Source organism: Chryseobacterium sp., from assembly GCF_019236175.1.
Taxonomy (GTDB): domain Bacteria; phylum Bacteroidota; class Bacteroidia; order Flavobacteriales; family Weeksellaceae; genus Chryseobacterium.
In genome coordinates this window covers 1-115,343 of sequence record NZ_JAFAJM010000015.1, presented here as the reverse complement: position 1 = coordinate 115,343, position 115,343 = coordinate 1, and the positions used below count along the sequence as shown (strand labels likewise).

The 115,343-nt window shown below is 37.4% G+C and carries 103 protein-coding genes and 2 riboswitches (1 of these 105 running past the window's edge); of the genes, 70 read left to right on the top strand and 33 right to left on the bottom strand.

Annotated features, from left to right (window positions below; all coding sequences use genetic code 11):
• From JO178_RS13570 to JO178_RS13560, 3 genes are all read left to right on the top strand, one after another.
• Positions 1-1,683: the 3' portion of a hypothetical protein gene (locus tag JO178_RS13570; protein ID WP_291936721.1), read on the top strand. 126 nt of this gene lie to the left of the window's left edge; the window shows 1,683 of its 1,809 coding nt (coding positions 127-1,809); its start codon lies beyond the left edge, outside the window; the stop codon is at positions 1,681-1,683.
• 604 nt (positions 1,684-2,287) lie between these two features.
• A complete protein-coding gene (panB, locus tag JO178_RS13565; protein ID WP_291936718.1) occupies positions 2,288-2,998 on the top strand; it encodes a 3-methyl-2-oxobutanoate hydroxymethyltransferase in 711 nt (236 codons plus the stop codon).
• The gene (locus JO178_RS13560) at positions 2,985-3,686 is read left to right on the top strand and encodes a cyclase family protein (protein ID WP_291936716.1); all 702 of its coding nucleotides are present in this window, start codon (positions 2,985-2,987) and stop codon (positions 3,684-3,686) included. The genes panB and JO178_RS13560 overlap by 14 nt, the downstream gene beginning before the upstream one ends.
• Before the next feature lie 76 nt (positions 3,687-3,762).
• Here JO178_RS13560 and JO178_RS13555 read toward each other — a convergent pair whose 3' ends face one another.
• The 8 genes from JO178_RS13555 to JO178_RS13520 all read right to left on the bottom strand — a co-directional run bounded on the left by JO178_RS13555 (position 3,763) and on the right by JO178_RS13520 (position 16,113).
• The gene (locus JO178_RS13555; RefSeq protein ID WP_291936713.1) at positions 3,763-5,973 is read right to left on the bottom strand and encodes a T9SS type A sorting domain-containing protein; all 2,211 of its coding nucleotides are present in this window, start codon (positions 5,971-5,973) and stop codon (positions 3,763-3,765) included.
• Between the two features lie 25 nt (positions 5,974-5,998).
• Positions 5,999-7,186 (bottom strand): glycerophosphodiester phosphodiesterase family protein, encoded by a 1,188-nt coding sequence (locus JO178_RS13550; protein WP_291936710.1) that lies wholly within the window; start codon positions 7,184-7,186, stop codon positions 5,999-6,001.
• A 312-nt stretch (positions 7,187-7,498) separates the two neighbouring features.
• Positions 7,499-8,395 carry a glycerophosphodiester phosphodiesterase family protein gene (locus tag JO178_RS13545; RefSeq protein ID WP_291936707.1) on the bottom strand — a complete coding sequence of 299 codons (897 nt, stop codon included), beginning with the start codon at positions 8,393-8,395 and terminating at the stop codon, positions 7,499-7,501.
• A gap of 17 nt (positions 8,396-8,412) precedes the next feature.
• Positions 8,413-9,813 (bottom strand): RagB/SusD family nutrient uptake outer membrane protein, encoded by a 1,401-nt coding sequence (locus tag JO178_RS13540; RefSeq protein ID WP_291936704.1) that lies wholly within the window; start codon positions 9,811-9,813, stop codon positions 8,413-8,415.
• A 27-nt stretch (positions 9,814-9,840) separates the two neighbouring features.
• The gene (locus tag JO178_RS13535; RefSeq protein ID WP_291936700.1) at positions 9,841-13,050 is read right to left on the bottom strand and encodes a SusC/RagA family TonB-linked outer membrane protein; all 3,210 of its coding nucleotides are present in this window, start codon (positions 13,048-13,050) and stop codon (positions 9,841-9,843) included.
• Positions 13,051-13,134: 84 nt separating this feature from the next.
• Complete coding sequence (locus JO178_RS13530) at positions 13,135-13,959, bottom strand: FecR family protein (protein WP_291936697.1); 825 nt, start codon at positions 13,957-13,959, stop codon at positions 13,135-13,137.
• Between the two features lie 108 nt (positions 13,960-14,067).
• On the bottom strand, positions 14,068-14,541 hold the full coding sequence (locus JO178_RS13525; RefSeq protein ID WP_291936694.1) for a sigma-70 family RNA polymerase sigma factor: 474 nt from the start codon (positions 14,539-14,541) through the stop codon (positions 14,068-14,070).
• 336 nt (positions 14,542-14,877) lie between these two features.
• Positions 14,878-16,113 carry a YdcF family protein gene (locus JO178_RS13520; RefSeq protein WP_291936691.1) on the bottom strand — a complete coding sequence of 412 codons (1,236 nt, stop codon included), beginning with the start codon at positions 16,111-16,113 and terminating at the stop codon, positions 14,878-14,880.
• A 435-nt stretch (positions 16,114-16,548) separates the two neighbouring features.
• Between JO178_RS13520 and JO178_RS13515 the strand changes: the two genes are divergently transcribed.
• Positions 16,549-17,496, top strand: a complete 948-nt coding sequence (locus JO178_RS13515; protein ID WP_291936689.1) for an aldo/keto reductase — start codon at positions 16,549-16,551, stop codon at positions 17,494-17,496.
• A gap of 104 nt (positions 17,497-17,600) precedes the next feature.
• Here JO178_RS13515 and JO178_RS13510 read toward each other — a convergent pair whose 3' ends face one another.
• From JO178_RS13510 to JO178_RS13490, 5 genes are all read right to left on the bottom strand, one after another.
• Positions 17,601-17,813: a hypothetical protein gene (locus JO178_RS13510; protein WP_291936686.1), complete on the bottom strand. Its 213-nt coding sequence runs from the start codon at positions 17,811-17,813 to the stop codon at positions 17,601-17,603.
• A 609-nt stretch (positions 17,814-18,422) separates the two neighbouring features.
• Positions 18,423-19,319, bottom strand: coding sequence for an alpha/beta hydrolase (locus tag JO178_RS13505; RefSeq protein ID WP_291936683.1), 897 nt, complete (start codon positions 19,317-19,319; stop codon positions 18,423-18,425).
• Positions 19,320-19,658: 339 nt separating this feature from the next.
• Positions 19,659-21,506 carry a chloride channel protein gene (locus tag JO178_RS13500; RefSeq protein ID WP_291936680.1) on the bottom strand — a complete coding sequence of 616 codons (1,848 nt, stop codon included), beginning with the start codon at positions 21,504-21,506 and terminating at the stop codon, positions 19,659-19,661.
• A 227-nt stretch (positions 21,507-21,733) separates the two neighbouring features.
• Positions 21,734-22,729: an SDR family oxidoreductase gene (locus JO178_RS13495; protein WP_291936676.1), complete on the bottom strand. Its 996-nt coding sequence runs from the start codon at positions 22,727-22,729 to the stop codon at positions 21,734-21,736.
• Between the two features lie 45 nt (positions 22,730-22,774).
• On the bottom strand, positions 22,775-24,043 hold the full coding sequence (locus JO178_RS13490) for an NAD(P)/FAD-dependent oxidoreductase (RefSeq protein WP_291936673.1): 1,269 nt from the start codon (positions 24,041-24,043) through the stop codon (positions 22,775-22,777).
• Between the two features lie 245 nt (positions 24,044-24,288).
• On the opposite strand from JO178_RS13490, the gene JO178_RS13485 reads away from it, so the two are divergent.
• The 5 genes from JO178_RS13485 to JO178_RS13465 all read left to right on the top strand — a co-directional run bounded on the left by JO178_RS13485 (position 24,289) and on the right by JO178_RS13465 (position 30,830).
• Positions 24,289-24,963: a response regulator transcription factor gene (locus JO178_RS13485; protein ID WP_291936670.1), complete on the top strand. Its 675-nt coding sequence runs from the start codon at positions 24,289-24,291 to the stop codon at positions 24,961-24,963.
• Between the two features lie 95 nt (positions 24,964-25,058).
• Positions 25,059-26,354 (top strand): HAMP domain-containing sensor histidine kinase, encoded by a 1,296-nt coding sequence (locus JO178_RS13480; RefSeq protein WP_291936668.1) that lies wholly within the window; start codon positions 25,059-25,061, stop codon positions 26,352-26,354.
• Between the two features lie 92 nt (positions 26,355-26,446).
• On the top strand, positions 26,447-27,481 hold the full coding sequence (locus JO178_RS13475; protein WP_291936666.1) for a sulfite exporter TauE/SafE family protein: 1,035 nt from the start codon (positions 26,447-26,449) through the stop codon (positions 27,479-27,481).
• A 107-nt stretch (positions 27,482-27,588) separates the two neighbouring features.
• On the top strand, positions 27,589-30,006 hold the full coding sequence (locus JO178_RS13470; protein ID WP_291936665.1) for a TonB-dependent receptor: 2,418 nt from the start codon (positions 27,589-27,591) through the stop codon (positions 30,004-30,006).
• A 20-nt stretch (positions 30,007-30,026) separates the two neighbouring features.
• On the top strand, positions 30,027-30,830 hold the full coding sequence (locus tag JO178_RS13465; protein WP_291936662.1) for a phosphatase PAP2 family protein: 804 nt from the start codon (positions 30,027-30,029) through the stop codon (positions 30,828-30,830).
• Positions 30,831-30,892: 62 nt separating this feature from the next.
• On the opposite strand, the gene JO178_RS13460 is transcribed toward JO178_RS13465, so the two are convergent.
• The 3 genes from JO178_RS13460 to JO178_RS13450 all read right to left on the bottom strand — a co-directional run bounded on the left by JO178_RS13460 (position 30,893) and on the right by JO178_RS13450 (position 34,547).
• On the bottom strand, positions 30,893-31,816 hold the full coding sequence (locus JO178_RS13460) for an alpha/beta hydrolase (RefSeq protein WP_365866692.1): 924 nt from the start codon (positions 31,814-31,816) through the stop codon (positions 30,893-30,895).
• Between the two features lie 241 nt (positions 31,817-32,057).
• Complete coding sequence (locus tag JO178_RS13455) at positions 32,058-32,861, bottom strand: SDR family oxidoreductase (protein ID WP_291936659.1); 804 nt, start codon at positions 32,859-32,861, stop codon at positions 32,058-32,060.
• Positions 32,862-32,885: 24 nt separating this feature from the next.
• Positions 32,886-34,547, bottom strand: a complete 1,662-nt coding sequence (locus JO178_RS13450) for an FAD-binding dehydrogenase (protein WP_291936657.1) — start codon at positions 34,545-34,547, stop codon at positions 32,886-32,888.
• A gap of 93 nt (positions 34,548-34,640) precedes the next feature.
• Here JO178_RS13450 and JO178_RS13445 point away from each other — a divergent pair, with 93 nt between their 5' ends.
• From JO178_RS13445 to JO178_RS13435, 3 genes are all read left to right on the top strand, one after another.
• The gene (locus JO178_RS13445) at positions 34,641-34,973 is read left to right on the top strand and encodes a hypothetical protein (protein WP_291936654.1); all 333 of its coding nucleotides are present in this window, start codon (positions 34,641-34,643) and stop codon (positions 34,971-34,973) included.
• Between the two features lie 73 nt (positions 34,974-35,046).
• Positions 35,047-35,475 (top strand): rhodanese-like domain-containing protein, encoded by a 429-nt coding sequence (locus JO178_RS13440; protein WP_291936651.1) that lies wholly within the window; start codon positions 35,047-35,049, stop codon positions 35,473-35,475.
• A 1-nt stretch (position 35,476) separates the two neighbouring features.
• The gene (locus JO178_RS13435; RefSeq protein WP_291936649.1) at positions 35,477-35,974 is read left to right on the top strand and encodes a TlpA disulfide reductase family protein; all 498 of its coding nucleotides are present in this window, start codon (positions 35,477-35,479) and stop codon (positions 35,972-35,974) included.
• A 148-nt stretch (positions 35,975-36,122) separates the two neighbouring features.
• On the opposite strand, the gene JO178_RS13430 is transcribed toward JO178_RS13435, so the two are convergent.
• Positions 36,123-36,728, bottom strand: coding sequence for a DNA-3-methyladenine glycosylase (locus JO178_RS13430; RefSeq protein ID WP_291936647.1), 606 nt, complete (start codon positions 36,726-36,728; stop codon positions 36,123-36,125).
• A gap of 37 nt (positions 36,729-36,765) precedes the next feature.
• Positions 36,766-38,160, bottom strand: coding sequence for an aminopeptidase P family protein (locus JO178_RS13425; protein WP_291936644.1), 1,395 nt, complete (start codon positions 38,158-38,160; stop codon positions 36,766-36,768).
• A gap of 187 nt (positions 38,161-38,347) precedes the next feature.
• On the opposite strand from JO178_RS13425, the gene JO178_RS13420 reads away from it, so the two are divergent.
• The 18 genes from JO178_RS13420 to JO178_RS13335 all read left to right on the top strand — a co-directional run bounded on the left by JO178_RS13420 (position 38,348) and on the right by JO178_RS13335 (position 61,441).
• Positions 38,348-39,232, top strand: coding sequence for an AraC family transcriptional regulator (locus JO178_RS13420; RefSeq protein WP_291936641.1), 885 nt, complete (start codon positions 38,348-38,350; stop codon positions 39,230-39,232).
• Positions 39,233-39,320: 88 nt separating this feature from the next.
• Entirely contained in the window at positions 39,321-40,226 is a 906-nt protein-coding gene (locus JO178_RS13415; protein ID WP_291936638.1) for a dihydrodipicolinate synthase family protein, read from the top strand.
• A gap of 15 nt (positions 40,227-40,241) precedes the next feature.
• Positions 40,242-41,726, top strand: coding sequence for an aldehyde dehydrogenase (NADP(+)) (locus JO178_RS13410; RefSeq protein WP_291936635.1), 1,485 nt, complete (start codon positions 40,242-40,244; stop codon positions 41,724-41,726).
• Positions 41,723-42,721: a 4-hydroxyproline epimerase gene (locus JO178_RS13405; protein ID WP_291936634.1), complete on the top strand. Its 999-nt coding sequence runs from the start codon at positions 41,723-41,725 to the stop codon at positions 42,719-42,721. The genes JO178_RS13410 and JO178_RS13405 overlap by 4 nt, the downstream gene beginning before the upstream one ends.
• A gap of 14 nt (positions 42,722-42,735) precedes the next feature.
• Positions 42,736-44,001: an FAD-dependent oxidoreductase gene (locus JO178_RS13400; RefSeq protein ID WP_291936632.1), complete on the top strand. Its 1,266-nt coding sequence runs from the start codon at positions 42,736-42,738 to the stop codon at positions 43,999-44,001.
• Positions 44,002-44,214: 213 nt separating this feature from the next.
• Positions 44,215-46,371: a M43 family zinc metalloprotease gene (locus JO178_RS13395; protein WP_291936630.1), complete on the top strand. Its 2,157-nt coding sequence runs from the start codon at positions 44,215-44,217 to the stop codon at positions 46,369-46,371.
• A gap of 303 nt (positions 46,372-46,674) precedes the next feature.
• Positions 46,675-47,169, top strand: coding sequence for a GNAT family N-acetyltransferase (locus JO178_RS13390; RefSeq protein ID WP_291936629.1), 495 nt, complete (start codon positions 46,675-46,677; stop codon positions 47,167-47,169).
• 150 nt (positions 47,170-47,319) lie between these two features.
• On the top strand, positions 47,320-47,736 hold the full coding sequence (locus JO178_RS13385) for an Rrf2 family transcriptional regulator (protein ID WP_066695441.1): 417 nt from the start codon (positions 47,320-47,322) through the stop codon (positions 47,734-47,736).
• An 80-nt stretch (positions 47,737-47,816) separates the two neighbouring features.
• Positions 47,817-48,530, top strand: a complete 714-nt coding sequence (locus JO178_RS13380) for a phosphoadenylyl-sulfate reductase (protein ID WP_291937190.1) — start codon at positions 47,817-47,819, stop codon at positions 48,528-48,530.
• A 13-nt stretch (positions 48,531-48,543) separates the two neighbouring features.
• Positions 48,544-49,452, top strand: a complete 909-nt coding sequence (gene cysD / locus JO178_RS13375) for a sulfate adenylyltransferase subunit CysD (protein ID WP_291936625.1) — start codon at positions 48,544-48,546, stop codon at positions 49,450-49,452.
• A gap of 56 nt (positions 49,453-49,508) precedes the next feature.
• A complete protein-coding gene (locus tag JO178_RS13370) occupies positions 49,509-50,747 on the top strand; it encodes a GTP-binding protein (RefSeq protein ID WP_291936624.1) in 1,239 nt (412 codons plus the stop codon).
• Between the two features lie 5 nt (positions 50,748-50,752).
• The gene (epsC, locus tag JO178_RS13365; RefSeq protein ID WP_291936622.1) at positions 50,753-51,583 is read left to right on the top strand and encodes a serine O-acetyltransferase EpsC; all 831 of its coding nucleotides are present in this window, start codon (positions 50,753-50,755) and stop codon (positions 51,581-51,583) included.
• 27 nt (positions 51,584-51,610) lie between these two features.
• Positions 51,611-52,522: a cysteine synthase A gene (gene cysK, locus JO178_RS13360; protein ID WP_291936620.1), complete on the top strand. Its 912-nt coding sequence runs from the start codon at positions 51,611-51,613 to the stop codon at positions 52,520-52,522.
• A gap of 23 nt (positions 52,523-52,545) precedes the next feature.
• Positions 52,546-53,391 carry a uroporphyrinogen-III C-methyltransferase gene (cobA, locus tag JO178_RS13355; RefSeq protein WP_291936618.1) on the top strand — a complete coding sequence of 282 codons (846 nt, stop codon included), beginning with the start codon at positions 52,546-52,548 and terminating at the stop codon, positions 53,389-53,391.
• Positions 53,381-55,093 (top strand): flavodoxin domain-containing protein, encoded by a 1,713-nt coding sequence (locus JO178_RS13350; RefSeq protein WP_291936615.1) that lies wholly within the window; start codon positions 53,381-53,383, stop codon positions 55,091-55,093. Before cobA ends, JO178_RS13350 begins: the two co-directional genes overlap by 11 nt.
• Positions 55,094-55,138: 45 nt before the next feature.
• Positions 55,139-56,812, top strand: coding sequence for an NADPH-dependent assimilatory sulfite reductase hemoprotein subunit (locus JO178_RS13345; protein WP_291936612.1), 1,674 nt, complete (start codon positions 55,139-55,141; stop codon positions 56,810-56,812).
• 227 nt (positions 56,813-57,039) lie between these two features.
• Positions 57,040-59,916, top strand: coding sequence for a TonB-dependent receptor (locus tag JO178_RS13340; RefSeq protein ID WP_291936608.1), 2,877 nt, complete (start codon positions 57,040-57,042; stop codon positions 59,914-59,916).
• Positions 59,917-59,920: 4 nt separating this feature from the next.
• Entirely contained in the window at positions 59,921-61,441 is a 1,521-nt protein-coding gene (locus JO178_RS13335; protein ID WP_291936606.1) for a TSUP family transporter, read from the top strand.
• Between the two features lie 121 nt (positions 61,442-61,562).
• On the opposite strand, the gene JO178_RS13330 is transcribed toward JO178_RS13335, so the two are convergent.
• Both JO178_RS13330 and JO178_RS13325 read right to left on the bottom strand, forming a co-directional pair.
• On the bottom strand, positions 61,563-62,048 hold the full coding sequence (locus tag JO178_RS13330; protein WP_291936603.1) for a DoxX family protein: 486 nt from the start codon (positions 62,046-62,048) through the stop codon (positions 61,563-61,565).
• Positions 62,049-62,160: 112 nt separating this feature from the next.
• Positions 62,161-62,541, bottom strand: a complete 381-nt coding sequence (locus JO178_RS13325; protein ID WP_291936600.1) for a hypothetical protein — start codon at positions 62,539-62,541, stop codon at positions 62,161-62,163.
• A 157-nt stretch (positions 62,542-62,698) separates the two neighbouring features.
• Here JO178_RS13325 and JO178_RS13320 point away from each other — a divergent pair, with 157 nt between their 5' ends.
• Positions 62,699-63,163: an NUDIX domain-containing protein gene (locus JO178_RS13320; RefSeq protein WP_291936597.1), complete on the top strand. Its 465-nt coding sequence runs from the start codon at positions 62,699-62,701 to the stop codon at positions 63,161-63,163.
• Between the two features lie 130 nt (positions 63,164-63,293).
• Positions 63,294-63,521 (top strand): hypothetical protein, encoded by a 228-nt coding sequence (locus JO178_RS13315; RefSeq protein ID WP_291936594.1) that lies wholly within the window; start codon positions 63,294-63,296, stop codon positions 63,519-63,521.
• Between the two features lie 121 nt (positions 63,522-63,642).
• Here JO178_RS13315 and JO178_RS13310 read toward each other — a convergent pair whose 3' ends face one another.
• Complete coding sequence (locus JO178_RS13310; RefSeq protein ID WP_291936591.1) at positions 63,643-64,140, bottom strand: hypothetical protein; 498 nt, start codon at positions 64,138-64,140, stop codon at positions 63,643-63,645.
• A gap of 160 nt (positions 64,141-64,300) precedes the next feature.
• Here JO178_RS13310 and JO178_RS13305 point away from each other — a divergent pair, with 160 nt between their 5' ends.
• From JO178_RS13305 to JO178_RS13265, 9 genes are all read left to right on the top strand, one after another.
• On the top strand, positions 64,301-64,804 hold the full coding sequence (locus JO178_RS13305) for a GNAT family N-acetyltransferase (RefSeq protein ID WP_291936588.1): 504 nt from the start codon (positions 64,301-64,303) through the stop codon (positions 64,802-64,804).
• 154 nt (positions 64,805-64,958) lie between these two features.
• Positions 64,959-65,573: a TetR/AcrR family transcriptional regulator gene (locus JO178_RS13300; protein WP_291936586.1), complete on the top strand. Its 615-nt coding sequence runs from the start codon at positions 64,959-64,961 to the stop codon at positions 65,571-65,573.
• An 85-nt stretch (positions 65,574-65,658) separates the two neighbouring features.
• Positions 65,659-66,948 (top strand): TolC family protein, encoded by a 1,290-nt coding sequence (locus JO178_RS13295; RefSeq protein WP_291936582.1) that lies wholly within the window; start codon positions 65,659-65,661, stop codon positions 66,946-66,948.
• A gap of 6 nt (positions 66,949-66,954) precedes the next feature.
• The gene (locus JO178_RS13290; RefSeq protein WP_291936579.1) at positions 66,955-67,884 is read left to right on the top strand and encodes an HlyD family efflux transporter periplasmic adaptor subunit; all 930 of its coding nucleotides are present in this window, start codon (positions 66,955-66,957) and stop codon (positions 67,882-67,884) included.
• Positions 67,885-67,938: 54 nt separating this feature from the next.
• The gene (locus JO178_RS13285) at positions 67,939-68,874 is read left to right on the top strand and encodes an ABC transporter ATP-binding protein (protein WP_291936576.1); all 936 of its coding nucleotides are present in this window, start codon (positions 67,939-67,941) and stop codon (positions 68,872-68,874) included.
• On the top strand, positions 68,864-69,607 hold the full coding sequence (locus tag JO178_RS13280; protein WP_291936572.1) for an ABC transporter ATP-binding protein: 744 nt from the start codon (positions 68,864-68,866) through the stop codon (positions 69,605-69,607). The genes JO178_RS13285 and JO178_RS13280 overlap by 11 nt, the downstream gene beginning before the upstream one ends.
• Positions 69,608-69,635: 28 nt before the next feature.
• Entirely contained in the window at positions 69,636-70,742 is a 1,107-nt protein-coding gene (locus tag JO178_RS13275) for an ABC transporter permease (RefSeq protein WP_291936569.1), read from the top strand.
• Positions 70,739-71,863 (top strand): ABC transporter permease, encoded by a 1,125-nt coding sequence (locus JO178_RS13270; RefSeq protein ID WP_291936566.1) that lies wholly within the window; start codon positions 70,739-70,741, stop codon positions 71,861-71,863. The genes JO178_RS13275 and JO178_RS13270 overlap by 4 nt, the downstream gene beginning before the upstream one ends.
• Positions 71,864-71,942: 79 nt before the next feature.
• Positions 71,943-72,428 carry a hypothetical protein gene (locus JO178_RS13265; RefSeq protein WP_291936562.1) on the top strand — a complete coding sequence of 162 codons (486 nt, stop codon included), beginning with the start codon at positions 71,943-71,945 and terminating at the stop codon, positions 72,426-72,428.
• Positions 72,429-72,490: 62 nt separating this feature from the next.
• Here the strand turns inward: JO178_RS13265 and JO178_RS13260 are convergent, their stop codons facing one another.
• A complete protein-coding gene (locus tag JO178_RS13260; protein ID WP_291936559.1) occupies positions 72,491-72,742 on the bottom strand; it encodes a transporter suffix domain-containing protein in 252 nt (83 codons plus the stop codon).
• A gap of 458 nt (positions 72,743-73,200) precedes the next feature.
• Positions 73,201-73,394: riboswitch (cobalamin riboswitch) on the top strand.
• A gap of 221 nt (positions 73,395-73,615) precedes the next feature.
• On the opposite strand from JO178_RS13260, the gene JO178_RS13255 reads away from it, so the two are divergent.
• From JO178_RS13255 to JO178_RS13210, 10 genes are all read left to right on the top strand, one after another.
• Positions 73,616-73,777, top strand: coding sequence for a hypothetical protein (locus tag JO178_RS13255; RefSeq protein ID WP_291936555.1), 162 nt, complete (start codon positions 73,616-73,618; stop codon positions 73,775-73,777).
• Positions 73,778-73,838: 61 nt separating this feature from the next.
• Positions 73,839-74,747 carry a methylisocitrate lyase gene (prpB, locus tag JO178_RS13250; protein ID WP_291936552.1) on the top strand — a complete coding sequence of 303 codons (909 nt, stop codon included), beginning with the start codon at positions 73,839-73,841 and terminating at the stop codon, positions 74,745-74,747.
• Positions 74,734-75,885 carry a 2-methylcitrate synthase gene (gene prpC / locus JO178_RS13245; protein ID WP_291936549.1) on the top strand — a complete coding sequence of 384 codons (1,152 nt, stop codon included), beginning with the start codon at positions 74,734-74,736 and terminating at the stop codon, positions 75,883-75,885. The genes prpB and prpC overlap by 14 nt, the downstream gene beginning before the upstream one ends.
• A 45-nt stretch (positions 75,886-75,930) precedes the next feature.
• Entirely contained in the window at positions 75,931-77,382 is a 1,452-nt protein-coding gene (locus tag JO178_RS13240; RefSeq protein WP_291936547.1) for a bifunctional 2-methylcitrate dehydratase/aconitate hydratase, read from the top strand.
• A 71-nt stretch (positions 77,383-77,453) separates the two neighbouring features.
• On the top strand, positions 77,454-78,950 hold the full coding sequence (locus tag JO178_RS13235; protein WP_291936544.1) for a CoA-acylating methylmalonate-semialdehyde dehydrogenase: 1,497 nt from the start codon (positions 77,454-77,456) through the stop codon (positions 78,948-78,950).
• A 79-nt stretch (positions 78,951-79,029) separates the two neighbouring features.
• A complete protein-coding gene (locus tag JO178_RS13230) occupies positions 79,030-80,190 on the top strand; it encodes an acyl-CoA dehydrogenase family protein (protein WP_291936541.1) in 1,161 nt (386 codons plus the stop codon).
• Positions 80,191-80,263: 73 nt separating this feature from the next.
• Complete coding sequence (locus JO178_RS13225) at positions 80,264-81,349, top strand: enoyl-CoA hydratase/isomerase family protein (protein WP_291936538.1); 1,086 nt, start codon at positions 80,264-80,266, stop codon at positions 81,347-81,349.
• Between the two features lie 38 nt (positions 81,350-81,387).
• Positions 81,388-82,284, top strand: a complete 897-nt coding sequence (gene mmsB / locus JO178_RS13220) for a 3-hydroxyisobutyrate dehydrogenase (RefSeq protein ID WP_291936535.1) — start codon at positions 81,388-81,390, stop codon at positions 82,282-82,284.
• Between the two features lie 44 nt (positions 82,285-82,328).
• Positions 82,329-83,111 carry an enoyl-CoA hydratase-related protein gene (locus tag JO178_RS13215; RefSeq protein ID WP_291936532.1) on the top strand — a complete coding sequence of 261 codons (783 nt, stop codon included), beginning with the start codon at positions 82,329-82,331 and terminating at the stop codon, positions 83,109-83,111.
• A gap of 51 nt (positions 83,112-83,162) precedes the next feature.
• Positions 83,163-83,819: an epoxyqueuosine reductase QueH gene (locus tag JO178_RS13210; RefSeq protein ID WP_365866766.1), complete on the top strand. Its 657-nt coding sequence runs from the start codon at positions 83,163-83,165 to the stop codon at positions 83,817-83,819.
• A 96-nt stretch (positions 83,820-83,915) separates the two neighbouring features.
• Here JO178_RS13210 and JO178_RS13205 read toward each other — a convergent pair whose 3' ends face one another.
• On the bottom strand, positions 83,916-84,377 hold the full coding sequence (locus JO178_RS13205) for an Lrp/AsnC family transcriptional regulator (protein ID WP_291936526.1): 462 nt from the start codon (positions 84,375-84,377) through the stop codon (positions 83,916-83,918).
• A gap of 201 nt (positions 84,378-84,578) precedes the next feature.
• A riboswitch (cobalamin riboswitch) is annotated at positions 84,579-84,764 on the top strand.
• 177 nt (positions 84,765-84,941) lie between these two features.
• Here JO178_RS13205 and metE point away from each other — a divergent pair.
• A complete protein-coding gene (gene metE, locus JO178_RS13200; protein WP_291936523.1) occupies positions 84,942-87,242 on the top strand; it encodes a 5-methyltetrahydropteroyltriglutamate--homocysteine S-methyltransferase in 2,301 nt (766 codons plus the stop codon).
• 74 nt (positions 87,243-87,316) lie between these two features.
• Here metE and JO178_RS13195 read toward each other — a convergent pair whose 3' ends face one another.
• On the bottom strand, positions 87,317-87,706 hold the full coding sequence (locus JO178_RS13195) for a transcriptional repressor (protein ID WP_291936520.1): 390 nt from the start codon (positions 87,704-87,706) through the stop codon (positions 87,317-87,319).
• A gap of 86 nt (positions 87,707-87,792) precedes the next feature.
• On the opposite strand from JO178_RS13195, the gene JO178_RS13190 reads away from it, so the two are divergent.
• From JO178_RS13190 to JO178_RS13180, 3 genes are all read left to right on the top strand, one after another.
• A complete protein-coding gene (locus tag JO178_RS13190; protein WP_291936517.1) occupies positions 87,793-88,131 on the top strand; it encodes a MerC domain-containing protein in 339 nt (112 codons plus the stop codon).
• A 3-nt stretch (positions 88,132-88,134) separates the two neighbouring features.
• Positions 88,135-89,334 (top strand): GTP-binding protein, encoded by a 1,200-nt coding sequence (locus JO178_RS13185; RefSeq protein WP_291936514.1) that lies wholly within the window; start codon positions 88,135-88,137, stop codon positions 89,332-89,334.
• Between the two features lie 82 nt (positions 89,335-89,416).
• On the top strand, positions 89,417-90,811 hold the full coding sequence (locus JO178_RS13180) for an alkaline phosphatase (RefSeq protein ID WP_291936511.1): 1,395 nt from the start codon (positions 89,417-89,419) through the stop codon (positions 90,809-90,811).
• A 178-nt stretch (positions 90,812-90,989) separates the two neighbouring features.
• Here the strand turns inward: JO178_RS13180 and JO178_RS13175 are convergent, their stop codons facing one another.
• Positions 90,990-91,796 (bottom strand): anti-sigma factor, encoded by an 807-nt coding sequence (locus JO178_RS13175; protein WP_291936508.1) that lies wholly within the window; start codon positions 91,794-91,796, stop codon positions 90,990-90,992.
• Between the two features lies 1 nt (position 91,797).
• Positions 91,798-92,367 (bottom strand): sigma-70 family RNA polymerase sigma factor, encoded by a 570-nt coding sequence (locus JO178_RS13170; protein WP_291936506.1) that lies wholly within the window; start codon positions 92,365-92,367, stop codon positions 91,798-91,800.
• An 87-nt stretch (positions 92,368-92,454) separates the two neighbouring features.
• Here JO178_RS13170 and msrB point away from each other — a divergent pair, with 87 nt between their 5' ends.
• The 5 genes from msrB (at position 92,455) to xth (ending at position 96,310) form a co-directional block, all read left to right on the top strand.
• Positions 92,455-92,976, top strand: a complete 522-nt coding sequence (gene msrB / locus JO178_RS13165; RefSeq protein WP_291936504.1) for a peptide-methionine (R)-S-oxide reductase MsrB — start codon at positions 92,455-92,457, stop codon at positions 92,974-92,976.
• Positions 92,977-93,092: 116 nt separating this feature from the next.
• Positions 93,093-93,662 carry a fasciclin domain-containing protein gene (locus JO178_RS13160; RefSeq protein WP_291936501.1) on the top strand — a complete coding sequence of 190 codons (570 nt, stop codon included), beginning with the start codon at positions 93,093-93,095 and terminating at the stop codon, positions 93,660-93,662.
• An 83-nt stretch (positions 93,663-93,745) separates the two neighbouring features.
• Positions 93,746-94,459, top strand: coding sequence for a ferritin-like domain-containing protein (locus JO178_RS13155; RefSeq protein ID WP_291936498.1), 714 nt, complete (start codon positions 93,746-93,748; stop codon positions 94,457-94,459).
• A gap of 24 nt (positions 94,460-94,483) precedes the next feature.
• The gene (locus JO178_RS13150) at positions 94,484-95,299 is read left to right on the top strand and encodes a ferritin-like domain-containing protein (protein ID WP_291936495.1); all 816 of its coding nucleotides are present in this window, start codon (positions 94,484-94,486) and stop codon (positions 95,297-95,299) included.
• A 234-nt stretch (positions 95,300-95,533) separates the two neighbouring features.
• Positions 95,534-96,310, top strand: a complete 777-nt coding sequence (gene xth, locus JO178_RS13145; protein WP_291936491.1) for an exodeoxyribonuclease III — start codon at positions 95,534-95,536, stop codon at positions 96,308-96,310.
• A gap of 82 nt (positions 96,311-96,392) precedes the next feature.
• Here the strand turns inward: xth and JO178_RS13140 are convergent, their stop codons facing one another.
• Entirely contained in the window at positions 96,393-97,175 is a 783-nt protein-coding gene (locus JO178_RS13140; RefSeq protein WP_291936487.1) for a LexA family transcriptional regulator, read from the bottom strand.
• A gap of 426 nt (positions 97,176-97,601) precedes the next feature.
• On the opposite strand from JO178_RS13140, the gene JO178_RS13135 reads away from it, so the two are divergent.
• Both JO178_RS13135 and JO178_RS13130 read left to right on the top strand, forming a co-directional pair.
• Positions 97,602-97,886: a hypothetical protein gene (locus JO178_RS13135; protein ID WP_291936483.1), complete on the top strand. Its 285-nt coding sequence runs from the start codon at positions 97,602-97,604 to the stop codon at positions 97,884-97,886.
• 169 nt (positions 97,887-98,055) lie between these two features.
• Entirely contained in the window at positions 98,056-100,434 is a 2,379-nt protein-coding gene (locus JO178_RS13130) for a TonB-dependent receptor (RefSeq protein ID WP_291936481.1), read from the top strand.
• 57 nt (positions 100,435-100,491) lie between these two features.
• Here the strand turns inward: JO178_RS13130 and JO178_RS13125 are convergent, their stop codons facing one another.
• A complete protein-coding gene (locus JO178_RS13125) occupies positions 100,492-101,097 on the bottom strand; it encodes an alpha-ketoglutarate-dependent dioxygenase AlkB (RefSeq protein WP_291936478.1) in 606 nt (201 codons plus the stop codon).
• A gap of 260 nt (positions 101,098-101,357) precedes the next feature.
• Between JO178_RS13125 and dapB the strand changes: the two genes are divergently transcribed.
• From dapB to JO178_RS13110, 3 genes are all read left to right on the top strand, one after another.
• A complete protein-coding gene (gene dapB, locus JO178_RS13120) occupies positions 101,358-102,158 on the top strand; it encodes a 4-hydroxy-tetrahydrodipicolinate reductase (RefSeq protein ID WP_291936476.1) in 801 nt (266 codons plus the stop codon).
• A gap of 190 nt (positions 102,159-102,348) precedes the next feature.
• Entirely contained in the window at positions 102,349-103,863 is a 1,515-nt protein-coding gene (locus tag JO178_RS13115; protein WP_291936473.1) for a hypothetical protein, read from the top strand.
• 532 nt (positions 103,864-104,395) lie between these two features.
• Positions 104,396-105,892 (top strand): BspA family leucine-rich repeat surface protein, encoded by a 1,497-nt coding sequence (locus JO178_RS13110; protein ID WP_291936470.1) that lies wholly within the window; start codon positions 104,396-104,398, stop codon positions 105,890-105,892.
• A 120-nt stretch (positions 105,893-106,012) separates the two neighbouring features.
• Here JO178_RS13110 and JO178_RS13105 read toward each other — a convergent pair whose 3' ends face one another.
• Positions 106,013-107,347, bottom strand: coding sequence for an alpha/beta fold hydrolase (locus JO178_RS13105; protein WP_291936468.1), 1,335 nt, complete (start codon positions 107,345-107,347; stop codon positions 106,013-106,015).
• A gap of 58 nt (positions 107,348-107,405) precedes the next feature.
• On the opposite strand from JO178_RS13105, the gene JO178_RS13100 reads away from it, so the two are divergent.
• Positions 107,406-108,083, top strand: a complete 678-nt coding sequence (locus JO178_RS13100) for a winged helix-turn-helix domain-containing protein (RefSeq protein ID WP_291936465.1) — start codon at positions 107,406-107,408, stop codon at positions 108,081-108,083.
• Positions 108,084-108,253: 170 nt separating this feature from the next.
• Here JO178_RS13100 and JO178_RS13095 read toward each other — a convergent pair whose 3' ends face one another.
• Both JO178_RS13095 and JO178_RS13090 read right to left on the bottom strand, forming a co-directional pair.
• Entirely contained in the window at positions 108,254-108,847 is a 594-nt protein-coding gene (locus JO178_RS13095) for a hypothetical protein (protein WP_291936463.1), read from the bottom strand.
• 22 nt (positions 108,848-108,869) lie between these two features.
• Positions 108,870-109,424, bottom strand: a complete 555-nt coding sequence (locus tag JO178_RS13090) for an SMI1/KNR4 family protein (RefSeq protein WP_291936460.1) — start codon at positions 109,422-109,424, stop codon at positions 108,870-108,872.
• Between the two features lie 99 nt (positions 109,425-109,523).
• Here JO178_RS13090 and JO178_RS13085 point away from each other — a divergent pair, with 99 nt between their 5' ends.
• Together JO178_RS13085 and JO178_RS13080 are read left to right on the top strand one after the other, a co-directional pair.
• A complete protein-coding gene (locus tag JO178_RS13085) occupies positions 109,524-109,919 on the top strand; it encodes a VOC family protein (protein ID WP_291936458.1) in 396 nt (131 codons plus the stop codon).
• Between the two features lie 198 nt (positions 109,920-110,117).
• Positions 110,118-110,993, top strand: coding sequence for a DMT family transporter (locus JO178_RS13080; RefSeq protein WP_291936454.1), 876 nt, complete (start codon positions 110,118-110,120; stop codon positions 110,991-110,993).
• Positions 110,994-111,083: 90 nt separating this feature from the next.
• Here the strand turns inward: JO178_RS13080 and JO178_RS13075 are convergent, their stop codons facing one another.
• Entirely contained in the window at positions 111,084-111,740 is a 657-nt protein-coding gene (locus tag JO178_RS13075; protein WP_291936452.1) for a YdcF family protein, read from the bottom strand.
• A gap of 279 nt (positions 111,741-112,019) precedes the next feature.
• On the opposite strand from JO178_RS13075, the gene JO178_RS13070 reads away from it, so the two are divergent.
• Together JO178_RS13070 and JO178_RS13065 are read left to right on the top strand one after the other, a co-directional pair.
• Positions 112,020-112,832: a helix-turn-helix transcriptional regulator gene (locus tag JO178_RS13070; protein ID WP_291936449.1), complete on the top strand. Its 813-nt coding sequence runs from the start codon at positions 112,020-112,022 to the stop codon at positions 112,830-112,832.
• A 65-nt stretch (positions 112,833-112,897) separates the two neighbouring features.
• On the top strand, positions 112,898-113,371 hold the full coding sequence (locus tag JO178_RS13065; protein ID WP_291936446.1) for a DUF6265 family protein: 474 nt from the start codon (positions 112,898-112,900) through the stop codon (positions 113,369-113,371).
• An 87-nt stretch (positions 113,372-113,458) separates the two neighbouring features.
• Here the strand turns inward: JO178_RS13065 and JO178_RS13060 are convergent, their stop codons facing one another.
• A complete protein-coding gene (locus tag JO178_RS13060; protein WP_291936443.1) occupies positions 113,459-114,082 on the bottom strand; it encodes a hypothetical protein in 624 nt (207 codons plus the stop codon).
• Positions 114,083-115,343 lie beyond the last annotated feature (1,261 nt).

Genomic DNA, 115,343 nt, shown 5'->3' with positions numbered 1-115,343 from the left:
CTGGAAAAAATGAAAAACTTTTATAACAAAAAGTTTAACCTCGATTATTTAGGAATCTCATCAAAAACAGAAGATTACAGAGCGAAAAGGATTACAGCCTATCTGGACATGGTAGATGATATCGTGAATGAAAAGTTTGAGTCTTTCAAACAGGAAATCAGTAAAAATACAGAGGCTTTAAAAGACTTTATGATGATGTTGCCCAATACATCAGACCTGAAAGAAAGTCTTCAGCATTTTATGGGTCAAAAGGATAATTGGGGGATAAATATCAGAAACTTCCTTGAGTCTAATTTAAGACCGGGGAGCATTGATGTCAATATCATGACAAAAGTTGATAAAGACAACTATAAAAAAGATGAACAGCTTCCTGTGATGTACAATGATGCCCATGCTTCACTGAGAGGCTTCGCCAATAGTAAGTTGTCTTCATCCATGGTTCTTTCTGCAGGATTAAATCCGCGTCTGTACAGTTATATTGAAGAATTTGATGACTTTTTTCCGGATCAGAATGGTCTCCTTAAAAAGAAAATCATTCTTAAAGTAAGTGATTTCCGTTCTGCAATGATTCAGGGAAACTTCCTGGCAAAAAAAGGATTGTGGGTCTCAGAATATAGGATAGAATCGGGGTTGAACTGCGGAGGACATGCATTCGCTACAGAAGGCTTACTCCTTGGCCCTATTATGGAAGAGTTTAAACAGAAAAAAAATGAGCTGATCCGGTCTGCCCATTCATTGATGATCTCTGCTTTAGAGCAAAAAGGGAAGAATCTTGTTTCTCAGCCTTTAGAGATGAAAATTACCGTTCAGGGCGGGGTGGGTACCTCTGAAGAGCATGAGTTCCTTCTTAGCAATTATGAAGTGGATAGTGTAGGATGGGGTTCGCCTTTTTTACTGGTTCCTGAAGCGACTTCCGTAGATACAGAAACCAGAAATTTACTTTTACATTCCGGAGAGCAGGATTTTTATCTGAGTAATCTTTCACCACTGGGAGTTCCTTTTAATACGGTAAAAGGCACCTCTAATGAGGTACTGAAACAACAGAAGGAATCCCTTGGAAAATTTGGAAGCTCATGTCCGAAAAAATTACTGGCATTGAGCAAAGAGTTCTCTCCTAAAGGAACCTGTACCGCTTCTAAAAAATACCAGGATATTAAACTGAAAGAGCTTTACTCTATGGAGGAAACATTTTCTCAAGAAGAGTTTACTCAAAGAAAAACTGAAATTACCGATAAAGCCTGTCTGTGCGTTGGTCTTGTGAATGCAGCTTATATAGAACAGAATATAGAAATAAAAGGAGAAAAGCAGGGAGTTGTCATCTGTCCGGGACCTAATATTGCTTTTTTTGACAAAGAATCCTCTCTTTCCGAAATGGTAAGACATATCTACGGAAGCAATAATATCCTTTCCGAAAACAACCGCCCTCATATGTTTATTAATGAGCTGAAAATGTATGTGGATTATTTGAAAAAAGAAATATCAGATACCTCTGCCCGGATTACTCATTCCCAAACTAAAAAATGGAATACCTTCAAAAAGAATCTGTTTGACGGTATTGAATATTATCATCATCTCTTCAGAAATTCTTCCTATTTTAAAAATGAAGGAGAAACTATTCATTTACAATTAGAAGAATATAAGTTGGATCTTACCGCTATTGAGATTCCTCAGATTGAAAAGTAGCGTGGTTGTTACCCAAAATAAAGCTCTCCCGGATGGAGAGCTTTTGTTATAAATGTTCTGAATAAATGTTCTTTTACCTATTAAAAACAGGTAAAAAGCCATTAATATTTTTTAAGTAGTTTTTAATAATAATTTAATCTTTGGTATAGTAGATTATTGCTAATTTGGTTTTCAAAGTGCTGTTAAGCAATTAAAACCACAAATGATTCAAACACAAAATAATAAAACTATATTGAAGTTACCTTCAAACGTGAACTCCTATGGTAGCATACCATCAGTAGGACAAAATACGTACCGTCATGATACCTATCGATTAAATGATCTGTTGATAGTAAGGTTGTACTCTAAAAAATCATATTAAAAACATTCCAGCGATAAGTTTTATTCAAAATTTATGTAAATCTGCAATGCAGACAAAACAGAAGGCAACATCGAATGGAAAGCTATTATTCCGATCAATGTAAACACATATATTATGAAACAAAAATTAACCGTTTTAGATTTTAAAAAACTAAAAAAAGAAGGGCGAAAATTTACTTTTGTAACTGCTTATGATTATACAATGGCTTCTATTGTCAACGATAGCAATACATAAATCATCTTAGTGGGTGATTCCCTGGGCATGACTATGCTGGGCTATAATGGCACTACCCGTGTTACAATGGATGAGATGATTCATCATATAAAACCGGTCGTTAAAGGAGCTCCTCATACTTTTATAGTAGGAGATATGCCTTTCGGTTCTTACAATGCGAGCATAGAGCAAGCAGTGATGAATGCTTCACGGATGATGAAAGAAGGTGAGTGCGATAGTATTAAATTAGAAGGAGGGGTCGAAATTATTTCTCAGGTAGAAGCCATTATCAGAGGTGGGATTCCTGTTATGGGACATATTGGCTTGACCCCTCAAACAGTAAGCCAATTTGGTGGATTTAAGGTTCAGGGTGGAACGCCCGAAAGTGCAAAGAAAATAATTGATGATGCCATTGCTTTGGAAAAAGCAGGTGTTTTTTCGATTGTGGTAGAATGTGTACCCAAAGGCGTAGGAAAAGCAATTACAGAAGCTGTCAAGATTCCGGTTCTAGGCATTGGCGCAGGACCCTATGTAGACTGCCAGGTAATGGTGTTTCAAGATATGATGGGTATGTATAACGGATTTAAGCCTAAATTTGTAAAACAATATGCTCAGATTCGCCAGGAAATGATACAAGGGCTTAATCAGTTTCATACAGAAACTATTTCTGGTGAATTTCCTTCAGAAGAATACTGTTTTAATAAAGAAGTTACATTAAATGGAATATATGGAAAAGAATAAAAATACACGTTATGTAGAAACAGGATATCCAATCTATGAAGGCATGCCTGTATATCCGGGGCTTCCTAAAGTTAAAGTGGAGCTCCGAGAAAGTTTAGACAAAGGAGATGATTGGAACGGCTCTGTGCTCTCGATGTATTTACATGCCGGAACCCATGTGGATGCCCCCAGACATCACATCAGTAATGCACTGGGAATTGATCAGGTTCCTATTGAAAATTTCTTTTATCAACATCCCTTACTCATTGATATTCCGGAACCAGGAAAGGACTATCTGATCACAATAGATGATATAAAAAGATATCATGATTTAAATAAATATGATATTTTAATATTCAACACCCAATCCTATAAAAAGAGGAATAAAGATTTTATGAGCTATGCTAACGGATTTCCAACAGTTTCCCCTGAAACGGCAGAATATATCCGGGAACATCTCCCGAATATTAAAGCGGTTGCCATAGATACATTGAGCATTGAAAATATAGCACTGGGAAAAGACAATGGATTTCGTACCCATAAAGCTTTTCTTGATCCTGAAAGGGTAAACGGTACAATATTGATCTATGAAGATGTAAATATAGCACCTATTGTGGGCAAAAAATTAGTAAGTGCCTGCTGTACGCCGCTCAGAATTGTTGGCGGGGATGCAAGTAACTGTAATTTAGTGTTTGAAATTCAGGATTAAATAAAATATAGCTAAATAAGAAAAATAAAGCTCTCCTTCCGGAGAGCTTTTGTTTAAAAACAGGCAATAATTCTGCTTAGTGTACAATAATTTTTTTAGTTATTATTTTTTGTCCTTCAGCTTCAAGAGTACACAAATATACCCCTGCAGCCCAGCCGGAGGTATATAAAGACTCTTTGTAAGTTCCCTGACTCTGGTTTCCTTCTTTTATCGTTTTTACCAATGCTCCTGTGGCACTTGTAATATACAGTTTTACAGCGCCTGATTGAGATAAGGTATATTCTACGGTTGCAACATCTTTGACAGGATTAGGATATACATTTAAGCTTTGCACAGGTTTTTCAACAGGAACAGATGCTCTGGCTGATGAACCATTAGAATTGCCATTATGAACCTGACCATCATATACTACATTGACAGACCATAGATATTTATCAGGATATTCAGTGAAATCTTCCGCTACTTCATTGAGGACATAATTATTATATCCTGGAGATAATATAGTAGCAACGTAGTGAGAGTTAGAAGCGACACGTTTTTTATTATTTAATCTAATCATATATAAAGGTTTTCCATTAGGATCATCCTTTACATAGATTAACTGAAACAGAACTTTAATATCATCTCTAGTCTTAGCTGGATTATCAAGTACAATCCTCGTGTTGTCGGAACTAGAAGGTTGTAATTCACCTGATTTTGGCATATTAAAAAATCTATAATTTTCATCCCCATAAGTATAATCATAATCATGAAAACTAAATCGATTACCAACTTTCTCCAGAGAAAAAGTTTCAGCTTTAGATGAATCTAAATAAAGAAAATATTGAGTATAGAAAGATCTGTCTAAAGACATACTTTGTTTTGTAGCATAATTAATAAACTGAACACCTTGTTCACTTACTTGAGAAAACCTTTCTCTAACAGAAGTTTTAAATGAACCCTGAACAGACCAGTTATCATCTGTTTGATTTTTATTTTGTACATATAAATAATTGCCATCCATTCCTAATTCATATCCCTCTGACTTATATTCGTCTATTAAGAAATTAAATGTATGCTCTTTGTAATCAATTAAATTTTGAGGATTTCCTATAATATGATTAGGTGTAAAATCTCTCCTCAAAGCATCTTGACCTGTATCTTGATAAAAATAATTTCCGGAACTAAACGGGATACTCTTCCACCGGGCAATCGGAAGATATGATTTGGCATTAGTAAACCAGATCTGACGTTTATTGTCCATAGGTGTTGACATATACCATCTTGCAGTACCATATATGGCTTCCTGGGAATTATTAAGCCCAGATGTTACTATATATCCGTCTTCATAATTTTCTTTTTTAGGAGTAATAGGCTGATCTTTGTAATTTCTCAAAATATAAGATCTGGAAGCATAAAGTGGGGATTGGAGTAAAAAATGGTTATCAGCTAATTTCGGATTAAGCATTTCTTTATAAACCATAATATCATCCACCGCATTAATAATAGGACCTCGCTGGCTATTAACAGTCCCAAAAACAATTTGATGTTTATCTGAAAGGATATCTGATAATCCGAACCAAAAATAATTGGCATATAAACGGCCTCCTGGCCGACTGAAATAAAAACGGGTAGCATATTGGTCTGAACTTAACATAAAATAAATATAGCCACTTGATATAGATACATCATCATCAGGAAATATTTCTTTATTTGTATTATCACTATGATAACTTATCTTATACCGTGTCTGTCCCTGAACTATCATTTTTTTTGCTATTGGGGAATATTTCAAAATCTGGAAATATCCATCTTTTATTTTGAGTTGAATATCTTCTTTATTTTTATTGGAAAGATTAGTAAAACTTAAAATCTGGCAATCTTTTCCATTTTCAGGAATTTTAACCCAAGCTGAAATAGAAAATCCTTTATTATTATTTACTATATCCTTAATGACAGTATTTGGGATGATTAAATTTTGATAGCTTTGAAAAGATAATGCCTGAGACGGGTTGCCAAACCTGTCTGTTATTCCTGTATTAGCACTTCCTTCCAATTTGTAGGACGCAATGGAATGTTTAAAATCATTTTGCCATGAATGCTCAGTTAAGTTAAGATCATACAGATTAGCAACCTGAGTATTTACCTTATATGTTCCGGTAGCAGTATTATCAAATACTTCCTGGGCAGAAAGTTTTTGTATGAATACCATCATGATACAGATCAACACATAACCTGCACAGTCACTTATAGATTTCTTCCTATTCAAAAGAATTCTTTTATTAAAATGAGTATTAATAAGTTTCATAAATTAATTCTTAATGTTTTGGTATTTATTGAATGACTCTGTTTGGAAAATAGTCTAAAAATGTAGTCACTTCATCGGTAATAATATATCCGTCCACTCCCGTATTTTGATTTCCTGAAGGGGCAAGAATAAAATCAAAATCTCCCCTTCGTTCTTCCTGAGGTTTATCTGAAAAACGATTTGTACCAGCATTCACATTTCCAATATAATGCCCTTTATAATGTGCCGGCTGTGAAGAAAAAGTACTAAGTCTTTTACCACCACTTTTTATCGCTTTTGCTACCTTAAAAATATCTGGATCATCCTTAGGTGTTTTAAAGACTATTTCGTATATACCTCCAATTCCTTTATACAAAGGATGATCTTTTCTCCACTTCTCCCAATCGTTATAAAGAGTCATAGGTGAAGTTTCATCATGTTTAGGAATACTTCTTACATCAACAATCGGAGCAAAAATTAATTCCTGTTTTTGTTCTTCCGACAATTGATATTGAGTGATAAAACGTTCAAACTGAACAGGAGTTTTAATTCCTTTAAACATTACAAATGAAAAAGCATCCTTATCTTTTACTACTTTCATTGCTTTTCCAAAAGTAGCATCATCGGTAATATCGAGTTGTAATATCACATCTTTTCCTTTTGTGATCTCTATTACATCCTTCAAAAGTGGAATCCTTTCATTGGTATAGGTATTTTCATCATTTTTTAACCTCAGGTCTTTCAATTCATTCCATGAATATACTTCTTCAGCGGTTCCAAAATTATCTCCTGCCTGTCCCTTTCCTCGGGGTGTTGTTTGGGTGCCGTACCTATTGGGATGAGTATCCAAAAAGTTAGTGGTACGCTGGAGATAACTATCATGCATCAAATAAACTTTTCCGTCACTACTTGTTTTCAGGTCAATCTCTATCATATCCACATCTTTGACCTCAATTGCCCTTTTAATAGCAGCCATAGAATTTTCCGGGAACCCACTGGTCCATGCAGCTCTATGAAGGGCAAGAAACCTATAGTCCGGGTTTTTATGGGCATCCAGAAGAGTTTCTCTCAGCCTTGCTAGACGAGGTCTTGTAATTCCACGTTTTTCACGGGTGTACGGGCTTGTGGTATAGTTATCCTGCTGTGCCATAATATTGTGTTCAACGGCTATACAGAAGGTCAAAACTAATACTCCTTTTAAAAATCTTTCTTTAAAAAATGTTTGTAAATCCATAGTATTTTATAATTTATGGTGAGTTTAAAGTGATTATACAGGATCTGAATCTATAAAGAATCATTTTCTGCCATTTAAAGGCTCTTTTAAAGACTAGTTTTGATAATGAATTCTTATGAAGATTTCTTTATTTTTTATGAATTAAAGGTAGTATTTATCACCTGAAAAAGAGTTAATTAAAGTAAACATATACATTAAATTAAATTAATATATCACTGATTATCAGTTAGTTAAAATAAAAAAGTTATCTGTTTTAAAAATAAAACGGATAACTTTTAACCCTTTAAAAAGATCTTTAAAACAGATGCTTTCTTACCGCATCAAAAAGTAAAGATTTTTCTTTTTTAAAAATTCAATCAGTTCTTTAGGCCTGTCGGTTTGTATCATATTGACCTGATGATCAGGATACCAGTGGTACATGTCAGGATCTTCAAGGGCAAGATCATCATAATGGCCTGCACTGAGGTCCGGCCACAGTGAATTGACCCAGATCCGGATTCCTTTTTCACGCAGTTTTCTGAAATCAATCAGATGGCTTTCATCAGAGCCCAGTGTCAGCTCAAATCCGTAGACTTTATAATTCTTTAAGTAGTCGTCAATTTTTTTCCAGCCTTCATTATGGTTTAAGCGGATTATAGGCATATAATGAATTTCATTTTTGATTTTTCCGTATTTTTTGTTAAATTCATCATAAGTAGCTGGTCCTTTAAAAAGGATCTGGTCCAGAAGATTTCTTTTTTTCAGGATAGGGTAGACTTCATTGAAATAATCGAAAGCTTTATCGAGATTGATGAAGATTTTTCCCTGTGTAATATCCAGTATTTCTTCCAGCGTAGGAATTTTCATCTGAGTAGAAACACCTAATCCATCCCTGAGTCTGAATTTTTTTAATTCCTCCAGACTATAGTCGGAAGGCTTTCCCTTTCCGGTTGTCGTACGGTCAATCGTCTGATCATGCATTAGAACCAACACACTATCTTTAGTCATGGCCAGATCTATTTCTACCATGTTTACTCCCTGCTCAATAGCTTTTTTCATTGCCGCTACTGAGTTTTCGGGAGCTTCCCGCCATCCGCCTCGATGGGCAATCACCATGATTTTGTCATCTGGAAATTTATTTAGGGAGATCTGGGAATATACTGTAGTGTAAGCACCTAATAATAGTATATAGAAAAAGAGACGGTTGGTATTTAATATTATTTTTTTCATGATAATGATATAAGAATTTAATATCCCGGATTTTGTTGAATCGCCGGGTCTGTATTGATTTGATTCTGAGGAACAGGCATCACCAGATTGTAGGGATTAATGAATGCTTTTCCATATCCCAGGGTATTTTGAAAATGAGCAGTCATGACCTGAATAGCCTTTCCGGTTCTCACCAGATCAAACCAGCGATGACCTTCACCTATAAGCTCTTTTCGTCTTTCCATGGCAATTTCATCCAACAGCTGTGTCTGGTCGGAAATACTGACAGAAGGAAGCCCCGCTCTGTTTTTAACTTTATTGAGATATACATTTCCGTTGACCGGATCATTCGCCTTTGCATAGCATTCTGCCATGAGAAGGTATACATCCGCCAAACGAAGAACGACTATATTACTTCCGCCGTCTGCAGGAGAAGTGAGAGACGCTTTTAATTTATTGGAATATGGAACGGAGTTCTTCGTTAAGCCAATATAAGCCTCCTGTCTTTTATCACCTGCTGTAAAAAGATTATAAATTTCTTTGGTAGGCAGATTATGGCCTTTTGCACCGGCAGAAAACCCTGAAGGGCTGAACATCTGATAAGCCTGGCTTCCTTCGGAATTTCCGTTTAAACCCGAAGCAAACTGCACATCAAAAATTATTTCTGCATTGTTTTTATTGGCTATGTCAAATATCTTATTAACATCCGGTAACAAACTGTATCCCAAACTTTCTACCTGCTTCAGATAAGGTAACGCCTCATTGTACTTATTTCTGGTCATCAGTACTTTTCCGAGTATTCCCAAAGCCGCTCCTTTAGTGACCCGCCCTGGTTGGGCTGCAATTTCCGGAAGCAGGGCAATAGCTCCTTTAAGCTCTGATTCTATAAAATCATATACCGTTTCTGAGGACGTTCTTCCCTGTCCGAAATAATCGTTGACATTCACACTTTCTTGGGTTACCAAAGGAATATCACCGAAAATCCGGACCATATTAAAATACATCAGTGCTCTTAGAAACTTCACTTCACCGGTACGGATATCCTTCTTTGACTGGCTCATCGCGATATCTCCAATTCTGTTTAAGACAATATTTGCCTGCTGAATGCCAATATAATTTTCTTTCCAGGTACTTGCCAGTAAGGAGTTATTAGGCTGAATGGTAAAAAAGTCAAATTCTCCGTAAGTAAAGCTATCATTGGCAGGAACTTCATCATAGGTATTGTCCGAAGGAAGTTCACCAATCACAGGCATGGCAAGCTGGTACTGCCCGACATATTGCAGGGATCCATATACGGCATTCACTCCCTGTTCCAGCTGTGCCTCATTTTTATAAAAATTATTTGTTTGTTTGGTACTTTCCGGAGTTGCATTTAACAGGTCTGATGAACATGACTGCCATAAGAATAGAGAAAGAAGGGGAATATATAATTTTTTCATTTTTTAAATATTTAGATTAGGTTCAGCTTAAAACTTCACATTCATTCCGAAAGAATACACTCTTGCCACCGGATAATAGCCGTTGTCATACCCCTGGGTCAGAATACTTTCCGAATTAGCATCGAGATTCTGTCCTCGGTAAGAAGTAATAGTCAACAGGTTATTTCCTATGAAATAGAGCTGAAGAGACCTCACTTTCAAGGCTGAAACCAGGCTTTGGGGAAGATTATACGCCAGCCTTACAGATCTTAACCTTACATAATCTCCGTTTTTGAAGAAAATATCTGAAGTTCTCGCTTCTTTTCTGTTATTGGAAAAATTCATATTGGGCATGGCATAGGTGCCATTGGGGTTGGTCACAGGATTATACCTGTTATCAAAGTAATACTGATTAGGCACTCCAAAACCTTCTCCGGATTCTGTAATGCTGACCTGATCTCCGTTGTAAATCTTTTTACCCAGTTCACTGTATAAAGTAAAGCTGAGATCAAAATTTTTATACCGGAATGCATTGGTAAATCCCATTATGTATTTGGGGATTCCTGAACCGAAGCTTTTCTTATCATCGGCATCAATTTTCCCATCTCCGTTAAGATCTTCCATCATATAATCACCGATTTGCGTGCCTGTAATATGAGGGGAGTTATCAATCTGTGCCTGGGTTTTATAGACACCCAGAATATGATAGCCGTACATTTCTGCAATAGAACCTCCAACTTTTGTTACGGCAAAATTATTGTCTCCGGTTACAATCTGTGATTGCCCGTCACCCAACGCCAATACTTTATTTTTATTGGTAGAGAAACTGAAACTGCTTGAATAGTCAAAATCATCACCTATATGAAGCGGTTTTAATGAAAGCTGAATTTCCAGCCCGCTGTTTCTGATTTTACCAATATTCTGAAGCAGTGTAGAATAGCCGGACTGTTGGGGAACAGGAACATCCAGCAGCAAACCATTTCTGTTAAGAATATAATAATCCGCAGATATATTCAGATATTTATTAAACAAGCCGAGATCTAATCCAAAATTTACTGATTCTGACTTTTCCCAGGAAAGATAAAGACTTGACGGTGTTGCAGATCTGTAGCCGGGAACCAGTGTACCTCCGAAAACATAATTCTCCTTATCCATCAGGGATAATGAACCAAAATTCGGAATCTGGTTATTTCCGTTCGTACCCAGACTGAATCTTAGTTTCAAAGGATCTATCCATTTGTTTTCAGGAAAAAACTTTTCTCTACTGAGTGTCCACCCCAATGATAAAGCATAAAAATTCCCCCATTTGGAATTGAAACTAAATCTTGAGGAACCATCTCTTCTGTAAGAGGCCATCAGACTGTATTTACTGTTATAGGTATAGTTGAATCTTGTGAAATATGATATCAGGCTCCAGGAATATTGACTGACATCTACTTTCAGGGAATTTCCCCCTGAGATATTTTCTAAACTGTCATCAGGAAAACCCGTCGCTTTAGTATCTGTTTTGTTTTGATTTTCATTCTGATAAGATTGTCCCAATATAAAATTAAAAGTGTGGTTCCCAATCTTTTTATCATAAGTCAGTAAGTTCTCTATCAGATAATTTTTGGTTATATACTCCGTTCTGCTGGCTATGGTAACATCTGGTGCTGCAGTACGATAACTCCCTACCGTGGATGGATCAAAAAAATTATATTCATAGTTGGTATAATCTCCACCTGCTGAAAGCTTATATCTGAAGTTTTTCAAAAAAGTCCATTCTCCGAAAATATTCCCGAAAGTTTTAAATAAAGTATACCTTCTTTTGGTCATTTCAGCAATAGCAACCGGATTTTCTACCAGAGCACCGTCTGTAGGACCGTTTGCTTTTATTTGCTGGGAAATAATCAAATTACCGTTCGCATCTCGGGGAGCGAAAAAAGGATACATCGTGGTAGCCATCTGAAGAAGATTGTAGGTTCTTCCGCCGTCTACCATATCAAAAAGGCTTCCTTTTGAAAAAGAAGGAGTCATGGACACTCCAAATTTCAATTGGTCTGTAATATTGGTGGCAAGGTTGATATTTCCTGAATATTTTTCATAGTCGGTTCCAATTAAAATCCCTTTTTGATTCAGATAACTTCCTGTGAATGAGTATTTTGTTTTATCGCTTCCTCCCAGGATATTCAATGCTGTATTGCTTATAGGAGCAGGTTTTAATACAGTAGAGTACCAGTCGTTATCTGTTAAACCAAGCTGTCGGTTCAGATAAGGAGTTAAATAATCGGGAATGAGCTCTCTCAGGGTAGCTCCTTTGGAAATCCTTGTGGGTGTATTGTCGGAAGTACTTCTGTTGGTCCCTTTTGAAAGATAATTATTATCTCTGGATTCTTTCATAAAAGTAGCCATATCATAAGCATTAACAAATTTTTCATTGTCGCTTCTCGTCTGAATCCCGTAATAAGCATCTAAAATGACCTCCAGTTTTCCTTTTTTTCCTTCTTTAGTCTGAATCAGAATAACACCATTGGCTCCTCTGGAACCATAAATAGCTGTGGAAGCTGCATCTTTAAGAATATCTATCGTTGCAATTGAGTTAGGATCTATTGAGTTTAAATTAGTTCCTTCTGTTAAAGGAAACCCGTCAACGACAATCAGAGGGTTGGCTCCCGCTGTCAAAGTCCCGATTCCGCGAATACGGATATTCGGAGAAGCCCCCGGAGCCGCATTGGTGGAAGTGGCCTGAATTCCGGTCGCTTTTCCTGCAATCATTTCGCCAAAATTACTTGAAGCCATACTTTTCAGGTCTTTTTCTCCAAGAGAGGCAATGGCACCGGAAACATCTTTTTTATTTTGTTTTCCATATCCTACCAATACCACTTCATCAATCTTTTTTTCTTTATCAGCAATGGTATCTTTTTTAGCTGTATTATCTGTTTTACTATTATTTTTGTCAGATTTTTTAGAAGTTCTTCGTACAGAAACTGTATTATTCTGAATGGTAAATTCAACCGGATAATTTTTCCGGAGATAATCCAGAGCCTTTTGTAATGACGTGTAATCGATATCCTTATCATCTACCAAAATATCTTCAAGATCTGATACGGAATAAAAGAATTGTGTTTTTGTTGTTTTGCTTAGCTTTTCCAATACCTTCGTCACAGGTGGAGCGACTTCATAAGCCCTATGCACAGAAAAGCATATTTCTGAGGCATATAATGGCAGAGAAATAGATAAACTCCCGAGCATAGCAATACTGATTGCTGTTTTTTTCATAAATTCGCAATATTAATTTTTAAACTTTCTATAGGTTTTTAAGTTGATTAAATCTGCATCGATAACCCCCATTATCGATGCTCTTTATTTTAATATTATTTCTTCTGTTTCATTATTTTTTTCAATTTTTAGATTAAACGGATAACTGATAATAGATAAAATATCATTAAGGTTCCCTGTAAATGAACCGCTTACAATTCTTTCTTTATACCGGTCAGGATAAGAGATTCTGACATGATAAGTCTCTTCAAGTTTCTGAACTGCCTCAGCATATTTTGAGCGGGTAAAAGTAAAACTCATCTGTTTTTCACGGTTGTAATAATGATAATCGGAATGACCTTTGCCGCTCATCCAGATTTCTTTCGGCAAGAGATAAGTAACTTTCCCTGAATGTTCTATTTTCACTTTTCCTTCAAACAATTCCACTTTTTTTTCTTCAGATCTCTGATCTAAGAAAAACCGGGTTCCTAAAACCTGTACATGAAAATCTCCGGCATTAATTCTGAATGGTTTTGTTTTATCCTTAGTGATAGAAAAGCTGGCCTGTCCTGTAAAAATGATGTTCCGGTCCTTCTCTCCAAAGTTCCTGCTTACAACCAGTCTGCTGTAAGGTAATAAGCCAATCTTACTTCCATCCGATAACTGAATATTTTTGGAAGATTCAAAACTTTCATAAACATAGTTTTGCTTTTCTGTATTGGAAGAATGCTGATAACCGTTATAAATCATTAGAAAAATAAAAAAGGGGACAATAAGTGCTGCTGCCCAGTACCATTTCCGGGAGCTTTTCCTCCTTCTTATTTTTTGATGGATACCTTCCCAGATTTTCCGGTCTGTCGTAGTATCCATCCTGTTCTGATCTTCAGAAACTGCTTTCCAGGTTTTTTCAAATTCTTTTTCTAAGCTCATACAAAAACGTTATTCAAACCATTGATAGTAAATACGCAGAAAAGGAAAATCGTTCACCCCAAAAACCAAGAGTTAACGATTTATTCATATTGAATGATAAAGGAAAAATTAATGCAGATTACGCCGCAAAAAAGCAAGAACTTTGTTTATTTGTTTACTGACCGCTGTTTTCGACAGATTATTTTCTTTGGCTAACTGAGAATAGCTTATGTTTTCAATTTTGTGCTGAATAAATAATTTTCTGGTTTTCTGTGGGAGATTTTCCAAGAGAGTTTCAACTTTAACCATGTTTTCTTCGTGGCTGTTTTCATCAGAAATATCTTCATTTGCAATATTGATTTCATGCTCGGAAAAGGAAAAAAGCAACTTGTTTTTACGATAAAAACTGGAAATTTCCTGTTTACAAGTCTTGAAAATAATAGCTTCGGGAGGAACCTTAACCGTTTTATCCATATGCTTCCAGACATGCATAAAAATATCCTGGACAATATCTTCTGTATCCTCTTCTTTTTGAATATATTTCTTAACAAAGAAGTAAACTTTATGCTTATATTCAGAATATATTTTCTCAAACGGATCCATCAATTACCAGTACAATTATAAGTCTATAAAACTATTTAAAAAGATTTTCAGGGAGTTTAAATGTATGTTAATTTTGAGGGAAAATGAGAAATATAGAGCACATATTTTACAAATGAGAAAAATATACTATCCCCTGTTTTAAACACAAGAAAATATTAATTTTATCTATTCGTGAAACGAAAACACTAATATAGCCGACAAAAATAAGATGATCCAGTAATTGAGATGAATTATAAAGGAATAGAAAATACCTGCTTTTTTATCATATGATTTTCCTGTATAAAAATGATTTTTACAGGAAATCCGGAATAGAATAGATTCCTAAAAAAATAACATTTAAGGATCCAGAGGTTCGGCAGGATTAATAATGAACGCTTCCGCAGTAGGTTTATATTCCAACAACAGATCGTTGATGCGCTTACCAACAATATAAGGAACATTCCCCAGTTCTTTCATGCTTCGCTTGTCCATTGCTTTTTCCACATAATCAATATGGGTTTTGCTGCTGGATACTAAAGACCATTTATCTTTTGGGAAACCATAATCTATAATTAAACGTCCGGCATTCCTCACATTAGTTGTTGTATGCCTTGCAAAAGGATCCGCAATGATTGCATATGCAGGAATACCCAGAACGTCAACCATATAACGTTTCATTTCCACGGCCTCTATAAAATGTGTTTTGAAAGGATGAACCCGTCCTCCGGAAACGATAATAAATGGTGCTAAGCCTTTCTGATAACTCCGCAATGCCTGTCTGCATCTCAACATTCCCATTGGGCTTATTTTCTGTCCGTCCACTTGCGGACCTGCTCCTAAAATCAGTAAAGATGCATAAGGATATTTAGAAAAATCAGTTTTCTTTACTTTCTCGTAAGCTTCTTTATTTTCGGTATTTATTAAAGGTTCTAACTGAGCAGCATCCCAACGTTCATTTACTTCCAGCAGGCGGATAGCAGATAAAAGGGTCTTATCAAAAGCATTCTTTTCCGTATCAGCTGCAACATCAAATCGTATATTTTTTAATAATTCAATATAATTTTTATCTTTTACATTAAAAGAGATAGAATCTATCTCCGGGTAATTAGGCTTCTTACCAGCTCCATAAATATCAATAACATTATTCATCGCTGTTAAGTCCTGTAATAAAGCTTTTTGAATATATTCTCCGGGATTTAGAGGTTCAGGTTTCAGATATTTTTGAGATGGATATAGTGTATTTTCTATAAAATTCTGAAATTTTTTATGGCTGGCGAAAAGATTCCGAAACGAATTATTCAAAACACTAATATCAGACTCTTTCCATTTTAAAGCTTCAATAATACAGTCTGCAGTAGGGCAGTCTTTGGCCGCTTCAAACCTCTTATTCCTATCATTCAGCATTGCCTGTACAAAAGAGTCTTTCTGTATTTCCTGAAGTAAAGGGGCATTATTCCGAACAGAATAAATAAAGTAAAAGTTTTTATAAATTTCCCATTCTTGCTGAGATTGAGGCTGTTTTTCCTGAGCAGAAAATGGCTGTAGGCTAATGATTGTACTCAATGCAGCAGCAATCCGGATTTTTGAAATCATAAAAATTAAACTTATGTTTCCAAATGTATGATAATTTTTTGATAAAAAAGAGCGGCAAATTTTGTTGTTATTTGAATTTCTGATCGCGCTCAACAACCTAAATTCACTGAAATAAAAAGCTATAATCAATTGATAAATAAGCAGATATACAAAGGAAAACTTAACAACCGGAGACTGAAACATGCTGTGAAAAAAAAAAGCAAAAAACAATGAACAAATAATGAAAAATATTTCATAAATCAGAAAAGGACACCTTGTTATTTTTAAATATCAAAATCTATTCAGAAAATAAATAGGGTAAAAGATCATGCATAAAAAAAATAGGGTAAAATCGGGATTTCTATTTATAATAACTATGATACCAATGGGTATTTTAAATATCTGAAAACGTCCGATATTTCTTACCTTAGAAGTCACTTTAGTAAACTTATTTTTATGGAAAAAAGAAAAATCAAAAACACCGATTTAGAAGTTGCACCTATCAATTTCGGAGGAAATGTTTTTGGATGGACATTGGATGAGAAGCAGTCTTTTGATATATTGGACCGTTTTACAGAAGCCGGATTTAATTTTGTAGATACCGCAGATACTTATTCATGGTGGGTAAACGGAAAAGGAGGCCAATCTGAAGAAATCATTGGAAAATGGATGAAAAGCCGTTCTAACCGCAATGATATTGTATTGGCTACCAAAGTAGGTTCTGAAACAAAAGAACATGGTTATGATATCAGCAAAAAACATATCCTGAAATCAATTGACGAGTCTTTACAAAGACTTCAGACGGATCATATTGATCTTTACTATACTCATTTTGATGATCATACCACCCCGGTAGAAGAAACTCTTGCTGCTTATGATGAGATTATTAAAGCCGGGAAAGTTCGTTATATCGCAGCGTCCAACCTTTCTCCTGAGCGTTTAAAATCTTCATTTGAAGCTTCCGAAAGAGATAATCTTCCGAAATATGTAGCATTGCAGCCTCATTATAACCTGATGGAAAGAGAAGGATTTGAAAAAAATTATGCTCCCTTAGTGGAACAATTTGATGTAAGTGTATTTCCTTACTGGTCGTTGGCAGCCGGATTTTTAACAGGCAAATACCGTAATGAAGAAGATCTTGCAAAAAGCACAAGAGGTGAGGGGGTAAGAAAATATCTGAACCCTAAAGGTCTTGAAGTATTAAAAGCATTGGATCAGGTAAGTGGGAAGCATCATACCCAGCAAAGTACGGTAGCTCTTGCCTGGTTATTAGCCAACCCTTTGATTACGGCACCAATTGTAAGTGCAACAAGTGCATCACAACTTGAAACATTGTTCAATGCCCCGAAACTTATACTGGATCAGGAAGATATTGATCTGCTTAATAAAGCAAGTCATTATTAATTTTCAATACTCATTGTTAGATTAAAAGACCTCTGTTCATATGAACGGAGGTCTTTTTAGTATAAGCCATTACAAAGGCGACTTCTTTCAGATACAAATATTCGTTAATACATTACTAAAACGGTAAACATATTATTGGTTGAAAATAATTTACAAAGGCCATCCTGATAATGATGTTTATCATAACACTTCATAAATTTTTCCTGATCATCAGTCGCCTGCGGAACAATAATAATATGTACCGATGCGGATTGCCCTTTTTTTTCAAATTCTTTTACTGTTGCTTTTTTTTTGATTAATGCTTCTTCGTAATTCATTTGTGGTTGTATTTGAGGTTAAACTTTATTTATAATTGCTTCTGCTATTTTAGATTCAGCGAAGGGTATTCATTCCCAAAAATACCGGGACACAGAATGTTGACATACTATTCAAAGGAGATAGAATAAACGAGTTGTTGGCGAATAGGGTCATTTCACTTCATCATCTTTTCTGTTTTGTGTTTTTTTACTTTTATAACAGGATAGCAATGTATCCTTATTTTCTCATTTTGTTCAGACTAGCGTTAAGCACCTTAAATCGTGCTCAATTATTAAGACAGAATGGAATATTCGATTTAATGAAGTGCAAAATTACTGATCATTTTTCAAAATAAAGTGAATTGTTAATGAAATTTAAAATGATGAGTTACCTCTCTTATATATGAGGGGAATTACTAAGTGCTATCTATAATAAAGTACAACAGTCTTTATTGATATCGATTTATATAGCTGTTTTACAGTCCTGTAAACACATGGAAACATAGTATATCCTGTACCACATTTTAAAACATTCAACCCTGAAAACTAAAATTAAAAATGGCACGATGTCGTAAAATTTCTACAAACACATTCTCTAATATATTTACAAACTGAGCCGGTAGATATTTCTTATTTCAGTAAACCGGATTTTTTGATATTTAAAGTTTTTTGTTTTATCCATTGAATTGAAATATCAAAAGGTTCTGTATGAATGCCGGATGAGGTATTATGTCCTAGTTTTGAAAATAGAGTATATTCAAAAGATTTACCTTGAACTTTGAATGAGTTTAACTGCTCTATGCATAACTTTACGGGAATTTGTATATCCTTCTCTCCAAAAAGCCAAAGACCTGGAATTGAAAGATTTCTGAGAGAAGTTTTAGGATCAGTTGCCGCAAATTGATACCTGTCCGGGTCATTTTTAGTATGGTTAACAGCATCTTCTTCGGTATGATTTTCCCAAAAATTTTTGTTACCATTAGTATAAAACTGAAATCGGAGCTGCTCTAAAGTGGTAATTGTAGGGCAACTAAATAAAACCATAAATTTTATTTTCGGATTTTTGCTTGCAGCAATTGGAATGATCCATCCTGCCTGACTAAATCCGACTAATCCAATGGGCGTGTTTTTATTTTTCAGATAAGTTCGAAATGTATTTACAGCTGCAATAGCATCCTGAGATAATAAATTAAGATTAATCGTGTCAATATTATTAGTTCCGACAGATGGTCCTACATAGACACCGCCAGACTCACCAACTCCGCGTTTGTCATATGTAAGTACCGCAATACCTTCTTTAGCAAGACGCTTTGCAAACTCCATTTCTCTTTTTACCGGATCAGACCCATGAACAATTACAACTGCCGCAAATGGATTTTCAGGCTTTAAAATTGAACCTGCAAGAGTGACACCCTGACTCTCAAACTTTACATCCTGAATGGTAAAGTCACTTGATTGCGAAAATAAACGTACTGGTAAAATGAGCAATACCCAAAGATATATGGTAAAAGAAAATTTGATTTTCATTTTGGATGATATAAAATTGTTTTTAATGAATTTTCCTGGTTTTAATTACAATATCTAAATGTACGCCTTGTATGAGTCATAACAATATATTATTCACAATTATTTTTTAAAAAAACAATAATCGGGATATGCCGTAGAATAAGTGTTACATATGTAACACTTTAAAAGCCCTGATTATTCAGATAAAAAGGGCCTGGAACAAGATTAGAGTTTTGGAACACCTGATCAACAATTTTTTCCCATACGAAAGAATTCGTGCGGGAGTAATATCGAATCATCGAAAAACTAAGACTATTACAATAAATAAGATTCATTGTATAACTTAATCAATCCTGATAATTAATCAGAATACTCTTTCAAAAGCTGCCTGTAACTCATAAGGATAGAGGATTTTGAAATAAATCCGATGAAATCGTTATTTTCACTGACTACGGGAAGATTCCAAACTCCTGTATCATCAAAAGTCTGAAGAATATCGAGAGGTTTATCTTCTCTGTGAAGTACAGCCGGTGGAGCTTTCATAATCTGTATGATTTTCTGGGCAGAATCAGTTTCTTTATTGAAAAGATAGGGCCTGATATCATCCAGAGTAAGAATTCCCTTTAGTTTTCGGCTGTCATCTACTACAGCAAAAATATTTTTGTCCCCGTTCTTTACCAGTTCAAAGAGTTCTGTAATGGAGGCGCTTTCATGGATAACCTGTGAATATTTGTCGATAAAATCCTCGGTTCTTAAAGCAAACAGAAGGTTTTTATCATGTTTGCTGGTGAAAATTTTTCCTTCATCAGCAAGAGACTTTAATTCCGGTGAAATAGGAGAGAACCATTTGGCAATAAGATATGACATCACAGAAACAATCATTAAAGGAATAAAGAGATCATATCCGAAACTGGATTCTGCAATCAGAAATATGGCGGTAAGAGGTGCATATAATACACCACTCATGGCTCCTGCCATTCCTACAAGAACAAGATTCGTCACAGGAACATCCGTAAAGCCTATATGCTGACATATCAGAGCAAATAAATATCCTAATGTGCCTCCGGCAAAAAGGGAAGGAGCAAAATTCCCGCCATTCCCACCACTGAAAATGGTAAAAGAAGTGGCAAATGCTTTTAAAAGCAATACTAAAACCAAAAATATAATGATCGTCCAGTCGCCGATTTCAAAATATCTGAAAAAACTATTTTCTATAATAGAATAGGTATTTCCATTGGTAAAAGCTTTTACCGTTTCATATCCTTCTCCAAATAACGGCGGAAAAAGAACACAAAGAAAAGAAAGTACAGCCCCGCCAAACATAGCTTTACGTATTCTTGAAAGTTTAAGGCCTTTGATGAAATGTTCTACTTTTTGAGAAATAATTACAAAATAACGGGCATACAAGCCTGTTACAACGCCAAGAATAAGATAATAAGGAACATTTTTATAATTAAAAGGATCTCTGGTATAAAATCTGAAAAGCACATCCTCCTGAAGCAAAATCCTTGATAATAAACTTCCACAGACAGCAGCCACAACCAGTGGAATAAAATCCGTAAAAACAACTCCTGTCAACAGAATTTCAAAAGCAAACATAATCCCTGCAATTGGAGCATTAAATGCAGAGGCAATCCCTGCAGTGGCTCCTGCAGCCAATAATAATGTACGTTCTTTATAACTAAGCCTGTATGTTTGTGCATAATTGGAGCCAATGGCTGCCCCCGTCACTGCAATCGGGCTCTCCAATCCTGCAGAGCCTCCTAACCCAACGGTAACAGCACTCTGGATGACCTGAGAATACATTTTAACTGAGGCGACGATACTCGAATTCTGGGCAATTTCATACAGAATGGCACCGATTCCTTTTCTATCCTGCCCTTTAAACAGAGTGAGAACAATCATCGTCGTCAGAACAATTCCTAAAAAAGGAAAAACAATATAGAATAATATCTGATATTCAAAATGGACTTTATTGGTAATAAAATAATGAATATTGTGGACCAGCGTTTTCAGGATAACACCAGCCAGTCCGGCTGTACAACCAACCAGAATTCCGGAAAGTACAAGAAACTGGTTTCTGCTTAATCTGTTGTTCAGCCAATGTAAAATCAGCTCATAGCTGCGCGCTTTTTCCAATCCGTATTTCTGGAAATCTCTTTTAAATTTAAGAAAACTTAAGTATTTTTTTTTGTTGTGAATTTTCACCTGGGAAGAATTTTAACCCTGCTCAATTTGATACAGAAATGTAAATTTATGAAATATCTGGGAAAAATCCCAAGCTGGTCTTGGTTCATTATTTTTTAATTTACATAACGTTTAGCCATACACTAGCAAAAATCCTTTACAGACTGGGGATAATAAAGATAAAATTCACAGAAGGATTATCCATCTGCTATCTTGATAACCAGAAAGAGCAATATCTTTATGCCCCACTATATTCCGGCCTTCTTAGATTTTCGTGAAAAAAGTAACCTTGTAGCAATAAGCCCTAAAATACCCGCAGCGGCCCAAGTTAATGTTCCTGAAGAAACTGAAAACAATGTTTTTCCGTCAATTCCCATATTTCCTTTCGAAGGCTGCAGTACATTCCCGTCATTCATTTCTGTCTGATGAGTTTTTTTCATCATCATGCGCATTCCCGCTGAAGAGGCATAACGCATGACTCCCGGAAACATTTCATATAAATTTTTTAAAACAACTGCAGACCAATCCGGATATGAGGCATCCAATGGATTTTTCGCTGTTTTTACAATAGAATCTGCCAGTTTACGGGGATCAAATGAGGGTGGAGGGGTACTGAGTGGTACTCCTGAATAATTGGCAGCGTGTTCTATTCCTGAAGATTTCTGGAATCCCGGATATAATGCACAGATATGAATATTCGGGTAGTCTGATACTTCTCCCTGAAGCGTTTCCACCATTCCCCGTATTCCAAATTTTGAGGCAGTATAAGCTGTGCCGTAAGCAGCAGGCACCCATCCTCCAATAGAAATATTATTGAGAAGAACTCCTCTTTTCTGCCGTTTGAAGACCGGAAGTACAGCGTGTGCAGCATGCATATATCCCAGCAGATTCGTTTTAACAATCTGATCGGTAACTTCCACAGGAATTTCTTCAAATTTACCAAAAGCCAAAACACCTGCATTATTCACCCAATAATCAATTTTTCCGCTGAATTCCAGAGCTTCATCAACGAGATGCCTCACTTCTTCAGCTACGGAAGTATCCGTAGGTACAGCAATCACTGTTGCGCCTAATCTTCTGCATATCTCTGCAGTTTCCTGAAGTGCTTCTTCTCCTCTTGCTGCAAGGACAAGATCTGCTCCCTGCTCTGCAAATGCTTCTGCCGTAGCCTTACCTATGCCACTCGAGGCTCCGGTAATGACAACTGTTTCTCCAAAAAACGGAGGTCTTTTACTATTTTTCATAATATGATAGTTTGAAGTGTTAGTTTGAATTTTTGACCCTAGAGCTTATCCGTTTCCTGTATTCTTTTTCGGAAAAAGAATAAGCCTGATAGAAGGATTATTGGTAATAAATAAACGAAACCAGTCTAACGCAAGCTGTATTTTACTTCTGAATCCTACCAGAGGAATAATATGGATAAAAAGCCAGGTAAGCCACGCTGTAAATCCTTTGAATGAATGTTTCGGAAGATCTACAACCGCATTATATTTGGAAATAATGGCCATACTTCCTTTATCATTATATCTGAAGGGTTCCAGTACTTTTTCATCCTCAATTCTTTTGAAATTAGCCGCAAGATTCCTGCCTTGTTGAATGGCCACCTGTGCGAGCTGAGGATGCCCCTTCGGATATTTTTCTTCAGAAAGCATAAGACAGATATCACCTAATGCATAGATATTTTCTGTACTTTCCACTTTATTGTAAGCATCTACCGATACACGTCTTCCTCTTCCTATACTTTCTTCCGGTAAACCCCGGATTTCTCTTCCTATTACTCCCGAAGTCCAGATCAGGGTTTCTGTTTCTATGGATTTTCCGTCACTTAAAATAACTTTAGAATCAACATAATCTTTTACAGAGACATTCAGAAGAGTTTTGACGCCCAGTTCTTTTAGTTTTTCATAAGCCGATTGCTGAGCAAGTCTGCTCATCGGTGAAAGCAGGGAAGGTAAGGCATCAATCAGGTAAATACTGGAAAGACTCAACTTGATTTCCGGATATTCTTTTTTAGCAATATATTTACCCATTTCCGCAAGCATTCCTGCCAGTTCAACACCGGTAGGGCCGCCACCCGCAATAACGATATTCTGCAGCTTCTCGGCTTCCTGTATATTCTTGTTTCTTGCAGCCTCCTCCAGTGTCAATAAAATATGATTTCTCAGATAAAGTGCTTCTTCAATACTCTTCATAGGTAACGCAGACTTCCGAACATTTTCCATTCCAAAAAAATTAGACTCTGTTCCAAGTGCAAGTACCAGATAATCATAATTCAGATTTCCGGTATCCGTTTCAATGGTTTTTGTTTCAGGATGTACCGTAATAAGACTTCCCATATGAAACTTTACATTGTTGTTTTCCGAAAACAACTTCCTGAAAGGATAGCTGATATTAGATGCTTCAATAAAAGAGGTAGCTACCTGATAAATCAGTGGCGGAAAAAAATGGTAATTATTTTTATCGACCAGTGTAATCTTAAATCTTTTATCGTTCCGGAGGGATTTGATAAGATTAATACCGGCAAATCCGCCTCCTACGATTAGAATATGCTTTTTCATACTAAGTGAATATTGAAATGATGCACTGTATCTCATTCAATAACAAGACCAAAGGAGATCAGTGTAAAAACATTTAACATCATAAAAAGTCTTTACATCAGTCTCGGTGTAAGCTTTTATGATATATTTTATCTGTCGCTGCACGATTTTTGCAGCTTGTCCAGCAACCCTAAAATAGATCTGATTTTTAACAATCGAAACCGGAACTTCAAAATTTCTTCAGAATTTAGTTATAGATTTATGCCATGAAAATTTTAATCGTTGAAGACGAAGCAGAGCTTGCCAAAAGCATTTCCGAATATTTGTCTGAGGAAAGCTATCTTTGTGAGACAGCAGGTACTTTTAGTGAAGCTATGGACAAAATAGAAACCTTTCACTACGATTGTATATTACTGGATATTATGCTTCCGGATGGCAATGGTCTCAGAATTCTGGAAAAATTAAAGGGACTTCAGAAACAGGACGGAGTCATTATTATTTCTGCTAAAAATGCACTGGATGATAAAATTGAAGGTCTTAAACTGGGCGCAGACGACTACCTTACGAAACCTTTTCATCTTTCTGAACTGATGGCAAGGGTATATTCCATTATCCGCCGGAAACAATTCAGCAGCTCTAATGTGGTTAGCCAGAATGAGCTCCAGATCGATCTCCTGGCCAAAACAGTCGCGGTAAACAATGAAACGATTTCATTGACCAAGAAGGAATTTGACCTTCTGATTTATTTTATCGGAAACAAAAATAAGGTCATTTCTAAGAGCACACTGGCAGAGCATCTTTCCGGAGATTTTGCAGATATGCTGGATAACCATGATTTCGTATATGCCCACGTCAAAAACATGAAGAAAAAGCTCTATGATGCCGGATGCGGCCATTATCTCAAAACAGTTTACGGAACGGGATATAAATGGGAAGCGTAAATAAAATAAGTAGTAAATTGTCATGATTACAAAATAGACAGGCTTACATACAATCCGGATCTCTAAATAATGATAACACCTAACTGATTGCTACTTTGAAACCTCTGCTAAGTAAAACCACAAAACCTTTTCTCATCTACGTACTCATTGTACTGATGATCAGTATTCCTGTCTATTATTTTGTAGTGGATACCATCTGGAAAAATGAGCTCGATGAGCATAATCAGATTATTGTAGAGAAAACGGCTTATGAGTTCAGCCAATTAAAATTTTCTGATGAGCAACTGGAGAACAGTCTTGAATTATGGAATCATATTCAGCCTGAAACCAATATTGAAAAAATAACACCCAGCCAGGTCAGAAGAGATACGGTATATACCAATGAGAAACATCTTCCGTTCATATCCGATAAAAAGAAAGAACGCTACCGTTGTCTGGAGAAAGTAGTTTATATTCATAATAAACCCTATCTTTTTACAGTTCAGACCAATATAGAAGAATCTCACGAAACCATTGCAGTAATTGCAATGATTACTATATTTTTCTTTGTAATGATTGTTCTCGGGCTTTTATATCTCAACAGAAGGCTTTCTGTCTCAATCTGGAAACCGTTTCGGGAGACGCTGGATCAACTCAGAACATTTAACCTTAACAGCCAGAACAAGATTGAGTTTTCAGCTTCTGATACAACAGAATTTGAAGAGCTCAATCAATCTCTTTATAAACTTATAGAACGGAATATTTCCGTGTATAAAACCCAAAAAGAATTTACTGAAAATGCTTCCCATGAACTGCAGACTCCTCTTGCCATTATTAAAAACAAACTGGATCTTCTGCTTCAGGATCAAAACCTTACTGAAAAACAATACAGAATCGCTGAAGAAATAAACAGAGCGCTTACCCGAAGCTCGCGAATCAATAAAAACCTTTTGCTACTGGCAAAAATAGATAATCATCAGTTTGACAGTTCTGAAATTATTTCGTTTGACCAATTGCTCCGCCAAAGTATGGAAATTCTTGAGGAACATGCTGAGCAAAAAAATATTGTCGTACAGGAACAGATTTCTTCCGGCATCAACGTAAACGGAAACAGCAGCCTGACAGAAATTTTGATCAATAACCTCATCATTAACGCAATTCGCCATACTTCTCCGGGAGGTTCTATTGCTGTACAACTTACAGATCATATCTTTAAAATCTCTAATTCGGGAACGGAAAAACTGAATCCGGATTTATTATTTAAAAGGTTTTCAAAACTTTCCGCTGATCATAACGGAAGCGGGCTCGGTCTTTCTATTATCCAGGAAATCTGCAAATTTCATCACTGGACCGTAGATTATAGATTTGAGAATCATCATCATATTTTTTCTGTGAAGTTAAAGTTATCTTAAAAAACTCCGGAATTTCCGGAATTCAAAATTTCTTCTAAATCGGATTGCATCTTTGTATAGAAAATATACTGAAGTATAAAATTTATTTAGAAATGATTTTAAATGTTGCCCTTTTATTCGCAGGAACGATACTTGCCTTCTGGATCAGTGCTATTTGTGGTGGTGGTGCAAGTCTTATCCTGATTCCCATACTGAATATGATGCTTCCTGCATCCCTTGTCCCTTTTTCTCTGACAATCGGAACCTTTACCAGTTCTGCATCCAGAATTGCCGTATTTAAAAAACATATCAACTGGAAAATATTTCTATGGTTTGTTCCTTTCTCTATTCCGGCAGTATTATTGGGAGCTTATCTGATTAAATACGTAAACCCCAATTATCTTCAGCTCATCGTGGCTTTCTTCCTGATTGCCAATCTGCCACAGCTTTTTGTTTCAAAAAATAAAAAAAAGGAAACAGAAAAACCATATCCTCAGTCCGCATTAGCTTTAATTGGCTTCTCTGCCGGCTTTATCTCCGGAATTACAGGAGCTGTAGGACTTCTTTTTAACCGGTTTTATTTAAAATTCGGGCTTAAAAAAGAAGAAATCGTAGCTACCCGTGCTGCAAACGAAGTATTTCTCCATCTGATCAAACTTATCATTTATATTTCACTCGGGCTATATTCTAATACAGCTTTATGGTTAGGAATTGCAATTGCAGCAGCAGCAATAGTTTCTTCCTATACCGTAAAATATATTCTGCCTCATCTCAGCGAAAATCTGTTTAAAAAAATAGGATACGGAGCAATGGTAATCTCAGGAATTACTTTATTAGCAAGTACATCCGGCAAGATCGCCCAACAGGATCAGATTGTCATCAATCACTCATCTACAGCACATAAAAAGGTATATACCATGTCCTGGAGAAACACCCGAATGGCACTGGAATATAAAGCCAATGAAGGAGTAGAAATTGAAAAGACTGTACAACCGGAAGATTTGCCTCATCAGCTTAAAGAAAGATATCAAAGTCTTATGGAACATTATGATGATGTTCAGGTAGAAAAAGTATATGCTTTAGGAAAAAAGACAACTCATGAGTTCTATTGTTATAAAAACAATGTACTTACCAAATTTAAAGCATAGCCAAAAATGGCAATGAGAACAGTAAAGAAAGTAGCTTTTCTTGCTTTTTATGACTTCCATGATCAGAACTGTACTCTTAAACGAACTACTCACTTATAGACTATACAATGAATAAAACAAAACTGCTTCTTTTTCCGCCTCTGATTATTTCTTCAATGGCTGCTGCACAAACCTCTTCAGTAACCGTTTCCGGCAAGGTGACACATAAGGATAAAACTCCGTTACCTTATGCCAGTATTATTCTGAAAAAAGAAAAAGACAGCAGCTTTACTGCCGGAACCATTAGCAACGAAGAGGGTAGATTTTCTCTTTCCGCCATCAAACCGGACCAGTATTTCATGGAAACCTCAGTTACCGGATATAGAACACAAAAACAACAGATTTTCATCGGAAGCCTTTCTGAATTTCTGGAAATACCCAATATTGAAATGATTCCGGTAGAAACTACCGAAACAAAAATAGAAGGAATCACCCTTACCGCATCCAGAAAGAACGAAATAGACAATAAACTTGATAAAAAAACATATTCTGTAGCAGACAACATCAGCCAGAGTGGCGGATCCGTTTTGCAGACCATGCAGAATTTGCCCGGCGTCACCTTACAGGACAATAAAGTACAACTCAGGGGGAGTGATAAAATAACCATTCTTATTGATGGCAGACAAACTGCACTTACGGGCTTCGGAAGCCAGACAGGACTTGACAATATACCTTCTTCTGCCATTGATAAAATTGAAATTATCAATAATCCGTCCTCCAAGTACGATGCCAACGGAAACGCCGGGATTATCAATATTATCATGAAAAAAAATAAACAGAACGGATGGAACGGTAAAGCAGGATTTACGACAGGTCTGGGCTCTCTTTGGGTGCGAAAAGAAAATCTTCCCGGAATCAGACCACAGTATACACTGACTCCTAAAATAAATCCTTCGCTTTCTCTTAATTACCGGAAAAATAAAATCAATATTTTTTTACAGGCAGATAACCTATATACCCAAACCCTTAATAAAAATGAATTTGTAACCCGTACTTATGACGACGGAACGATCATTAATTCCCAGCTTAAAAGAAACAGAAATACAAATTTCCTTACCACAAAAGCCGGAATAGACTGGAATATTGATTCTCAGAATACTTTAACTATTTCCGGAATGTATGGAAGTGAAAAAATTATAGACCGCGGCGATCAGCCTTTTTTTAATGGGGATTTATCTCAGCGGCTCCGGTTGTGGCAGTTTCTGGAAGATGAACTCAAAACCACCGTAATGGGAACAGCCTCTTATCAGCATAAATTTAAAGAAGCCGGACATTTACTGAATCTGGGATTTAATTACACTTTTCACAGAGAGGATGAAAAATACTTTTATGATAATTATTTACCGGTTTCTACAGGAACAGATGCCTTTAAATTATTATCAGATGAACAGGTTTATGATTTTAATGTAGATTATATCAAGCCTTTAAAATATGGCAGAATCGAAACAGGAATTAAACTGAGAAACAGAAGTATTCCTACCCATATGAACTTCATTCCGGGAGCTCATTCTGTTTTGGATGTTTCTGCCGGCGGAAAAGCAGATTATAAGGAATTTATTCCCGCGGTTTACGGAAATTATACCTTTGAGAATGAAAAATGGGAAGCAGAACTTGGGCTCAGGCTAGAATATGTCAGGATTCAGTATGATGTAAATCCTAACCACCCCACGTATAAAAGTGACGGATATAATTATACCCAGCCGTTTCCGAACTTCAGACTGGCCTATAAACTTAATGATCACAGTAAATTCTCTGTATTCTACAACAGAAGGGTAGACCGTCCTAATGAAGTGGATATCAGAATTTTTCCCAAATATGATGATGCTGAAATTATTAAAGTAGGAAATCCTGCATTACGACCGCAGTTTACCAATTCCATTGAGATGGGATACAAATACAACTGGGATAATGGCTATCTGTATTCTGCACTATACCATCGTTTTGCAAACGGTACGATCACCAGAATATCAAGTACTGTTCCGGGGAGCACCCTTATTTATGCCATATTCCAAAATGCGGGAAGAAGCTATAATACAGGTATGGAAGCTATCTGGAACCAGAAAATTTCCGATGTTTATTCCTTTAATATGAACGGAAATATTTACCGCAACCAGATTGATGCATTTTCAGTGCAGAATCTTTATCCTGTTCCCAATACTTTTTCTGCCGGACAACAATCTGCTATTTCGGGAAATCTTAAAATGAATAATACTTTTCATTTCCCAAAAGGGCTGAATGCTCAGTTTACCATTGTTTATATGGCTCCGGATATTATTCCTCAGGGAAAAATAAAATCAAGGTTTTCAATGGATGTAGGATTTAAAAAAGCTATTCAGAAAGGAAAAGGAGAGTTGTTTTTAAATGCTTCCGACCTGCTGAATACGATGGTTATTAAGAAATCTGTTCAGGGAATGGGCTTCGCTTATACCAGTAATGATTATTATGAAACTCAGGTCGTCAGATTGGGATACACTTATAAATTTTAATATAGAATACGTGCTTCAGGATGAAAAAACACCGTCAAAAATTGCTGATCTATTTTATTGTTTTAATTTCAGCTTTCAGTACAATCAATGCTCAAAACAATAACGACACCATTACAGTTCAGGAGACGAAACAGGATAGTACAACAAGTACTCCAAAAGTCCGACTGAATTATAAAAGTCTGATTATTCCGGCAGCCTTTATTACTTATGGAGTAACAGGGCTGATGGTTAAGGACCTAAGACAGCTTAATATCTCTACGAGAACTGAAATTAATGAACATCAGCCGACTCGTATAAAACTTGATGACTATACCCAATATGCTCCGGGGCTTATAGTCTATGGATTGAATCTGGCAGGTGTAAAAGGAAAACACAATGTAAGAGACAGAACGATTATTTATGCCTCCTCACAATTGATTGCCGCAGCTTTTACACTTCCTTTAAAATATATGGTTAAAGAAGAAAGACCGGATCGGTCTAATACGATGTCTTTTCCTTCGGGGCATGCTGCTACGGCATTTTCAAACGCTCAGTTTATGTTCAGGGAGTATAAAGACACCAATTTATTATTAAGTCTTTCGGGATATCCTTTTGCTATTTTTACGGGGATATACCGGATGCTGAATGATAAGCACTGGCTGGGAGATGTCATTGCCGGAACCGGTTTTGGTATTCTCTCTACAGAACTTGCGTATTGGTTATATCCCAGAATTGACAATGTGCTGCGTGGAAAAAATAAAAACAAAAAAGCATTCTCATCAACCATGATTATGCCATTTTATCAGAATAATGCCATAGGAATAGGATTTGTAAAAAACTTTTAAAAAGATATGATCATCATATCAAAATGCACGAATAAAATATTCGTGCATTTTAGTTAAAAACATTATAAATTATCCTTATAAAAAGGGATCAATTTGTCCAGTGCAATTTTTACCGGTTCTGGTTTGTCATACAGATCATAATGTGACCATCCTTCTGCTACGACCAATTCTTTTTTTTCTGATCTTGCTCTTCGGATTATTTCCAGTCCGTCTCTGTAAGCTCCAAAACCTCCGGGTTGATCTCCGATTACGACCATTAATGGCTGAGTTAACAATACTTCTGCCAGATAAAAAGCATCCCAACCCACTGCTGCATCACTTCTGGAATACAGATAACTGGTTGCCCCGTTTGGTTTTTCTCCTCTTGAAGTTTTATAGTAGTCTGTAGCTTCCAGTACATCAATATCCTTAATTCCTGCCGCATGTACTGCTTCCACAGAAGGAGGTAAAAAATGATCGGTGCGTGGAGCAGCCCCCCTTGCTTCTGCGGTACGTTGTTCTGCAATTTTTTCCAGGGTGTCAACCGGATTCCAGTTTCCGAATGCTTCTCTCCAAAGTCTTCCGTAATTAGCTCCTGTAACACTTCCTACAGCTTTGATACGACGCTCAGTCATTGCAGCATTAATGGCATAACCACCGCCACCGCAGATTCCCAATACTCCGATACGCTTCTCATCAACATAAGGTAAGGTAACCAGATAATCGCATGCACAACGGAAATCTTCTACTCTCAACGTAGGGTTTTCAATGAAACGGGGCTCTCCGCCGCTCGCTCCCTGAAAAGAAGCATCAAACGCAAGGACGACAAATCCTGCATCGGCCAAGGCCTTTCCGTAAATATTTCCTGAAGTCTGTTCCTTACAGCTTCCAATAGGGTGCGCACTGATAATAGTGGCATACTTTTTATTTTCATCAAAATCAGACGGAAAATAAATGTCTGCCGCTACATCCCAATAAAGATTTTTAAATTTAACTGACTGAATCATACTATTTATTTTAGTGATTAATACTGTACTTATTTTATGATACAAATGTACAGTCATCAGCTTTCAGAACAGGTAGACATTTTACCTGAAAACGGATACATTTTACTGATCAGAGAAACTTCAGATTTCCAGAGGTTCGTGATTGATTTTAAAATGACAGTTTTACAGACATCGATTATGAATTTTTCAAGAACATTAAAAAAATTATTAATATAGATCATTGTTCATTATAATATTTTATTCAGACGACTTTTGCTTTACGGACAATCTTCGCCAGCAGAGCAGGGAAGAATCTTTTCAGATAAGCCCCCAATACTTCTTTACCACCAATCGCTTTTTGATTTTTCTTTTTTTCAATGGCATTCAGCATTTTCTTTGCGAAAATATCCACAGGCATTCCTTTCATGGTCGCATCATCCATCGTTCCCTGTGCAGAGCCGTCTCCAGTTACCGCATGAACGGATATCTCGGTTTGTATAAATCCCGGGCAGATAATTGTTATCGAAATATTTTCAGTATATAATTCAGCACGAAACGCATCAAAAAAACCATGAAGAGCGTGTTTTGCCGCCGCATATCCACTGCGCATCGGTGCTCCGAATATTCCCATAAGACTTGAAACAACGGCAATCTGGCCGCCTCCGTTCTTAATCATATAAGGAACAACAGCTTTAGTGAGTGCAACAGTTCCGATATAATCCACTTCGATAAGACGTTTATCCACCTCGATATCGGTTTTCATTGCCAGAGAACGTTGGGAAAGTCCTGCATTATTAATCAGAATATCAATCTTTCCAAACTTACTGACAGCTATGGCGGCTGTTTCGGGCAGCTCTTTATAATAAACAAGATCTAAAGGAATTACTGCATATCGCTCAGTTGTAAGCCCGGCATTTTCTGCAACGGTATAAAGCTGGCTTTCTTTTCTTGATGAGAGAATTACTTTTGCCGTACTGTTCTTCGCCAGTTCCCTAACCAATGCTTCACCGATTCCTGAGGATGCTCCTGTAATCCAGATGACTTTATCATTAAAATACTCATTCATAAATCTCCTGATTTGTATATCTGTTTATTTCAGTCCTGCAATATATTTTCCGGCTTTCATTCCTGAAAAAATACATCCGCCTAAAAATGTTCCCTCCAATGCACGGTATCCGTGCATTCCGCCACCTCCGAAACCGGCAGCTTCACCGGCAGCATACAGTCCTTCGATGATACTATCGTCATCTCTTAATACCTGTCCGTTCAGATTCGTTTTAATACCTCCCAATGTTTTTCGGGTAAGAATATTAAGACGTACCGCAATCAGAGGACCATTTTTCGGATCAAGGATCTTATGCAGTGAGGCCACACGTCCCAATTTATCGCCTAAATAGTTTCGGGTATTCCGTATATAATTCACCTGTGTATCTTTTGAGAATTTGTTGTCCAGTTCTCGGTCTCGGTCTTCAATCTGAGCTTTTATTTTTTCATAATGTAAAAGATGATCTCCTGTCAGCTGATTCATTTTGTTCACCAGATCTTCCAGATTATCGGATACTATAAAATCGTTTCCGTGTTCTTTAAAAGCTTCTACAGGTCCGGGGGCTTTTTTACCAAAAATTCTTTTCAGAAAAAGAGCATAATCTTTATTGGTAATATCAGGGTTTTGTTCCGAACCGGAAAGAGCAAATTCTTTTTTAATAATTTTCTGTGTCAGGATAAACCAGGAATAGGAGTATCCGGTTTCTTGTATATACTGTAAGGTTCCCAATGTATCAAATCCGGGAAGAAAAGGAGCGGGGAGGCGTTTTCCTTTTGCATCAAACCATAAGGAAGAAGGGCCGGGTAAAATCCGGATTCCGTGGTTGGTCCAGATTGGGTTCCAGTTTTGTAATCCTTCCGTATAATGCCACATTCTGTCCCGGTTAATAATATGGGCTCCTGCCTCTTCTGAAATACCAATCATTTTTCCATCTACATAATCAGGTACTCCACATACCATATTTTCAGGAGCTTTCCCTAATCTTTCCGGCCAGTTTTTTCTTACCAGTTCATGATTCGCACCTATACCTCCGGAGGTGATAATAATATGAGGGGCAGAATATTCAAACGAGGATATTACAGTTCTGTTGGTAGCAACTCCTCTTTCCTTATCATCATTTTCAAGGATATCTCCTGTAACTCCCTTTATTTTTCCGTTTTCAAGTATCAGCTGTGTTACTCTGTGTCTAAATTTCATCTGTAATAGTCCTTTTTCTCTGGCCTGATAAGCTTTTTCCACAAAAGGCTTTACAACTCCCGTACCTGTTCCCCAGCTGACATGAAATCGGGGGACTGAATTTCCGTGTCCTGCAGCAGAGCCATCACCGCGTTCTGCCCAGCCTACCATAAACATCAGCCTGATTCCCAATCCGGAAATGTATTCATACTTTTCACCTGCTGCAAATTTTAGATAAGCTTCCGCCCACTGACGGGGCCAGTAATCTTCTTTACGGTCAAATCCGGCAGTTCCTTTCCAGTCCTGTAAAGCAAGCTCATAGGAATCTTTTATCCCCATTCTTCGTTGTTGGGGTGAATCGATAAGAAACAGCCCGCCAAATGACCAGAAAGCCTGTCCTCCGATATTCTGTTCGGTTTCCTGATCCAGTAAGAGTACTTTTTTTCCGGCATTGGTGATTTCCATTGCAGCAGTAAGCCCTGCAAGCCCGGTTCCTATAATAATCGCGTCAGGTTGGAATTTTTCGTCCATTTGTAAGAATATTTATTGAACAATACGTTACATAAAAGTATAAAATATTTATAGTCCAATGAATAAAAGGCTTAAAATATTAAGATAAAACAGATGATCATTCCAAGAAATCTTATTGATATCTTTGTTTTACCTGCGGGAATTAAAAATAATGAAATGAAAGAAGTACAAAAATATAAAGCATTTGCCATTGCAAAAGACGGAACAAAAACGCTTATAGAGGCTGATTCTATTATTATAGAGCTGGAAGACGAAATTGAAATTTCTCTGCTTCCTCCTCATCCGGCTTTTCAGGGAAAGCTGACCTTAGCTGCAGGATCTGCAATTGTAGGAAGAGAAGAGGAGAGAGCTACAGCCGTTCAGCTCATCATAGAACCCGGTGCCTCAAATCTCATCCACATAAGCCCTAAAAGGATAAATAGTTAAAAATATTCACCATATAACATTTTTAACTTTCAACTTTATGTTTCCATCTTTTATCTTTGTGAAAAATAGAAGTATGAAGTATTTGTTAATCATTGCTTGTTTCGTCTGCTCTGTATTCAGTCAGGCACAGCAAAAACAGGATCCATGGAAAGAAAGCCAACTGATGGATCCTGCACTACTGGCATCCAGAATTGTAAAGAAGAAAACAAAAGATCTGGTGATTCTTTCCGTAGGACCGGAAGCTATTATTAAAGGTTCTGTAGATATCGGGCCCACTCATGAGCCTGAGAATCTGGAAAAACTAAGAAATTATCTCAAAGATATTCCTAAAGACAGGGAAATCGTTATTTATTGCGGATGCTGTCCTTTTGTGAAATGTCCGAATATCCGTCCTGCATTTAATCTCCTGATGGAACTGGGCTTTAAGAATGCTAAACTTTTAAATCTTCCCAAAAATATCAAAACAGACTGGCTAGATAAAGATTACCCTACAAATGATTAATATGAAAACCCGCTTTACAGTATTATTTTTAATTATCTTTTCAAGTTTTGTGTTTTCTCAGGGCAAGATAGAGATCGGAAAAAAAATTCCTGAAATCACCATGTTAAAAGCAGACGGAACCCCATTTTCGTCTTCTTCTCTCAAAGGAAAACTGGTTCTTATTGATTTCTGGGCAACCTGGTGTTCCCCTTGTGTCGAAGAACAGCCTGAGCTAAAAAACCTGTATGAGGCTTATTCTGAACAGGTAAAAAACAATGCATTTGAAATTCTTGGTGTTTCTTTGGACAGAAATAAAGAAAGCTGGCAAAAAGCAATAGACCGGTTTGCGATCAGCTGGATACAGATCAGCGATTTAAAATTCTGGAAAAGTCCTGTAGCAAAAGCTTATGAAGTGGATGAGCTGCCTTTTAATGTCATTATTGACGGACAGGGGACTATTATTGCTAAAAACCTCCACGGTACGGATCTCCGGGAGTTTTTAAAGAAAAATCTAAAATAATACTCCTTACAGATGTGTAAATAATATAAAGAGTGGTAACGAATGTACCACTCTTTTATTTTCCAAATATCTCTTTAAAAAGTATTGATATAATTCATATCAATGATAAAAACTCCTGATCGGCTGAGCTCTAAATCAGAAATTAAAGTTACTCTTTATTGGGTCTGCTTACATATCTGTTGCCTTTCACAAAAAAGCGCCACGGTAAAAGGGCATCCTCCTGAGCATAATCTACCCCGATACGGGTGGTTACTGCAATCTCATCCGTAGTGTACAGAATACCATGATCTTCAATCCATATTTCATGGGCGGTGAGATCTTTCTTATTAAAAGAGCGGTCTATTCCCAACGCTTTGGCAGCTGATCCGGGACCGGAAGAAATAGCGGCTTTAGAAGCGGGCATATTCCTTCTGAATTCCATAATATCTTTGCCTGTCGATGGTTCAACAGCCCGGATTAAAACAGCATGCGGTTCATCTTTTACAGAAGTGACGATATTGAACAGATGATGAATCCCATAACACAGATAAACGTAAGAAATACCACCGCTGCTGTACAGTATTTCAGTACGGTCTGTCCGTCTGCCGCCATAAGCATGCGAGGCTTTATCCTGTATACCGAAATACGCTTCCGTTTCTACAATGATTCCCGATGTTATCCTACCGTCTATTTCTGTAAAAAGGACTTTTCCTAAAAGATCCTGTGCCAGAAAAAGGACATTCTGATTTTCATAATAGGAGCGTGGTAATTTCAATGGATTTTTGTTGATGAGTTACGCATGTATTAATAGATTAAGCTAAATGCTCTTTTCGGTAATTTTCAATTTCGTCGACCGTTTTTATCAGTCCGTTTCCGAGAAGTCTGTAACCTTCATTCGTAATCAGGAAATCATCTTCTATTCGCACACCGCCAAAATCTCTGTATTCATTTACTTTATCATAATTAATAAAATCTGTATTTTTATTCTCAGCCTGCCAGATATCAATAAGCTCAGGAATCATGTAAATACCAGGTTCTACCGTTACTACATATCCGGATTCCAAAGCTTTTCCTAAACGCAAAGATTTAAGACCGAATGTTTTGGTATCTTTAGGCTCTTCTTCAGTATAGCCAATATATTGTTCTCCAAGATCTTCCATATCATGAACATCTAAGCCCATCATATGCCCTAATCCACATTGGAAAAACAGCGTATGGGCATTGCTATTCACAGCTTCTTCAGGATTTCCTTTCATCAATCCCAAATCTACAAGTCCTTCTACCAGATATTGAGAAGCCTTCAAATAAATATCTTTAAATTTAACCCCTGGTTTCAAAAGATTTTGAGCATTATTAAATGAATTCAGTACCACTTCATACATTTCTTTTTGTCTGGTACTAAAGGTTTTGCTTACAGGAAATGTTCTCGTTAGATCACCAGCATATCCCATAGCCGTCTCAGCCCCGGAATCGTTAAGAAAGAGATCTCCTTCTTTCAGGGTATTAAGGCGATAATGATTGTGAAGAATCCCTCCATTGATGGTTACAATCGGTGGATAAGACATCTGGCATTCTTTATTCGCAGCAAGGTATTGAATAGCATTGGCGATTTCATATTCTTTAATCCCTGGTTTAGCCATTCTCATTGCTAAAAGATGCATTTCATTGGAAACATTTACAGCTTCTTCAATCTGTACAATTTCCTGAGCTTCTTTCAGAGAACGTTGCTTTACAATTGCTTTGATCATTTCCACAGAAGGCTGCAATTCTGTAATTTTAATTCCTAAAAGATCAGTTAATAAAATTTTACTGGAAGGTTGATAGGGTGGAAGGTAGTGTACTTTTCTGCCTGATGATTGTGCTTTTAAAAGATATTGAGAAAGTTCTGCATAGGGTAAAGTTTCCTGTACCCCCGATTTCTGACTTTTCTCTTTCAGCGTTTCCTGTCTGCCCATCCATACGATGTCATCAATACTCAACTCATCTCCAAAAACAATGGTCTTATTTTCATCAATATCAATAATAGCCGCAATCTTTGGTTCCTGAATTCCGAAATAATACAGGAAAGTACTGTCCTGACGGAAGTAATAAGGATTATGTTCAAAATTAACAGGATTTTCTATATTTCCTAAAAACAATAGAATTCCACTCGCCACATTGTTCTGTAATACGGCTCTTCTGTCTTGATAAGTCTTTGATGAAAACATATATGATGAATAGTTTTTATTTTAAAAGGTTAAAGTTACGATTTTGTATTATTTACAACCCTTTATTCATTAAAATAATAAGTATGTAAAGTTTGAATTTTAATTTGATATTTAATGTTCATATTTTGCTTAAATTCGGCAATATTTTAACATTCCTAATCATTGATCCCTTTAAAATATTGATTCTATGAAGAGCCTCCAGTTTTCAGTTCCTGCCGACACCAATAAAAGCATTCGTATTCAGGAAGATATTATGCCTAATTTCTATCCCTATTTTCATAGACACACGGAAACTCAAATCATGTGGATTCTTAAAGGGCATGGTACTCTGGCGATAGAACAGAACCTTTTTACCTTTGAACCCGGAGATATTTTCTACCTGGGAGCCAACCAGTCACATGTTTTTAAAGGAGCTTTTAATGAAAACGAAAAACAAAAAGTTCATGCCATTTCTATATTCTTTGATCCTGATAAAAAAATAGCCGCATTTTTTGATCTTCCTGAATTTGGAGAGCTTAAAAATTTCATCGAGCACTCAAAAGTAGGTTTTCAGGTGGCCGCAAAATTAAAATCAAATATAGCAGAAAATATGGCTGCCCTACAAAAAACCCAGGGAATAGAACAAATCATAGACTTTATAAAGATCTTAAACCATCTGATGCAGAACAGGCATTTACATATTCCTTTATCCTCAGAAAAGAACCTGCCTAATCATATTTCGGATAATGACCAGCGGATTATAGATGCTCAGAATTATATTAAGAAAAATTTCACCCAGCAGAAACTCACCCTTGATCTGATTGCGAAAGAAGCTTGTATGACTCCACAGGCCTTTTGCAGGTCTTTTAAAAAACATACCAGAATTACCTATATTCAATATCTTAATGAATTACGAGTGCAGAGAGCCTGTAGATTATTAACCTCCAGCAGTATGTACAACATTTCTTCCGTTGCTTTTAACAGCGGATTCACCAGTCTTACCAACTTCAACCGGGTATTTAAATCCATCATGAAGTACCCTCCAAAAGAATATCTGAAGCACTATAAAGAGGCTACTACAGACCACGAATAATCACATGTTAAAATACGGTTAGAATACATTAAAATATTAACATTTACCGTTTTAAAATTCACTTAGTTTTGAATAAATATTATTTGATATGAGTACAAAACTAAACTGGGAAGGGATTTATCCTGCTGTATTAACTCCTTTTACAAAAGAAGGAAAGATTGATTTTGAAATGTTTGCAGTCAATACAGAAGCCCAGATTAAAGCCGGAGTACATGGAATTATCCTTGCCGGAACATTAGGAGAAGCCAGTGTCTTGGAAACCGAAGAAAAGTTTGAACTTCTCCAATATGCTAAAAAAATGACACAAGGCAGAATTCCCGTTATTCTTAACCTTTCTGAAAATACAACCAAAAATGCAATACATTTTGCCCAAAAAGCAAAAGAACTGGGAGCGGATGGATTAATGCTGCTTCCTCCAATGCGCTACAAAGCAGACAGCCGTGAAGTGGTAGAATATTTCAAAGCAGTTGCCACTGCTACAGATCTTCCTATCCTTATCTATAATAACCCGGTTGATTATGGAATTTATGTCACCCTGGAAATGTTTGACGAACTTATAGAATACCCAACGATTCAAGCCGTTAAAGAATCGACAAGGGATCTGGCCAATGTAACCAGAATGATTAACCGCTTCGGAAACAGAATCAAGATTCTTGGCGGAGTTGATACCATTTGTCTGGAAACATTAATGCTTGGTGCTGATGGATTGGTTGCAGGACTGGTAGATGCGTTTCCTAATGAGACTATGGCTATGTACAATTATGCCAAAGCAGGTCAATACGATAAAGCAGTAGCCATTTACAGATGGTTTATGCCATTATTGGAACTCGATATTCATCCAAAACTTATCCAATATATTAAACTGGCAGCCACAGCGGAAGGAATAAGCAATCCGTACGTAAGAGCACCTCGTCTTGAACTTCAGGGCGAAGAAGCTGAAAAAGTTAATAAGATTATCGAAGAAGGCAGAACCAATCGCCCAACATTAGATTAACCTAAAACAAAAGCTATGACCGAAGAAACATCAAAACAAAATATCGATCAAAGGATTCACATGGCTTCTGAAGCTTATCAGTTCCTGAAAAATACAACGATAAAAGAACGGGCGGCCTTTATGGATGCTATTGCCGATCAAATTGAAGCGTTAGGAGATGAACTTTTCACCATTGCTCATTCTGAAACTTCATTACCTCTGGCAAGACTTACGGGTGAAAAAGCCAGAACCATAGGCCAATGGCGAAGTTATGCAAAAGCGATAGCTTCCGGAATATATACAGAACCAAGAATTGATCTTGCCCAGCCTGAGAAACAGAAAGGAGATCTCAGAAAGTATAATATAGGATTAGGGCCTGTAGTGGTCTTTGGAGCCAGCAATTTTCCGTTTGCTTTTTCCACCGCAGGTGGTGATACTGCAAGTGCTATAGGAGCAGGATGTCCTGTAATTGTAAAAGCACATCCGGCACATCCTAAGACCTCTCAAATCATGGCTGATGCGATAATCAATACGATAAAAGAATTCGGTTGGCCTGAGGGAATCTTTAGTCATATTACAGGAAACTCTTATAAAGTAGGAGCTTATTTAACACAGCATCAGGATATTCAGGCAGTAGCATTTACCGGTTCATTTAATGGTGGAAAAGCTTTGTTTGATATCGCTAATCGTCGTGAAAATCCTATTCCCGTATTTGCTGAAATGGGAAGTATCAATCCGGTATTTGCACTTAAAAACCTGATTGAAAATAAAGCAGAAGCATTGGCTAAAGAATATGTCAGCTCATTAACATTAAGTGTAGGGCAATTCTGCACCAATCCGGGAGTGTTTATTGCTGTCAAAGGAGAATCTCTGGACCGGTTTATCTCTACTGTTAAACATGAAATTCAGGAAATTACTCCTGCCAATATGCTTCATCAGGGAATATATGAAAGTTTTGAAAAGCATAAATCGATTGCCATCACACAACCTGGTATTGAAGTTATAGCTTCAACGATAACAGAAGAAGGAAAAGCAAGTGCTGCTGTTATAAAAACCAATGCTCAAAATTTCATCCATAATCCTGTATTAAGCGAAGAAGTATTCGGTCCTTTTGGGATTATTATTTCTTGTGAAAGCGATGAAGAACTTGTTCAGATTGCTCAAAAACTAAAAGGACAGTTAACCATCACTGTAGCAGCTACTTCAGATGACGTGCGTGAAAATGCAAAACTGGTTCATCTCTTGAAAGATAAATGTGGGAGACTGCTCTTCAACGGAATGCCAACCGGTGTAGAAGTGGTATATGCGATGCAGCATGGTGGACCGTTCCCATCCACAACAGATGCCCGTTTCACTTCCGTAGGCCCAGATGCTGTTAAACGATTTGTTCGCCCTATATCTTTTCAGAACTGGCCGGATGAATTTTTACCGGATGAATTAAAAAATGAAAATCCACTGCAGATCAACAGAATGGTAGATGGAGAACTTCAGTCAGAATCATTAAAATCAGAAGTACTATGAACAGAACATTTTTTTGCATAGACTCTCATACCTGTGGCTGTCCTGTAAGACTTGTTGCAGGCGGGGGACCTATTTTAAAAGGGAATTCCATGATGGAGCGCAGGCTTCACTTCATGAAAGAATATGATTGGATTCGAAAAGGGTTAATGTTTGAACCCCGCGGCCATGACATGATGAGCGGAAGCATTCTTTATCCACCTATTGATGAAGAAAATGACATTGGAGTATTATACATTGAAACCAGCGGATGCCTTCCTATGTGTGGACATGGAACTATAGGAACTGTTACCATTGCCATAGAAGAAGGTTTGGTTGTCCCTAAAATTCCAGGAAAACTACGCCTGGAAACCCCAGCCGGACTTATTCTTATAGATTATATACAGGAAGGAAAAAAGGTAAAATCGGTAAAATTAACCAATGTAAAATCTTTCCTTTATGCTGAAAACCTTGAAGTAGAATGCCCGGATCTTGGATTAATAAGAGCAGAGGTGGCCTATGGAGGGAACTTTTATGCCATCATTGACCCTCAGGAGAATTTCAGAGATATTTCTGATTTTACAGCAAGTCAGCTTATTCATTATGGGAAAATTATCAGAAGGTTACTTAATGAAAAATATGAGTTTATCCATCCTGAAAACGAACATATTTCCGGGTTAAGCCATATCCAATGGACCGGAAATCCTACAGATCCTAAAGCCAGTGGAAGAAATGCAGTATTAGTAGGAGAAAATGCTCTGGACCGCTCTCCATGTGGAACAGGAACATCTGCAAGAATGGCACAATGGTATGCAAAAGGTAGATTAAAAGAAGGAGAAGAATTTATTCATGAAAGTTATATTGGGTCACAGTTTATAGGCAGAATTGAAGGAACAGCTACCGTGGATGGAAAACCGGCTATTATCCCTTCAGTAGAAGGCTGGGCGAGAATTACCGGCTATAACCAGATAATTATTGATGATGAAGACCCTTATTGGCAGGGCTTTCAGGTAATGTAAAGTTTGTAAAAAGTATGACACAAAATAGAGGTAAAGCACTTATTATCGGTGCAGGAATAGCGGGACTCAGTTCAGCGTATTATCTTTTACAAAAAGGCTGGCAGGTAGAAATCCTGGAACAGAATGATCTTACCAACAATTGTTCTTACGGCAATGCAGGAATGATTGTACCCAGCCATTTTACTCCATTGGCAGCACCGGGAGTCGTGGCACAGGGCATTCGATGGATGTTTGACAGTAAAAGTCCGTTTTATGTGAAACCCTCGCTCAGTACACAATTATTATCATGGGGATTAAAATTTCTGAAACATTCCAATCAGAACCATGTAGACCGTTCAGCAGCAGCCATCAGGGATCTTAATCTGGCAAGCAGCAGTCTTTACAATGAAATTGCCCAAAAGCCTGAATTTAATTTTGAATTGAATCAAAACGGAATTCTGATGCTCTATAAAACGGAAAAAGTAGCCGAAGAGGAAACAGAACTCGCGCATAAAGCCACCAGTTTAGGATTAACAGTTGATATTCTGGATAAAAAGGGAATTCAGGAACTGGAACCCAATGCTCAACTGGATGTTATTGGGGGAATCAATTACAAATGTGATGGTCATATGAACCCGGTAAAGCTGATGAAACAAATGATTTCTTACCTTAAAAGTAGTGGCGTTATTTTCCATACACAGCATAAGGTAACGGGATATGAATTTGCAGGGAACACCATAAATGCAATCATAGCGAATGGTAAAAAGTTTTCAGCAGACCGTTTTGTAATGACTGGAGGTTCATTTTTACCGGAACTTGCCCAAAAAGCAGGAATTAAAATTCAATTGATGCCAGGTAAAGGTTATTCTTTTATGCATACTCCTGAAAACTCAATCCATAGATTGGAGCATGCTGCATTATTATTAGAAGCAAGAGTGGCGGTAACCCCTATGAATGGACAAATCCGTTTTGGGGGAACCATGGAGCTGGCTTCCCATCAGAATAAAATTAATATGAAGAGGGTAGAGGGAATCGTACAATCTATTCCCAAATATTTGCCAGATTTTCAGGTTAAATTACCCAAAGAATCGGAAATCTGGTTTGGTTACAGACCTTGTGCTCCGGATGGACTTCCATATCTGGGACAATCTTCCCAATTAAAGAACCTGATCATCGCAGGCGGCGGCGGCATGATGGGGCTAAGCTTAGGACCCATTTTTGGAAAAACAGTTTCAGAACTTGCCAATGACCAAAAACCAACGGTTGAGATAAAGATATTCAACCCTGAAAGATTTAATTAAAAAACATCACATAACACCCAAAATTATTATTTATGAAAACAATAACTCTTGCAGTACATTCTATTATGAAGATTGCATTTTTTAACAGGTTCTTATTTTGCTATTCCTGTGAAAGCGAAGAATCAGAACCATTGGAGATGGTAAAATTGTTGACAAAAACATAGAAAAAATCGACTATTCAAATAATTTATTAACAAACAAATCCAAAAAATCATGAAAAAATTTAAATTACTACTATTTGTTTCCCTATTTCCAATAATAGGTTTTGCTCAAGAAAACAGACCTCATGAGTGTAAAGCAGATGAAATGATGAAAAAACATTTTGAACTGCACCCTGAATCTAAGGCTGAATATGAAAATTTTGAAAAATTCACCAAAGATTTTGTAAAAAAAATGGAATCAAACAAAACTCCATTGAATAAAAAGGTCAACGCTCCCACCTACATCATCCCTGTGGTTTTTCATGTGTATGGAGAATCTCAGAGTAATGTAAAAGTAAATTACCAAAAAGTAGTTGACTTGCTGCAACAAATCAACTTAAATTTCAATGGAATTAATACCGATTCAAACACTATAGATCCTTACTTCCAACCTATTAGGGGTACATTAAGCATTGAATTCCGCTTAGCTAAAATTGACCCAACCGGAAAAGCAACAAGCGGAGTGGTATTTCACCCTTTCAAAAGTGGATATGGCAACGGGGGCGGATATGATGCACAAATTGGCGCAGATGCATGGGATAATACAAAGTATATGAATGTGTATATACAAAATGATCTATATGCTAATAAAGATTTATATCAATCAGGAGTTGCCTGGTATCCGGATTCATACATGTCTTCAGTAAATACAGCAAGAGTTGTTTATAATGGCCGTTATATATATGATGCTGCAGGAACTGTGGCTTCAAACGAGTTTTCTGATACATTCACTCACGAATTCGGACATTGGTTAAATCTTCAACACACGTTCAATGTTCTTTGTTCAACGGCGAACCCTGGTAATGATGGTGACGGAGTTGCTGACACCCCTGTAGAAAATAATTCTTCCGGATTAGGATGTACAGTTGGAAACAATTGTCTTGGACAAAGAGTGAACGTTGAAAACTATATGGGATACAACGGTTCCGCTGGTTGTTATAAAATGTTTACCAATGGACAAGTTAACAGAATGTTAGCCGCGTTAAATCACCCGTCAAGAATAAATTTATGGCAGCCTGCTAACTTAGCCGCAACCGGAGTTGCCAATACTCCGCCTAAATTAATGCTTAGCAACAGTACCTTTACAGAGAACTTAAACAATAATGGAGCCGTGTCATTAGATGGAACAGTAGCATCTGCCCCTACATCAACCATTACCCTAAACGGAGCAACATTTGCCGTATCGAATGGAACAACTCTTATTGCAGGAACACATTTCAATTCTTCATTACCAGCAGGACAAACAGCAACTATAGCAGTTACAAGCCCTACTACTGCTACACTTACCATAAATGGTGCGGCAACCAGTCATTCTAAAAGTCAGGTTCTGAATTCATCAATTACGTTTCTAAATCCGGCTATCACAGGAGGCGTAACTTCATTAGGATCAACTACATCTTTGGCATTAACTTTTTCGTACAAAGATCCCTATAAAATAGTTACAGGAATTCCTCTGGAAAGTTATGCCAATCCAACACCAACACCAGTAACAACCAACTCCGGAGCAACTTGGAAATATTTTATCATTAACCCGGAGCTTAGTGATGATGCAGGGTATGGCGCTTGGTACTATGGTGCAAATCAATTAAAATTGGAAACCTATTGGAAAGGATTAGTATGCGGGGTAGGGACAAGAAATATTAGTTTAATTCCGTCTTGCACCACTATAAGTAATGCAAATAATATAGGTTATCCAACTGGTACTCCTGGACAACTTGACGTGTACACCCCTACATACACGACCTGGTCTGGCCAAACAGCTTATGTTGGTTTTAGAAACCAATTCGAAGGCTACAATATTAACGGCTATTTCAAACTGAATGTTGGAGCCAATGGTTCTGGTTATTCTGTAACTGAGTTTGCATATAATACACAACCAAATGGCAGTATTACAACACCTTGTGCATTATCATTATCATCATTATCCACTTCCGACGTTGATACAACAAACTCAGAAACATCCATCTATCCGAATCCAGTTTCTGATGTATTGAATATTAAAACAAAAGGGAAAATTAAATCAATTTCTGTTTACGACATGTCTGGAAGAAAAATGAATGCTAAAGTTATTGGTGATAAGGTTGATGTTAAACACTTCCTAGGCGGAACTTATTTAATTGATATTGAAACTTCTTTAGGAAAATCTTCCCAAAAATTTATTAAAAAATAGAATCAAACGCTATATCAATACAATATTGAAGGTAGGCAGTATTCTGGAAATGGAACCCTTCTTGGCCACCAGCCTCCTGATTACTACTTCAAAGCGGTTACAGACTGATGTAAAACTTTTTAAACAGATACATTTAATGAAATAATTTAGTATTGATATTTTAGCTATTCACTTGTTGAATAAAAGATGGACTTAATTTTTTAAGTCCACTTTTGTTTTATAACGAATATTATCAGGTTTTATCAGTAATTGTGAGTTTATTTGCGTAATTTTATTCATCAATTTCAAACGCAAATTATTCTTATGTACTATAAAAACGAGGCCATCATTATCCGGGAATTCACTCCGCAGGAACTCAATTTATTCCTAGATCTGTTTAAAAACGAAAATGTTACCCGTTATCTGCCTTATAAATCCCCCGAAGAATTTAAACAAATGTTTGAAAAAGCATTATTGGATTATAAAGAAGGGCCACTCAGCAGATGGGGAATATTTGATGCCCAGAATGGTGCTTTCGTGGGAGTATGCCTGGCCAGAGTTTTCGCTGAAAATGCCGACTCCATAGAAATAGGCTATATACTTGGAGAGAATTACTGGGGAAAAGGGATCGGAACCCAGGTTTGTAAAGCACTTGCTCACTATTGTCTTTCAGCCGATCAGGAAAAGGAAATCGTTGCATTAACAGATCTTGATAATATTGGCTCACAGAAAGTCCTTCTAAAAAGTGGATTTAACAGATTAGAAAACCTGAAAAGAGAGGACAGAGCATTAGCTTATTTTCAAAAGACTAATAAATAAAAAGAGCTGAAAATATGAAGAATGGTCTGTATTATACTTTACCGCCATTGCACTTTCAGCTTCCTTTACTTTTCCTGGGCTAAAAAATATTTCAGGATCGTTTATCTTTCATTTCATTTATCAGATAATTTGTCATACCTTGCGTAAATTATGATGTCCAAACGTTGCAAATATGCACTAAAAGCAATGGTCAGATTAGCAAGAAATTACAATCAAGGCTATCTGTCCACTTCGATTATTGCACAGGATGAAAACATTCCCAAAAAGTTTCTCGAGCAAATCCTTCTAGAACTTAAAAGAACTAAACTTGTTAACAGTAAACAAGGAAAAGTAGGTGGATATTACCTGCTAAAATCCCCCGATGAAGTATCATTGGCAGATATCTATCGTATTTTTGACGGACCTATTGCATTGACGCCCTGCGTATCCTTAAACTTCTACGAAGCATGCGATGATTGTGTAGATGAAGCCGAATGTTACCTTAGAAATGAGCTTATGATTGTTCGTGAGAAAACAAGAAAAAGCATGATGGAGGCCACTCTGACCTCGTTTATCAACAAGAAATAATTTTTTTTCATTTAAATTCTACTATTTTGATAGGAGTTATAGAATTTTATATATATTTGTATCAACAAATTGGAATGGAAATGGAAAACAGTCTGAAAAACGAATTCGAAAAACTTCAGGAAGAAATCTTAGAACAGTCTTCCGAACAGGATATTTTACAGTTATTGACGAAAAGATTTGCTGGTGGAGTAATATTTTCAACAAGTTTCAGTTACGAGGATCAGGTAATCACTCATCTGATAAAAAATCTGAATGTTGATATTTTTACCCTGGATACGGGAAGACTTTTCGAACAGACCTACGAAACGTGGACCAATACAAAAGCATTTTTCAAAAAAAACATTAAAGCCTATTATCCGGATACGGAAGAAATAAAACAGTTTGTAACGGAAAACGGACCAGATTCATTTTATCAGTCAGTAGAGCAGAGGAAGAAATGTTGTGATATCCGTAAGGTTCATCCTCTGAAAAAAGCACTGAAAGGATATCAGGTATGGGTTACAGGGCTCAGATCGGAACATTCTGCCAACAGGCAGAATATGCCGCAACTGGAATGGGATCCCGACAATGAGATCATTAAATTCCATCCGATTCTTCACTGGACTTCAGAACAGGTTACGGATTATGTGAAAGCCCATCATTTACCCTATAACGCTCTTCATAAAAAAGGTTTTGTAAGTATTGGATGTGCACCCTGTACAAGAGCCATTAAAGAAGGAGAAGATTTCAGAGCCGGCCGATGGTGGTGGGAGGATGCCAACAAAAAAGAATGCGGCTTACATATTCATCAATAAAAAAAAGAAAGAAATGCCAATACATCATTTAAATTACTTAGATCAGCTGGAAGCTGAATCCATCTATATATTAAGAGAAGTTGCAGGACAGTTTGAGCGTCCCGCTTTATTATTCAGCGGAGGAAAGGACAGTATTGTGCTGGCTCATCTTGCCAGAAAAGCATTTGTTTACGGAAAGATCCCGTTTACATTTGTTCATGTGGATACCGGACACAATTTTCCCGAAGTTTTGGATTTCCGTGATCAGCTGGCCGCTCAACTGGAAGTAAATCTGGTGGTCCGTAAAGTGGAAGATACCATTAAAAGTAAAAAACTGACGGAAGCTAAAGGTAAATTCCCCAGCAGAAACTGGCTTCAGACGTATACATTACTGGATACCATTGAAGAGTTTGAATTGGATGCCTGTATCGGGGGAGCAAGAAGAGATGAAGAAAAAGCCCGTGCTAAAGAAAGAATATTTTCCGTTCGCGATGAATTCGGCCAATGGGATCCTAAACTTCAACGCCCAGAACTATGGACTATTTTCAACGGAAGAATCCAAAAAGGAGAAAATGTTAGAATTTTCCCTATCAGTAACTGGACAGAGCTTGATATCTGGAATTACATCCGCCGGGAGAAAATAGCCCTTCCTTCTATTTATTTCTCTCACGAAAGGGAAGTTGTAGATTTTAACGGCCAATGGCTGGCAAACTCTTTACACGTTTCTCTGGAACCGAATGATATTGTAACCACAAAGAAAATACGGTACAGAACAGTAGGAGATATGACCTGTACAGCAGCAGTAGAATCCGGTGCCGTGACTATTGATGCTGTTATCGAAGAAATTATTGCTACCAGAATTTCTGAGCGTGGAGAAACCAGAATTGATGACAAGGTGACTGAAGCCGCTATGGAAGACCGGAAAAAAGGAGGTTACTTTTAGTGAAAATTAGCATCGAGACTTCGGTATCGAGTACCTAAAACCCAGAATAAAGAAACATGGATATATTAAGACTTATAACAGCAGGAAGCGTAGATGACGGGAAAAGCACCCTTATCGGAAGACTGCTTTACGATAGCAAAAGTATTTTACAGGATCAGCTTGAAGTACTTGAAAAACATTCTAAAAACAAAAATGAAGACGGGGTAGACCTCGCGCTTTTAACAGACGGATTGCGTGCAGAAAGAGAACAGGGAATCACCATTGATGTGGCGTACCGCTATTTTTCTACCGCTAAAAGAAAATTTATTATTGCCGATGCTCCGGGCCATGTACAGTACACCCGTAATATGATTACCGGAGCTTCCAATTCCGAGCTGATGGTTATTCTGATCGATGCACGGAAAGGAGTGATTGAACAGACCAGAAGACACTCTATTATCGCTTCATTACTAAAACTTAAAAAAATAGCAGTTGCCATCAATAAAATGGATATGGTAGACTATTCGGAAGAAGTTTTTGAAGCGATAAAATCAGATTATTCAATAATAGCAGAAAATCTTGGTCTGAACGAGGTAAACTATTTCCCGATTTCCGCACTGAAAGGGGATAATATTGTTTCAGTATCTTCAAAAACAGACTGGTATCAGGGAAGTTCTCTGCTGGAATATCTGGAAGAGGTAACTCTTCAGGAAGAACTGAACACCGGAAGCCGCTTTCAGGTTCAGTATGTCATTCGTCCCCAGACTGAAGAATTACACGATTACAGAGGATATGCAGGTCAGATTTTAAGTGGAAAGTTTAAGAAAGGGGATGTTATACAGATTCTCCCGGCAGGCTTAACAACGGAGATTTCTAAAATCGAAATTAACGGTATTGAAAAGGAAGAAGCATTTGAAGGACAACCTGCTGTTATCCATACCATTCATGATCTGGACATCAGCAGAGGAGATGTATTTGCCACAGAGGAGCAGCTTCCTGCAGTTGAAAAAGATCTGGAAGTTCTTTTATGCTGGCTGGATCAGAAACCGTTGCAACCTGGAAATAAATATCTGCTGCAACAAAACAGCAGACTGGTAAAAACTGTTGTAAAAGAAGTGGATTATAAAATCAACGTGAATACCCTGAACAGAGAGCATTCAGAGGGTGAAATTAAGCTTAATGAAATTGTAAAAGTTACCCTGCGAACGGCACAGCCTTTGGTCTATGATAGGTTTATCAATAATAAAACAACAGGGTCAGCAATTTTGGTGGATGAAACTTCCAATTCAACAGTTGCAGCCTGTATAATTCAATAGAAAAAATGGCAATTCCAAATCATTTGATTCAAAAAATTCATCAGAGCAAACAGAATACAACGCATGAGTTTTTTGATAAAGTAAAAGCAAAAGCTTTTGTAAAAGATCTCTATCAGGTACTTTTTCTTCCTCAAAAAATCAATACTGAGGACCAGATGAAAAGAAGCTTTACAGCATTGCACGACAGTCTTTTTAATATGATTATTACGATAACAGGAAGTGAGAAAGAGGCTGAAAAGAATACGGATTTATTTTTCAAAGCATTACCGGAACTTTATGATCTGCTGGTTCTTGATGCCCGGGCTATTCTTGAGTTTGATCCTGCAGCAGATTCTCTGGAAGAAATATATCTGGCATACCCGGGCTTTTTCGCTACGTATGTTTATCGTATTTCGCACCAGTTATGGAAGCAGAAAGTAAAAATAGTACCGCGGATTATTTCAGAATATGCCCATAGTAAGACCGGAATCGACATTCATCCAGGTGCGGAGATCGGAAAATCATTTTTCATCGATCACGGGACAGGAATCGTCATCGGAGAAACCACAATTATCGGAGATCATGTCAAAATTTACCAGGGCGTAACACTGGGGGCCCTGAATGTTTCCAAAGAAAAAGCCAATCAGAAAAGACACCCCAATATTGAAGATCATGTCATCATCTATTCGGGAGCTACCATATTAGGAGGCAATACCACCATAGGCAGAGAAAGCATTATCGGCGGAAATGTATGGGTCACACAGGATGTACCTTCTCATTCGCTGGTTTACCATAAAAGTGAAATAAAAATAAAGGATAATACTTCTTTACCGGAATCATTAACCTTTGTGATATAAAAAAACAAAAATAAAAATTACATTGATATGAAATTTCAGAATACACTGGAAACAATCGGGAATACCCCGGTTGTAAAAGTTAATAAATTGTTCAGTTCAGATCATGAAATCTGGATCAAACTGGAAAAAAGCAATCCGGGAGGAAGCATTAAAGACAGAATTGCATTGGCAATGATTGAAGATGCTGAAGCTAAGGGAATATTAAACCCGGACAGTACCATTATAGAACCTACCAGCGGAAATACAGGTATTGGTCTTGCGTTAGTTGCGGCCGTTAAAGGATACAAACTGATCCTGGTAATGCCTGAAAGCATGAGCATCGAGCGTCGTAAAATTATGGAAGCTTACGGAGCTGAATTCGTATTGACTCCAAGGGAAAAAGGAATGAAAGGAGCCATTGAAAAAGCTGAAGAATTAGCAGCTGAAACGCCTAACTCATGGATTCCAAGACAGTTTGACAATCCTGCCAATGTAAAAATACATACAGAAACTACAGCTCAGGAAATTTTAAAAGATTTTCCCGACGGGCTTGATTATATCATAACCGGAGTAGGTACCGGCGGGCATATTACAGGAATTGCAAAAGCGGTCAAAGAAAAGTATCCTAATGTAAAAGTGATTGCTGTAGAACCGGAATTATCTCCCGTATTAAGCGGCGGAAGCCCTGCACCACACCCGTTACAAGGACTGGGAGCAGGATTTGTACCTTCCATACTGGATATCAGTCTTCTCGACGGAGTCATCACCGTAGGAAAAGATGAAGCCTACGAATATGCATTGAATGCCGCCAAAAAAGAAGGGCTTTTCGTTGGAGTTTCTACAGGAGCAGCGTTAGCAGCAATTGCCAAACACTTACCGGAAATACAGCCTGGAGCTAAAATCCTGACGATTAATTATGATACCGGTGAAAGGTATTTATCCGTAGAAGGGCTCTTCTAACCATTTAAAAAACACCGATTTAAATGAACACAACAATAAAATCACCAAAGGTTTACCTTATCGGTGCAGGGCCTGGCAACCCTGAACTGATCACTGTAAAAGCCGTAAAAGCCATCACAAAAGCTGATGTTATTTTATGTGACCGCCTTGTAAGTCCTGAGATTCTGGAAACCTATGTCAATAAAGATGCAGAGGTTATCTATGTAGGTAAAGAATGCAGCAAGAACGCATCAACCCCTCAATCTCATATCAATACCCTTATGGTAGACTATGCTTTGCGGAATAAAACCGTTGTAAGACTAAAAGGCGGAGATGTATCTATATTCTCTAATATTCTTGATGAACTGCAAAGCTTAAAACAAAACCATATTCCTTATGAAATCATTCCTGGAATTACAGCAGCTTTAGGCGCGGCAGCATTTGCAGGGATGCCTTTAACAGCAAGAGGATATTCAACTTCCGTAAGGTTTCTGACATATTATAAATCAGAGATTCTAACTGAAGAATACTGGAAAGAGCTGGCTACAACCAATGACACACTTGTCTTTTATATGTCAAAAGGAAATCTCACTGGTCTGGTGGAAAAATTCAGACAGCTTTCCGTTTCGGATGATAAAAAAATCGCAGTTGTTGAACAGGCTACCACTCCTTATCAGAAAGTCTATACATCTTCATTTGATGATTTTAATAAAACGCTGGGAAACAGGAATTTTGCATCACCTTCTTTAGTGATTATAGGTAAAATAGTACACCTGCACGAAGAATTTTCCTGGCTGGAAAATACAGAAAAAGAAGGATTGTATTTTAAATCGGTAGAAAATGGAAGCCTAATCCCTAACCCTCAAAATTTCTTTGAATATGCTGTCTGAAACGAAACTTAACGTCCTTAAACAAATATCAGGAGAGCTTTCCAGAGATGAAGCCATCTGGGCCAGCGGATATCTGGCCGGTATCGCCGGAGGAGCTTCACTTCCTGCGGTATTATTTCCCCTGCAACCTGAGTCTAATCCGCAAAATGTGGTAAAGAAAATCACTTTAGCTTATGGTACAGAAACCGGAAACAGTAAGAAGCTGGCTACTAAATTAGCAGGTATTATTAAGAAAAAAGGAATTCAGGTAAAACTGACGGACCTTTCACAATATAAACCTAAAGATCTGGCCAAAGAAGAATATTTCTTTATAGTGATCAGTACGCAGGGAGAAGGTGAACCTCCCATTCTTGCGCAGAAATTTTATGATTATATTCATGAAAATGAAATTAACCTTACCCATCTTAAATTCGGTATTCTGGCCTTAGGAGACAGCAGTTATCCTCTGTTTTGTAAAACCGGTGAAGATGTGGATTACCGTTTTGAAACACTGGGTGCACAACGTATTATTCCGCTGAAAAAATGTGATATCGATTATGAAGGAGAAGCAGGTCATTGGATCGAGCATGTATTTGATGCTCTAAGCAAAACCTCCGATAGCAGTATAAAAAGTATTCCTGCCCCTAAAATCTCAACAGGGAGAAAGCAGTATAAAGGAAAGGTCTCTTCGATTATCAATCTTAATGATATTACGTCTGATAAAGAAACCTATCACATTGAAATAGAAACAGATGACACACTTTTTTATCAGCCCGGTGCGGCATTGGGAATCATCCCTTTTAATTCAGTATCTGTAGTGGAGGAAATTATCCGTCTCACAGGAATTGATCCACAGAAGAAAATTGAAACCGCTAAACTGACGGATACGGTGAAAGAACTCCTACACAAACACCTCAGCATCAGCTATTTGTCAAAGCATGTAGTCAGTCGATATGCCGGAATTACAGGACATTCAATACCTGAGGTTCGTTTAAGTCTGCTTGATCTTTTAAGAATTTATCCGGTTAAAGATGCTGAAGAATTTGAAGAAGTCATTCAGGTATTAACAGGGCAGGCTCCCCGTCTTTACTCCATTTCTTCTTCTTTGGAAGCGCATGGTGAAAATGAAATTCATATTACGGTTGCCCGGTCGGAATTCTTTATCGATCATCAAAAACATAATGGAGTGTGCAGCGGCTTTCTATGCGAATTTAATGAGGGAGAAGCGCTTGATTTTTATATTCAGGAGGCAGGGCACTTCAGATTACCTGCCGCAGATCAGGATATTATTATGATCGGACCCGGAACAGGTATTGCCCCTTTCAGATCTTTCCTTTGGGAACGTGATGCTATAGGTGCGGAAGGCAGAAACTGGCTCTTTTTTGGGGACAGGAATTTCGTATCAGACTTCCTTTATCAGGCTGAACTTCAGGATTTTCTTAAAACAGGCAGCCTTACTCATCTGGATCTTGCTTTTTCAAGAGACAGCAATGACAAAGTCTATGTACAGCATAAACTTGAACAGAAAGCTCAGGAAGTCTTTTACTGGCTTGAAGGCGGAGCCTCAGTATATGTATGCGGAGCCAAAGAACCCATGAGCCGTGATGTGGAAGAAACACTTCTGAACATCATTCAGCATCAGGGTAAACGCAGCAAAGAAGAAGCAGCTCATTATCTGGAAGATATGGAACTAAACGGCAGATATGCCAAAGATGTTTATTAATTCAGACCAGAAATGTTTCGTAAGTAATACTAAAAGAAAACAATTATGAACAATAAAGATAATCTTTCTCCGGTAGAAAGAATCAAAACCGGCAGTAGCGGCCTCAGAGGAACATTAAAAGAAAGCCTTTCAGACGATTTCACAGGAGCCATCAGAGAAGACGATCAGACCCTGATTAAATTCCACGGAATGTATCAGCAGGATGACAGAGACAGGAGAGAAGAGCGTGTTGCCAAAAAACTGGAATGGCTGTATTCTTATATGATCCGCCTAAGGCTTCCCGGTGGTTTTTTAACTGCCGATCAATGGATAGGACTGAATGAAACTGCAGAAGATCATTCTACAGGAACCATTAAAATCACTACCAGACAGACCATTCAGCTGCACGGGATTTTAAAATCGCATTTAAAGCCAACAATCCGGAGTTTCAATCTGCAGCATCTGGATTCTATTGCAGCCTGCGGTGATGTCAACAGAAATGTAACCTGTACGGCTAATCCTTCTGAATCGCCTTTGCAACAACAGGCTTATGAACTGGCCGGAAAAATCAGTGAAATGTGTCTTCCGAAAACTCAGTCTTATTACGATATCTGGATTGATGATGAACTCATTGTCGACAGAAAAGCTGAAGAAGATCCGCTTTATCAGGACAGATATCTTCCCAGAAAACTGAAAATAGGAATTGCTGTCCCTCCTAATAATGATGTGGATGTATTTATTAATGATATTGCCCTGATTGCCATTATTGAAAACGATCAGATTGTCGGATATAATATTGCCGCAGGAGGCGGACTGGGCGCAACCCACGGAAACGAGGCAACTTATGCCCGTCTCGCATCGATACTTGGCTTTCTAGATACCGAAGAAAAAGTTTTAAAAGCCGTATATGAAATCATTACAGTACAGAGAGACTTTGGAAACAGAAACGACAGAAAACTATCCAGATTAAAGTATACCATTGATAAACTTGGAATTGATCAATACCGCTCCGAAGTGGAAAAAAGAACCGGATTTAATTTTGAGCCTGCGAGAACCTTCAAATTCGAACAAAGGAAAGACCGTTACGGATGGCTGCAAAATCATGAAGGAAAATGGTTTTACACTTTATTTGTAGAACATGGAAGAGTGCTTGATATCGAGGGATACCCTTTAAAATCAGGACTTTTGAAAATTGCTCAGACCGGAAAGGTAAACTTTCGGTTTACCTGTAATCAAAACCTTATTCTGGCCGATATCAGTGAAGAGGATAGAAGTGATATAGAAAACCTTTTAAAAGAATATGGAATTTCAGACTACACACAGGAAGCAAGTGCCTTACGTAAAAATTCAGTAGCCTGTGTAGCACTGAATACCTGTTCACTTGCTTTAGCAGAAGCACAGCGCTATCTCCCGTCTCTGGTAACCAAAATAGAACCTATCCTTGAAAAATATGGTCTTATCAACGAAGATATTACCATTCGTATGACCGGTTGCCCCAATGGCTGCGGAAGATCTCCCAATGCAGAAATCGGATTTGTGGGAACAGCATACGGCAAATATAATCTCCATATCGGAGGAGATCGTTTAGGAATGCGCCTGAATACAAAATTTAAAGAAAACATCGGCGAGGAAGAAATTCTTACCACTCTCGATAAACTTTTCAGCATCTACATTCAGGAAAGACTTACAGAAGAAACATTTGGTGATTTTTCACACCGCTATTTAGAAACTTTAAACTGAAAATATGATGAGCCTTTTTTATGACCGGAAAACACTAAAAAAACAATACCCTCTTTTTTTAGGCAGACGAATGTGTATGTGTTGTTGATTCCTACATAACAATTACATCAAAGCTGTTAACTTTTACAGATCAACGACTTACAGTGAGCCGGCGGTTCAGGGTAAAATGTCTTTTGTCATTAAAAAAGTTCAGACAGCTTCATTCTCAACCTAAAAATGAAGAAAAAATGAAAAACAAAAAACAGGGAACTCTTCTGCATAAAACAGGTATTATTGCATTTACATTTCTATTCTTTAACCTGGCAGAAGCCCAGCAGCAGCTCATCGAATTAAGCGGAGTCATCAAAAATTCCGGAACCCGGAGGGGGCTCGATTCCGTACAGGTACAAATCGAGAAATCAGCAGATACAGCATTTACAGACCAACTGGGAAACTTTAAAATAAGAACAAGAGTGACCATTCCTTTTCGGCTGGTGATTCATAAAGAAGGTTTCACTGATCAAACGGTTGAGGTACTTTCACCTTCAAGCAAAATAACCGTGGGTCTTAATCCTCAGAATACCATCATTGATGATGTTGTGATTTCTGCCTCCCGTATCCCGGAAAAAATATTACGCTCTCCCATAGCCATTGAAAAGATTGATATTAAAACAATCAGGGAAAGTCCGGCTGCTTCATTTTATGAAACACTGGAAAATGTGAAAGGATTACAGTTATTAACATCCAGCCTTACTTTAAAAATACCCAATTCCAGGGGATTCAATTCCCCGAATAACTTCAGATTTATGCAATTGGTAGACGGTGTTGATGTGCAGTCTGCCACTCTGGGAGTTCCGCTGGGAAATGCTATCGGCCCTACAGAGCTGGATATTCAGTCGATGGAAGTCACTCCGGGAGCAGCCTCTGCTCTTTACGGAATGAATGCCATCAACGGGCTTGCCAGTCTTCAGACCAAAGACCCTTTTACCTCTGAAGGTATAAGTGTCTACTTTAGAGGAGGTATAAATCATGTTGACAACGTCAATCATAAAATATCTTCTCTGGGAGAAAGTGCCATCAGATTTGCCAAAGTAATTCATAAGAATCTGGCTGTTAAAGTAAATGCATCTTACTTCTCCGGAGTAGACTGGCTTTCCAATAATCCGACAGATCAGAATCCTAATTCACTCGTCACAGCGAATCCCAATTTTCCACTGGCCCATAATCCCGCTGAAGACCTCTGGAATAAATATGGAGATGAGAGAAACAACCGCGTTGCCGTAAAGGTAGATTATAATGGAAAACCAACAACATTCAATGTATCAAGAACCGGATATTGGGAGAAAGATCTTGTAAGCCCTGAAGTGAAAAATATAAAATTTGATGCCGGACTATATTACCGTTTCGGAGATCAGTGGAAGGCGTCTTATGTTTACCGATACGGACTTCTGGACGGAACTTTCCAAAGGGGAAACAAAATCAGACTTCAAAATGCAACCGTTCAGAATCACAAAGTAGAATTAACAGGCAAAGAACTGACTTTCAGAGCCTATGTTTCCATTGAAAATACAGGAGACTCCTACAATCTTAAACCCTTAGCAGATAATCTTGATCTGACCCATCTTTCCAATGCCAATTGGAAAAATATATTTCAACTGACCCTACAAAATAAACTTAATGCAGGCGTAAACCTTAATGATGCCTTCATTTTGGCAAGACAGGAAGCCGACAAAAACAGGGTAGTTCCGGGAACTCCAGCTTTTGAACAATTAAAGAATACTATCATAGGAATTAATAACTGGGATTCTGCCAATGCAGGAATAGCCGGAGCACCTGCGACGGGAGGAGCGAAACTGGAACAAAAGTCACGTTTTTATCAGGGAGAACTTACGTATGACTTCAGCAGATTTATAAAAATATTTAATCTTCTTGCCGGTATTGATTACCGTCTGTACAGTATAACACCGGATGGAAATAATTTTGTGGATTTCAACAGACCTGTAAGTGAAAGGAATATTCCTCTAACAGACGGTAGTTTTGGAAAAGATGTTATCTATCAGAAATACGGAGTCTTTGCCCAGGTCACCAAAGTTTTCTTCAATGACAAATTAAAAGTAAATGCGGCATTGCGGGTGGACAGAAACCCGGAATTTGACGCAAAACTGAATCCAAGAATCAGTATTGTATATTCTCCCGTAAATCAGCATAATTTCAGAGCTTCTTTTCAAAACGGATATCGTTTTCCTTCATTATTTGAAGCTCTTTCTTTCGTCAATAACGGAAATGTAAGAAGAGTAGGAGGTCTTTCAAAAGTGAATGAGGGACTGGGTTATCTTGAAAATTCATATACACTTTCCTCTATCGATAGATTCACTTCTGCAGTCAATACCGATATAGACGGAGGAAAAAGTCAGAGTCAGGCAGCACAGGATAATCAGTATCTGCTGACAGTGGCCAACCTTCAAAAACTACAGCCGGAAAAAATCAATTCATTTGAGGTAGGCTATAAATCTGTTTTTTTTAATAACAAATTGGTACTGGACTGGGATTTTTATTATAATATTTACGAAGGCTTTCTCGGACAGGTAGAAGTAGCAGTTCCTAAAAACAGTCAGGTAGGGAGTAGTGCGGCTGTTCTTGCCATGCTTGACAGAAGTAAGCAGGACCGGTACAGAGTGTATACCAATAGCAGCAATACCTACAAAAGCTATGGAACCTCTTTGGGAGTCCGGTATAATGTAGTAAAAAATTATAATGTTAACGCCAATGTTTCTTACAATGATCTTGCCTCCAATACTACATCGGATTTGTTTATTACTGCTTTCAATACACCCAAATGGATGGTCAATGTGAGTGTAGGAAACAGAGAGATTATTAAAAACATCGGATTTACCCTGGTCGCAAGGTGGCAGAGTGCCTTTATGTGGGAAAGCCCTCTGGCTTCAGGAGATATTCCCGCTTATTATACCATAGATGCTCAGGCAACATGGAAACTTCCTGATATCCGTGCAAATATAAAAATAGGTGCAACCAATCTGCTTAACCGTCGTTATTTTCAATATGCTGCCGGACCTGAAATCGGAGGTCTGTATTATCTGGCTTTTACCTATGATTTAAAATTATAACAAGATGAGTAATTCGTTATATCCTATATTTTTAAAGCTTGAAAATTTATCATTACTGATTATTGGAGGGGGTAAAATAGCGCTCGAAAAAATGGAATCGGTATTGGGAAACTCACCTGAGACATCCATCAGACTGGTAGGCAAGGAAATTATTCCTGAAATAAAAGTTCTGCAAAATCAGTTTTCTAATATAACACTGTATGAACGGGCTTATCAGGTTGATGATTTTAATACGGTGGATCTTGCTATTATTGCCGTTAATGATCTTATACTGGCCGGGCAAATCCGTGAAGAGGCGAAGGAAAGAAATATTTTGGTAAATGTGGCAGACAAACCTGATCTCTGTGATTTCTATCTGGGCTCTATTGTGAAAAAAGGAAGCCTTAAAATTGCTATTTCCACTAATGGAAAATCACCAACAATCGCAAAAAGATTAAGAGAAACTTTTACAGAAATTATTCCTGATGAAATGGATCTTGTTCTGGATAATATGCAGAACATCCGCCATCAGTTAAAAGGTGATTTTAATTATAAAGTAAAAGAACTTAACAAAATAACCACCCAATACTTATCTAGCGGGAATTTATCCTCCTCAAAACCGGATAGGGAAATAGAAAAACTTATTACGATTACCAAAACAGCACAGAGAAAAGCTAATATTTACCTGGCAATCATTGGGGTTATGCTTCTTTTTGGAATATTGGGACTCGTCGTTTATCAGTTTGACCTTTCTGATGATCTTCAAATTTTCCTTAACAAAGACGGTCATATCTTCTACTGGATGTTATTTGCAGGTTTTATGGCAGAAATTGTTGCCGGATCTATGGGAATGGGATATGGAGTGATATGTACAACTATTCTTTTATTACTGAATGTTCCGCCACCGGTTGTAAGTGCCAGTATCCATTCTGCAGAATCTTTTACTACTGCGGCCGGTGGTTTCAGCCACTATAAGCTGGGAAATGTCAATAAAAAAATGGTATGGGTATTATTCCCGGTAGCTATTGTAGGTTCCATTATCGGAGCTTTAACTTTATCCCATTACGGCGAACATTATGCACATATTGTAAAACCTATTATCGCATGTTATACATTATATCTTGGAATTAATATTTTGAGAAATGCCTTTAAAAGCAAAAAAACTAATCGCAGCAGAACAAAACGAAGAACGAATCTCAGAGCCCTTGGCCTTGTCGGCGGATTTATAGATTCTTTTGCAGGTGGCGGATGGGGCCCATTAGTTACCGGAACACTGATTAAAGAAGGAAGAATTCCGCGTTATGTAGTAGGAAGTTCTACTGTAGCTAAATTTTTACTGACTGTAACAAGTGCCGTAACGTTTATTTTTACCATCGGAATCCATCATTGGAATATTGTTCTGGGCCTGCTTCTGGGTGGTGTTTTTACAGCTCCGTTTTCAGCTATGCTTACTTCAAAACTCCCCACAAAGAAAATGTTTGTTGTCGTAGGAATAGTGGTCATCGCAATGAGTCTGGTGACAATAATAAAATCATTATTTCATTAAAAAAGCTCCCTTAAATTCTAAACTATATTTTGATTTTTCCATAAAAATGCCCCTAAAAAGTGTCTAACTTTTTGGGGGCCATCTATTCCTGAGAGCTTTTTTATTGCTTATTACATTTGTGTCATGAATGCTTCTTTCTCAGAGAATCAAATCCAAATCCTGTACATCCCTGAAACAGAAATAATGTCAAAAACATCAGATATAATGTTTGGGGCAGATAAAAGAAATAGCTCAGCCATGTAAAAGGATCCATTTCATAAATTCCTGTTTCTGCATTAATGGGAATAAGTTTCTTAGGAATCGTATTCAGATCATGCGTGAATAAAGCAACAAGTATAATAGTAATTAAAAATACAGAACTGATTCTTGTCCAGAAACCAATCATCAAAAATAAACCGAATACGCACTCACAAAAAGCGGTAAAATGGGCAGTAAACTGAGGAAAAGGAAAGCCTATATTGGTAATTGTATTCAACATATACCCCTGAAAAATGGGATGGAAAAGTTTATTAAATCCTGTGATAAAGAAAAATAACCCAATGAGGATTCGACATATGATCAGGATATGGGCACTATGCTTTTCAGATTTTAAAAGTATTGTTTTCATTATTTTTTTAATTTGTTATAATAATATAGCCACAACAAAGCAATGAACAGCAATGATCATGTGTGGTATAAGAAAGAGAGAGATCCTTTCGGACATGTATGTTATCTGAAAATCAGTCTTTTATTTTAGGAGGAATCCAGATTGAATTAAAAAATGAAGAATAGGGCGGATCATCATATAAAAAGAAGCGGTTCCCTGTTTCTCCGGTTAAGAATTTTTCAAAACCAAATAAAGGAAAAGAAGTTGTAAAAAAAGAAGAACCTGAGCAATAATTATTGCCGCATTTTATCGGGGTTTTATTATTTTCATCAAGACATATCTTATGACAAGGGTTATTGGAACTATTTTCATAAATAAAATAATCTTGTACTACAGAAAAAGCGATCGGATGCGTTTTTGAAACCAACAGATGACCCAATACTAATAATGGGATAAAAAGCCGTATATAATACAATAAACCAAGCTGTTTGATCATAAATAACCCTGAAATCATTACAAATATATTAAAATATTTATAGTAAAACTTTAGAATTAATGTCCCTTATCAAACGTTCATTTTTATATTCCGGTATCACACTTACTTCCTGCTCAAAGTTGGTATCTCATTTCTTCTTCAGTTTTCATAACTTTAATCCTCAATCCTACAATGTATGAAAACGAGTGCGGGAATTTTATTATTTAAAAAAGAAAATAATGATTTGTATTATTTCCTTGTCCATCCGGGCGGACCGTTCTGGAAGCATAAAGACATAGGGGCATGGTCTATTCCGAAAGGTGAAATTCAAAATAACGAAAACCCTTTGGACCGGGCAATAACAGAGTTTGAAGAAGAAACAGGAAAGGCAGTCACAGGGGAGTTTATTGAATTATCACCTGTTCGGCAGAAAAGTGGAAAAACAGTTTACGCATGGGCTCTGGAACAGGATATTGAAACTTCCGGTCTCTCAAGCAATACCCTATCGATAGAGTGGCCTCCCAGATCCGGTAAAACTATAGAAATTCCAGAAGTAGATCAATGGGAATGGCTGATATCAGAGGAAGCAAAAAAACGAATTAACACAGCACAGGCAGCACTCATCACTGAACTAGAAAAAATAGTAGATCAGTCAACATAAACCAGATTAGTGACAACCATACAGAAATACATCAATAGATTAATTAAAATAAATTATACTTATATTTAGATGAATATTACATAGTTATTGAAATTCTCATCAGTTACCTAACACCTTAAAACAAAGAACCATGAAAAAATTAAACAGAAAAACGCTAAAAAATATTGATGGAGCAATAGGAATAGAAGTAAATCTACCGCTTCCCGTTGGAATCTGTATTGGAAATCTGATTTCTTTATGCCCACCTCATTCCCATTGCAGGTCAGATGAAAGATGCTATCCCGATGTTGCGGGTCCTTGTATTAACGGGCTATGTCCTTCGGGCTATTCCTGTCATTCGGGAGAATGTGTGAGATAAAATTGTTAAATTAAAAATTCCGGACTGAATATCAAAACAAGTTTTTTGATATTCGGTCCGGATTATATTTTCCAGCCACAAATGCAAAAATTTCGAAGTGCATTTGTGGCTATGTACTATTTTATGGTTTGATTTTTATTCCAATCGATTTTAAAGCATTAACGGTCAGGAAAATATCATCAAAGACTGTAAGAGATTCCACATCATGAAATCCGGAAGGCATAAGATCATTTTTATTGAAAGACAGTTCTATCGCCGCATCATAAGATGCCACAATTCTCACTTTTGAATACCCGTTATAATCTACTTTAAAGCCTTCAAACATACAATTTTGTTCAGCCTTCTGATACTCAGCATATTCTTCAAATCCTGCTACATCTGTTCTTAGACCATCATTATGTTCAAGTGATTTCCATGAAATATAGTTTTTCGGTTCTTTCAGGACATTCCCTTTTGAATCTACAGGAACAAACATTCCAAGGCTTAAAGGCTTTCTCAGAAAATTAGCATAATTATTCATCAAATTTAAAATTTGAAGATCGGCATATCCTTCGTTTGAATAATATTCAATCACAAAGGTAGTCATCGGAATCAGCTTGAGTGAAGCATCAGTCGGCATAATTAGTCTTTTTTCTTTTTTTGGCCGATAAAAGTAGTATTTTTATTTCCTTCCCCCAACGGAACTCTATCAATAGAGTGAAATTTATACCCATTCTGAATAACAATAATAACGAAGATTCCCTTTATTTTCGGTAATTTTGAAGGACAATAAGATAATAATGATACTGAAAACCTTTCTACAGGATATTGATGAAGTATTCAGCCTTTATAAAATGGCTTCTGATTTTAAGAAAAAAGTATCCGGAATTCAATGGCCGGAATTTGACCGAACACTGATTGAAACTGAGATTAAAGAAAACAGACACTGGAAGATCCTAATAGATGGCCAAATTGCCTGTGTATGGAGCATAACGTATGATGACCCTCAGGTCTGGGGAGAAAAGAATACGGACCCGGCCATTTATATTCACAGGATTGCCACTCATCCTGACTTCCGCGGGCAGAAATTTGTAGAACAAATTGTGACTTGGACCAGGAAGTTTGCCGTTGAAAATAATAAACAATATATAAGAATGGATACTACTGCAGGAAATCAACCACTTACAGACTATTATATAAAGTGTGGATTTACTTGTCTTGGGACAAAAAAAATGTCTGATACAGAAGGGCTTCCTGCTCATTATCATAATGCTACTATGGTACTTTTCCAACTTGAAGCATAATATTTCAGAAACAATCATTTAAACAATATTTCCAAGCTTATCAGTTGTAATAAGTATATTCTTATATAAAATTAATCATTTGATTAAAATATTTGTTTAAATATTGAATTTTGTTTTTATATTTGTCTGATAAACAATAAAATGAAAGCTGGTAATGAAAATAAAAGACGCCACTACCGAAGAAAAAATTAAAAATGCGGCCCGTATTGTTTTTTATAAAAAGGGATTTGCGGCAACCCGTACCAGAGATATCGCCGAAGAAGCGGGAATAAATCTGGCACTCCTTAATTACTATTTCCGGAGTAAGGCCAAATTGTTTGAAATTATCATGACAGAAACAATGGCTGCCTTTTTCCAGAACCTGATGATTGTACTGAACAGCAAGAAAACAACACTGGACAAAAAAGTAGAAGAAATAGTAGAAAGGTATATAGATCTTATCATTAAAGAACCTGAAATTCCGACTTTTATTATCAGTGAGCTTCGCACCAATCCCGGTTTACTGCTGCAAAAAATTCCTTTAAGTGAAGTGATAAAGACTTCCATATTTTTTCAACAGCATCAGGAGGCTGTTAAAAAAGGCATAATCAGAGAACCCAATCCGTTGCATTTTTTGATCAATATGTTAGGACTTACCGTATTCCCTTTTATTGCAAAACCTATCTTAATAGGAAGTAACGAACTCAATGACTGGGAATTTGAGAACCTGATGTTGGAACGTAAAAAACTCATCCCTATATGGATAAAATCTATGATGTCAACAGGTTAAACCCTATTTTGTAATGAAGCAGATGATTAAAAAATAATGATTATTAAAGCCATAATTGATTTTTAACCTCAAATAATCAATTCTTATGCATAGAAATTTTCACATCCGTTTATGTTCACTTTTCTTAATATGCGGAGTATGTATAACACCTATTCATGCTCAGTCTGCAAAACTTAGCTTAGAAGAATGCTATCGTCTTTCAAAAGAAAATTATCCTGTCATCAGAAAATTAGGAATGATCACAAAAACAGCGGATTATACGATAGAAAATGCCAATAAAGGATATCTTCCGAAAATCTCTTTTTCAGGCCAGGCTACTTATCAGTCTCAAACCATTAATTTTGCGGATGCATTAGGCTCACTTCCTATAAGTGCATCGCTTCCTTCATTAAGTAAGGATCAGTACAAAATTCAGGGAGAAGTAGATCAGATGATTTATGATGGCGGAAGCATTCATCATCAGAAAGAATTAACCAAAGCCAATACAATCCTGCAGACCCAAAATATAGAAACCAGTCTCTATACACTGAAACAAAGGATTAATGCGCTGTTTTTTTCAGTCCTTTTGATGGACGCCCAGTTAAAACAAAATGAAATAAAAAAAGCAAACCTGCAAACACAGGTTCAAAAAACAGAAGCCGCTCTGCAATACGGAACTGCTTACCGCAGTAATCTGGATGAGCTGAAAGCTGAAGTAATCAATACTGAAATGACGAGTACAGAATATGCATCCAACCGTATGGCTTATATGAATATGCTGGCGGTGTATATCGGCAAAGATATTCCGGACTCATCAGAACTGGAATTGCCTGATCAGGAACTTTTATCTCCAGAAATCAACAGACCCGAACTAAAGGCTTTTGAACTTCAAAAATCAATTTATAAGCTACAGGAAGAACAACTGAGATCGGATTTCCTGCCCAAAGTCAGTGCCTTTTTTCAGGGAGCATACGGCAGGCCTACCCTTAATATTATTGAAAATAAATTTGGACCATGGTTTATCACCGGATTACGGTTTAGCTGGTCATTAGAGAGTTTATATACTTTTTCTAATAAAAAACACATCCTGGAACTTAACAGAAAAATAGCCGATACAGATAAAGAAACCTTTTTGCTGAATACAAAAATAGACCTGACCCAACAAAATGAAGAGATTAAAAAATATACAGAGTTGCTGAAACAGGATAATACTGTCATCAGCCTGCGTCAGTCTGTAACAAAATCAGCAGAAGCACAATTGGCAAATGGAGTGATCACTACTCACGAATACATCCAGAAACTCAATACAGAACACCTTGCTGCCCAGACTATGATTCTTCACCAAATCCAATTATTACAGGCAAGGTATAATCAGAAATTCATATCCGGAAATTAATAATCTATGAAAAAAGCTATCATTATATTAAGTGCTCTCATCTCATTAGAATCGTGCCGGCAAAAAGACCGTTTTGATGCTTCAGGAAATTTTGAAGCTGATGAAGTGATTGTTTCCGCACAACAGAACGGTGAGCTAATTTCTTATTCTGTTCAGGAAGGAAATTCCCTTAAAGAAGGCAGCACAGTAGGTCAGATTGATGTTAAAGTTGCAAAACTTCAAAAAGAACAGGCTGAAGCAAGTATTAAAGCCTTACAGCAAAAAACCGGCAATATCAGTGAACAGGATCTTCTGGTAAAAAAGCAACTCGCTGTACAGCAAGCCCAGCTGGAACAGCAGCTCCATGAACGGAACCGGACGGTGAATCTGATCAAGGCTGATGCAGCTACCCGTAAACAACTGGATGATATAGACGCAGCGATTGAACAGCTGAAAAGGCAAATTGCTGTTACCCGCCAGCAAATTTCAGTCAATAATTCCAATAATAATACTCAAAACCGGAGTATATTAAGTGAAAAAGCACCTCTGGAAAAAACAGCGGCTCAGTTTCAGGAACAGATCGATAAAGGAAAAATTATCAATCCTATTGACGGAACAGTCCTTGTTAATTATGCCCTTCAGGGTGAAATTCAGACTATCGGAAAACCACTGTATAAAATTGCCAATTTGAGTACTCTTGACCTCAGAGCCTATATCACAGGAACTCAGTTATCAGAAATAAAACTTAATCAACAGGTAAAAGTAAAAATTGATCAGGGAGAAAAAGGATACAAAGAATACTCCGGAACTATAATCTGGATTTCAGACAAATCTGAATTTTCTCCTAAAACCATACAGACCAAAGACGAAAGGGCTAATCTTGTGTATGCTGTTAAAGTACATGTAAAAAATGATGGTTACTTAAAAATAGGGATGTACGGGGAAGTTGTCTTTTAACTGAAAAGAAATGTTCTGAGTTGTTTTTTCAAATTCCATACTTAATTATTTAAAATGCATTCTGTTACTGTAAAAAATATAACTAAGACCTACAATGGAGTAAAAGCTGTTGATGACGTTTCTTTTGAAATCAATAAAGGAGAACTTTTTGGGCTTATAGGCCCTGACGGAGCCGGAAAAACTTCTTTATTCCGCATTCTTACCACCCTTTTATTAGCCGATAGCGGAACAGCCAATGTAGAAGGCCATGATGTGGTAAAAGAGTATCAGATCATAAGGAATAAAGTAGGGTATATGCCCGGAAAGTTCTCGTTATATCAGGATCTTACCGTAGCTGAAAATCTAAATTTCTTTGCTTCCATTTTTGGGACTTCCATAGAGGAAAATTATGACCTTATCAAAGACATTTATGAACAGATCAAACCGTTCAGCCAACGCAGGGCAGGAAAGCTTTCCGGAGGAATGAAACAGAAGCTGGCCCTCTGCTGCGCTTTAATTCATAAGCCTGAAGTACTATTTCTTGACGAGCCTACCACCGGAGTTGATGTAGTATCCCGAAAAGAATTCTGGGAAATGCTGAAAAAACTTAAAAACCAGAATATTACAATTCTGGTATCCACACCATATATGGATGAAGCCAAATTATGCGACCGTATTGCTCTGATTCAGGATGGAAAGATAATGTCTGTAGATCAGCCGGAAACCATTGTAAACAGTTTTCCAAAAGCACTGTTTGGAGCTAAAAGTAAAAATCTATATAAGCTGCTGGAAAATTTGCGTACAGATTCAGACATTGAAACCTGCTATGCCTTTGGAGAATATCTGCATGTTACACTTTCCGGCGAAGGAAATGAACAGACTGTAAAAGACATAGCTGCTCGGTACCATCCTGAAGAACTGGAAATTATACCAATTATGCCGACTATCGAAGACAGCTTTATCCGGTTAATGCAGGACCAAAAATCTAAAATTACATCCTATGGAAACTAAAGCAATCATCTGCCAGAACCTCACCAAGCAGTTTGGCGATTTTAAAGCAGTAGACAACATTTCTTTCGAAGTAGATCAGGGAGAAATCTTTGGTTTTCTCGGAGCAAACGGAGCAGGAAAAACCACCGCAATGCGGATTCTGTGCGGATTATCTTATCCTACTTCAGGAGATGCAACGGTAGCCGGCTTCAATGTATATAAACAACAGGAAAAGATAAAAAAGAATATTGGATACATGAGCCAGAAATTTTCACTCTATGACAATCTTACAATCCTGGAGAATATCGAGTTTTACGGCGGTGTCTACGGAGTCTCCGGCTCGGAAATAAAAAAAAGAAGCACTGAACTGGTCTATACATTAGGCCTGGAAAATGAAGCCCGAAAACTGGTAGGAACATTACCTCTGGGCTGGAAACAAAAACTGGCTTTTTCTGTAGCTATCTTTCACAGACCCAAAATTGTATTTCTTGATGAACCTACCGGTGGAGTAGATCCTATAACAAGACGGCAGTTCTGGGACATGATTTATCAGGCTGCAGCAGATGGAATTACGGTTTTCGTTACTACTCATTATATGGATGAAGCGGAGTATTGTAACCGTATTTCAGTAATGGTTGATGGCAGAGTAGAAGCAATAGACACTCCTTTTAACCTGAAAAAAAAATTCAATACCCATTCTATGGATGAAGTATTTTATCAGCTGGCCAGAGAAGCTAAAAGATCAGGAGACTGAGTAACAACACCGTTAAAAATGTCTAAAAATGAAACAATTATTAGTATTCATCAGAAAAGAATTCTATCATGTATTCAGAGATCGCAGAACCCTGTTAATCCTCTTTGGTATGCCGGTTGTTCAAATTATTCTTTTTGGATATGCACTCAGCAGTGAGGTCAAAAACATTGATATTGCCATATTGGATAATGCCCGTGACATACAATCCGAACAAATCATTTCAAAAATAGCCTCAAGTCCTTATTTCAAAATGCAGGCTCCGGTCATCAACTATCCGGATATTGAAAAAAAATTCAGAGAAGGCAAGATTAAATGCGCCGTTGTATTTCCCAATAATTTTGGTTCAGATCTTTATAACACGAATGAAGCAAAAATTCAGATTATAGCCGATTCCTCAGATCCTAATACAGCAAAAATACTTACCAATTATCTCGATGCTATCATCTCGGATTATCAGAACCGGATTTCTCCTTCTTTACAGTCTTCATACCGGATTATTCCGGAAATAAGACAGCTTTATAATGAAGATCAGAACGGCTCGCTCAATTTTATACCCGGAGTTATTGCCTTAATATTTATGATTGTAAGTACTGCATTAACCTCTGTTGCAGTAGTTCGGGAAAAAGAAATGGGCACTATGGAAATTTTATTGGTGTCTCCCTTTAAACCGGTTATGGTTTTAATAGCAAAAGCAATCCCTTATCTGGTTCTTTCTCTGCTTAATTTTATCATTATTCTCCTGTTGTCTGTCTATCTTCTCCATGTAGAAATACGGGGAAGTCTTATTTTACTGTTTTCTGAAAGCATCTTATTTATTATTACATGCCTCTCATTGGGACTGCTTATTTCCAATCTTACCAATTCACAACAGACTGCCATGCTCATCTCGATGATGGGTATGATGTTACCTACATTATTGCTAACCGGCTTTATGTTTCCGGTAGAAAATATGCCCTGGATTTTCCAGATGATATCCAGAATTTTGCCCTCAAGATATTACTATGATATCATAAAAGCTGTAATGCTGAAAGGTCTCGATTTCAGCTATGTCTGGAAAGAAACGCTCATTTTAGCAGGAATGTCTGCGGGATTATTAACTCTTGCTTTAAAGAAATTTAAAATCCGGTTGTCATGAAAATTATGATATTCATATTAAAAAAAGAATTCCGGCAGATATTCAGAGACAAAATAATTCTGGCTATGATGTTTGTGATGCCTACTGTTCAGCTTATCATTATGCCTTTGGCAGCTAATTTCGAAGTAAAAAATGTTAATATTGCGTATGTTGATCATGACCACAGCAGCTATTCTCAAAAACTCCTTCATAAAATTCTGGCTTCAGGATATTTTAAACTGGCAGGAAATCCGGACTCATATAAAGAGGGGCTAAAAATGATTGAGAAAGGTACGGCAGACCTCGTATTGGAAATTCCTCCCGGATTTGAACGTAACCTTGTTCGGGAAGGAAGTCAGAAAGTCAATCTGTCAATAGATGCCATTAATGGCACAAAATCATCAGTAGGAGGAAGTTATTTACTTTCAGTGATTACTGACTTTAACGGCAATCTGGACATCAATGTCAAATCTCCAAAATCTTCCGCGGATTTATCTCCAGCCACAATCAGCATTGCAAACTCCGGCTGGTACAATCCACGGGAAGAATATAAATATTATATGGTTCCGGGAATTCTGGTACTATTGCTTACCTTAATTGGAGGGTTTATTACGGCTCTGAATATTGTAAAAGAAAAAGAAATAGGTACCATTGAACAGATCAATGTAACCCCAATCAAAAAATGGCAGTTTATTCTGGGAAAGCTGATTCCTTTCTGGATTGTAGGAATGACTGTTTTTACAATCGGATTAGTCGTCATGTACATTATTTACGGTATTTTCCCTGAAGGCAGTCTGCTGACGCTCTATACATTTGCAGCAGTTTATCTTATTGCTTTACTGGGATTGGGATTACTCATATCAACTTTTGCCGATACACAGTTACAGGCTATGTTTATTGCCTATTTCTTTATGATGGTTTTCATGCTGATGAGTGGTTTTTTCACCAATACAGAAAGTATGCCCGATTGGGCAAGAACAATGTCAGGTTTTACTCCGGTGACGCATTTTATCAAAGTAGTACGATTAATTGTCCTGAAAGGAAGTCACTTTTCAGAGGTAAAAAATGAGTTCTTTTATCTCATAGGCTTTGCTGTTGTTTTAAACGGACTTGCCATTTTCAATTACAGAAAAACCAGTTAACGACAAGAATGTTTCCAGATGATTATCAGACATTTAATTTAAAATAAGTATATTTACATACACCATAAAAATCATTAATATGTCATTTGTAACACCAGAAGGAGCCAGAGCCGCTCAGTTATCATTATCAGAAAGGGCCCCCGTTGCCAATTCCATTCTCTCAGGAGCAGAGAATATTTCAAAATACAACAGCGGAGTATGCCATGATGTTGTAGCTTACGCCCTGTATATGCGCGGTGCTGATATAAAACCTGATGAACTGGCCGATTCAACCGGTCAAAAATGGCTGAGCAAATTCAATTACTCAGCGGGAGATAAATGGGATGGATATTCCATCATCCCTAAAGGAAAAGCTATCGGATTCTACAGACTTGCCGATAAAACCTGGTTTCATTCCGCAATATCCACAGGAAACGGGAATGAGATCAGATCTGTGAACGGGTTTACATTAGGATCCTCATGGTCTGTCCCCGTAGATTTAGAATGGGTTTTAGGAAAGAAAAATGAAGACGGAACCTTTAACTATGACGGAACAAAAATAGAAGTATATATATCTTCTTTATAGCTGTTTTTACAAGACAGAAATAATTTTTTAACAGGAATTATTTCTGTCTTATTATCTCTAAACTACTTCTTTTTCTTTCTGAAAAAGAAAAACCATCTTATGAATTGCTGTATTTTTTCCAGATATCCTTTTCCTGATAAAGTTATAGTGATCAGAAACAAGGTTTCTCCGGTAATAAGCACTACCAGTATCGTTGCTGCTTTATTGGGAAAATCCAAAAAAGAAAGGGCAGGAACTCCGGCCAAGCATATGATTCCGGATCCCAGGAAAACCGATCCCAGCTTATGTTTTAACTTCAGTTTTTCTTTCGACATATATCCGTTATTAAAAATACAAAAAAACTGTTTTTACTCAGATATGATAAGCATTTTCTGATTCAAGTGTATTTTTAGCGCTATGAAATGTCAATTTTTAAATCTGAAGTCCTCTTATTGAATTTCAGGAAAATCATCTTTTCTAAAAAAGCTCCGGATAAGTATTGCTGGTTGGAATGTTGAAAAAATCACAAATAATATAATAAAAATTTAACATTAAAATAAGTGAAAATTCAAAGGCATTATCGGATCTTTTTATTCAAAGCATAATTTTTGGTGTTAAAAAAAATATAAATATTTCTAAAATAAACCGAAATTTCAGCTTAAAAAAATAAAATAAGGGCAAAATATTCCTCATATACTCAATGGTTTAAAGCTTTTTCAGGATAAAAGATAAATCATAATGCGGCTGTTTCAATAAAATGGCTATATTTACCACCAAGGAGTTCTTAACATCTTCTTTATCAACCGAAACTGGTTACATTTAGCTGTGTATTAAAAGGGAATCGTGTGCAAATCACGAACTGTCGCGCAACTGTAAGTAACATATCATGTTTTTATCAATACATAATCCACTGTTCACTTTGGTAAATGGGAAGGATGATAAAAACTGTTACAAGTCAGGAGACCTGCCTATTTCGAATTGACGATGCTTTCGCGATCTGAAGCTTATAGTCAGGTATGATACGATATGGATAACGGTGTGATTTTTTACGCAAGTTATTTTTGATATAGATTTAATGGGGCTATACGTCCTGTCTGTTATTGCTATAAACCCATTCGTATTCTCTCCTTTCCGTAATTTTATCTCCAAAGCACTGTGAAGTTCGGCAAGAGCTTTTTAAAAGGATTTTATCATTTAAAAAGTTGAAAATGCAGACACATCATCTCTATGAACCCATTACAAACCGTCCCGGCATACAAAAAAGCGGCTTATTCTACCGGGTACCTGGAGTTATGCATGATTTCAACCTCAATGTATATCCCGTTCATCATTATTCTTTTTTATCATCAGGGATTCCGAAATACCCGTAACTATTGCTTACATAAGCAATACCAAACACCAGACAAATTCTAACTAAACAATAGATATTAAATGATTAAAAATGAAAGCTTGCAATCTCCCGGTTTACAATTCCGTGAGGCTATGCAGAAAGAAAAACCTCTGCAGATTGTAGGTGCTATTAATGCTAATCACGCATTATTAGCACAACAGGCGGGGTTTAATGCCATTTATCTTTCCGGAGGCGGAGTTGCCGCCGGTTCTTTAGGAGTTCCCGATCTGGGAATTACAAGTCTTGAAGATGTACTAATAGATGTTCAACGCATCACCAATATCTGCAACCTTCCTCTGATGGTGGATGTGGATACAGGATTTGGACCTTCTGCTTTTAATGTCGCCCGAACTGTGAAATCACTGATTAAAGCAGGTGCCGCCGCACTGCATATTGAAGATCAGGTAGGTGCCAAACGTTGTGGACATCGCCCCGGGAAAGAAATTGTAAGCAAAGAAGAAATGATGGACAGGCTGAAAGCTGCAGTAGATGCCCGTACTGATGAAAATTTTGTAATCGGGGCAAGAACAGATGCATTCGCTAATGAAGGACTGGAAAAAACACTGGAAAGAGCAATCGCTTATAAAGAGGCCGGCGCAGATTTCATTTTTGCAGAGGCAGTTCCTGACCTAAGCTTCTACCAGAAATTTGTAGACGCTGCAGGAATACCCGTATTAGCCAATATCACAGAATTTGGCATGATCGATATGTATACGGTGGAAGAATTAAAGACGGCCGGAGTGGGATTGATTCTTTATCCGCTTTCCGCTTTCCGCGCCGCTAATAAAGCTGCTCAGAACGTATATGAACATATCCGTAAAGACGGTACACAGATCAATGTGCTCAACACCATGCAAACAAGAGAAGAGCTCTACCAAAGTATCGGGTACCATGATTATGAACAAAAATTAGATAACCTTTTTAAAAAGAATAATGATGTCAACAAATAATGAACCCACATTCAAACCCAAAAAAAGTGTAGCTCTTTCAGGAGTAGCAGCCGGAAACACCGCACTCTGCAGCGTCGGAAAAAGTGGTAACGACCTGCACTACAGAGGATATGACATTCTGGACCTTGCCGAAAAAGCTCAGTTTGAAGAAGTAGCTTATCTCCTTATATATGGCCATTTGCCTACAGAAGCACAGTTAAAAAACTATAAAGCCAAATTAAAATCATTAAGAGGTCTCCCGCATTCTGTAAGAAATATTTTAAAAAGTATTCCTGCAGCAGCCCACCCTATGGATGTGATGCGTTCTATGGTTTCTGCTATCGGAAGCATTCAGCCGGAAAAAGACGACCACAACATGGCGGGAGCAAGAGATATTGCCGATAAATTATTGGCTTCATTCAGTTCCGGTTTATTATACTGGTATCATTATACCCATAACGGGAAAGAGATTGATGTAGAAACAGATGATGATACCATCGGAGGTCATTTTCTGCATCTTTTACATGGAAAAAAACCTTCTGATTCCTGGACGAGAGCCATGCAGATTTCTCTCAATCTGTATGCAGAACATGAATTTAATGCCTCCACATTTACCAGCAGAGTGATCGCAGGTACCGGATCCGATATCTATTCTGCCATTACCGGAGCTATCGGAGCATTGAGAGGTCCGAAGCACGGCGGTGCTAATGAAGTCGCGTTTGAAATTCAAAGCCGATATAATTCTCCGGATGAGGCCGAAAACGACATCCGACAGCGTATTACCAACAAAGAAGTGATCATAGGATTCGGTCATCCTGTTTATACAATCTCGGATCCAAGAAATGTGGTGATTAAAAAAGTAGCCAAAGAACTGTCTGAAGAAGCAGGTGATATGTTGCTTTTTAATGTCGCCGAAAGGCTGGAAACCATCATGTGGGAAGAAAAAAAGATGTTCCCGAATCTGGACTGGTTCTCTGCAGTATCGTATCATTTAATGGGAGTACCCACGCTGATGTTTACCCCGTTATTTGTGATTTCCAGAGTTACAGGATGGAGTGCCCATATCATTGAACAAAGACAGGATGGAAAAATTATCCGTCCAAGTGCCAATTATACCGGCCCCGAAAACAAAGCTTTTGTTTCTATCGACCAACGATAAAAAAGATTAAAACAATTTCAACTAATAAAAATTTTAAACTAAAAAATGAGTTCACACATCTCGAATGAAAGACCACAGCCGGATAAAGTACTGGCTGATATTGCAGATTACGTATTAAACTATGAAATAAAAAATGACCTGGCCTGGAAAACGGCTCATTACTGTCTTCTCGACACAATTGGGTGCGGGCTGGAAGCTTTGACATATCCGGCCTGTACCAAACTTTTAGGCCCTGTAGTGAAAGGCACAATAGTTCCTAATGGTGCTAAAGTTCCCGGAACCCAATTTCAGCTGGACCCGATTCAGGCTGCATTCAATATCGGAACAATTATCCGATGGCTGGATTTTAACGACACGTGGCTGGCTGCAGAATGGGGACATCCTTCAGATAATTTAGGGGGTATTCTGGCAACAGCAGACTGGCTATCCAGAACAAATATTGCGGAAGGAAAAACCCCTTTAAAAATGAAACAGGTACTGGAAGCAATGATCATGGCCCACGAAATCCAGGGAGTTATGGCATTGGAAAATTCTTTCAACAAAGTAGGATTAGACCACGTTTTATTAGTGAAGCTTGCTTCTACCGCTGTAGTAGGGAAGTTAATAGGCCTAACCCGTGATGAGCTGATCAATGCCGTATCACTTGCTTTTGTAGACGGACAGTCTTTGAGAACTTACCGTCATGCTCCCAATACCGGTTCCAGAAAATCATGGGCTGCAGGTGATGCCACTTCAAGAGCAGTTCGATTAGCCCTGATTGCCCAGACAGGAGAAATGGGATATCCGTCTGTTTTAACCGCTAAAACATGGGGATTCTATGATGTTTCTTTCAAAGGAAATGAATTTAAATTCCAGAGAGACTACGGCTCTTACGTCATGGAAAATGTATTATTTAAGATCTCTTTCCCTGCCGAATTCCATTCCCAGACTGCAGTAGAAGCTGCAATGACCCTGCATCATACACTGAAAGGCCTTGGAAAAACTACAGATGACATTAAAAAAATTACCATTCGGACTCACGAAGCCGCTATAAGAATTATTGATAAAAAAGGACCTTTAAACAATCCGGCAGATCGCGATCACTGTATTCAATATATGGTGGCAGTTCCATTAATTTACGGAAGATTAACTGCTGCTGATTATGAAAACAACATTGCTTCCGATCCGAGAATTGATATTCTGAGAGATAAAATTGAATGCGTAGAAAACACACAGTTTACCACGGATTATCACGATCCTGAAAAACGTTCGATAGCCAATGCTTTAACAATAGAACTGAACGACGGAACGATTCTAAACGAAATAGAAGTAGAATATCCTATCGGTCACAAACGAAGAAGAGAAGAAGGTATTCCTGAACTGATTAAAAAATACAAAATCAACTTAGCCAGAGTATTCCCGGAAAAACAACAACGGGTAGTCTTGGAAAACTCTCTGGAGTACGACACTCTTATCAACCTCAATGTCAATGAATTTGTTGACCTACTGATCATTTAACTTTAAGTAAAAGGTTGAAAATGATAAATATTTTCAACCTTTTATTCTCAAATTTCAACCTAACAAAAACTATGTCACAATCAATAAAAATATTAATCAATGGAAATTTTACAGAAAGTAAAACATCGGAATTCCTTCCGGTAGAAAATCCTGCCACACAGGAAATTCTTGCTGAAGTTCCATTAACATTATTATCTGAAATAGATGAAGCTATTGAGGCAGCAAAAGAAGCCTTTAAAGCCTGGAAAGAAGTAGCAACACCGGAAAGAGCCAGGCTATTTTTGAAGTATCAGCAGCTTTTAAAAGAAAATCAAAAAGAAATTGCCGAAATATTGTCAAAAGAAAACGGAAAAACTTTTGCTGATGCTATGGGAGACGTATGGCGTGGTATTGAAGTTGTAGAACATGCCTGCAATATTCCGACCCTGATGATGGGGGAAACGGTAGAAAATGTGGCAAGAGGTGTAGATACATACAGCTATATTCAGCCACTTGGAGTCTGTGCCGGAATTACCCCTTTTAATTTTCCGGCAATGATTCCTTTGTGGATGTTTCCTATGGCTATTGCATGTGGAAATACATTCATCTTAAAACCTTCGGAACAAACCCCGATGACTTCCATGAAAATAGCCGAACTCTTTTTACAGGCCGGTTTTCCAAAAGGAGTACTGAATATTATTCATGGTTCCAAAGATCAGGTAAATCATATTCTGAACCATCCTGAAATCAAAGCCATTTCTTTTGTAGGCTCCGTTCCGGTAGCTGAACATGTTTACCGTACAGGAACAGATAACCTGAAAAGAGTACAGGCTTTTGGCGGAGCAAAAAATCATATGGTTGTAATGCCTGATGCCAATAAAGAACAGGTCATCAATAATCTGGTAGGGGCTTCCTGCGGAGCAGCCGGTCAGCGTTGTATGGCCATCAGTGTTGCAGTTCTTGTGGGAGAAGCTCAGCATTGGATTGATGAAATTAAAAATGCATTACAAACGATTAAACCCGGAGTCTGGTCTGACGAATCCGCTGCATTCGGACCATTAATCAATAAACAATCTAAGGAAAAAGTTTTACGTTTAATCCAAACTGCCTATGATCAGGGAGCAGAAGTATTACTGGACGGAAGCCACTGTAAAGTGGAAGGCTATGAAAACGGATATTTTGTAGGTCCTACTTTATTCAGCAATGTATCTGCAGATATGGATATTTACAAAGAAGAAATTTTCGGACCTGCATTACTTCTGCTAAAAGCGGAAACCTTAAACGAAGCGATCAGCATTATCAATGCAAACCCTTATGGTAACGGAACCTCAATCTTTACCAATTCGGGAGCCGCAGCAAGAAAATTCCAGCATGAAATTGAAGTTGGACAGATCGGTATCAATCTTCCGATTCCTGTTCCTCTACCGTTTTTCTCTTTTACAGGATGGAGAAAATCTTTCTTCGGAGATCTGCATTCTTACGGGAAACAGGGAGTCCGTTTCTATACTGAGACCAAAACAATTACAGCCCGCTGGTTTGAAGAAGATGTTCCGGGAGGCAACGTAAATATGACCATCAGCCTTAAATAACGGAAAGTAAAAAGTTGAAAATTGCTAAAACATATTTCAACTTCCCACGATAAACGTTCAACTTAAATTGTAAGAAGAAATGGAGTTTAACCTAAATGAAGATCAGCTGGCTTTTCAGGATGCTGCAAGAAGATTCGCAGAAAAAGAATTATTTCCCTATGCTTCCGAATGGGATACCCAGAAAATATTTCCGAGAGAAGCGATAACTAAAGCCGGTGAGCTTGGTTTTTGTGGTCTTTATACAAGTGAAGAAGCTGGAGGACTGGGATTATCAAGATTAGATGCCGCCATTATTTTTGAAGAACTGGCTGCTGCCTGTCCTTCCACAACAGCTTATATTACGATCCATAATATGGTTTCCTGGATGATTGATCAGTTTGCAAAAGAAGAAGTCAGAAAAGAACTTTGCCCTGATCTGGCATCAGGACAGCTGCTAGGCTCTTACTGTCTTACCGAACCGGGTTCCGGATCAGATGCTGCCGGCTTAAAAACGACTGCAGTGAAAAACGAAGATACCTATACGATCAACGGAACCAAAGCATTTATTTCCGGTGCCGGAGAAAGTGATATACTTATTGTAATGGCCCGTACAGGAAATTCCGGTGCAAAAGGAATCAGTGCTTTTATTGTACCGGCTGATGCAAAAGGAATCAGCTTTGGTGAAAAAGAAAAAAAACTGGGCTGGAACACACAGCCCACACGCTTTGTATTTCTCGATCATGTGGAAGTTAATGAAAAATACCTCTTGGGAGAAGTCGGAGAAGGATTTAAAATAGCACTGAAAGGGCTTGACGGTGGTCGTATTAATATTGGAACCTGTTCAGTAGGAGCCGCTCAGGGTGCGATCAATCAGGCACAACAATATATGCATGAAAGACAGCAGTTTGGAAAATCACTGGCTCAGTTTCAGTCTCTTCAGTTTAAAATTGCGGATATGGTAACAGAACTTGTTGCAGCCCGTCAAATGGTACATTTGGCTGCATTTAAACTGGACTCCGTAGATCCGAATGCTACGACTTACTGTGCAATGGCTAAAAGATTAGCAACTGATATGTGCTTCAATATCTGCAACGAGGCTCTTCAGGTATTGGGCGGTTATGGCTGTACCCAGGATTTTCCGGTGGAAAGGCTGATGCGGGACGCAAGAGTACATCAGGTAGTGGAAGGAACCAATGAAATCATGAAGCTGGTGATCTCGAGAAAGATTTTGGAACAGGGAGCTACATTACAAATCAGATAATTACAATAATTGAATGGAAAGTAGAATATCAGATACTTAACTTTTCATTGAACAAAATTTTCAATTCAATACCATGAGCTTAGTACAAACCGAAATAAAAAATAAAGTCGGAATTATCACTTTAAATTCCGAAAAAACACTGAATGCCTTGTCATTACCAATGATTGAAGAATTACAGACTGTACTGACAGACTGGAAAACATCAAACCGGATAGCCTGTATTTTTTTGCAGGGAGCAGGTGAAAAAGCCTTATGTGCAGGAGGTGACGTACGAAAATTATATGATGCCATCATTGCGCAAAAAACTATTGATCCTGCAGAAGTGCCTCAGGACTGTTTCGATTTCTTTTCAAAAGAATATCAGGTAGATTATGAAATTCATACATATCCAAAACCTGTCATCGTCTGGGGAAATGGTATCGTAATGGGAGGCGGAATCGGTCTTATGGTGGGAGCCTCCCATCGTATCGTTACAGAGAAAAGTAAGCTGGCAATGCCTGAAATCACCATAGGGTTATATCCTGATGTAGGAGGAACCTGGTTTTTAAATACAATGCCTTCCGCATATGGATTATACTTAGGATTAACCGGAGCTAGATTAGACGGGGCAGACTGTATATTTCTGGGACTTGCAGATTATTACGGCGAATCATCCTCAAAAGAAACCATTCTAAGGGCTCTTGAACAGGCAGACTGGAGTGACAACCCTTATAAAACGGTTTCCGATATTCTGGATCACATCACTGAAAGCGTATCTGTTCCGGAATCACAGGCAGCTGCTCATCAATGGTTTATTCAACATTTTGAAGGGGTAAATTCAGTAGATCAGTTCAAAGATATTCTGATGAATGAACCGCAAAAAGATGACTGGATCAATATGGGTGTAAAAAGTTTCACTGCAGGATCACCAAGTTCGGCTCATATTATTTTCAGACAACTGAAACAGGGGGAGCATTTAAGCCTGAAAGAAGTCTTCCGATCTGAACTCAACCTTTCATGTCAATGCTGTATCCATCCGGATTTTGCTGAGGGAGTACGGGCCCTGCTGGTAGATAAAGACCAGTCTCCTCAATGGTGGCCCGCTGCTTTAAATGATATTACCACAGAGTGGATAGACAGCTACTTTGCAGAGTTTAAAGCAGAAAATTTCCAACTCTGATTTCCAACTTCTTATCTCTAACTATTAATTCAAAAATTATGTCAAATATAGCATTCATCGGACTAGGAAACATGGGTGGCCCCATGGCCGCAAATCTTATTAAAAAAGGACACCATGTGACCGGTTTTGATCTTTCAGAAACAGCATTGAAAGCACTGGCGTCTGCAGGAGGTCAGATTGCCGTATCTGCTTTAGCTGCTGCAGCAACAGCAGATGTTGTGATATCAATGTTGCCATCGGGAAAGCATGTTGCCGAACTCTATTCCGAAGATTTTATCACTCATCTTCAACCCAATACGTTATTAATAGACAGCAGTACTATCGATGCCGTTACCGCCCGTTCCGTTGCTGCACTGGCTTCCTCAAAAGGATGCAGAATGATAGATGCTCCCGTTTCCGGTGGTACCGGCGGAGCTCAGGCTGGTACTTTAACTTTTATCGTAGGCGGAAAACAGGAAGACTATGAAAAGGCCCGCCCGATTTTAAAATGCATGGGTCAGAATATATTCCATGCAGGAGCATCCGGAGCCGGGCAGGTCGCTAAAATCTGTAATAATATGCTCCTGGCTATTCATATGATCGGTACCTCGGAAGCTATTAATCTGGGTGTAAAACATGGCCTGGATCCCAAAATATTAAGTGAAATCATGCAGAAAAGCTCCGGAAAAAACTGGTCTCTGGAAGTATACAATCCTTATCCGGGTGTAATGGACAATGCGCCTGCTTCCAGAGCCTATTCAGGAGGTTTTGCAGTAGATCTGATGGCCAAAGATCTGGGTCTTGCTGCAGAAGCGGGTTTGGATACCAAAACCTCTACACCCTTAGGAAATACAGCATTAAACCTCTACAGAATCTGGAGCGAAGCAGGAAACGGAAAAGTCGATTTTTCAAGTATTATACAATTCTTAAACGGAAAAGGAAATATTGAAAATTAATATTGGACTTCATACTCATTTTTTAACCTTTAACTTTCAACCTCATGGATTTTGAAACATTAATATATCACCAGAAAGGACATATCGGGACATTGACAATCAACAGGCCTGAAGCTTTAAATGCTTTGAATGAAACAGTTTTACATGAACTGACTTTATTCGGAGAACACATACGATCCAATCAGGAAATCAGAGTATTGATCATTACCGGTGCAGGAGACAAAGCATTTGTTGCAGGTGCTGATATCAAAGCGATGCAGGAAATGACTCCTGAGGAAGCAGAAAAATTTTCACATACCGCACAAACGGCATTCAATCAGATAGAAAACCTTCCTTTTGCAGTTATCGCTGCTGTAAACGGATTTGCCTTAGGTGGCGGTTGTGAACTTGCGTTGTCCTGTGATATTATTCTGGCAAGCGGAAAAGCTAAGTTCGGATTACCTGAAGTAACATTAGGCTTATTACCTTGTTTTGGCGGAACACAGCGCCTTCCGCGGGCCATCGGTTTATATAAGGCCAGAGAAATGGTTTTCTCAGGAGCATTTTATTCGGCAGAAACCTGTAAGGAATTTGGATTTGTCAATCATGTTTTTGCTCCTGAAGAATTATTAAATGAGGCCCAAAAACTGGCAGAAACAATTGCTTTACGAGGACCTGTCGCTGTGGCAAAAGCTAAACAATCTTTAAACACGGGTATTGAACTTCACATTTCAGAAGGATTAAGACAGGAGGCTGCTTTATTCGGAGAATTATTTACAACAGAAGACCATCATGAAGGGATAGAAGCATTCATAGAAAAAAGAGTTCCGCATTTTAGAGGAAATTAATACTATTGAAAGGAAAACTTCAGACTTTTTCACTTTCGATTTTCAACTTCAATAAAAAATATGATTAGAGAGAAATTAATTTTGCCGGAAAACGGTAAAAAGCTGCTGTTGCATTCATGTTGTGCTCCCTGTTCTGGAGAAGTGATGGAAGCTATTATAGCATCGGAGATTGATTTTACCATCTTCTTTCACAATCCAAATATTCACCCTAAAAAGGAATATGATTTAAGGAAAGAGGAAAATATCCGGTTTGCTGAAAAACACAATATTCCTTTTGTTGATGCAGATTATGATGTAGACGACTGGTTTGCCAGAGCTAAAGGAATGGAGTGGGAGCCGGAAAGAGGAATACGTTGTACCATGTGCTTTGATATGCGTTTTGAGCGTACCGCATTATATGCCTATGAAAATGGTTTTGATGTTATATCCAGTTCTCTAGGAATATCCAGATGGAAAAATATGGATCAGATCAATGATTGCGGTCTTCGTGCTGCAGGCCATTATGAAGGAATTACCTACTGGACTTATAACTGGAGAAAAAAAGGCGGCTCTAAGCGTATGCTCGAAATCAGCAAAGAAGAGCAGTTTTATATGCAGGAATACTGTGGCTGTGCCTATTCTTTACGAGACACCAACAAATGGAGAACCGACCATGGAAGGGAGAAAATAAAACTGGGCGAAAAATTTTACGGAATAGATGAGGAATAATTTTTCAAATCGGAATACTACCGTTTCAACAACAGGTAATTTTTTAATCTTGTAAAAAGTGAGGGTGATCAGTTATTTGGTCACCCTCTTTTTGTGTCAGATGGTTAATCCGTGATTATTTTTTACTTCTGCCATTACAAAGGTACTGTGAGTACTCCCGATGGAATCTACAGAACCCAGTTTGTTGAATACAAAATCCTGATAATGTTTCATATCGCGAACCTGAACTTTCAGCAGGAAATCAAAGTCTCCGGAAATATTATAACATTCCGCAACTTCTTCAATTTCAATAATTTCATTAACAAAATCATAGCCTATCGACCGGTCATGGATTTTGAGTTTGATCTGACAAAATACCGTAAACCCCCGATTGAGCTTATCAGGATCCAGAACGGCAGCATATTTTCTTACATATCCTTCCTGTTCAAGACGTTTTACCCGCTCAAAAACCGGTGAAGGAGAAAGATTAATTTCTTTGGCAAGTTCTTTTACCGTAAGTTTTGCGTTTTTCTGAAGGAGTCTCAGAAGCTGTATATCTTTATCATCAAGATGTTCCACAGGATATTATTCTTTTTAATGTTAATTCAAATCAAATATACAGAATAATATCCTGTAATATACAATAAATAAAGCTTTATTTGCTTTATTCGCTCTAATTGATTTCTAATATATTCTGTATTTGTAATTTTACACAAAATTAAAATCTCCTACCATAAAAACAGGAGGATACAATTGAATAAAGAATAGTTCTTTATAAATACTTCATCAGACAGAAAAGGTTTTACGTAAGGTAAATTAATAGGGAATCGTGTGCAAATCACGAGCTGTCGCGCAACTGTAAGTAACATATCAAAGGTTTTTGTCCTTGTGATCCACTGCCAAAAGCGGGAAGGACGACAAAAACGGTTACAAGTCAGGAGACCTGCCTTTACTGAATTGACAATGCTTTCGCGATCTGAAGCTTTGGGTCATACAGATGATATATTGCACAACTACGTTTGATCGTTAGATGAAACGGTTTTGTCAGGTATATCATTGTTTTTCCAAAACTTCTTTCTCAAAAAGCATTACGAAGCATTCAAAGGACTTTTAAAAAATAAGTTTAATTAAAAGTAAAAAAAAATGCAAACGCACATTCTGGGCTATCCGCGAATTGGTAGCAAAAGAGAACTGAAAAAAGCCTGTGAACAGTACTGGTCAGGTAAAATTGTTTTGGAAGAACTTCTTACTGCAGGAAGAAACATCTGCAATCAGAACTGGAAAATCCAAAAAGAAGCAGGTATAGATCTTATTCCTTGTAATGATTTCTCCTATTATGATCAGGTATTGGATATGAGCTTAATCGTAGGGGCTATTCCGGTACGTTATCATGAGGTTGCTCTTAAAAAGAACAATTCTGAACTTGACCTTTATTTTGCTATGGCAAGAGGATATCAGAAAGACGGACTGGACATCACAGCCATGGAGATGACCAAATGGTTTGACACCAACTATCATTACATTGTTCCTGAATTCTATAAAGATCAACAGTTTAAACTGACTTCCGATAAAATATTCAATGAGTTTTCAGGCGCAAAACAGGCCGGAATTAATGCAAAACCAGTGATTATCGGACCTGTTTCCTACCTTCTTTTAGGGAAGGAAAAGGAAGAAGGATTTGATAAACTTGATCTTGCCGGAAACCTCCTTCCGGTATATAAAGAAATTCTGACCAAACTGCAGGATCAGGGGGCACAATGGATTCAGTTTGACGAACCGTTTTTAACTTTAGATTTAACGGAAAAAGCAAAAGAAACCTATCAGAAAGTATACAGGGAACTTAGAAAAGAGTTTCCAAAACTGAAGTTTATTATGGCTACTTATTTTGACGGGCTGAAGGATAATGTATCTCTTGCTGTTTCAATTCCTGCCGACGTCTTACATATTGACCTGGTTAGAAACCCTGAACAGCTGGAGGATATTTTACATGCGATTCCTGAAAGCCTTAGTCTTTCATTAGGAATAACAGACGGAAGAAACATCTGGAAAAACGATTATGAAAAATCTTTATCCTTTATCAGAAAAGCGACTGAAAAACTGGGGAAAGAAAGAATTTTTATTGCTCCGTCATGTTCATTGTTACATTCTCCGTGTGATCTTGATTTTGAAACGGGCATTCAGCCTGAAATCAAAAACTGGCTTGCATTTGCAAAACAGAAAGTACAAGAAGTAGTTACTCTTAAAGCGATTGCTGAAGGAACCGGAGATCAGGATATTCTTAATGATTTTGAAGAAAATAAAAAAGCGATTGCCAGTAGAAAAACATCTTCGCTGATTCATAATCATACTGTAAAACAAAGAGTAATTGCTGTTACCAAGGAAGATGCCCAAAGAAAAAATTCTTTTAAAATCCGTAAAGAAGAACAGCAAAAAGCTTTACAGCTTCCGTTATTTCCCACAACAACGATAGGTTCATTTCCACAGACTACCGAAGTAAGAAGCTGGAGGGCTCAGTTCAAAAAAGGAGAGCTTACGGCAGAACAGTATGACATTTTACTGAAAGAAGAAACTCAAAGAACCATTCGCTGGCAGGAAGAAATCGGAATTGATGTCCTTGTCCACGGAGAATTTGAACGTAACGATATGGTAGAATATTTTGGTGAAAAACTGGAAGGATTTATTTTTACGAAAAACGGCTGGGTACAGAGCTACGGAAGCCGTTGTGTAAAACCTCCCGTTATTTTCGGAGATATTTCCCGCCCTGAACCAATGACAGTATACTGGTCTCAATATGCCCAGTCACAAACCAATAAATGGGTCAAAGGAATGTTAACCGGGCCTGTTACAATCCTGCAATGGTCATTTGTACGTGATGATCAGCCTCGTTCTGAAACCTGTAAACAAATTGCACTGGCTATTCGTGATGAAGTAGTAGATCTGGAAAAAGCAGGTATACGGATTATCCAGATTGATGAACCTGCCATCAGAGAAGGGCTCCCATTGAGAAAAGCAGAGTGGCAGAACTATCTGAAATGGGCTGTAGAGGCCTTCAGAATTTCTGCAAGTGGAGTAGAAGACGCTACACAGATCCATACCCACATGTGCTACTCTGAATTCAATGATATCATTGAAAATATTGCGGATATGGATGCAGATGTTATTACTATAGAATGTTCAAGATCCCAAATGGAACTCTTAAATGCTTTCGCAGATTTTAAATATCCTAACGAAATTGGTCCGGGAGTGTATGATATTCATTCACCAAGAGTTCCTTCCAAAGAAGAAATGATCGAGCTTTTAAGAAAAGCTCAAAATGTAATTCCGGCTCATCAGCTGTGGGTAAATCCTGACTGTGGTCTGAAAACAAGACACTGGGATGAAACTGAAAAAGCACTTATCGCAATGGTAGCAGCGGCTAAAGAGGCCTCAGCAGAATATGCATAGTCACCCCACTTATTTTTATTATAATTCTGAAAAAGCATCTCCAGGGATGCTTTTTCTTTATTTATCCGTCTTGCCTAAGCATTCGCACACTTCGGGCAAATTCCGCTGATGATGAAGTTGTACTCCTGAGCAATAAAATGTTCAGGTAAACTAATTTCAGGAATAGCATTTTCAATACAGGTAACGGAATGACATTCTTTGCAGTTAAAATGAACATGATTGTGAAAATGCTCTTCGTGGGAACACCTTCCACTGCATTTTGCGAAATTCACAACGCCGTCAACATTCACAATCTTATGTATAGCCCCTTCATTTTCAAGCCTTTCCAATACTCTGTATATCGTCACTCTATTACATAAATCTCCTAATTTCTTCTGAATATCAGAATGGGTAAGTGCTACATCAGAAGCATTGATAAGATTCAGAATCTCTGTTTTGGCATGGGTATTTCTAACTTGTTTCATATTTTATTGCAACAAAGTTGCGTTATTTAAAATTTTGTACTTACTTTGCAACAAAGTTACAATAACAAATTTAAATAACTCCTTTTATGAAGTCAAAAATTCTTGATGCCGTTGGAATCTCTGCTGCAGTCTTATGTTTGATTCATTGCATTCTTTTTCCGCTATTATTGATTATTCCTTTGGGAATATCCCATAATCCTTATGTTGATCTGACTTTTCTGATCATTGGAACAGTCGTGGTTTTCAGAGTCACGAAACATGTTGCTAACCGTTGGCTTAAGTTTCTGTTCTGGATTTCTATCCTCCTGATTGCTGTTTCTGTATTGGCCGATTTCATATTTGAAGTTCATGTTCCTCTTATTTATGCAGGAGCCGCAGGTCTGATTACCGCACATATTATCAATTTTAAAAATCATAAACATTAATCCATGACTAAGAAACTTCCTGTAACTGTACTCAGTGGCTTTCTGGGAGCAGGGAAAACTACTTTACTGAATCATATTCTGCATAATAAGCAGGGTTTAAAAGTGGCCGTCATCGTCAATGACATGAGCGAGGTAAATATTGATGCCCGCCTTATTGAAAATCAGAATACCCTTTCAAGAACGGAAGAAAAACTTGTGGAAATGAGTAACGGATGCATCTGCTGTACACTCAGAGAAGATCTGATGACGGAAGTGGAACGATTGGCCGATGAAAATCGTTTTGACTATCTGCTGATTGAAAGTACAGGAATCAGTGAGCCCATTCCGGTTGCCCAGACTTTCACTTATATTGATGAAGAAAGCGGTATAGATCTTTCCCGATTCAGCTATGTGGATACCATGGTTACCGTTGTAGACTGCTTCAATTTCATGAAAGATTTTTCATCCAACGAATTATTAACGGATCGGGAACTTACCAATATAGAAGGAGATTACAGAACAATTGTCAATCTTCTTACCGATCAGATTGAATTTGCCAATGTCATCATTTTAAACAAAACGGATCTCATTGATTCAGAAACCCTCGGATTTTTAAAAGCAGCCATACAAAAACTGAATCCGGAAGCCAGTATCATTCAGTCTGAGTTTGGTAAAATTGATCCGCAGTATATTTTGAACACCGGATTGTTTGATTTTGATAAAGCCCAATCCTCCGCGGGTTGGCAAAAAGAACTTCAGTCTGACCATACTCCAGAAACAGAAGAATATGGAATCAATTCATTTGTTTTCAGAAATCAGAGACCATTCCACCCAATGAGGCTTTGGAAATACCTTAATGAAAATTATCCTGAAGGAACATTAAGAGCCAAAGGTTTATTCTGGCTGGCCTCCAGACCTGATGACGCTCTGAACTTTTCTCAGGCAGGAGGTTCTTTCCGTCTGGAAAAAGCTGGAGTATGGTGGTGCAGTATGCCCTTGAGCCACAGAGTACAATACGGAGCATTTGCAGAAAATCAGGAATTTATTGAGAGCCGATGGGATAAAAACTGGGGTGACAGAATCAATGAGCTTGTTTTTATCGGGCAGCATCTGGATAAGGAACAAATGCAACAGGATCTTCAGGATTGTCTTATTGATAATAAAGAAGAAAAACTGTTTAATCAGAAAAAAAAATTCCAGGACCCCTTTCCTGATAATATTTAAATAAAAATTAACTTTTAATTAATGCAACATAGTTACGATAGAATGATAAATACAATAACTTGCAGCATTATTTTTATAGGATATGGACAGACGTAAATTTCTAAAAGGATCAGCATTATTATCCGGACTTTTTACAATTTCTCCTCTTGAATTATGGAGTTCAAATAAGAGAGTAGAAAACCAGCATAACGGAAACGCAAAAAATATCATATTTATGGTGAGCGACGGAATGAGCCTGGGAACACTTTCAATGGCAGATCTGTATTCAAGAAATATTTTAGGCAAACAAAGCAACTGGATGAATCTCTATCATGAGAAAAAAGTGACACGGGCATTAATGGATACCGCTTCAGCCAGTTCGATAGTCACCGATTCGGCAGCAGCCAGTTCAGCTTTCGGCGGCGGAATCAGAGTGAAAAACGGAGTACTTAATATAGGAGCTAATGGTGAAAAGCACCTTCCTATATGGCAAAAATTTAAAAATGCAGGAAAGAAAGCCGGTTGTGTGACAACAGTAACAATTACCCATGCTACCCCTGCAGGATTCTGTGTTAATTCTGCCCAGCGAAATGCAGAGCCTCAGATTGCAGAAATGTATGCTGAACTGGGATTAGACGTTTTAATGGGCGGAGGAGATGAATTCCTTAATCCTGAAAAACGGGAAGATAAAAAAGATCTCTATGCCGTTTACAGGAAAAAAGGATATCAGGTGCTTAAAGAACGTACTGATCTTCAAAACCTGAAAAAGGGAGAAAAAATATTAGGAATTTTCAATACAGGAGCACTTCCGTACAGTATTGACAGAACCCACCTTGCTGATTTTAAAAATACACCTACATTGGCAGATATGGCTAAAACAGCTATTGACCAGATGAAAGATCATCCGGGAGGATTCGTTCTTCAGATAGAAGGCGGAAAAGTAGACTGGTCTGCACATGCCAATGATGTAGCTGCTTTAATTCACGATCAGCTTGCCTTCGATGAAGCTATAAAAACGGTACTTGATTTTGCCGAAAAAGACGGAAATACACTCGTCATTATTACAACCGATCATGGGAATGCCAATCCGGGAACAATCTATGGAGCAGACGCTACCAAAAATTTCAACAGCATTTCAGATTATAAATATACAAATGAGTATATACTGAATAAGATTCATAAAGACTTTTCTCTGAAAGACATTAAAGACTGGATCTACGAAGGAAACAAACTTGCCCTGAATGATGAGGAAGCCAAACATTTGCTGAGTTTTTACAACGGCCTTGAAAAAGAAGAAGGACTTTATAATTATAAAAAACTGCCTTTCAAGCTGTATTCCGATATCCAGAAAAGCCGAAATTCTGTGGGCTGGATCAGTATGGATCATTCGGGGGATTATGTGGAAGCGGCAGCCTATGGCCCCGGAAGTGAATCTTTACAGCCTTTTATTAAAAATACAGATTTACATGACTTAATGCTCAAAGCATCACCGATATAAACCGGAAATTATTTTTTTTAACACACACATTTAACATTTTTATTCAGGTTTTTTAGAACAGACTACTCAAAAGTAATGATAATCAATACTTAAGTAGTCTGTTTTTTTATATTACACTCACCTTACAAAAAAAGAGGTACTTGCGGACCTCTTTTTCTTTATTATATGGGGAATACAACTATACTCCTCCCATTACATACATATTTTCCATAGTAGGGACGGTACTTCCGCCTTCTTTTTCAAGAGTAATGGCAAAAGCCTGTGCTTTTGGAACAGTAGCCAATGCAATCTGACTGTCTTTATCCAGCGTATACATTCCCGCACTAACCGGTTTTCCGTCTTCAATTGCCCAAAGCTGATACTGCATGCCTTCCGGAGCTTTTGGTAACTTTTCAGCATTAAGATACACGGCTTTTGTCTTTTTATCCCAAAATACCATTGCTTTTGCATCCTGATGTTTTTCCACCCCTTTTAACATTACCATCTGCATATCCGGATTAGAAAACATATCTAACTTCACGTTTATCTTTTGCATCGCTGCATCCTGAGTCTGTTTTTCTGCTATCAGTTTCGTCATTTCCTGTTGGTTTGCAGACTGACTGTTCATCCAAAATAAATTTCCTGCAATACTTACTAGAAGCAAGACAGAGGCTGCTGCTGCATAGGTTTTCCAGATGTTATTTCCCTGCTTTTTAATTTCTCTCTGGTCGTTTGTTACAGGAGTTTGTATCGGAATAGAAGGTATTTCCTCAACAGATTGTTCCTGTTGAATTTTATTCCAGATCTTAGATTTCAAATCATTCGGAGGTGTTACTGCCTGAACAGTAGCCAGATATTCCAAAGTTTTCTGAGCTTCTTCAAAAGCTTCTTTTACTTCAGCATTATTCTTCATCACACACTCCAAAATACCTGCTTCCTCAGAAGAAGCATGCCCTAGAATATAAGATTCTATGATCCCGGATGATATGTATTCTTTAGTGTTCAATTTATTGATAATCTTTTAACAAATCCTTTAATTTCATCAGCGCATTCCGCATTTTAGTCTTTACCGTTCCCAGCGGTATCTTCAGCTTTTCAGAGATTTCGTGTTGGGTATACCCCTGATAATAAGCCATATTGATCAGTTCCTGTTTATCTACTTCCAGACCTCCAAGCACATTATTGAAACCGATATAGTCGGATGAATTATCGGTCGTGGAAAGTTCCGCAGAATTATATACGAAATCGGGAAGCGGTTGGTTTTTAAGTTCATTTTGAAATCCTTTTGATTTTAAATAATCTATTGCCGTATTTCTGGCAATATTTATCATCCAGGTATAAAACCGCCCTTTAGAAGAATCATATTGATGGATAGAATTCCATATTTTAACAAAAACATCCTGAATAACCTCTTCAGTATATTCTTTAGACTGAACAATACGAAGGATAATCCCATACAACGCACCGGAATAATGGTCATATAAATAATGAAAACCATTTTCGTTTTTTTCTTTGAGTAAAACGATAAGTTCCTCTTCCGTATAAGTTGTTTTAATAGCTTTTGTTTTTCTACCCAAATGTAATAAAATTATATATATACTCAACAAAAACCTGATCATCTTTTGTTTCGTATATGATTTTAAGGAAAATATAAGAAAATAAATATGAAAAATTTAATATTAAAAGCAATTCTGCTAGTCTCTGCTGCGATAATCAGCGGAAATTATAAAGCTCAGTCGGATCATTTTAAAATTAAAAATCCTTATTACTCACATACCGCAGTAAATCCACTGAAAGTAAGTAATTCAGAATGGAAAAAGATTTTAAAACCCGAACTCTACCAGGTGGCAAGAGAAGGAGCTACAGAAACGGCATTCACCGGAAAATACGATGAGTTTGATGAAAGAGGAACTTATTATTGCGCAGTCTGTGGAAATGCCCTGTTTCTTTCAACTTCCAAATTTGCTACAACCTGTGGATGGCCTTCGTTTTATCAGCCGGTCCGTAAAAACAGTGTCCAATACAGAAAAGATACTTCTTACAATATGACCCGCACTGAAGTTTTATGCGGCAGATGTGGTTCTCATCTCGGACATATGTTTGATGACGGTCCCAAACCAACCGGAAAAAGGTTTTGCATGAACTCTGTATGCCTTGATTTTATTCCGATGCGAAAAAATAAATAACTGATTTGCAGTGATTTAAATATTTTTTTTATTTTTTTTCAATCTAAAATAAAACCGGGCTCGTAAATGACAGTAAGAACACAAATTACCAATAACTAATTTTAAAAAATAATACAATGAACACACGATCAAAAATCACAGTTTTAGCAATGGTAGCTTTATCATTCGCTTTCGGCGGGAAGGTAACTGCACAAACGATGAAAGAAAAAACAGTAATGGTAGGAGGCGCTATGATGTATCCTTCTAAAAACATTATTGAAAACGCAGTAAACTCTAAAGACCACAAAACACTTGTAGCCGCTGTAAAAGCAGCAGGACTCGTAGAAACATTAGAAGGAAAAGGCCCCTTCACCGTATTGGCACCTACAGATGCCGCATTTGCAAAACTTCCGAAAGGAACCGTAGAGAATCTTGTGAAACCTGAGAATAAAGCAATGCTTACAAGCATTTTAACCTATCATGTTCTTCCGGGAAAATACAGTGCTAAAGAAATATGGGCCGCCGTAAAAGCCGGAAACGGAAAAAGCATGATGAAAACAGTGCAGGGTGAAGAGCTTACATTCTGGACAAAAGGAAAAGACCTTTATATAAAAGATGCCAAAGGAAATAATGCCAAAGTAACAATTGCCGATGTGAATCAGTCCAACGGAGTGATCCATGTTATCGATACTGTTTTAATGCCATAGATCCTGAAAAGATAAAACAGCATGTTTTCAATATGCTGTTTTTTTATTCTTATCCCGTAATCAAACACTTAAAAATTAATATTATGAAAAAAACGATTCATGTTTCTAATCAGGGAGCAACTCTTGATACAAGCAGAAGAAACTTTTTAAAACTGAGTGGAGTAGGACTGGCCATTGCAGGGCTTACCGTGATAGGTTGTGACGATGATAATGATTTTCAGATGATCGATAACAGCCAGATTTTTGATTTAGGCACAGGTGATGTAGGAATTTTAAATTATGCCTATGCTCTTGAGCAGCTTGAAGCCGATTTTTATACCAAAGTCGTTAATAATTTTTATACCGGAATTTCCAGTATTGAAAAAGAGGTATTTACAGACCTTTATCATCACGAGGTGATTCACAGAGACTTTTTTAAAGCAGCCATCAGCAGTGCTACTCAAAATGTACTTCCCAAACTCGAATTCCAGTACCCCAATGTAAACTTTAACGACAGAAATTCTGTACTGGCGACAGCAAAAGCACTGGAAGATACCGGAGTAGCAGCCTATAATGGTGCCGGAAAATACATTACCAATGCAGCTTATCTGGTTATTGCAGGGAAAATAGTTTCCGTAGAAGCCAGACATGCCTCCGCGATCAGAAATCTTATCAACCCCGGATCTGCTGATTTTTCAGGAGATGATGTTGTGGACGCCAATGGGCTTGATGTTGCCAAAGAGCCGAAGGATATTGTAATGGCCGCCGGAGGGTTTATTAAAACCCGCTTTACATGGAAAGAAAGAGGTATCAATTAATCATTCATCTTAAAAACTTGTATTATGAACATTCTTAAACTATTAGATAAGCTTTCTCACGATAAGTTTTTCACAACAGAAGCATCACGACTGGAAACAATTTCCAATCTGTCTGTATTTGGTAAAAAAGCAGCGGCAGCAGCCGTTCCTCTTGGATTAGGAACCTTAATGGCTACGTCAGCAAAAGCAGAACCTGTCAATACACAAATAACCGGAACAGCTTTAAAAAGTACCCTGACTGATGCCTTACAACTGGCATTAGTACTGGAATATCTTGAAAATGAATACTATAGTATCGGATTATCTACGCCCGGATTAATTCCCAATGCAGACAGAACTGTTTTTATGCAAATTTCCAAACACGAATCTGCTCATGTCAGTTTTCTGAAAAGCACCCTTACTTCTTTAGGGACAACCCCCGGTAATAAACCTACTTTTGACTTTACATCAAATGGTAAATTTTCTCCATTTACCGATTATAATCAGTTTCTTATCCTGTCTCAGGCTTTTGAAGATACTGGAGTAAGAGCATATAAAGGACAGGCAGGAAATGTAATGTCCAACAAAGTAGTCCTCCAGGCCGCTTTGCAGATCCATTCCGTTGAAGCAAGACATGCCTCACAGGTGAGAAGAATGCGGGGTAATAAAGGCTGGATAGAGCTTGCCGACGGAGGAAATATGCCTTCAGCCACAAATCCTGTCTATGCCGGAGAAGATAATGTAAATCAAGCCGGATACAATACATCTACCTTATTTGGTGCTGCAGCAGGATCTGCAGCTTATGACGAGATATTAAGTGGCAGCGATGCCCAGACTATCGCATCCCTGTTCATTGTATAGTTGTGATTGAATGGTGTGCCCTTTTCCGGGTATGCCGGAAAAGGGCTTTTATCACAAACTATTTGATGATTCGTTCAGGCCTTAAAAAAACACATATTCAGCGATTTTTTTCGTAAGTACCATATAATCAGATATGGTACTTTTTTATTGTAATCCGTTACACTGCATTTTATAATGTATAAACGGAATACTTATTGCCGCTTATAAAATACCCTTTATCTTAACAGATTCACGATGAAAATAGCAACCTATAATGTCAACGGAGTTAACGGTCGGCTCCCCGTACTCTTACAGTGGCTTAAAGAAGCATCGCCTGATATGGTATGTCTTCAGGAACTTAAGGCTCCCCAGGAACGCTTTCCTGTAAAAGAAATCAATGAAGCAGGCTATCAGGCCTTATGGAAAGGGCAGAAAAGCTGGAACGGAGTTGCAATACTGACTAAAAATCTGGAAATCACAGAAGTACAACGGTCTTTACCAGGGGATGATGAAGACCTTCAAAGCAGATATCTGGAAGCTATTGTTGATCAGATGGTGATATGCTGTTTTTATCTTCCTAATGGAAATCCTTATCCGGGACCTAAATTCGATTATAAACTCTCATGGATTAAACGTCTAAAAAAAAGAGCCGATGAACTGATCAGGATGGAACTTCCGGCAATTCTAATCGGAGATTTCAACATTATTCCTGAGCCTGAAGACGTGTACAGGCCTGAACGCTGGGAAAATGACGCCCTGTACAGAACCGAAGTCAGAAAAGCATATAAGGAACTGCAGAAAAAAGGCTGGCTGGATTCCATCCGGAAGCTTTATCCTGATGATAAGATCTATACTTTCTGGGATTATTTATACAAGGCTTACGACCGGAATGCAGGAATACGGCTGGATCATATTTTATTAAGTCCTTATCTAAGTTCTCAGCTCAAATCGGGTGGAGTAGACACCCATGTCCGGGGATGGGAAAAGAGCAGCGACCATGCTCCGGTTTGGATTCAGCTGGACCGAGATTGATATACACTTTTACTACAAATACTGCCGGTTCTTAAAGCGAACCGGCAGTATTCATTATATATAATTAAGATCCTGATCAGGCTCATTTTCGTCGTCGTCCGGCAACTTTACGGTCAAGTTCTCTGATATCCTGTCTTATTTCACGGAACATTTCTTTAAAATTATAGCTTTCATAATCTCCGGGTTCAAAGTCTTCCGGAAAAATTCCTGAAGCATACTGCCAGATCTCTACCACCTCCTCAAACGGAATATCATAAGGTTCATAAAATGAGTTATCAGCGCTTACACTGATTGCATTTTCTTTTCTTTCTTTAAAACGCTTGTAAGTAATCCCGTCATTTAAAGTCACAAAAACGTATGTTTTTCCGGGCTTTAATTCGTTGATTCCTTCTACGTATTTTCCTACAATATAAGATCCGCTTCTAAAGGGTGGCATAGAATCTCCATCAGCAGGGAAGGCTCTGTATTTTCCATTATTTAAAAACGGAAGGGCGATCCGCTGAAGACTTTCAATATATTCTATATCACTATACCCTTCAAGATATCCCATAGATGCTTTCTGAGGAATAATTTCTATAGTATCATTTCCATAATTATCTACTGCTACCGGAAGTACAATTCTGTTATCCGGAAGCTTTAGCATATCATCCATCGGATGTTTTTCTATATCTACAGATAAAAGAAGATCGATACTGACGTGAAAATATTTGGATATCCTGATCAGAAGCTCAATAGGCGGCTCGGATATTCCGTTCTCATATTTAGAATATCTTACTCTGGAAATCGCTAATTCATCGGCTACATTTTGTTGGGAGAGTTTTCTCCTGGCTCTTAAAAAGCGTATATTATTTGAAAAAATTGACATTGATAGAAATATGCCACAAAAATACAAAATTTGGGCCCGTTATCAATAATCAGAGAACGTTTTACCAGAGGAAATTTGGAAAATTGAATTTTTAACAGCAATTTCAGCAATTTCTCAGTTCAAAAAAGCATTCATTTTCCCGCAAATTCCTTCCTAAAACCAAGCTTCATAGCATTTGAAGAATATTCATTAAAAAACAATATTTGATTTAAAATTAATAACTCCAAATTTATTAATTTGACATATGTTTTTTAACTTTTAGAAAATCAACCAGATATAAAGCTAAATGATTTTTTTATAAAATAACCTTTATATTAATGAAATATTAAATTATATAAATGTTTTATTAATTTTTTCAAAAAAAGATACCATTATATGAATATTATTCCTATCTTCGAGATGTATTAATCATATAAAATTATAGTTATGAAAAACTTAAAAAAATTAGACAGAAACGAATTAAAAACTATTTCAGGAAACGGATTACTTGATCCAATCGGAGGCCTAATCGGAGGTCTAGGTGGTGTAATCGGAGGAGTAGTTGGTGGTGTGGGTACTATCGTTGGTGGAGTAGTTGGTGGAGTAGGTTCTACAGTAGGTGGAGCTCTAGGAGCTACCGGTACTTTAGTAGGACAGACATTATGCCAGACTCAGTGTGTAATCAATGGTGTAATCCACATCAGATTACTTAACTGTGGTACTACTTGCTAAGAAGTAAGCATTAAAAGTTAAAAAAGTATTATACCGCTCTTTTTAAGAGCGGTTTTTTTATGCATTCAGATGACTTATATTTTATAAAATAAATGCTTTCTTTAACGCAACAAAGTTGCTTTAATAAAATTAATTATCTAGCTTTGCCGGATTAGTAAAGCAAGTATATATGAAGAAAGCAGTTATTTTTTTGATGGGTGGGTCTCTAATTTCTTATCATTCTGTTTTGAAGGCTCAGGAAATTTCCGGAAAAACAGTTCAGGATATAGAATCCATACGGATACAGGGGAAAATGAACCGGGATGTAGTAAATATTCCAAGAACAACTCTGGATGTTATCCAATCCAAAACACTGGGAGAAACTCTTAGTAAAATCCCCGGGATTCAAAACTCAGGATACGGCCCCAATTCCGGAGCCCCGGTTATCAGAAGTCTGAGCGGAAACAGAGTAAGAATCCTCGAAAATGGTACGGCAGTTCATGATCTTTCAGGGATAAGTCCTGATTTCAATACGGATATCCAAATGGACAATGTTCAGAGTATCACTATTTATAAGAGCTCGGCAGCAGTCTTGTATGGCGGAAAAGCGATAGGCGGAGCTGTGGATATTGAAACCAACTTTATTCCACGGCAGCTTCCCACAAAAAAGCTGAATCTTCAGGCGCTTCTTGAAGGCGGAAGCAATAGTGGACAGAAACAGGCATTCTCAGCCAAAGGTAGCATTACCAAAAACTGGATCTGGACCCTAGGAGGATCCAATCAAAAGCAGGAAATCGTCCGGATACCGGGAAAATCTAAAGACAGCAGATGCTACGATCCGAACCTTGTAGGATTTAACAGTATCCTTCAGTCTCTTTGCCAACTGGATGTAAATTCAAGAAATGTACTGAACATCAGCTTATTTCCTTACCTCAGTCAATTTGCAATAGATCATATGGTTGAATACGAGCTTTCACAAGACGATGTCTACACCTTCAGTCCTACTTATTATAATCCTTCAGACGGAAAATATTATCCTAACCCTAAAAACGACAAGTATATTCCGGGGCAGGATCCTACAAAAGACCGCTACAAAAGTGAAATCAACAGCATTAAAGATAATGTTCCGATACAGGACGGTGTTATTCCGAACAGTCATTCGGAAAGTAATTCTTTTTATGCAGGCACCAGTTATATCGGGCAGTCATTTTATATAGGAGGAGCTTATCAAAACTCCTATTCTTATTTTGGAGTTCCCGGTTATGCGCTTCCGAAAATACCGCAACATTCCCATGGAAAACCACAGAAGAAAATTGATTATCTGCCAATCAATATAAAAAGCTTATCTCATAAAGTCATGCTGGAAACAGGATATCAATTCAAACATTCTCCGATTTCCGGTATAAAACTTAGTTATATGGGGGTATTTTCAAAAAATTCGGAACTTCTGGACCGTTATAAAGCTAATCAGTTTCATGTACAGCAACATAACGGCCGCCTGGAAATAACCCTGCAAAAACTGAAATTTTTAACAGGATCCATCGGTACTGAAGTGCAGTACAGAGAGCTGGAGGGCAACGGAACCCAAAGATATCTTCCCAATAATATCAGTCGTGAAATCGGTCTATTCACCATGCAGCATCTTAATTTCAATTTTCTTGAATTTGATTTGGGATACAGGAATGATCATGTACAGCGAAGGGCAGAGGCCGATCCAAAATATATCAGAAGTCGTGGGCTTTCAGGAGGCAACCTTATGGCAAGGGACTTCACTCTTCATCAGTTTCATACGGCTGCTCAATGGAATATTTTTAAAAAGGCTTTTCTGAAAGTTCAGTATAATCATTCAGAAAGAGCACCGGAAGTCAATGAATTGTATGCCGGAAATAATCATTTTGCGATCCTTACGGAAGAAAACGGAGATGACAGACTGGATAAAGAAACGGCAAAAACCTGGGAAATCGGCGGTGGACTTAATTTAAAAAACATCAGGATATCCGCCAACTGGTACCATACATTGTATAAAAACTATATCTACCTCGCTCATACAGGAATTTCACGGGAGGTTTTTCTGGTCAAAGAATGGCGTTCCGACGATACTGAAATCAATGGTATAGAAGCTGAAGCAGTATATAAAATGGATCTTCGTCAATTCGGTAAATGGGAAATAGGTTCATATTATGATCTGGTCAGAAATATCAGTACGGCTGACAGCTCCATAAGAAAGTGGAGTGACGGGGATTATATGCCCAATATGCCTACCAGTCGTTTTGGTTTCAATATTAGCGGAACCGTTCAGAGGCTGAACTTTAATATTGCTTTAGATCATTATATGAAACAAAAATATCTTGGCAAAAATATCAACCCCGAGCTTCCTATGTCTGCATTTTCACTACTAAATGTCCGCATTTCTTATGAAGATACCAGCCTGAAAATGGGAAGTATAGAGTATTATATTTTAGGAAACAATTTATTGAACACAGAAGCAAGACTTCAGAATTCGCAGCTTAAATTCCTCAGTCCACTCGCCGGAATTAATATTTCCGTCGGCGTGAAAATAAGAATATGATAAATACATTAATTCGCTGTTATCTGTAAAAATACACCCTGCAGATAACAGCGGTTTTTATTTAACTAATCTGAAAGTCATATTAATTCTTGGCTTCATGGGCAGTACTGACTTGGCAATGCGATGTTCCCAATAGACCTGAAGATCTCCTTTCATAATCAGTAAAGAGCCATGTTGAAGAGGCAGGCTGTATGTATTGGAGTGATCATCTACTTTTCTGAAATCAAAATTCCTTACCTGTCCAAGGCTCACAGAAGCAATCACCGGCCGGTTTCCAAGCTCAGAATCTTTATCTCTATGCCATGCCACAGAATCGTTTTTATCACGATATAAATTAAGCAATACCGAATTAAATGAATATCCTGAAGCTTTTTCAATACGTTTTTTTACGTCCAGCAGTTCCGGCAGCCATGGATTAGCAACAAAACGATTTCCTCCCAATTCATATGTTTTGGTCTCATCACCGTACCATGCCGTCAAACGGGGAGTCAAAACCATTTTATCATACATTTTTTGTGTTCTCTGTTTCCAGGGTGCTGTCCGGATCAAAAGATTCTCCAGCTCTGAAGCCTCGTGAAAAGGCAAAAAAGCTTCTGTATATTCCAGAAGTTCTGTAGGGAACCGATAATATTCTTCGGTATTAAATAAACTAAGTTGTTCCATTTTTAAAATATTACAGACAATGAATAGCACTAATTTTTCCGGTACAAAATTCATCAACATCTATATTGTTACAAATAATATCAACAAAAATACAAAATTAGTTCATTACTGTAACAAGTGTATTTAAACAGGGCAATAGGTGGTCTGAAACATCAGGTATCGCCGACTGGAATACAAAAGGTTACATTTTTTTCAATACCTTTATATAAAACGTTTTACCTCTTGTAAAACTGATTCCAAACCACTAAAAAGAATTAAAAATGATCAAAGTTTTTATTGCGGGCGCTACCGGGTGGGCAGGCTCTGCACTCAGTAAAGGAGTCTACGGAACACCAGATATGAAACTTGTTGGAGGTTTATCCAGAAAGAATAAAGGCAGGGATCTGGGTCTGATTTTAGGACTGGAAAATGCCGGGATTCCGGTTTATGATGATATTGATATTGCATTATCAGAAGTTGATTTTGATGTACTGGTAGATTATACAAGCCCTGAAATTTGTAAGAAAAATACGATATCAACCCTTCGAAAAGGAAAAAGAGTCGTTATAGGGACCTCAGGATTAACGGCTGAGGATTATTCTGAGATAGCTCCAATTGCGGCTGAAAACAAATCTTCCGTTCTCGCAGTGGGTAATTTTTCAATAACGGTAGTTCTTCTTCAAAAATTTTCTGAAATGGCGGCTAAATATATCTCTGATTTTGAAATTATTGATTATGCCCAGGAAGACAAAATTGACAGCCCAAGCGGAACAGCCCGGGAACTGGCTCACCGTCTTTCTCAGGTCCAAAAACCTAATGTACACATTTCCGATGATGAATTAATTGGTGAAAAAGCCAGTCGGGGTGCGAATCTGGAAGGTGTACGGGTGCATTCTGTAAGATTACCGGGCTATGTTATTTCAATTGAAACCCTCTTTGGGCTAAAAGATGAAAAACTCACTATCAGACATGATTCGGGATCAAGTGCCGACCCCTATGTGAAAGGCGCTTTACTGGCAATAGAAAAAGTAGGAACATTTCAGGGGCTCCGGCGCGGATTAGATACTGTAATGGATTTATAAAAAAAATACACAAAACTTCAGTATAACTTTGTTTTAATTTAATACAAACATAGTTATACTGAAGTTTTTTTGTTAAAAAATGTTATAATTAGTTATAATATTAATAAAATAGGGCATTTATAAATAGAAAACGTTTAATAGGTAATAAAATTTGTAGCTTTGGTTGAAACTAATACATATTGAAAACCTAATGAAGAAACAGTTAGAAGTTGATCTTGATGTGGAATATCTACGCCTACCCTCAAGATACGAAGTGTTGGAAAGAGAAGTTAAGGAAAAAGGGTTAAACATGATTCAGATTGTCCATGAAGTTGAAGATGCAAAAAAACAGATTCAATCCCTTTTAAAGCACTTAACATTTCAAAAAATTGGCAGATTTCAAATCTTTTACGGCATTAGCGGAGCAGGGAAAACTACTTTTATAAAAACTCTGTCAAATTTTTTCCAGAAAATAATGGTCACTAATATCCCAAGAGATATAGCACTGGATGAAATTCCTCAGTTTATTAAGGAAGAAAGGGACGAAGATTTTAATAATATTTTTATTATGGAAGATCGGGATAATCCCAATGAAGCACCTATTGATCTGAGAATTTTCTTTGAAGAGCTAAGGTATCTTTTCAGAAAAAACGAAGGGAGAGTTATTATTATCTGGCCTATAACAGATCCTGATGCGGCCGGTTTTATTGGAAAAATGGCCTGGGATGTGGGTCGGGACAGTATTACCCCCAATGAACAGCCATTCTATTTTAAAGGTTTAAGCAAGGATTTGTTCTATAATGTAGCGGACACAACCTCAAAAAACATCAATGACTGCGGGCTTGAAGCGTATGGTATTACCCGGGAAAACACCAAAAATTTAGTAAAGAAGAGTGCCACCATCGGTGAGTTTTTTTCCAAACTGGAATCTTTATCACTGGAAATCAGTACAAATAATGATATTTTCCTGAAAAACAAGCTGATACCCAAAGTCTGGATTCTGGTACCCGGAGATGATGCTGTGGAAATAGACAGAACCGTTAAGTCGCTGACACAGGGTATCAAAAATAAAATTGATATAGACCGCTTCCTGGCGACACTTGATGACGGTAAAAATGAAAGTGCCTACCTTAATGACTGGAGATCAAAAAGAGATATTGCGGCTTATCTGATGCGATTATTAGACGTCAGAATTATTCCTGTTTTTCCTAATCTCTCTCTGGCTGCAGTAAGGGCTTATGGTGACGAAAAACTAAAAGGAGCATTGAAAAAACAGGATGAAAAACCCCTTAATGCTAATGAAGCATTGAAAAAAAGTATCTTATACAAATTATTATTTGATGAATCTTCCTCGTCCGTACTATCCCCGAACAGAACCCCGGAATCTCAGGCTCATGAGTACATAAGGCTACAAAGACTGGCTGAAAAAGAAGATAAGCTTATTAATAAAGCTCTCGGGGAAGTATTAATTGAAACCTTACTGGAGGAAGCTGTAGAAGCAAAAGTATATATTGAACAGCAGGAACAGATTGGTTTTAGCTTAAAACCGGATATCCAGATACGAATAGACGATAAAACGATCATTTGCCTTGAACCCACATGGAGAACCTCCGGAAAAGGGATTGAAGGAGAGATTGACAGTAGACAGAATACCTTAAGCTTAGGACATGTACAGCAGTATGTTCTTAATAAAGTAATGGAATATGTAAAAGAACTGGGCTATTAACCCGGAAATCTATATCCTTCGAAAAAGATTGACAATCAGTTGTCAATCTTTTTTGGGGTATATTATTCATCTCTTTGAAATTCTTTACAGGACCACCATTCATAAAGCTTCAGATTACTTTCTGGAGCTTTTCTGTTTTTCAGAGGAAAAGAGTAGGAGGCTCCTTATTATTTCACTGAAAATTACCCAAAATACAGAGAAAAATTCATCAGTTTTTAAAATTTAAAATTTTAATACGACATGTTCTGTCGCTATGCGTCTATATCTTTGTATTAGAGATAAGATAAAGGATCCCGGGAATTTATTGTCTTAGCCAAAATCAAACTTAACCTTCAAAATATGATTTTAAAACATTTGAGAATGCTAGGCTTTTAATAAACTACCTGATGACGAAGCTGGAAAAAAACAATGCTTTGTGATCTGAATCAGTGCTTTGATCATCCGAAAGTCAGGCAAATAATATAGTGTATTTTAAATCAACAGCGTGTTCTTATTTTTTATATAACTCTTATTTTGTGAAATTTTTTAAAATATGTATAAAAACAAACTAGTAACCATTTTTCTTTTTCTAATTTTCAGTTATTCTTATGCACAGACTGAATTTATTACTTTATGGAAGCCCAATGTAACCGGGACCATTGATAATGCCATATCGTTTGGGGGCACAGGAACCAATTATACGATTACCTGGGAAGAAGTAGGCTATCCCCAGCACAATGGAGTCCTCAATTCTGTCACTTCCAACAGCAGTACTCCTATGATCATTCCTTTTGGTACTGCCCTAAGTTCAAATCCTGTTCAGGCAACCTATAAATTGAAGGTATCAAATGGTGGTGGATTATTTTATGGATTCAGAGCGAGCACAAACTTTATTGATCCTAACGCCAATCCGGAACTCGTCGAAATCAGTCAGTGGGGAGAAATCCTTTGGCTTCAGCAATTTAATCAGGCATTTGCAGGCTGTCCCAACCTTAACGTAACGGCTACAGATGCCCCTAATCTGAGTCAGGTAAACAATTTATCGCAAATGTTCTTTAATTGTTCGTCTCTGATTGGCAACACTTCATTTTCCAACTGGAATACATCCACAATTACCAATATGTACGGGATGTTTAACAGGGCATCCTTGTTTAATCAGAACATAGGAAGCTGGAATACGGCGAATGTTACGGATTTTAACAGTATGTTTGCTTATGCAGCTGCTTTTAATCAGAATATTTCCGGCTGGAATACGGCGGCCGGAACCAATTTTTCGGCAATGTTCAAGGATGCTGTAGCTTTCAACCAGCCAGTCAATTCATGGAATACCGCCAATGCCACTAATTTTCGATATGTATTCGCTAATGCCACCTCTTTCGATCAGCCTCTCAATAACTGGAAGACAGGTAAGGTAACGGATTTTGAATTTATGTTTGAAAATGCAGTAGCTTTTAACCAACCGATCGGTAACTGGGATGTCAGCAAGGTGAGCTATTATTCTGGTTTTAATATGTTTAACGGGGCAACTCATTTTGATCAGGATATTTCTACCTGGAACATCAGATTTCAAAATTTTAACGGAGGTTCGGTCTCTTTTGGATTAAAAAATGCCGGTTTTTCCTGTACAAACTATAATAATTTTCTGATTGCGCTGAATAATAATCCCACGTGGGCCAGCTCAACACTAACATCCGGAAACATCAATGCAGCAGGACTTGTCTATTCTACACCACAAGCTATTATGGCAAGAGCTCAGCTCGTTAACAAAGGTTTTACTATTACCGGAGACAACTATTCTACGTGCGGTTCTTTATCGACAACAGAAGCTTCAAAAAAAATAAAAATCCAGGCTTATCCTAATCCAACAACAGGAATGATAACAATTGAGGCTGGAGCAGATGAAAATGTTTATTTACATGACAACACAGGTAGAATCATTAAAAATATAACTTTGAGTAAAGGAAAAAACAGTATTGATCTCACGGAATATCCGTCAGGAAATTACCTGTTAAAAGGTGATACAATTTCCACTAAAATAGTTAAAAAATAAGCTGTTTTACAATTCAGGAATAATAGGTTTACCCAATGGTAACTTATATAAAATTAAGCTCCGGAGTCAATTGACTCCGGAGCTTGTTTATTATTCAAATAATGATTCTATTGTATTCTTTTAGCTGTTCGTATGATAATCACGACTATCTGCAGGAGCTTCTTTTCTGGTAGTCATTCCGTAATCTCTCATAATATAGCCTATTCGAAGCTGATAATCTTTAAAAATAAATGTTCTCCCTGCATGTTGGGCTTCTCTGTGAAATTCCAGATTTCTCCATTTTTGAATAGCCTCTTCATTCTCCCAAAAAGACAGAGATAATAGCTTATCAGGATGTGTGATGCTTTGAAACCTCTCAATAGAAATGAATCCGGGAATTTTTTCCAGCTCTGTCCTCAATTTGGCGGCCATATCCAAATACTCTTTTTGCCTGCCTTCGTGGGGGATAACTTCAAAAATTACGGCTATACTCCCGGAATGCTCTTCATTCCTGTTCTCAGACCCCAGAAAATGAAGGACTTCATTATATAACTTGTACCTGCTTTTTTCCAGATGCACGACATGAGTTCCTTTTTCTATGACCACATACTTTTTTGATACTGCATTTTCTAATGAAATAAATAGGTTGTAAGCATCATGATTGTCGGGATACTCATCCCATTCTCCTCTGATAATTAAAGTAGGGGATATTATCTTTTGGGGATCATAATAGCTATTGTTATGCAGTAAATCCTGTACATCCTGTGAAGGTCCGGACGGAAATTTCACATCATCCGAACCCCGTTTTTCTGACAACGGATCAGAATCTATCCAAAGAGCTCCCCAGTTTTCAATCACATCTTCTTCTAACTCAGAAGCCCTTCCTTCCGGAGTAAGTTCCAGCATAGCATCTATCCGCTGCTTAGGTGTCATTGTTTCATAAGATCCCCGTATATTTTCTTGTTCTGTTTCATACTTTCGTGCTGTTATCGCTGCAAAAAGTACTAGTTTTTTGGTTTTGTCCGGATGTCGAGAAGCATAAAGTGCGGCAACACTACCTCCCCATGAATGTCCTATCAGAAATACATTGGTAGCACCTGTTTTATTCAGAATATAATTCACTGCAATCACTACATCCTCATATACTTCTATTGCTTTTCCCACAACCGTAAAACTTTCTTCATTATCCATCTCAGGATAACGGTCGGAATGGCCATATCCTAAAAAATCCAAGGCATATACATCAAATCCGTCCTCACAAAGATGATCCATCCATGATTTATGATTCATTTTAAAATTGAACGATAACTGACTGGGAAATGAGCTTCCATGTAAAAAAAGAACCGGTATTCGATTCTGTAAAGAAACAGCGCTTTTATGAGTAATCGCTATGCTGAGTCCTTTGATATGACTTTCTGTCTTTAGAATTTCGGTTTTAGTTGTCTGCATCATATTATTAAATGTTTTTAGTTTCATTTTTCTGCAAAACTATTTTTTTTATACTTTTAATAGTTCAATGTAGAATTAACAATGGATGGAGATACAAATAAAAAAAATAGCAGCTTTAATAGGGGAGCCAGTCCGTGCTTTAGTCTTATGGACATTACTGGATAAAAGAGCTTATACAGCGATAGAACTGGCTAATGTTGCTGAAACTTCACCTCAGAATATGAGCATGCATTTAGCTAAATTACTTGAAGCCAATTTACTGCACGCAGACAAACAGGGGAGACACAGATATTACAGACTTTCGGGTCCTGAAGTTGCTTTTGCCGTGGAAGCCATTTCAACATTAATTCCCGATAATAAACGTATAAGTATGACAGAACATAATACAGATATCACGTATTGCAGGACCTGCTATGATCATCTTGCCGGAAAAATTGGGGTTTTATTGACAGAAAATCTGGTCAATAAAAATTTTCTACAATTAAAAGATAACAGTCATTATATGATAAGTCCTGAGGGAGAAATCTTTTTTAACAGTATTGGGATTGATCTTGAAAATCTGAAGCAGCGAAAAAGAATACTGGCAAAAACCTGTCTGGATTGGAGTGAAAGAAAATATCATGTGTCAGGAGCTTTAGGGCAAGCGTTACTAAACAAAATGCTAAACGAAGATCTTATGAGAAGAAAGAAAAATTCAAGAGCTGTCATCATTACGCATAAGGGTGAAAAATTACTTAATGATGTATTTGATCTGAAATTATAATTATAGCCAATCCTTACAAACAAAAAATTTGATTTTCAACAGATTAAAGTAAAAGAGGCTTAATAATAAGCTAAAACAGAAAATCTGGAAACATATACAATTTAACATAATATAAATTATAGGAAAAACAATTAACCTCCGGGATAGAAGCATAAAACTCTCAGAATCCGCTATTCTCCAAATTTCTCGTCCAGATATCCTTTAACGACTTCTGAGAACTCTTCTTTTGTCATAAACCTGTCGAGAAAATTTTCAAGGCTTCCTTTATTATAGATTTCCTGGAAATAAACCTCATGGTCTGTACCATATACTATGGGATTCAACGGGTCCGGATCTGTGATGCAGATAAAATAATGATCCGGATATCCATAAGAATAAAACAAACAGATAAACTCCATTCTTGTGCCGTCTACAGATTCTCTGACTTCATCTTCATCAACCAAATCTTCAAGCTCACCATGATCTTCTGAGCCAGGTTTAAATGGCGTGAAAATCCAGTCTCTGAAAAAATATTGTCCGTAAGCCAGTTCATGGGCTGAAAAATAATGTTCGATAAGATCTTTATAAAATGTTGTCTTATCATGCTGGTAAGAATCTTTATGCTTTCCATAAAACTCATCAATTCCGTAAACGTCCCAGTCTTTGTCATAAAGATAACAGTCAAAACGAATGCTCTGCCAGTTTTCTACAAAACTTTTCTCCCTGCATACCGCATCCGTATTGCCGCCTAAAGCAGTGATTTTTCTCAGTATATTCTCATTCATTACAATCTTATATTATGTTAAATCAGCTGACTATGAAATTTTTGGGAAAGCCTCTCTGGATCTCTATTGTAAAAAACTCATCGTATTCTTCTACAGATGTTTCTGAGTAATACTTATTGAGCTGGTTAAAAAAACTTTCAAGATCAGCTGCTATCACATTCCTGTCTTCATCCCTGTGCCAGAATTCAAGAATTTGTCCTTTAGAGCCTGTAAAAATCCCTTCCGTATCATAACAGATATAATCTCCGCCGCCGTTATGAAATATCGGGATCCAGTTCTCATTCCACCAGTTCTCAGCCTCGAAATCCGTACCGATCATAGAAGTTAATTCCGTTGCAATCTCCAGGGATTCCTCCAAAGGAATAAACATAGAATTATTCACAAATGCCTCATAAGAGCTACTCTTTTGTCCGTTTTTCCACTGATAAACTGTCTTCAGATTAGCAGGAATCCGAACATGATACCGCTCTTCAAGCCTTTGAATCTCATGTTCTCCCAACGGATTTTTTAAATCTCTGTATAATTCAGGTCTTGATATTTTTATATTCGAATCTAATTCTTGTAGGATATTTTCCATTTCTTCGATCTATTCCTTAAATGTACAAAATCTTGCCACATGACAGGATTTGTTTTCTGAAAAACAAATACCTTTATTCTAATCAAAAAATAAAATAATATGAAACCTAACATGATTTGGGCCAATCTGGCAGTTTCCAGTCTGGAACGTACTCAGAAATTTTACACAGAACTTGGATGTAAGCCCAATAATCCGCATCATTCTGACGAGCTGGTAAGTTTCTTTTTCGGGGATAATGAATTTGTTATTCACTTTTTCTTAAAAAATATCATCGAAGCGAATCTAAAGGATCTAAGGTTTGGTGACGCCCGGCAAACCAATGAAATTATATTTACCCTTTCAGCAGAGACCCGGGATCAGGTAGACCAATGGGCGGATGAAGTAAAAAAAGCAGGCGGCACTATTGTTTCTGCACCCGAAAGCTTTGGAAATCAGTATTACGGTTTTGTTTTTGCAGATCCTGACGGACATAAGTTTAATGTATTTCACATGTAAAAACCGAATATTTTTCCTATATTTGGCCTTTCAGACGATCCATATGAACCACTCGAGCTGTTTGCCTCCACCAAGATTTTAATATTCTCAAATTTTAATTTGAAGTATTCATGCCTGTAAAATAATACAGGCTCATTTTCTGATGCTTCAGATTTTCATAAAATCATTTAAAATCTTTTACAAACAGTTCATTTTCAAATGAAAAAATCATATTTATTAATACATCTGGCTGTTATACTGGCCGGATTTACAGGTGTATTCGGAAAATTAATATCTCTTAATGAAGGTTTACTGGTCTGGTACAGGCTCCTCTTCTCCTCCATCATTCTGTTTCTTATTTTAAAACTAATGAAACTCCCTTCTGCCATTCACTTTCGCGATAAAATTCAGATCGGTAAAGCCGGCCTTCTGATTACCATACACTGGCTCCTTTTCTATGCCAGTATAAAATATGCCAATATCTCTATCGGAGTAATATGCTATTGCCTGACAAGTTTTTTTACAGCCATATTTAAACCTGTCATTGACAAAGAAAAATTTAAAATCTCCGAATTAATCTTAAGTACCCTGACTCTTGCCGGAATCAGTTTAATTTTTCATTTTGATACTTCTTATCAGCTGGGAATTGCATTAGGGGTTGTATCATCCGCATTTGCTGCCCTTTATACCATCTACAACAAACGTCTGGTACAGTGTTTTGATACCAAAGTGATCAATTATTACCAGATGGCCGCCGGTAATTTATGCTGGGGAGCAATTTTGCCCGTATATCTTCTCTTTTTTAAAACAGATAGCATAGTTCCTGACTTGAAAAACACGGCTTATTTGGGCCTGCTATCGCTTTTTTGCACCGTAGGCCTCTATGTGATATTTGCAGAGGTTTTAAAGAAAATTCCGGCTTTTACCGTCAACTTAACCTATAATCTGGAACCGGTATACGCCATTATTATGGCTTTTCTGTTTTTTGGCGAAAGCAAACAGGTAAATCTTGCGTTTTATATAGGACTTTCTTTTATCATAATTTCTGTAATGCTACAGACATTCATCTCTCTAAAGAAAGTTAAATCATCATAAACAGCTTTATTTAAAACAAAACCGGACATCTGAGTTGCAGTAGATGTCCGGTTTTTTTGTATAATGTATTAAAAAATAAGCTCAGGAGCATTATGCATTTATTCCCCAGCTGTTATACAGATGTACCTGCCATATTCCCAGAATTTCTTTAAGCATAACAAAAGTAAACGCGGCATTATAGCTATTGGGAAACAGCGTGATTTCCGTATTTATAAAATCTGATGCCTGTGGAACAGGATTTACCCCAAAGGTCCGGAACAGAGCTACAGATCTTTTCATATGAAAACCTGAAGTCACCAGATATACACAGGAAGGAGACATCTGCTTTAATATCCTGCCGGAGTATTTTGCATTTTCATAGGTGTTCATACTTTTATCTTCCTTTATGATGTCTGCATCTGAAACCCCCATCCTTTCGAAATTCTCTCTGAATAATTCTGCTTCACTGGTATGCCCCCTTCCTTTTCCGGAAATTAGTATTTTACAGGGCAGATTATTTTTCCTGTATTCATCATATAACTGATAAGCTTTTACAAGTCTTGAATACGACATTGTATGTAATGTCTCCGTATTGTTGATATCTACAACCCCGCCACCCAGAACTACAATAACAGGATTCTGAGAAGCTGTATTCTTAATTTCAGAAGCTGCAGTATAATGATTCTGCAGAGAGCCGGAAGCCAGTTTTCCCAGGAAACCATTTCCTATAAAAATGATGATTAAAACTACCGAAATACAGATTGCCATTCTGAGTTTTTTATGTTTATTTTTTCTTTTCAATAACGCTACAATGCCTATTGTAAGAAATAATAAAAAATAAGGTTCTGTAAAAAGCTGTAGAACACGAAATAAAAGGTCCGGGAAAAATTTCATCGATGATACTATTGGATTACTATTGAGAAAACATTGGATTTGCAAAGATAGGCTAATTCCATGAGTTCTTCTTTTTCAATATATTTTAATGATCTTCTGAAGTGATTGTATTTTTTTATTTAATAATTTTATAGAATCAGAATACGGAGAACAATGGACTATCAGACTTTTCAGCCGCAGCCGGAGCTGGCTTCTATTATTAAATGCTACTGGACGCTTGAAAACCCTAAAGAAGCGAACCCTCAGGTACAAACTATCGTTCCGGACGGCTGTATGGAAATGATCTTTCACTATGGTGACCTTTATAACCAATATATCGGCGGAAAGGCCGTTTTGCAACCAAGAAGCTGTGTTTTCGGACAATTGACTGAGCCTTTACAAATAGAGCCTACCGGTGTTACAGGAATTTTCTCTGTCCGTTTTCATCACAATGGCTTTATTCCCTTTGCCACCATTCCTATCAAAGATATGGATGATCAGGCTGTTTCGTTGGAAAGACTCTTCGGTACTCAGGGAACTGAACTTGAAGAAAAAGTATTGAAAGCCTCTACTATAGAGGAAAAAATAAACAGTATTGAACAATTTTTACTGGAAAGACTTAATGTGGAAACCATAGACAGAATGGTACAATCTACCGTAGACCTTCTGCTGGGTATGAATGGGCGGATATCTGTGAATGAGCTTTCTCAGCAATCGAATATCAACCGGAGGCAGCTGGAACGTAAATTCTCTTCCGCTATCGGAATGAGTCCCAAACAGCTTTCTAAAACCATCAGACTTCAAACTGCTCTGAAACTGCTCCTTCACAAAGATTATAATACCCTTACTACCCTTGCTCATGATTCCGATTATTATGATCAGGCCCATTTTATTAAGGATTTTAAAGAATTTACAGGCCTCAGTCCTAAAGAGTTTTATGGGGATAACTTTCAGATGTCTTCCCTATTCTACGGAACGGATTTCTGATGTCGCATTTTTACAATTTTCAGTCTCTTCTTATCATGAACTTTGCTGAAATAAAATAATCGACAATGAAAACAAAACTGCTTTTCACCCTGATCTGGGCATTACTTACGGTCAGCTCGACTCCGAAACCCAATGAACTAAAAAAGATGGAATGGCTTCTCGGAACCTGGGAAACCAAAACTCCGAAAGGAAGCCTCTATGAAACCTGGATCAGAAAAAATACTACAGAATTTCAGGCTAAAAGTTATTATCTGAAAAATAAGGATACTATTTTGCTGGAAAGTGTCCGGCTGCTGGAAAAAGAAAAAAAACTCTGTTATATTGTAAAGGTATCCGGTCAGAATAACGAATTACCCGTCAGTTTTATCTCTGATGAAAACCCCGACCCTTCTCATCTCGTCTTCGAAAACCTGCAACACGATTTTCCGCAGGTTATTTCTTATAAAAAGTTAAGTCCCAATGCCCTGATTGCCGAAATTTCAGCAATGAAAAACGGACAGATGAAGAAGCGGACTTTTCCGATGCAGAGACTGAAATAGAAATATTTTTGAGCCAAGTCATTCCAGAATCAAAAAACCTCCTGTAGCATTTACTACAAGAGGTTTTTTTCGATATGATGCTACCTGTTAAATTTGAAACTCACCTGAACCGATCACCTTTCGGTCTTCTCCGTTACCTTCCAGGATTAATTTACCTACATATTTGGGAGAACCGGTATTCAGCGCATTAGTCACTTTAATAAACTGAACTTTAATCACAGGGTTCTGTACCACTCCGCCAGTACCGGCCTGAGCATTCCAGTAATTCTCCGTATTGTTATATCCATTCCCGTAAAGAATAAGATTTCCGTCCGCCTCAGCAACCAGCGCTCTTCCAATATTGAATTGTCTTCCTCCTGTATTGCTGGTCCATAAATCTTTCCACAGTCCTGCACTTCCGTCAGGGTTGATATGAACTGCTTTTAAAATAAGATTCCCGTCAGCCTGAAGATCCAGAATAACCCGAGTATTACCATAACGTACTCCATAATAAGAATCTTGGTTTCCTACAGTTGGATACACCACTCCCAGGCGTGATATTTTTGGACTTTCAGCCAATACAATACTTTTTTCAAGAGAAATTCTTGCCGTTTCCGGAGTTTTTGATGATACAGCACTCATTTCAGAAGTCTGATCAATTCCTGTCGCTGTTTCATTCTGACATGAAACTGCCATAAACAACGCAGAAGAAGCTAGAAATAATTTTTTCATGGTCTATTTTTATTGCCTTACAAAAATAACTAAAGTTCCTAATAAGAATCAACATAAGTCACCAATAAAAGATATAAAATGTATTTAAAATAACGATTTACAATTGAAATTGAAATATAAAACAATCATTTCCAATACATTAAAATCATTTTCATTTCTCAATGATTTTAATCATAAATCCCTTTTATATGAAATAATAAAATTTTCTTATTTTTTAAAATATAATAAAATATAAACGTAGGCCCAACTTGAGATCTTGAATATTTTCTTTCAATTTCCATCTTTATATATAATTATTTTTATAAATTTGCAATCAATAAACAAGACACTTTTTAGTGTTTTAATAAAAAAACTAATACCTATTCTATTGAAAAAGCAAACGAACTTCACTATATTGAGGGCTGTATTCCATATATTTCTGGACAGATATTTTTGTAGAGAAAAAAAATAGCAGGTATGGATGAATGTGGAAAGTATCTTGCAAAAGCGAAACCATATGAAACGTCATTTCTTCAGACAAGTTTATCTCTCTGCTTTTGCCCGCTAAATACAAATAAATATACTCATGTAACGCTCTGTGCTTAATCCTAAAGAAAGAATAACACTGCCATACAATCCCGACGTTTCATCAGACAGGCTCAATTGCTCACCCTTTACTTATGAAACAAATAACATACAATTAAACCTTTGCGTTTAATTCAAAGAAAACAAGACTTCTCGCAGATCATGCTGACTAAGCAGATTCTAATACTTTCTCCAAACTGCCGGTTCCGGAATCTGCGAGAGATATAAAATAATACCCGACTACTGTCTCATCAGGTATGCTCACTTCCCTATCCTCTGCTCATCAAAAACTGTATACCCTATAGCATAATATAAAGTATCTGTATGTAACCCAAAATAACACACCAGTATACTTTACTGGTTTTCTCTCACATACAAAAAAGCCTGCTCTATTACTACAACAGGCTAAAAACCATAGGGATCATGAAAAAATTTCCCTTTAGCTAAAATACTTATATTCAGCAGGCACTGAAAATTATTATTATAGAATAATATATTATAGGGATATCAAACTTTTTCTACATTGTTTGTATAAATTATTCCCCTGCCGTAAGTGTTTCTTATTTCAGGATTTTATATCTAAATAGCTATAGAAAAAATTTGACCATTAATAGCCATTTCATTCTACACAATATTCCCGTATTGAAAGACTAATCTTTCTATTTTTAGTTTTAAAGATTCATTATGTATGCTACCT

Coding starts and splice junctions, on each gene's coding strand:
- xth (WP_291936491.1), top strand. CDS start 95,534: ATGAAAATAGCAACCTATAATGTCAACGGAGTTAACGGTCGGCTCCCC.
- JO178_RS13340 (WP_291936608.1), top strand. CDS start 57,040: ATGAAAAACAAAAAACAGGGAACTCTTCTGCATAAAACAGGTATTATT.
- JO178_RS13505 (WP_291936683.1), bottom strand. CDS start 19,319: ATGAAAATCAAATTTTCTTTTACCATATATCTTTGGGTATTGCTCATT.
- JO178_RS13545 (WP_291936707.1), bottom strand. CDS start 8,395: ATGAAAAAAATAATATTAAATACCAACCGTCTCTTTTTCTATATACTA.
- JO178_RS13405 (WP_291936634.1), top strand. CDS start 41,723: ATGAACAGAACATTTTTTTGCATAGACTCTCATACCTGTGGCTGTCCT.
- JO178_RS13190 (WP_291936517.1), top strand. CDS start 87,793: ATGAAGTCAAAAATTCTTGATGCCGTTGGAATCTCTGCTGCAGTCTTA.
- prpC (WP_291936549.1), top strand. CDS start 74,734: ATGTCAACAAATAATGAACCCACATTCAAACCCAAAAAAAGTGTAGCT.
- cobA (WP_291936618.1), top strand. CDS start 52,546: ATGAACACAACAATAAAATCACCAAAGGTTTACCTTATCGGTGCAGGG.
- JO178_RS13440 (WP_291936651.1), top strand. CDS start 35,047: ATGAAGTATTTGTTAATCATTGCTTGTTTCGTCTGCTCTGTATTCAGT.
- JO178_RS13110 (WP_291936470.1), top strand. CDS start 104,396: ATGTATAAAAACAAACTAGTAACCATTTTTCTTTTTCTAATTTTCAGT.
- JO178_RS13155 (WP_291936498.1), top strand. CDS start 93,746: ATGAAAAAAACGATTCATGTTTCTAATCAGGGAGCAACTCTTGATACA.
- JO178_RS13150 (WP_291936495.1), top strand. CDS start 94,484: ATGAACATTCTTAAACTATTAGATAAGCTTTCTCACGATAAGTTTTTC.
- JO178_RS13095 (WP_291936463.1), bottom strand. CDS start 108,847: ATGAATGAGAATATACTGAGAAAAATCACTGCTTTAGGCGGCAATACG.
- JO178_RS13260 (WP_291936559.1), bottom strand. CDS start 72,742: ATGTCGAAAGAAAAACTGAAGTTAAAACATAAGCTGGGATCGGTTTTC.
- JO178_RS13455 (WP_291936659.1), bottom strand. CDS start 32,861: ATGAATGAGTATTTTAATGATAAAGTCATCTGGATTACAGGAGCATCC.
- JO178_RS13270 (WP_291936566.1), top strand. CDS start 70,739: ATGAAAATTATGATATTCATATTAAAAAAAGAATTCCGGCAGATATTC.
- JO178_RS13550 (WP_291936710.1), bottom strand. CDS start 7,186: ATGGATTTACAAACATTTTTTAAAGAAAGATTTTTAAAAGGAGTATTA.
- JO178_RS13320 (WP_291936597.1), top strand. CDS start 62,699: ATGAAAACGAGTGCGGGAATTTTATTATTTAAAAAAGAAAATAATGAT.
- JO178_RS13400 (WP_291936632.1), top strand. CDS start 42,736: ATGACACAAAATAGAGGTAAAGCACTTATTATCGGTGCAGGAATAGCG.
- JO178_RS13525 (WP_291936694.1), bottom strand. CDS start 14,541: ATGGATCCGTTTGAGAAAATATATTCTGAATATAAGCATAAAGTTTAC.
- JO178_RS13140 (WP_291936487.1), bottom strand. CDS start 97,175: ATGTCAATTTTTTCAAATAATATACGCTTTTTAAGAGCCAGGAGAAAA.
- JO178_RS13435 (WP_291936649.1), top strand. CDS start 35,477: ATGAAAACCCGCTTTACAGTATTATTTTTAATTATCTTTTCAAGTTTT.
- JO178_RS13185 (WP_291936514.1), top strand. CDS start 88,135: ATGACTAAGAAACTTCCTGTAACTGTACTCAGTGGCTTTCTGGGAGCA.
- JO178_RS13265 (WP_291936562.1), top strand. CDS start 71,943: ATGTCATTTGTAACACCAGAAGGAGCCAGAGCCGCTCAGTTATCATTA.
- JO178_RS13490 (WP_291936673.1), bottom strand. CDS start 24,043: ATGAAAAAGCATATTCTAATCGTAGGAGGCGGATTTGCCGGTATTAAT.
- JO178_RS13535 (WP_291936700.1), bottom strand. CDS start 13,050: ATGAAAAAAACAGCAATCAGTATTGCTATGCTCGGGAGTTTATCTATT.
- JO178_RS13065 (WP_291936446.1), top strand. CDS start 112,898: ATGAAAACAAAACTGCTTTTCACCCTGATCTGGGCATTACTTACGGTC.
- JO178_RS13395 (WP_291936630.1), top strand. CDS start 44,215: ATGAAAAAATTTAAATTACTACTATTTGTTTCCCTATTTCCAATAATA.
- JO178_RS13515 (WP_291936689.1), top strand. CDS start 16,549: ATGGAAAAAAGAAAAATCAAAAACACCGATTTAGAAGTTGCACCTATC.
- JO178_RS13125 (WP_291936478.1), bottom strand. CDS start 101,097: ATGGAACAACTTAGTTTATTTAATACCGAAGAATATTATCGGTTCCCT.
- JO178_RS13240 (WP_291936547.1), top strand. CDS start 75,931: ATGAGTTCACACATCTCGAATGAAAGACCACAGCCGGATAAAGTACTG.
- JO178_RS13295 (WP_291936582.1), top strand. CDS start 65,659: ATGCATAGAAATTTTCACATCCGTTTATGTTCACTTTTCTTAATATGC.
- JO178_RS13160 (WP_291936501.1), top strand. CDS start 93,093: ATGAACACACGATCAAAAATCACAGTTTTAGCAATGGTAGCTTTATCA.
- metE (WP_291936523.1), top strand. CDS start 84,942: ATGCAAACGCACATTCTGGGCTATCCGCGAATTGGTAGCAAAAGAGAA.
- JO178_RS13485 (WP_291936670.1), top strand. CDS start 24,289: ATGAAAATTTTAATCGTTGAAGACGAAGCAGAGCTTGCCAAAAGCATT.
- JO178_RS13305 (WP_291936588.1), top strand. CDS start 64,301: ATGATACTGAAAACCTTTCTACAGGATATTGATGAAGTATTCAGCCTT.
- JO178_RS13350 (WP_291936615.1), top strand. CDS start 53,381: ATGCTGTCTGAAACGAAACTTAACGTCCTTAAACAAATATCAGGAGAG.
- JO178_RS13230 (WP_291936541.1), top strand. CDS start 79,030: ATGGAGTTTAACCTAAATGAAGATCAGCTGGCTTTTCAGGATGCTGCA.
- JO178_RS13060 (WP_291936443.1), bottom strand. CDS start 114,082: ATGAAAAAATTATTTCTAGCTTCTTCTGCGTTGTTTATGGCAGTTTCA.
- JO178_RS13510 (WP_291936686.1), bottom strand. CDS start 17,813: ATGAATTACGAAGAAGCATTAATCAAAAAAAAAGCAACAGTAAAAGAA.
- JO178_RS13285 (WP_291936576.1), top strand. CDS start 67,939: ATGCATTCTGTTACTGTAAAAAATATAACTAAGACCTACAATGGAGTA.
- JO178_RS13290 (WP_291936579.1), top strand. CDS start 66,955: ATGAAAAAAGCTATCATTATATTAAGTGCTCTCATCTCATTAGAATCG.
- JO178_RS13450 (WP_291936657.1), bottom strand. CDS start 34,547: ATGGACGAAAAATTCCAACCTGACGCGATTATTATAGGAACCGGGCTT.
- JO178_RS13460 (WP_365866692.1), bottom strand. CDS start 31,816: ATGATTCAGTCAGTTAAATTTAAAAATCTTTATTGGGATGTAGCGGCA.
- mmsB (WP_291936535.1), top strand. CDS start 81,388: ATGTCAAATATAGCATTCATCGGACTAGGAAACATGGGTGGCCCCATG.
- JO178_RS13130 (WP_291936481.1), top strand. CDS start 98,056: ATGAAGAAAGCAGTTATTTTTTTGATGGGTGGGTCTCTAATTTCTTAT.
- JO178_RS13310 (WP_291936591.1), bottom strand. CDS start 64,140: ATGCCGACTGATGCTTCACTCAAGCTGATTCCGATGACTACCTTTGTG.
- JO178_RS13385 (WP_066695441.1), top strand. CDS start 47,320: ATGATGTCCAAACGTTGCAAATATGCACTAAAAGCAATGGTCAGATTA.
- JO178_RS13370 (WP_291936624.1), top strand. CDS start 49,509: ATGGATATATTAAGACTTATAACAGCAGGAAGCGTAGATGACGGGAAA.
- JO178_RS13445 (WP_291936654.1), top strand. CDS start 34,641: ATGATCATTCCAAGAAATCTTATTGATATCTTTGTTTTACCTGCGGGA.
- epsC (WP_291936622.1), top strand. CDS start 50,753: ATGGCAATTCCAAATCATTTGATTCAAAAAATTCATCAGAGCAAACAG.
- JO178_RS13255 (WP_291936555.1), top strand. CDS start 73,616: ATGCAGACACATCATCTCTATGAACCCATTACAAACCGTCCCGGCATA.
- JO178_RS13420 (WP_291936641.1), top strand. CDS start 38,348: ATGAAGAGCCTCCAGTTTTCAGTTCCTGCCGACACCAATAAAAGCATT.
- JO178_RS13070 (WP_291936449.1), top strand. CDS start 112,020: ATGGACTATCAGACTTTTCAGCCGCAGCCGGAGCTGGCTTCTATTATT.
- JO178_RS13090 (WP_291936460.1), bottom strand. CDS start 109,424: ATGGAAAATATCCTACAAGAATTAGATTCGAATATAAAAATATCAAGA.
- JO178_RS13520 (WP_291936691.1), bottom strand. CDS start 16,113: ATGATTTCAAAAATCCGGATTGCTGCTGCATTGAGTACAATCATTAGC.
- JO178_RS13315 (WP_291936594.1), top strand. CDS start 63,294: ATGAAAAAATTAAACAGAAAAACGCTAAAAAATATTGATGGAGCAATA.
- JO178_RS13560 (WP_291936716.1), top strand. CDS start 2,985: ATGGAAAAGAATAAAAATACACGTTATGTAGAAACAGGATATCCAATC.
- JO178_RS13465 (WP_291936662.1), top strand. CDS start 30,027: ATGAAAAAACACCGTCAAAAATTGCTGATCTATTTTATTGTTTTAATT.
- JO178_RS13540 (WP_291936704.1), bottom strand. CDS start 9,813: ATGAAAAAATTATATATTCCCCTTCTTTCTCTATTCTTATGGCAGTCA.
- JO178_RS13345 (WP_291936612.1), top strand. CDS start 55,139: ATGAACAATAAAGATAATCTTTCTCCGGTAGAAAGAATCAAAACCGGC.
- JO178_RS13410 (WP_291936635.1), top strand. CDS start 40,242: ATGACCGAAGAAACATCAAAACAAAATATCGATCAAAGGATTCACATG.
- JO178_RS13555 (WP_291936713.1), bottom strand. CDS start 5,973: ATGAAACTTATTAATACTCATTTTAATAAAAGAATTCTTTTGAATAGG.
- cysD (WP_291936625.1), top strand. CDS start 48,544: ATGCCAATACATCATTTAAATTACTTAGATCAGCTGGAAGCTGAATCC.
- JO178_RS13235 (WP_291936544.1), top strand. CDS start 77,454: ATGTCACAATCAATAAAAATATTAATCAATGGAAATTTTACAGAAAGT.
- JO178_RS13495 (WP_291936676.1), bottom strand. CDS start 22,729: ATGAAAAATAGTAAAAGACCTCCGTTTTTTGGAGAAACAGTTGTCATT.
- JO178_RS13180 (WP_291936511.1), top strand. CDS start 89,417: ATGGACAGACGTAAATTTCTAAAAGGATCAGCATTATTATCCGGACTT.
- JO178_RS13470 (WP_291936665.1), top strand. CDS start 27,589: ATGAATAAAACAAAACTGCTTCTTTTTCCGCCTCTGATTATTTCTTCA.
- JO178_RS13280 (WP_291936572.1), top strand. CDS start 68,864: ATGGAAACTAAAGCAATCATCTGCCAGAACCTCACCAAGCAGTTTGGC.
- JO178_RS13300 (WP_291936586.1), top strand. CDS start 64,959: ATGAAAATAAAAGACGCCACTACCGAAGAAAAAATTAAAAATGCGGCC.
- JO178_RS13530 (WP_291936697.1), bottom strand. CDS start 13,959: ATGAGCTTAGAAAAAGAATTTGAAAAAACCTGGAAAGCAGTTTCTGAA.
- JO178_RS13100 (WP_291936465.1), top strand. CDS start 107,406: ATGGAGATACAAATAAAAAAAATAGCAGCTTTAATAGGGGAGCCAGTC.
- JO178_RS13475 (WP_291936666.1), top strand. CDS start 26,447: ATGATTTTAAATGTTGCCCTTTTATTCGCAGGAACGATACTTGCCTTC.
- JO178_RS13390 (WP_291936629.1), top strand. CDS start 46,675: ATGTACTATAAAAACGAGGCCATCATTATCCGGGAATTCACTCCGCAG.
- JO178_RS13115 (WP_291936473.1), top strand. CDS start 102,349: ATGAAGAAACAGTTAGAAGTTGATCTTGATGTGGAATATCTACGCCTA.
- JO178_RS13085 (WP_291936458.1), top strand. CDS start 109,524: ATGAAACCTAACATGATTTGGGCCAATCTGGCAGTTTCCAGTCTGGAA.
- JO178_RS13275 (WP_291936569.1), top strand. CDS start 69,636: ATGAAACAATTATTAGTATTCATCAGAAAAGAATTCTATCATGTATTC.
- JO178_RS13415 (WP_291936638.1), top strand. CDS start 39,321: ATGAGTACAAAACTAAACTGGGAAGGGATTTATCCTGCTGTATTAACT.
- JO178_RS13225 (WP_291936538.1), top strand. CDS start 80,264: ATGAGCTTAGTACAAACCGAAATAAAAAATAAAGTCGGAATTATCACT.
- JO178_RS13080 (WP_291936454.1), top strand. CDS start 110,118: ATGAAAAAATCATATTTATTAATACATCTGGCTGTTATACTGGCCGGA.
- prpB (WP_291936552.1), top strand. CDS start 73,839: ATGATTAAAAATGAAAGCTTGCAATCTCCCGGTTTACAATTCCGTGAG.
- JO178_RS13195 (WP_291936520.1), bottom strand. CDS start 87,706: ATGAAACAAGTTAGAAATACCCATGCCAAAACAGAGATTCTGAATCTT.
- msrB (WP_291936504.1), top strand. CDS start 92,455: ATGAAAAATTTAATATTAAAAGCAATTCTGCTAGTCTCTGCTGCGATA.
- JO178_RS13380 (WP_291937190.1), top strand. CDS start 47,817: ATGGAAAACAGTCTGAAAAACGAATTCGAAAAACTTCAGGAAGAAATC.
- JO178_RS13335 (WP_291936606.1), top strand. CDS start 59,921: ATGAGTAATTCGTTATATCCTATATTTTTAAAGCTTGAAAATTTATCA.
- JO178_RS13135 (WP_291936483.1), top strand. CDS start 97,602: ATGAAAAACTTAAAAAAATTAGACAGAAACGAATTAAAAACTATTTCA.
- cysK (WP_291936620.1), top strand. CDS start 51,611: ATGAAATTTCAGAATACACTGGAAACAATCGGGAATACCCCGGTTGTA.
- JO178_RS13330 (WP_291936603.1), bottom strand. CDS start 62,048: ATGAAAACAATACTTTTAAAATCTGAAAAGCATAGTGCCCATATCCTG.
- JO178_RS13105 (WP_291936468.1), bottom strand. CDS start 107,347: ATGAAACTAAAAACATTTAATAATATGATGCAGACAACTAAAACCGAA.
- JO178_RS13215 (WP_291936532.1), top strand. CDS start 82,329: ATGGATTTTGAAACATTAATATATCACCAGAAAGGACATATCGGGACA.
- JO178_RS13325 (WP_291936600.1), bottom strand. CDS start 62,541: ATGATTTCAGGGTTATTTATGATCAAACAGCTTGGTTTATTGTATTAT.
- JO178_RS13425 (WP_291936644.1), bottom strand. CDS start 38,160: ATGTTTTCATCAAAGACTTATCAAGACAGAAGAGCCGTATTACAGAAC.
- JO178_RS13075 (WP_291936452.1), bottom strand. CDS start 111,740: ATGGCAATCTGTATTTCGGTAGTTTTAATCATCATTTTTATAGGAAAT.
- dapB (WP_291936476.1), top strand. CDS start 101,358: ATGATCAAAGTTTTTATTGCGGGCGCTACCGGGTGGGCAGGCTCTGCA.